This window comes from Pseudomonas citronellolis, assembly GCF_900112375.1.
GTDB classification, from domain to species: domain Bacteria; phylum Pseudomonadota; class Gammaproteobacteria; order Pseudomonadales; family Pseudomonadaceae; genus Pseudomonas; species Pseudomonas citronellolis.
Map to the genome: position 1 here is coordinate 33,306 of NZ_FOLS01000003.1, position 112,404 is coordinate 145,709.

General features: G+C 65.4%; 101 protein-coding genes, 4 tRNA genes and 1 riboswitch. Of the genes, 59 read left to right on the forward strand and 46 right to left on the reverse strand.

Translation table 11 applies throughout. The annotated features are described in order from the left end of the window. Positions 1-147: 147 nt before the first annotated feature. The 5 genes from BM060_RS03645 to BM060_RS03665 form a co-directional block, all read right to left on the reverse strand. Positions 148-591, reverse strand: a complete 444-nt coding sequence (locus BM060_RS03645; RefSeq protein ID WP_009617468.1) for a ketosteroid isomerase-related protein — start codon at positions 589-591, stop codon at positions 148-150. An 86-nt stretch (positions 592-677) separates the two neighbouring features. Then, positions 678-1,259: a TMEM165/GDT1 family protein gene (locus BM060_RS03650; RefSeq protein WP_116422710.1), complete on the reverse strand. Its 582-nt coding sequence runs from the start codon at positions 1,257-1,259 to the stop codon at positions 678-680. Between the two features lie 67 nt (positions 1,260-1,326). Next, a riboswitch (yybP-ykoY riboswitch) is annotated at positions 1,327-1,477 on the reverse strand. A 39-nt stretch (positions 1,478-1,516) separates the two neighbouring features. Further along, positions 1,517-2,983: an amino acid permease gene (locus tag BM060_RS03655; protein WP_074977823.1), complete on the reverse strand. Its 1,467-nt coding sequence runs from the start codon at positions 2,981-2,983 to the stop codon at positions 1,517-1,519. 124 nt (positions 2,984-3,107) lie between these two features. Then, positions 3,108-4,112, reverse strand: coding sequence for a methyltransferase (locus BM060_RS03660; RefSeq protein ID WP_074977390.1), 1,005 nt, complete (start codon positions 4,110-4,112; stop codon positions 3,108-3,110). A 41-nt stretch (positions 4,113-4,153) separates the two neighbouring features. Then, positions 4,154-5,116 carry a 2-hydroxyacid dehydrogenase gene (locus BM060_RS03665; protein WP_074977392.1) on the reverse strand — a complete coding sequence of 321 codons (963 nt, stop codon included), beginning with the start codon at positions 5,114-5,116 and terminating at the stop codon, positions 4,154-4,156. A 225-nt stretch (positions 5,117-5,341) separates the two neighbouring features. Between BM060_RS03665 and BM060_RS03670 the strand changes: the two genes are divergently transcribed. From BM060_RS03670 to BM060_RS03685, 4 genes are all read left to right on the forward strand, one after another. Further along, positions 5,342-5,971 carry a LysE family translocator gene (locus BM060_RS03670; RefSeq protein WP_074977395.1) on the forward strand — a complete coding sequence of 210 codons (630 nt, stop codon included), beginning with the start codon at positions 5,342-5,344 and terminating at the stop codon, positions 5,969-5,971. A gap of 231 nt (positions 5,972-6,202) precedes the next feature. Next, the gene (locus BM060_RS03675; protein ID WP_074977397.1) at positions 6,203-6,919 is read left to right on the forward strand and encodes a gluconate 2-dehydrogenase subunit 3 family protein; all 717 of its coding nucleotides are present in this window, start codon (positions 6,203-6,205) and stop codon (positions 6,917-6,919) included. Beyond that, positions 6,916-8,694, forward strand: a complete 1,779-nt coding sequence (locus BM060_RS03680) for a GMC family oxidoreductase (RefSeq protein ID WP_074977401.1) — start codon at positions 6,916-6,918, stop codon at positions 8,692-8,694. Before BM060_RS03675 ends, BM060_RS03680 begins: the two co-directional genes overlap by 4 nt. A gap of 11 nt (positions 8,695-8,705) precedes the next feature. Next, a complete protein-coding gene (locus BM060_RS03685; protein ID WP_074977403.1) occupies positions 8,706-9,959 on the forward strand; it encodes a cytochrome c in 1,254 nt (417 codons plus the stop codon). Positions 9,960-9,997: 38 nt separating this feature from the next. On the opposite strand, the gene BM060_RS03690 is transcribed toward BM060_RS03685, so the two are convergent. Next, entirely contained in the window at positions 9,998-11,173 is a 1,176-nt protein-coding gene (locus BM060_RS03690) for a thiolase family protein (protein ID WP_074977405.1), read from the reverse strand. A gap of 201 nt (positions 11,174-11,374) precedes the next feature. Between BM060_RS03690 and BM060_RS03695 the strand changes: the two genes are divergently transcribed. The 4 genes from BM060_RS03695 to BM060_RS03710 all read left to right on the forward strand — a co-directional run bounded on the left by BM060_RS03695 (position 11,375) and on the right by BM060_RS03710 (position 17,182). Beyond that, positions 11,375-13,057 carry a fatty acid--CoA ligase gene (locus BM060_RS03695; protein WP_074977406.1) on the forward strand — a complete coding sequence of 561 codons (1,683 nt, stop codon included), beginning with the start codon at positions 11,375-11,377 and terminating at the stop codon, positions 13,055-13,057. Between the two features lie 200 nt (positions 13,058-13,257). Then, a complete protein-coding gene (locus BM060_RS03700; protein ID WP_074977407.1) occupies positions 13,258-15,135 on the forward strand; it encodes a DUF1302 domain-containing protein in 1,878 nt (625 codons plus the stop codon). Between the two features lie 112 nt (positions 15,136-15,247). Continuing rightward, entirely contained in the window at positions 15,248-16,621 is a 1,374-nt protein-coding gene (locus tag BM060_RS03705) for a DUF1329 domain-containing protein (RefSeq protein ID WP_009617481.1), read from the forward strand. A 120-nt stretch (positions 16,622-16,741) separates the two neighbouring features. Beyond that, the gene (locus BM060_RS03710) at positions 16,742-17,182 is read left to right on the forward strand and encodes a response regulator (RefSeq protein ID WP_169720925.1); all 441 of its coding nucleotides are present in this window, start codon (positions 16,742-16,744) and stop codon (positions 17,180-17,182) included. A 478-nt stretch (positions 17,183-17,660) separates the two neighbouring features. Here BM060_RS03710 and ypfJ read toward each other — a convergent pair whose 3' ends face one another. Both ypfJ and BM060_RS03720 read right to left on the reverse strand, forming a co-directional pair. Continuing rightward, positions 17,661-18,542: a KPN_02809 family neutral zinc metallopeptidase gene (gene ypfJ, locus BM060_RS03715; RefSeq protein WP_074977409.1), complete on the reverse strand. Its 882-nt coding sequence runs from the start codon at positions 18,540-18,542 to the stop codon at positions 17,661-17,663. A gap of 67 nt (positions 18,543-18,609) precedes the next feature. Then, positions 18,610-19,470 (reverse strand): PhzF family phenazine biosynthesis protein, encoded by an 861-nt coding sequence (locus BM060_RS03720; protein WP_074977411.1) that lies wholly within the window; start codon positions 19,468-19,470, stop codon positions 18,610-18,612. Positions 19,471-19,611: 141 nt separating this feature from the next. Here BM060_RS03720 and alaC point away from each other — a divergent pair, with 141 nt between their 5' ends. Next, positions 19,612-20,835 (forward strand): alanine transaminase, encoded by a 1,224-nt coding sequence (gene alaC / locus BM060_RS03725; protein WP_043313643.1) that lies wholly within the window; start codon positions 19,612-19,614, stop codon positions 20,833-20,835. Positions 20,836-21,112: 277 nt separating this feature from the next. Here alaC and BM060_RS03730 read toward each other — a convergent pair whose 3' ends face one another. Beyond that, the gene (locus BM060_RS03730; protein WP_074977414.1) at positions 21,113-21,547 is read right to left on the reverse strand and encodes a DUF411 domain-containing protein; all 435 of its coding nucleotides are present in this window, start codon (positions 21,545-21,547) and stop codon (positions 21,113-21,115) included. A 173-nt stretch (positions 21,548-21,720) separates the two neighbouring features. Between BM060_RS03730 and BM060_RS03735 the strand changes: the two genes are divergently transcribed. From BM060_RS03735 to BM060_RS03745, 3 genes are all read left to right on the forward strand, one after another. Continuing rightward, a complete protein-coding gene (locus tag BM060_RS03735) occupies positions 21,721-22,188 on the forward strand; it encodes a DUF4345 family protein (RefSeq protein WP_009617493.1) in 468 nt (155 codons plus the stop codon). Positions 22,189-22,344: 156 nt separating this feature from the next. Further along, a complete protein-coding gene (locus BM060_RS03740; protein ID WP_069862010.1) occupies positions 22,345-22,695 on the forward strand; it encodes a hypothetical protein in 351 nt (116 codons plus the stop codon). An 86-nt stretch (positions 22,696-22,781) separates the two neighbouring features. Continuing rightward, positions 22,782-23,084 carry a DUF1883 domain-containing protein gene (locus BM060_RS03745; protein WP_043273615.1) on the forward strand — a complete coding sequence of 101 codons (303 nt, stop codon included), beginning with the start codon at positions 22,782-22,784 and terminating at the stop codon, positions 23,082-23,084. Between the two features lie 6 nt (positions 23,085-23,090). On the opposite strand, the gene BM060_RS03750 is transcribed toward BM060_RS03745, so the two are convergent. The 3 genes from BM060_RS03750 to BM060_RS03760 form a co-directional block, all read right to left on the reverse strand. Next, positions 23,091-23,585 (reverse strand): DUF4136 domain-containing protein, encoded by a 495-nt coding sequence (locus tag BM060_RS03750; protein WP_069862008.1) that lies wholly within the window; start codon positions 23,583-23,585, stop codon positions 23,091-23,093. 221 nt (positions 23,586-23,806) lie between these two features. Further along, positions 23,807-24,898, reverse strand: a complete 1,092-nt coding sequence (trmA, locus tag BM060_RS03755) for a tRNA (uridine(54)-C5)-methyltransferase TrmA (protein ID WP_074977416.1) — start codon at positions 24,896-24,898, stop codon at positions 23,807-23,809. A gap of 122 nt (positions 24,899-25,020) precedes the next feature. Then, positions 25,021-26,316 (reverse strand): NCS2 family permease, encoded by a 1,296-nt coding sequence (locus tag BM060_RS03760; protein ID WP_074977418.1) that lies wholly within the window; start codon positions 26,314-26,316, stop codon positions 25,021-25,023. 330 nt (positions 26,317-26,646) lie between these two features. Here BM060_RS03760 and BM060_RS03765 point away from each other — a divergent pair, with 330 nt between their 5' ends. Continuing rightward, positions 26,647-27,114, forward strand: a complete 468-nt coding sequence (locus tag BM060_RS03765; protein ID WP_074977420.1) for a SecDF P1 head subdomain-containing protein — start codon at positions 26,647-26,649, stop codon at positions 27,112-27,114. 306 nt (positions 27,115-27,420) lie between these two features. Here the strand turns inward: BM060_RS03765 and glyA are convergent, their stop codons facing one another. Both glyA and BM060_RS03775 read right to left on the reverse strand, forming a co-directional pair. Continuing rightward, entirely contained in the window at positions 27,421-28,674 is a 1,254-nt protein-coding gene (gene glyA, locus BM060_RS03770; RefSeq protein ID WP_074977422.1) for a serine hydroxymethyltransferase, read from the reverse strand. Positions 28,675-28,965: 291 nt separating this feature from the next. Continuing rightward, positions 28,966-33,225, reverse strand: a complete 4,260-nt coding sequence (locus BM060_RS03775) for a sensor domain-containing protein (protein WP_370686608.1) — start codon at positions 33,223-33,225, stop codon at positions 28,966-28,968. 249 nt (positions 33,226-33,474) lie between these two features. On the opposite strand from BM060_RS03775, the gene ettA reads away from it, so the two are divergent. Both ettA and gdhA read left to right on the forward strand, forming a co-directional pair. Next, positions 33,475-35,139 carry an energy-dependent translational throttle protein EttA gene (ettA, locus tag BM060_RS03780; RefSeq protein ID WP_074977426.1) on the forward strand — a complete coding sequence of 555 codons (1,665 nt, stop codon included), beginning with the start codon at positions 33,475-33,477 and terminating at the stop codon, positions 35,137-35,139. A 230-nt stretch (positions 35,140-35,369) separates the two neighbouring features. After that, positions 35,370-36,704, forward strand: coding sequence for an NADP-specific glutamate dehydrogenase (gene gdhA / locus BM060_RS03785; RefSeq protein WP_074977429.1), 1,335 nt, complete (start codon positions 35,370-35,372; stop codon positions 36,702-36,704). Between the two features lie 492 nt (positions 36,705-37,196). On the opposite strand, the gene BM060_RS03790 is transcribed toward gdhA, so the two are convergent. From BM060_RS03790 to BM060_RS03805, 4 genes are all read right to left on the reverse strand, one after another. Next, positions 37,197-38,219 (reverse strand): cytochrome-c peroxidase, encoded by a 1,023-nt coding sequence (locus BM060_RS03790; protein WP_074977430.1) that lies wholly within the window; start codon positions 38,217-38,219, stop codon positions 37,197-37,199. Between the two features lie 128 nt (positions 38,220-38,347). Then, entirely contained in the window at positions 38,348-39,568 is a 1,221-nt protein-coding gene (locus BM060_RS03795; protein WP_074977432.1) for an RtcB family protein, read from the reverse strand. Positions 39,569-39,614: 46 nt separating this feature from the next. Continuing rightward, a complete protein-coding gene (locus BM060_RS03800) occupies positions 39,615-41,480 on the reverse strand; it encodes an Lnb N-terminal periplasmic domain-containing protein (RefSeq protein WP_074977434.1) in 1,866 nt (621 codons plus the stop codon). A 57-nt stretch (positions 41,481-41,537) separates the two neighbouring features. Continuing rightward, positions 41,538-42,026 carry a DUF3015 domain-containing protein gene (locus tag BM060_RS03805; protein ID WP_009617533.1) on the reverse strand — a complete coding sequence of 163 codons (489 nt, stop codon included), beginning with the start codon at positions 42,024-42,026 and terminating at the stop codon, positions 41,538-41,540. Positions 42,027-42,258: 232 nt separating this feature from the next. Here BM060_RS03805 and BM060_RS03810 point away from each other — a divergent pair, with 232 nt between their 5' ends. From BM060_RS03810 to bamJ, 6 genes are all read left to right on the forward strand, one after another. After that, positions 42,259-42,588 carry a TraR/DksA family transcriptional regulator gene (locus tag BM060_RS03810; protein ID WP_009617535.1) on the forward strand — a complete coding sequence of 110 codons (330 nt, stop codon included), beginning with the start codon at positions 42,259-42,261 and terminating at the stop codon, positions 42,586-42,588. Positions 42,589-42,687: 99 nt separating this feature from the next. Next, a complete protein-coding gene (locus BM060_RS03815) occupies positions 42,688-45,171 on the forward strand; it encodes a Lon protease family protein (RefSeq protein ID WP_074977436.1) in 2,484 nt (827 codons plus the stop codon). Between the two features lie 179 nt (positions 45,172-45,350). Beyond that, complete coding sequence (locus tag BM060_RS03820; protein ID WP_009617539.1) at positions 45,351-45,692, forward strand: PA4575 family protein; 342 nt, start codon at positions 45,351-45,353, stop codon at positions 45,690-45,692. A gap of 168 nt (positions 45,693-45,860) precedes the next feature. Next, entirely contained in the window at positions 45,861-46,355 is a 495-nt protein-coding gene (locus BM060_RS03825) for a TIGR00645 family protein (RefSeq protein WP_064581933.1), read from the forward strand. Positions 46,356-46,479: 124 nt separating this feature from the next. Then, positions 46,480-46,779 (forward strand): DUF6482 family protein, encoded by a 300-nt coding sequence (locus BM060_RS03830; protein ID WP_009617543.1) that lies wholly within the window; start codon positions 46,480-46,482, stop codon positions 46,777-46,779. Between the two features lie 69 nt (positions 46,780-46,848). Then, complete coding sequence (gene bamJ / locus BM060_RS03835) at positions 46,849-47,466, forward strand: BamJ family beta-barrel-assembly machinery protein (RefSeq protein WP_009617545.1); 618 nt, start codon at positions 46,849-46,851, stop codon at positions 47,464-47,466. Between the two features lie 464 nt (positions 47,467-47,930). Here bamJ and BM060_RS03840 read toward each other — a convergent pair whose 3' ends face one another. Then, positions 47,931-48,155 (reverse strand): PA4570 family protein, encoded by a 225-nt coding sequence (locus tag BM060_RS03840; protein WP_009617547.1) that lies wholly within the window; start codon positions 48,153-48,155, stop codon positions 47,931-47,933. Between the two features lie 176 nt (positions 48,156-48,331). Beyond that, positions 48,332-49,300 (reverse strand): polyprenyl synthetase family protein, encoded by a 969-nt coding sequence (locus BM060_RS03845; protein ID WP_074977439.1) that lies wholly within the window; start codon positions 49,298-49,300, stop codon positions 48,332-48,334. Positions 49,301-49,540: 240 nt separating this feature from the next. Between BM060_RS03845 and rplU the strand changes: the two genes are divergently transcribed. The 5 genes from rplU to BM060_RS03870 all read left to right on the forward strand — a co-directional run bounded on the left by rplU (position 49,541) and on the right by BM060_RS03870 (position 53,165). Continuing rightward, positions 49,541-49,852: a 50S ribosomal protein L21 gene (rplU, locus tag BM060_RS03850; RefSeq protein WP_009617549.1), complete on the forward strand. Its 312-nt coding sequence runs from the start codon at positions 49,541-49,543 to the stop codon at positions 49,850-49,852. A gap of 24 nt (positions 49,853-49,876) precedes the next feature. After that, the gene (gene rpmA / locus BM060_RS03855; RefSeq protein ID WP_009617551.1) at positions 49,877-50,134 is read left to right on the forward strand and encodes a 50S ribosomal protein L27; all 258 of its coding nucleotides are present in this window, start codon (positions 49,877-49,879) and stop codon (positions 50,132-50,134) included. A gap of 156 nt (positions 50,135-50,290) precedes the next feature. Then, positions 50,291-51,511 carry an Obg family GTPase CgtA gene (cgtA, locus tag BM060_RS03860; RefSeq protein ID WP_074977441.1) on the forward strand — a complete coding sequence of 407 codons (1,221 nt, stop codon included), beginning with the start codon at positions 50,291-50,293 and terminating at the stop codon, positions 51,509-51,511. 62 nt (positions 51,512-51,573) lie between these two features. Then, on the forward strand, positions 51,574-52,692 hold the full coding sequence (gene proB / locus BM060_RS03865) for a glutamate 5-kinase (protein ID WP_009617553.1): 1,119 nt from the start codon (positions 51,574-51,576) through the stop codon (positions 52,690-52,692). A gap of 11 nt (positions 52,693-52,703) precedes the next feature. Further along, positions 52,704-53,165: a CreA family protein gene (locus BM060_RS03870; RefSeq protein ID WP_074977443.1), complete on the forward strand. Its 462-nt coding sequence runs from the start codon at positions 52,704-52,706 to the stop codon at positions 53,163-53,165. A 304-nt stretch (positions 53,166-53,469) separates the two neighbouring features. Here BM060_RS03870 and rpsT read toward each other — a convergent pair whose 3' ends face one another. Next, on the reverse strand, positions 53,470-53,739 hold the full coding sequence (rpsT, locus tag BM060_RS03875; protein ID WP_009617555.1) for a 30S ribosomal protein S20: 270 nt from the start codon (positions 53,737-53,739) through the stop codon (positions 53,470-53,472). Between the two features lie 243 nt (positions 53,740-53,982). Between rpsT and murJ the strand changes: the two genes are divergently transcribed. From murJ to ispH, 6 genes are all read left to right on the forward strand, one after another. Then, positions 53,983-55,521, forward strand: coding sequence for a murein biosynthesis integral membrane protein MurJ (gene murJ, locus BM060_RS03880; protein ID WP_074977445.1), 1,539 nt, complete (start codon positions 53,983-53,985; stop codon positions 55,519-55,521). A gap of 106 nt (positions 55,522-55,627) precedes the next feature. Beyond that, positions 55,628-56,566: a bifunctional riboflavin kinase/FAD synthetase gene (gene ribF / locus BM060_RS03885; protein ID WP_074977447.1), complete on the forward strand. Its 939-nt coding sequence runs from the start codon at positions 55,628-55,630 to the stop codon at positions 56,564-56,566. Positions 56,567-56,589: 23 nt separating this feature from the next. After that, positions 56,590-59,424 carry an isoleucine--tRNA ligase gene (gene ileS / locus BM060_RS03890; protein ID WP_074977449.1) on the forward strand — a complete coding sequence of 945 codons (2,835 nt, stop codon included), beginning with the start codon at positions 56,590-56,592 and terminating at the stop codon, positions 59,422-59,424. Continuing rightward, positions 59,417-59,920: a signal peptidase II gene (gene lspA, locus BM060_RS03895; RefSeq protein ID WP_043318028.1), complete on the forward strand. Its 504-nt coding sequence runs from the start codon at positions 59,417-59,419 to the stop codon at positions 59,918-59,920. The genes ileS and lspA overlap by 8 nt, the downstream gene beginning before the upstream one ends. Beyond that, positions 59,913-60,365 (forward strand): FKBP-type peptidyl-prolyl cis-trans isomerase, encoded by a 453-nt coding sequence (gene fkpB / locus BM060_RS03900; RefSeq protein ID WP_009617560.1) that lies wholly within the window; start codon positions 59,913-59,915, stop codon positions 60,363-60,365. The genes lspA and fkpB overlap by 8 nt, the downstream gene beginning before the upstream one ends. Positions 60,366-60,445: 80 nt before the next feature. Continuing rightward, the gene (gene ispH, locus BM060_RS03905) at positions 60,446-61,390 is read left to right on the forward strand and encodes a 4-hydroxy-3-methylbut-2-enyl diphosphate reductase (RefSeq protein ID WP_074977451.1); all 945 of its coding nucleotides are present in this window, start codon (positions 60,446-60,448) and stop codon (positions 61,388-61,390) included. A gap of 57 nt (positions 61,391-61,447) precedes the next feature. Here the strand turns inward: ispH and BM060_RS03910 are convergent, their stop codons facing one another. From BM060_RS03910 to BM060_RS03940, 8 genes are all read right to left on the reverse strand, one after another. After that, the gene (locus tag BM060_RS03910) at positions 61,448-61,885 is read right to left on the reverse strand and encodes a type IV pilin protein (RefSeq protein ID WP_074977453.1); all 438 of its coding nucleotides are present in this window, start codon (positions 61,883-61,885) and stop codon (positions 61,448-61,450) included. Further along, positions 61,885-66,078: a pilus assembly protein gene (locus BM060_RS03915; protein ID WP_074977455.1), complete on the reverse strand. Its 4,194-nt coding sequence runs from the start codon at positions 66,076-66,078 to the stop codon at positions 61,885-61,887. Before BM060_RS03915 ends, BM060_RS03910 begins: the two co-directional genes overlap by 1 nt. Continuing rightward, entirely contained in the window at positions 66,075-66,425 is a 351-nt protein-coding gene (locus tag BM060_RS32255; RefSeq protein ID WP_135499974.1) for a hypothetical protein, read from the reverse strand. Before BM060_RS32255 ends, BM060_RS03915 begins: the two co-directional genes overlap by 4 nt. Positions 66,426-66,433: 8 nt before the next feature. Beyond that, on the reverse strand, positions 66,434-66,922 hold the full coding sequence (locus BM060_RS03920; RefSeq protein ID WP_074977457.1) for a pilus assembly PilX family protein: 489 nt from the start codon (positions 66,920-66,922) through the stop codon (positions 66,434-66,436). A gap of 7 nt (positions 66,923-66,929) precedes the next feature. Next, positions 66,930-67,724, reverse strand: a complete 795-nt coding sequence (locus BM060_RS03925; RefSeq protein ID WP_074977459.1) for a PilW family protein — start codon at positions 67,722-67,724, stop codon at positions 66,930-66,932. Next, on the reverse strand, positions 67,721-68,266 hold the full coding sequence (pilV, locus tag BM060_RS03930) for a type IV pilus modification protein PilV (protein ID WP_245323018.1): 546 nt from the start codon (positions 68,264-68,266) through the stop codon (positions 67,721-67,723). The genes BM060_RS03925 and pilV overlap by 4 nt, the downstream gene beginning before the upstream one ends. Before the next feature lie 43 nt (positions 68,267-68,309). Then, positions 68,310-68,831, reverse strand: coding sequence for a GspH/FimT family pseudopilin (locus tag BM060_RS03935; protein ID WP_074977463.1), 522 nt, complete (start codon positions 68,829-68,831; stop codon positions 68,310-68,312). A 149-nt stretch (positions 68,832-68,980) separates the two neighbouring features. Next, positions 68,981-69,493, reverse strand: coding sequence for a GspH/FimT family pseudopilin (locus BM060_RS03940; protein ID WP_074977465.1), 513 nt, complete (start codon positions 69,491-69,493; stop codon positions 68,981-68,983). 178 nt (positions 69,494-69,671) lie between these two features. Here BM060_RS03940 and thiO point away from each other — a divergent pair, with 178 nt between their 5' ends. Next, positions 69,672-70,781 (forward strand): glycine oxidase ThiO, encoded by a 1,110-nt coding sequence (gene thiO / locus BM060_RS03945; RefSeq protein WP_074977468.1) that lies wholly within the window; start codon positions 69,672-69,674, stop codon positions 70,779-70,781. Positions 70,782-71,530: 749 nt separating this feature from the next. Here the strand turns inward: thiO and BM060_RS03950 are convergent. The 4 genes from BM060_RS03950 to BM060_RS03965 form a co-directional block, all read right to left on the reverse strand. Then, positions 71,531-72,868: a sigma-54-dependent transcriptional regulator gene (locus tag BM060_RS03950; protein ID WP_074977470.1), complete on the reverse strand. Its 1,338-nt coding sequence runs from the start codon at positions 72,866-72,868 to the stop codon at positions 71,531-71,533. 11 nt (positions 72,869-72,879) lie between these two features. Then, positions 72,880-74,469, reverse strand: a complete 1,590-nt coding sequence (locus BM060_RS03955; RefSeq protein WP_074977471.1) for a sensor histidine kinase — start codon at positions 74,467-74,469, stop codon at positions 72,880-72,882. After that, entirely contained in the window at positions 74,462-74,692 is a 231-nt protein-coding gene (locus tag BM060_RS03960) for a PP0621 family protein (RefSeq protein ID WP_074977473.1), read from the reverse strand. Before BM060_RS03960 ends, BM060_RS03955 begins: the two co-directional genes overlap by 8 nt. 138 nt (positions 74,693-74,830) lie before the next feature. After that, positions 74,831-75,844, reverse strand: a complete 1,014-nt coding sequence (locus BM060_RS03965) for an outer membrane protein assembly factor BamD (protein WP_074977475.1) — start codon at positions 75,842-75,844, stop codon at positions 74,831-74,833. 146 nt (positions 75,845-75,990) lie between these two features. On the opposite strand from BM060_RS03965, the gene rluD reads away from it, so the two are divergent. The 4 genes from rluD (at position 75,991) to clpB (ending at position 80,583) form a co-directional block, all read left to right on the forward strand. Then, a complete protein-coding gene (gene rluD, locus BM060_RS03970) occupies positions 75,991-76,950 on the forward strand; it encodes a 23S rRNA pseudouridine(1911/1915/1917) synthase RluD (RefSeq protein WP_069861972.1) in 960 nt (319 codons plus the stop codon). After that, a complete protein-coding gene (gene pgeF, locus BM060_RS03975; RefSeq protein WP_074977477.1) occupies positions 76,947-77,675 on the forward strand; it encodes a peptidoglycan editing factor PgeF in 729 nt (242 codons plus the stop codon). Before rluD ends, pgeF begins: the two co-directional genes overlap by 4 nt. A gap of 100 nt (positions 77,676-77,775) precedes the next feature. Next, entirely contained in the window at positions 77,776-77,940 is a 165-nt protein-coding gene (locus BM060_RS32875) for a hypothetical protein (RefSeq protein WP_159458809.1), read from the forward strand. A 78-nt stretch (positions 77,941-78,018) separates the two neighbouring features. Continuing rightward, a complete protein-coding gene (gene clpB / locus BM060_RS03980) occupies positions 78,019-80,583 on the forward strand; it encodes an ATP-dependent chaperone ClpB (protein WP_074977479.1) in 2,565 nt (854 codons plus the stop codon). Positions 80,584-81,038: 455 nt separating this feature from the next. Here the strand turns inward: clpB and BM060_RS03985 are convergent, their stop codons facing one another. Beyond that, the gene (locus BM060_RS03985) at positions 81,039-81,371 is read right to left on the reverse strand and encodes a PilZ domain-containing protein (RefSeq protein ID WP_043274046.1); all 333 of its coding nucleotides are present in this window, start codon (positions 81,369-81,371) and stop codon (positions 81,039-81,041) included. Between the two features lie 3 nt (positions 81,372-81,374). Next, positions 81,375-83,720: a DUF1631 domain-containing protein gene (locus BM060_RS03990; protein WP_074977481.1), complete on the reverse strand. Its 2,346-nt coding sequence runs from the start codon at positions 83,718-83,720 to the stop codon at positions 81,375-81,377. A 210-nt stretch (positions 83,721-83,930) separates the two neighbouring features. Between BM060_RS03990 and BM060_RS03995 the strand changes: the two genes are divergently transcribed. The 8 genes from BM060_RS03995 (at position 83,931) to cyoE (ending at position 90,296) form a co-directional block, all read left to right on the forward strand. Further along, positions 83,931-84,006 (forward strand) — tRNA-Asn (locus BM060_RS03995). 9 nt (positions 84,007-84,015) lie between these two features. Then, positions 84,016-84,092 (forward strand) — tRNA-Pro (locus BM060_RS04000). Between the two features lie 6 nt (positions 84,093-84,098). Then, a tRNA-Lys gene (locus BM060_RS04005) sits at positions 84,099-84,174 on the forward strand. 1,335 nt (positions 84,175-85,509) lie between these two features. Continuing rightward, positions 85,510-86,442 carry a ubiquinol oxidase subunit II gene (cyoA, locus tag BM060_RS04010; RefSeq protein WP_074977483.1) on the forward strand — a complete coding sequence of 311 codons (933 nt, stop codon included), beginning with the start codon at positions 85,510-85,512 and terminating at the stop codon, positions 86,440-86,442. 8 nt (positions 86,443-86,450) lie between these two features. Next, positions 86,451-88,427 carry a cytochrome o ubiquinol oxidase subunit I gene (gene cyoB / locus BM060_RS04015; RefSeq protein WP_074977484.1) on the forward strand — a complete coding sequence of 659 codons (1,977 nt, stop codon included), beginning with the start codon at positions 86,451-86,453 and terminating at the stop codon, positions 88,425-88,427. Positions 88,428-88,430: 3 nt separating this feature from the next. Next, positions 88,431-89,060 (forward strand): cytochrome o ubiquinol oxidase subunit III, encoded by a 630-nt coding sequence (cyoC, locus tag BM060_RS04020; RefSeq protein WP_009617605.1) that lies wholly within the window; start codon positions 88,431-88,433, stop codon positions 89,058-89,060. Further along, on the forward strand, positions 89,060-89,398 hold the full coding sequence (gene cyoD, locus BM060_RS04025; protein ID WP_009617607.1) for a cytochrome o ubiquinol oxidase subunit IV: 339 nt from the start codon (positions 89,060-89,062) through the stop codon (positions 89,396-89,398). The genes cyoC and cyoD overlap by 1 nt, the downstream gene beginning before the upstream one ends. A gap of 10 nt (positions 89,399-89,408) precedes the next feature. Next, entirely contained in the window at positions 89,409-90,296 is an 888-nt protein-coding gene (cyoE, locus tag BM060_RS04030; RefSeq protein ID WP_043272262.1) for a heme o synthase, read from the forward strand. Between the two features lie 351 nt (positions 90,297-90,647). On the opposite strand, the gene BM060_RS04035 is transcribed toward cyoE, so the two are convergent. The 3 genes from BM060_RS04035 to BM060_RS04045 form a co-directional block, all read right to left on the reverse strand. After that, complete coding sequence (locus tag BM060_RS04035; protein ID WP_074977486.1) at positions 90,648-91,946, reverse strand: NAD(P)/FAD-dependent oxidoreductase; 1,299 nt, start codon at positions 91,944-91,946, stop codon at positions 90,648-90,650. A gap of 46 nt (positions 91,947-91,992) precedes the next feature. Further along, positions 91,993-92,166, reverse strand: a complete 174-nt coding sequence (locus BM060_RS04040; protein WP_009617611.1) for a DUF3094 family protein — start codon at positions 92,164-92,166, stop codon at positions 91,993-91,995. Positions 92,167-92,235: 69 nt separating this feature from the next. After that, a complete protein-coding gene (locus BM060_RS04045) occupies positions 92,236-92,865 on the reverse strand; it encodes a DUF1780 domain-containing protein (protein ID WP_009617612.1) in 630 nt (209 codons plus the stop codon). 132 nt (positions 92,866-92,997) lie between these two features. On the opposite strand from BM060_RS04045, the gene BM060_RS04050 reads away from it, so the two are divergent. The 4 genes from BM060_RS04050 (at position 92,998) to BM060_RS04065 (ending at position 94,924) form a co-directional block, all read left to right on the forward strand. Then, a complete protein-coding gene (locus BM060_RS04050) occupies positions 92,998-93,414 on the forward strand; it encodes a GNAT family N-acetyltransferase (RefSeq protein WP_074977488.1) in 417 nt (138 codons plus the stop codon). 3 nt (positions 93,415-93,417) lie between these two features. Then, positions 93,418-93,888: an FAD/FMN-containing dehydrogenase gene (locus BM060_RS04055; protein ID WP_074977490.1), complete on the forward strand. Its 471-nt coding sequence runs from the start codon at positions 93,418-93,420 to the stop codon at positions 93,886-93,888. Beyond that, positions 93,885-94,601 (forward strand): energy-coupling factor ABC transporter permease, encoded by a 717-nt coding sequence (locus tag BM060_RS04060; RefSeq protein ID WP_074977492.1) that lies wholly within the window; start codon positions 93,885-93,887, stop codon positions 94,599-94,601. Before BM060_RS04055 ends, BM060_RS04060 begins: the two co-directional genes overlap by 4 nt. Positions 94,602-94,708: 107 nt before the next feature. Continuing rightward, positions 94,709-94,924, forward strand: a complete 216-nt coding sequence (locus BM060_RS04065; protein WP_074977495.1) for a hypothetical protein — start codon at positions 94,709-94,711, stop codon at positions 94,922-94,924. A gap of 6 nt (positions 94,925-94,930) precedes the next feature. Here BM060_RS04065 and BM060_RS04070 read toward each other — a convergent pair whose 3' ends face one another. From BM060_RS04070 to pilB, 7 genes are all read right to left on the reverse strand, one after another. Next, positions 94,931-95,122, reverse strand: coding sequence for a type II toxin-antitoxin system RelE/ParE family toxin (locus BM060_RS04070; RefSeq protein ID WP_074977497.1), 192 nt, complete (start codon positions 95,120-95,122; stop codon positions 94,931-94,933). Positions 95,123-95,181: 59 nt separating this feature from the next. Further along, on the reverse strand, positions 95,182-95,376 hold the full coding sequence (relB, locus tag BM060_RS04075) for a type II toxin-antitoxin system RelB family antitoxin (RefSeq protein WP_074977500.1): 195 nt from the start codon (positions 95,374-95,376) through the stop codon (positions 95,182-95,184). A gap of 275 nt (positions 95,377-95,651) precedes the next feature. Next, complete coding sequence (gene yacG / locus BM060_RS04080) at positions 95,652-95,861, reverse strand: DNA gyrase inhibitor YacG (RefSeq protein ID WP_043272268.1); 210 nt, start codon at positions 95,859-95,861, stop codon at positions 95,652-95,654. Then, a complete protein-coding gene (coaE, locus tag BM060_RS04085; RefSeq protein WP_074977502.1) occupies positions 95,858-96,466 on the reverse strand; it encodes a dephospho-CoA kinase in 609 nt (202 codons plus the stop codon). The genes yacG and coaE overlap by 4 nt, the downstream gene beginning before the upstream one ends. A gap of 73 nt (positions 96,467-96,539) precedes the next feature. Beyond that, positions 96,540-97,412, reverse strand: coding sequence for a prepilin peptidase (locus BM060_RS04090; protein ID WP_074977505.1), 873 nt, complete (start codon positions 97,410-97,412; stop codon positions 96,540-96,542). 2 nt (positions 97,413-97,414) lie between these two features. After that, on the reverse strand, positions 97,415-98,632 hold the full coding sequence (locus BM060_RS04095) for a type II secretion system F family protein (protein WP_074977507.1): 1,218 nt from the start codon (positions 98,630-98,632) through the stop codon (positions 97,415-97,417). Between the two features lie 3 nt (positions 98,633-98,635). Beyond that, a complete protein-coding gene (gene pilB, locus BM060_RS04100) occupies positions 98,636-100,339 on the reverse strand; it encodes a type IV-A pilus assembly ATPase PilB (RefSeq protein ID WP_074977509.1) in 1,704 nt (567 codons plus the stop codon). A 228-nt stretch (positions 100,340-100,567) separates the two neighbouring features. Here pilB and BM060_RS04105 point away from each other — a divergent pair, with 228 nt between their 5' ends. From BM060_RS04105 to BM060_RS04135, 7 genes are all read left to right on the forward strand, one after another. Continuing rightward, positions 100,568-100,969, forward strand: coding sequence for a pilin (locus tag BM060_RS04105; RefSeq protein WP_074977511.1), 402 nt, complete (start codon positions 100,568-100,570; stop codon positions 100,967-100,969). 86 nt (positions 100,970-101,055) lie between these two features. After that, the gene (locus BM060_RS04110) at positions 101,056-102,909 is read left to right on the forward strand and encodes a sulfatase-like hydrolase/transferase (RefSeq protein ID WP_083426721.1); all 1,854 of its coding nucleotides are present in this window, start codon (positions 101,056-101,058) and stop codon (positions 102,907-102,909) included. A gap of 40 nt (positions 102,910-102,949) precedes the next feature. Continuing rightward, positions 102,950-104,476, forward strand: coding sequence for an O-antigen ligase family protein (locus tag BM060_RS32045; protein ID WP_159458808.1), 1,527 nt, complete (start codon positions 102,950-102,952; stop codon positions 104,474-104,476). A gap of 49 nt (positions 104,477-104,525) precedes the next feature. After that, positions 104,526-104,601 (forward strand) — tRNA-Thr (locus tag BM060_RS04120). 150 nt (positions 104,602-104,751) lie between these two features. After that, positions 104,752-105,825 carry a diguanylate cyclase gene (locus BM060_RS04125; protein WP_074977517.1) on the forward strand — a complete coding sequence of 358 codons (1,074 nt, stop codon included), beginning with the start codon at positions 104,752-104,754 and terminating at the stop codon, positions 105,823-105,825. 158 nt (positions 105,826-105,983) lie between these two features. Next, positions 105,984-106,211, forward strand: a complete 228-nt coding sequence (locus BM060_RS04130) for a DUF433 domain-containing protein (RefSeq protein WP_074977519.1) — start codon at positions 105,984-105,986, stop codon at positions 106,209-106,211. Next, entirely contained in the window at positions 106,208-106,540 is a 333-nt protein-coding gene (locus BM060_RS04135; protein ID WP_074977521.1) for a DUF5615 family PIN-like protein, read from the forward strand. The genes BM060_RS04130 and BM060_RS04135 overlap by 4 nt, the downstream gene beginning before the upstream one ends. A 12-nt stretch (positions 106,541-106,552) precedes the next feature. Here BM060_RS04135 and nadC read toward each other — a convergent pair whose 3' ends face one another. Continuing rightward, positions 106,553-107,401 (reverse strand): carboxylating nicotinate-nucleotide diphosphorylase, encoded by an 849-nt coding sequence (gene nadC / locus BM060_RS04140; RefSeq protein ID WP_074977523.1) that lies wholly within the window; start codon positions 107,399-107,401, stop codon positions 106,553-106,555. 270 nt (positions 107,402-107,671) lie between these two features. On the opposite strand from nadC, the gene BM060_RS04145 reads away from it, so the two are divergent. From BM060_RS04145 to ampE, 3 genes are all read left to right on the forward strand, one after another. Then, complete coding sequence (locus BM060_RS04145; RefSeq protein WP_074977525.1) at positions 107,672-109,954, forward strand: DUF1631 domain-containing protein; 2,283 nt, start codon at positions 107,672-107,674, stop codon at positions 109,952-109,954. A gap of 491 nt (positions 109,955-110,445) precedes the next feature. After that, complete coding sequence (ampD, locus tag BM060_RS04150; protein ID WP_074977527.1) at positions 110,446-111,006, forward strand: 1,6-anhydro-N-acetylmuramyl-L-alanine amidase AmpD; 561 nt, start codon at positions 110,446-110,448, stop codon at positions 111,004-111,006. After that, positions 111,003-111,842, forward strand: coding sequence for a regulatory signaling modulator protein AmpE (gene ampE, locus BM060_RS04155; protein ID WP_074977528.1), 840 nt, complete (start codon positions 111,003-111,005; stop codon positions 111,840-111,842). The genes ampD and ampE overlap by 4 nt, the downstream gene beginning before the upstream one ends. The last annotated feature ends 562 nt before the right edge of the window (positions 111,843-112,404 follow it).

A 112,404-nucleotide genomic window follows, 5' to 3' on the forward strand; every position in this document is an offset into this window, starting at 1 on the left:
TATCCGCGAATCGCGCCGATACGTCCGGCTATCGCGGACAAGGTCCGCTCCTACGGGGAAATGCCGTGCCTCACCGACAACTGTAGGAGCGGGCCTTGCCCGCGATTTCGCGCGCAAGGCGCGCTCCTACAAGAGAAGGCTGCCGCCTCAGGGCAACGCCTGCTCCGCCAGCGGGCGGTTCTGCAGGCCCATCTGGCTGCGGAAGCTTTCCATGTCGATCAGCGTGCACAGCTCCTGCAGCTTGCCCTGGCTGTTGAACAGCCACAGGGCCATGCCGGGGATGCTGACCACCTTGTCGCTGGCCGGGTAGCCGAAGGCGGGGCGGCTGATGGTGCCCACCAGGGTGCTCCAGGTGAACACCTTGTGGCCCTCGCTTATGCATTCCTCGACCACCACTTCCAGGTCGTCCATGGACGCGCGGATGCCCTCGATCAGTTGCCGGTAGCCGGCGCTGTCCAGGGGCTGGGCGGAGAAGCTGCTCTTGTAGAGGAAGTCGGGGCTGTGCAGCTGGGTGGCCAGGGCCAGGCGGCCCTTGTTCCAGCTCAGGTCGATGTGCTGGCGGGCGAGGCGTTTCAGGTCCTTGTCGGTCATGGCTGTTTCCTTCAGCGAAGGGACGACAGCCACAACTGTAGGACGAAGGCGTGGCGGCAACATTGGCCGCCACGCCGGAGCGGCTGTCAGAACAGCCCTGACAGCTTGGCCGCGTGCCAGGCCGCGGCCAGGCCCAGGACCGCGAAGGCGCAGGCGGCCAGGCGGCGGATCAGCGCCAGCGGCAGGCGTTCGGCGGCGAAGTTGCCGGCCAGCACCACCGGCACGTTGGCCAGCAGCATGCCGATGGTGGTGCCCAGCACCACCAGCCAGAAGTGCGGGTACTGCGCGGCCAGCATCACGGTGGCGACCTGGGTCTTGTCGCCCATCTCGGCGAGGAAGAAGGCGATCAGCGTGGTTAGGAAGGGACCGAATTTCTTCAGGCCGCCCTCTTCGTCGTCATCCAGCTTGTCCGGCACCAGGGTCCAGGCCGCCACGGCGAGGAAGGATGCGGCCAGCAGCCAGCTCAGGGCGGCTTCGGAGAAGAAGGTGGAGACCCATTTGCCTACGGCGCCGGCGGCGAAGTGGTTGACCAGGGTAGCGGCGATGATGCCGGCGATGATCGGCCAGGGCTTGCGGAAGCGTGCGGCGAGGACAAGGGCGAGCAGTTGCGTCTTGTCGCCGATTTCGGCGAGGGCAACCACCAGGATGGGGACGAACAGGGATTCCATCAGGCTTTCCTAAGGGGGCGGGTCGACTAATCACCAATGACACGTGCCATCCGCCCACCCCGGGTCGGATCGCTCGTGTCATAGGTCTTGTCAAACCCGGGCCCGACTGCTGCGGGCCTTGGGGCCGCACGCGCCATGGTCTGCGGACCAAGTGTGTTGACGCGTGCCGGGCGAGGGCGGGAACCGCTCGCGGGAGACTACTCCCCTAGGACGGGGCGCATTCTGCCCAAGTCGTCCGGCTTGGGCAAGCCCGGCGTTCAGTCGACGTCGCGGCCGGAGGTGACGTCCATCTCCTCGTAGCGGACGAAGCAGCTGCCGTTCTTCAGCCGGTAGCCCCACCAGATGACGAGGAACAGCGGCAGGCTGACGTAGGTGGCGACCAGCCCGGTCCAGTCGATCGTCTCGCCGACGAACGCCTGGTAGTTCTGCCCGAGGGTGATCGCCAGGCACAGGGCGAAGGCGAACAACGGGCCGAAGGGGAACCACTTGGCGCGGTAGGGCAGCTCCTCCAGCTTGCCGCCCTGCAGCAGGTAGCCCTTGCGGAAGCGGTAGTGGGAGATGGCGATGCCCAGCCAGACGATGAAGCCGCACATGCCCGAGGTGTTGAGCAGCCAGGTGTAGACGGTCTTGTCGCCGATGAAGCTGGTGAGGAAGCACAGCCCGCCGACCAGCGTTGTGGCATAGAGCGCGTAGCGTGGCACGCCGCTCTGCGAGATCTGTTGGAACAGGCGCGGCGCCTGGCCATGCAGGGCCATGGTGTAGAGCATGCGGGTGGAGGCGTACATCCCCGAGTTGCCGGCGGAGAGGATCGCCGAGAGGATCACCGCGTTCATCACCCCGGCCGCCGCGGCCAGGCCGGCGCGCTCGAAGAGCAGGGTGAAGGGCGAGGTGCTGATGTCGCTGCTGTCGGTCTTGAGCAGGTTCGGATCGGTATAGGGGATGAGCATGCCGATGACGAAGATCGACAGGATGTAGAACATCAGGATCCGCCAGAACACCTGGCGGATGGCGATGGGGATCGACTTGTGCGGGTGCTCCGACTCGCCGGCGGCGACGCCGATCAGCTCGGTGCCCTGGAACGAGAAGCCGGCGATCATCGCCACCCCGACCATGGCCTGCAGGCCGCCGACGAAGGGCGCGTCTCCAGTGGTGAAGTTGCTGAAGCCGGGGGAGTCGATGCCGTGCATGATGCCGAAGATGCTGGCCAGGCCGATGCCGATGAAGATCACCACGGCCACCACCTTGATCAGCGCGAACCAGAACTCGCTCTCGCCGAAGCCTTTCACCGAGAAGAAGTTGAGGCCGAACATGATGGCGAGGAAGCCGGCGCTCCAGTAGATGCCCGACACCTCGGGGAACCAGAAGTGCATCACCAGCTGCGCGGCCACCAGTTCCGCGGCGATGGTCACCGCCCAGTTGTACCAGTAGTTCCAGCCCATGGCGAAGCCGAAGCCATCGTCGATGAAGCGGCTGCCGTAGGTGGAGAAGGAGCCGGAATCGGGGATGTAGGCGGCCATCTCGCCCAGGCTGGTCATCAGGAAGAACACCATCAGGCCGATCAGCGCGTAGGCCAGCAGCGCGCCGCCGGGGCCGGCGGTGGCGACGGTGCTGCCGGAGGCGACGAACAGCCCGGTGCCGATCGAGCCGCCGATGGCGATCATGTTCAGGTGCCTGGGCTTGAGCGAACGCTTCAGGTGCGCTGGAGTCGTCTCCGGCGACTTCACGAAGGTCAGCTCGGCTTCTTTCACGGTGCTTTTCACGGCGATCCTCGGCTCGTGAGGCGCGCCGGCCCGGCGCGCCCTTTCGGTCTGGGTGGAGTGTAGTGGGGCTGCGGCGAGGCGCCCGGGCTCAGGGGCGGCGGGCGCTGTAGATGCGGAAACCGTCGCCCTCGGCGAGGCTGCGGCAGGGGCCCAGGTGCTGTTCGATCAGCGGCGGGTACTTGAGGAAGCTGTTGGCCACCAGGCGCAGTTCGCCGCCCGGGCGCAGGTGTTGCGCGGCTTCGCGCAGCAGGCGCTCGCTGGCCTGGTAGTCGGTGTGCACGCCCTGGTGGAAGGGCGGGTTGCTGACGATGGCGGCCAGGCCGGCCGGCGCCGCGTCGATGCCGTCGCCGCCGATCACCTCGCCTTCCAGGCCGTTGGCGGCGAGGGTCAGGCGGCTGCTCTCCAGGGCGAAGGCGTCGACGTCGAGCAGGCTCAGGCGGCTGCCCGGGTAGCGGCGCTTGAGCACCGCGCCGAGCACGCCGGCGCCGCAGCCGAAGTCCAGCACGTGGCCTTCGGGCAGGCCGTCCAGGTGTTCCAGCAGCAGGGCGCTGCCGCGGTCCAGGCGACCATGGCTGAACACGCCGGGCAGGGTGACCACCTGCAGTTCGCCGTCGGCCAGGGCCAGCGTGTAGCGCAGGGACTGGGCGTGCAGGTCGGGGCAGGGCAGGGCGCCGTCGATAGCGGCGTGCCACAGCTGGCAGTGCCGCGCGCTGTCGAGCTTGGCGGCCTTGGCCAGGGCGCCGAGCTGCTTGGCGGCGCGCTCGACGCCGGCGCGCTTCTCGCCCACCAGGTACAGCTGGCCGCCGGGCACCCGGCTGGCCAGGGCGGCCAGCAGGTAGTCGGTCAACTCGCGGGACTTGGGCAGGAACAGCACGGCGGCGTCGAACTCGCCCTCCGGCGGCGTCACGCCGAAATGGCAGCGTCCCGGGTAGCGGCCGTCCAGCTGCCGCTGCTCGCCGGCGTGCCAGCTCCAGCCCAGGGCTTGCGGCAGCTCGCCGAGCAGGCCGTCGGCGGGCAGGCCTGCCAGCAGCACGCGGCCGGAGAAACGTTCGATCTGGCGCAGCAGCACCTCGCTGGTGGGGGCGTTGGACATGCGGCCTCCTGAAAAAGGGCGCGAGTTTAGCACTTCGCGCTTCAGTCGACCCGCCGCAGCTTGTCGCCGCGGAAGAAGGCCGCGGCGTTGTCCGTCACCTGGCCGACGATGCGCTGCCGCGCCTCGCGGCTGCCCCAGGCGTTGTGCGGGGTGACGATCAGCCGCGGGATGTCGCCGGCCAGCAACGGGTTGCCGTCCTTCGGCGGCTCGACGCTGAGCACGTCGGTGGCGGCGCCGCCCAGGTGGCCGCGGCGCAGGGTGTCGGCCAGGGCCTGCTCGTCGATCAGGCCGCCGCGGGCGGTGTTGACGATGAAGGCGCCGGGCTTCATCAGGTCCAGTTCGCGCTGGCCGATCATCCCGCGGGTCTGCTCGGTCAGCGGGCAGTGCAGGCTGATGGCGTCGACCTGCGGCAGCAGCTCGTCCAGCGCCAGGCGGTCGGCGCGCGGCGGGCGGCCGGGCAGTTGGCCGAGCAGCACGCGCATGCCGAAGGCCTCGGCCAGGCGGGCCACCGCGCCACCCAGTTCGCCATGGCCGAGCAGGCCGAGGGTCTTGCCTTCCAGCTCGACGATGGGGAAGTCCAGCAGGCAGAACTGGGTGGACTGTTGCCAGCGTCCGGCGCGGACCGCCGCCTGGTAGTCGGGCAGCCGGGTGGCCAGGGCGAGCAGCAGCAGGATGGCGTGCTGGGCTACCGAAGCGGTGCCGTAGCCCTGGCAGTTGGCCACGGCGATGCCACGCTCGCGGGCGGCGGCCAGGTCGATGTTGTTGGTGCCGGTGGCGGTGACCAGGATCAGCCTGAGGTCCGGGCACTGGGCCAGGGTTTCGGCGCTGATGGGCGCCTTGTTGCTGATGGCCACGTTGGCCTCGCGCAGGCGCCCGGCGATTTCGCCGGGGGCGCTGGCGGGGTGCAGGACCAGTTCGCCGAAGGCCTGGCGCAGGGGCTGCAGGTCGAGGTCGCCGAGGTCGAGGGAGGCTGTGTCGAGAAAGACGGCGCGAGTGCTGTTCATCGCTGGCTGTACCTTTTGCGGGAAGCGGGGCTGGCGTGAGAACCTGCTCACGATCTGCTGCGCGTCGGCATAACTGCGTTAAAAACAGGCGAGTAATGCTCATTTAGCGGACTAAACTGCGCTTCCTCGCCTGTTTTCGCCTTGTTCTGCTCTAGCTCGCGAGATCGTGAGCAGGCTCTTAAAGTTGCCAGCCTAACGGTTTTTTCCCACCCCTGCGGAGGTTGCATGTACTGGACGGAATTTCTCACCGTGGCGCTGATCCACCTGCTGGCGGTGGCCAGCCCGGGCCCGGACTTCGCCGTGGTGGTGCGCGAGAGCGTCACCCACGGCCGCCGCGCCGGCACCTGGACGGCGCTGGGCGTGGGCTGCGCCATTTCCATCCACGTGACCTACTCGCTGCTGGGCATCGGCCTGATCGTTTCGCAGTCGATCATGCTGTTCAACACCCTCAAGTGGCTGGCCGCGGCCTACCTGTTCTACATCGGCATCAAGGCCCTGCGCGCCAAGCCCAGCGGTGGCGACGGCAGCGTGGATGCTGCCGCGCCCAGCGAACGCACCCCGCGCGGCGCCTTCGTCGCCGGCTTCGTCACCAACGGCCTGAACCCCAAGGCCACGCTGTTCTTCCTCTCGCTGTTCACCGTGGTCATCAACCCGCACACCCCGGTGCTGGTGCAGGCCGGCTACGGCGTCTACCTGGCCTGCGCCACCGCGGCCTGGTTCAGCTTCGTGGCGCTGCTGTTCAGCCAGCAGCGCGTGCGCGCCGGCTTCGCCCGCATGGGGCACTGGTTCGACCGGATGATGGGGGCGGTGCTGGTGGGGTTGGGGGTCAAGCTGGCTTTCACCGAGTTGCGCTGAGGGTTGGGGACTCGCGCTTTTCGTAGGAGCGAGCTTGCTCGCGAACCGCATGGCACCGCGTTTGTTCGCGAGCAAGCTCGCTCCTACGAAAAGCAAAGCGGGTTTTTGATCTTGGATTGCGCGGGGATTTTTGCGGAATCGACAGAGCGTTATTGCAATAATTAGCCTGCTAACTGTGTGGTCTCTATGGCTAGTATCGAAGCGTTTCCTCTTCGAGAAGGTCAACAAACCATGCCAAGGAATGCCTCTGCTGCAGGCCCATCCCGTCGCCGTTTCCTCAAGGGCTCGCTGAGCCTCATTCCCGCCGTGGCGGTGATGGGGACTGGCGTTGTTCGCGCCGAGAGCGCACCGGAGCCGGGCCAGGCCTATCAGCCACGCTTTTTCAACTCCGAGGAGTGGCTGTTCCTGCTGGCCGCCTGCGACTGCCTGATCCCCGATGACGACAACGGCCCCGGCGCAGTGGCCGAAGGGGTGCCCGAGTTCATCGACCGGCAGATGGAGACCGCCTATGGCCATGGCGGCATCTGGTACCTGCAGGGGCCGTTCTTCGAGGCGCCCGCCGAACTGGGCCACCAGAGCCGCCTGAGCCCCAGGGAAATCTACCGCCTGGGTATCGCCGCGCTGCAGCGCCACTGTCGGCAGCAGTTCGCCGGCAAGCGCTTCCAGGAACTGCCGCGCGGCCGCCAGGAGGAATTGCTGACGCAGATGGAGGGCGGCCGGATAGCCTTCGAGGCCTGCCCGGAGTCGATGTTCTTCGAACAGCTCTGGCAGAACACCCGGGAGGGCTACCTGGCCGATCCCATCCATGGCGGCAACCGCAGCATGGCGTCCTGGCGGATGATCGGCTTCCCCGGTGCGCGCGCCGATTTCACCGACTGGGTGGACCAGCCGAACAAGGCCTACCCGCAAGGGCCGGTCAGCATCTCCGGCCAGCGGGGTGAGCTATGAGCGCCACGCGCAGGGAGGCGGTGGACGTGGTGGTGGTCGGCCTCGGCTGGACCGGCTCGATCATGTCCAAGGAACTGGTCGATGCCGGGCTGCGGGTGGTCGCCCTGGAGCGCGGGGAGCAGCGCGACACCTACCCGGACTTCGCCTACCCGAGGATCGCCGACGAGCTGACCTATGGCATCCGCTACAAGCTGTTCCAGAACCTCGCCCGGGAAACCGTGACCCTGCGCCATGGCCTGGCCGACCGGGCGGTGCCCTACCGGCGCCTGGGCGCCTTCCTGCCCGGCAACGGCGTGGGCGGCGCCGGCGTGCACTGGAATGGCATGCACTGGCGCATGCAGCCTTACGACCTGAAACTGCGCAGCAATACCCTGGAGCGGCATGGCAAGGCGGCCATCCCCGAGGGCATGACCATCCAGGACTGGGGCGTGAGCTATGAGGAACTGGAGCCCTGCTTCGATCGCTTCGAGAAGGTCTGCGGCACCGCCGGCCAGGCCGGCAACCTGCAGGGGCGGATACTGCCGGGCGGCAACCCGTTCGAGGCGCCCCGGCATGCACCCTATCCGACCGCGGCGCTGAAGACCTTCTACTCCGGCGAACTGCTGAAGGCCGGCGCGCTGGAACTGGGGCTGCACCCGTTCGCCTCCCCCGCGGCCAACTGCAGCGAGGCCTACACCAACCCCTATGGCCTGCAGTTGGGGCCATGCAACTACTGCGGCTTCTGTGAGCGCTTCGGCTGCTACCTGTATTCCAAGGCATCGCCGCAGTCGACCATCCTGCCGGCGTTGTACCGGCAGGCGAACTTCGAACTGCGCACCCAGGCCCAGGTCATCCGCATCAACACCGACTCCAGCGGCCGCAAGGCGACCGGGGTCACCTACATCGACAGCCAGGGCCGGGAGGTGGAGCAACCTGCGGAACTGGTGATCCTCAGCGCCTACCAGTTGCACAACGTGCGCCTGCTGCTGCTCTCGAAGATCGGCAAGCCCTACGATCCGCGCACGGGCGAAGGCGTCGTGGGGAAGAACTATGCGTACCAGATGAATGCCGGGGTTTCGCTGTTCTTCGACAAGGACACCCACTTCAATCCCTTCATCGGGGCGGGTGGCGGCACCGTGGCGCTGGACGACTTCAACAGCGAGGCGTTCAAGGCCGGGCAGCGGGACTTCATCGGTGGCGCCTATCTGTCGGTAGGCAGTTCGGGCGGGCGTCCGATCCAGCAGGCGCTCCTGCCGGACGATGCGCCGACCTGGGGCAGCGGCTGGAAACAGGCGCTGCGCGACAGCTACGGGCACAGCATGTCGCTGGGCGCCGAAGGTTCGAACATGGCCTACCGCGACTGCTACCTGGACCTGGACCCGAACTACCGCGACGTGCACGGCCTGCCGCTGCTGCGCATGACCTTCGACTGGAAGGCCAACGACATCCGCCAGGGGCGTTTCATGGCCGAGCGGCTGAGCGAGATCGCCCGGGTGCTCGGCCCGCGGAAGATAGTGGTGCACGCGCCGGCCTTCGGCGAGCACTTCAACGCCATCAGCTACCAGAGCACCCACAACACCGGCGGCGCGATCATGGGCGAGGACCCCAGGCAGAGCGTGCTGAACAAGTACCTGCAGTGCTGGGACGTGCCCAACCTGTTCGTCCTCGGCGCCAGCGCCTTCCCGCAGAACATGGCCTACAACCCCACCGGCATGGTCGGGGTGCTGGCCTACTGGGCCGCCCAGGCGATCCGCGAACGCTACCTGCGCGATCCTGGCCCGCTGGTGGACGCATGAGGAGGCCGGCCATGAACATTTCAGCAAGGCTGCTCGCACCACTGCTCCTGGCGTTGTCGGTGGCAGGTACGGCCCGCGCCGACGAGGCGTCGTCCATCGCCCGCGGCGAATACCTCGCCCGCCTGGGGGACTGCGCCGCCTGCCACACCACCGACCCCGCGCGCCCATTCGCCGGGGGCCTGAAGATGGGGACGCCGATCGGCGCCATCTACTCCACCAACATCACGCCCGATGCGCACACCGGGATCGGTACCTACACCCTGGGGAATTTCTCCCGGGCCGTGCGCGGGGGCGTGGCAGCGGACGGTCACCGCCTGTACCCGGCCATGCCCTATCCCTCCTTCGCCAGGATCAGCGACCAGGACATCGCTGACCTGTACCTGTACTTCCGCCAGGGTGTGCACCCGGTGGAACAGGCCAACCGGGCCGCGGAGATTCCCTGGCCGTTGAACATGCGCTGGCCGTTGCAGGCGTGGGACAGCCTGTTCGCCGACAGCGGGCCCTACCAGGACGACCCGCGGCGTTCGCCCGAGTGGAACCGGGGGGCCTACCTGGTGCAGGGGTTGGGGCACTGCGGCAGTTGCCACAGCCCGCGCGGGCTGGCCTTCCAGGAGCAGGCCGTGGATCAGCGCGACCCCCGCTACCTCAGCGGCGGCACCCTGGAGGGCTGGCATGCGCCGGACCTGACCGGCGCCACGCCGGCCAGCCTGCAGAATTGGAGCGAGTCCGAGCTGATGACCTTTCTCCGGACCGGGCATACGGAGCGTACAGCGGCCTTCGGTGCCATGGCCGCGGCGGTGCAGGACAGTACCCAGTACTTCGACGAGAAAGATCTGCGGGCCGTGGCTGTCTATCTGAAATCGCTGGGCGAAGGCCACTCCGCGGCGATGTTGCTGCACGACGATGGCTCCACCTACCAGGCGCTGGCTTCGGGGCAGCCAGCCAGCGAGGGCGCGGCCCTGTACCTCGACAACTGCGCGGCTTGCCATCGCTCGGATGGTGCCGGGTATCGCAATACCTTCCCGCAATTGAAGGGCAACTCGGCGGTGCTCGGTGACGATCCTTCCTCGCTGATCAGCATCATCCTCGAGGGTTCGCGCATGGCGGTCACCGAGGCGGCGCCGAGCGGGCTGCGCATGCCGGACTTCGGCTGGCGGCTGGACGACCGGCAGGTGGCCGCGCTGGCGACCTTCCTGCGCCAGGCCTGGGGGCACGAGGCGCCGACGGTGAGCGCGCGGCAGGTAGCGGCTCTGCGCCGACGCTGAGGTGGAGCGCGCCGCCCGGCGGGGCGGCGCGAAGGGCATCAGAGCAGTTCGACGGCCACCGCGGTAGCTTCGCCGCCGCCGATGCACAGCGAGGCCACGCCGCGCTTGCCGCCCTTCTTCTGCAGGGCGTTGATCAGGGTGACGATGATCCGCGAGCCGGTGGAGCCCACCGGGTGGCCCTGGGCGCAGGCGCCGCCGTAGACGTTGACCTTGGCGTGGTCCAGGCCGTGCTCGCGCATGGCCAGCATGGTGACCATGGCGAAGGCTTCGTTGATCTCGAACAGGTCGACGTCGTCCTTGTTCCAGCCGGTCTTCCTGAACAGGTTGGTCATCGCGCCGATGGGGGCCAGGGTGAATTCGCTCGGGTCCTGGCTCTGGGTGGCGTGGCCGACGATCTTCGCCAGCGGCTTCAGGCCACGGCGGGCGGCTTCCTCGGCGGTCATCAGGACCAGCGCGCTGGCGCCGTCGGAGATGGAGCTGGCGTTGGCCGCGGTGATGGTGCCGTCCTTCTTGAAGGCGGGTTTCAGGCTGGGGATCTTGTCCAGGTTGGCGGTCAGCGGCTGTTCGTCGTCCTTCACCACGACCTCGCCCTTGCGGGTGGTGACGGTGACCGGGACGATCTCGCTGGCCAGCGAGCCATCCTGGATCGCGGCCTGGGCGCGCTTGAGCGATTCGATGGCGTAGGCGTCCATGTCTTCGCGGGTGATGCCGTTCCTGTCGGCGGTGTCCTGGGCGAAGGAGCCCATCAGGCGGCCAGTGCGGGCGTCTTCCAGGCCGTCGAGGAACATGTGGTCCTTGATCTCGGCGTGGCCCATGCGCAGGCCGGTGCGCGCTTTCTCCAGCACGTAGGGGGCGTTGGACATGCTCTCCATGCCGCCGGCGACCATCACCTGGTTGGTCCCGGCCTTGAGCAGGTCGTGGGCCAGCATCACCGCCTTCATGCCCGAACCGCACAGCTTGTTGATGGTGGTGCAGCCGGTGGCGGCGGGCAGGCCGGCGTTGAGCGCCGCCTGTCGGGCCGGGCCCTGCTTCAGACCGGCGGGCAGCACGCAGCCCATGATCACTTCCTCGACATCGCCGGCCTCGATACCGGCGCGGGCGACTGCTTCGCGGATGGCGACGGCGCCCAGGTCGACGGCGGAAACTCCGGCCAGGCTGCCCTGGAAGCCGCCCATGGGGGTGCGGGCGCCGCTGACGATGACGATTTCGGACATGGAAAACTACCTCTTGGCTTTTGTTCTCGGAGTGTTCTGGGGGCTCGGCCGTGAACGACCGGGTGGCGGCGATTCTAGCGCGTGACCCGATCAGGCCAAAGAGTCACCCGCAAATCACTCTTTGGATGGATGATTGGTCATGGTTGCACCTCTACAGTCACCGGCATCGACTCCCATGAAGGTCCCACAGGTAAGCCGAATATGCTCAAGACCCGTCTCCTCCCCGCTGCGAGCAATGCCTACCAGTACCCGTTGCTGATCAAGAGCCTGCTGCTGTCCGGCGCGCGCTACGAAAAAAGCCGCGAGATCGTCTACCGCGACCTGGTGCGCTACAACTACGCCACTTTCAACGAGCGCGTGGCGCGCCTGGCCAACGTGCTCACCGAGGCCGGCGTGCAGGCCGGCGACACCGTGGCGGTGATGGACTGGGACAGCCATCGCTACCTGGAGGCGATGTTCGCCATCCCGATGATCGGCGCGGTGCTGCACACCATCAACATCCGTCTTTCGCCGGACCAGATCCTCTACACCATGAACCACGCCGAGGACCGCTTCGTGCTGGTCAACGCCGAGTTCGTGCCGCTCTACCAGGGCATCGCCGGGCAACTGACCACGGTGCAGAAGACCCTGCTGCTGAGCGATGGCGCCGACAAGAGCTGCGCCCTGGACGACTGCATCGGCGAGTACGAGACGCTGATGGCCGCGGCCAGCCCGCGCTACGCCTTCCCCGACTTCGACGAGAATTCGGTGGCCACCACCTTCTACACCACCGGCACCACCGGTAACCCCAAGGGGGTGTATTTCACCCACCGCCAGCTGGTGCTGCACACCCTGGCCATGGCCTCGACCATCGCCAGCCTGGACAGCATCCGCCTGATGGGCAACAGCGACGTGTACATGCCGATCACGCCGATGTTCCATGTGCATGCCTGGGGCGTGCCCTACGTGGCGACCATGCTCGGTATCAAGCAGGTGTACCCGGGGCGTTACGACCCGGAACTGCTGGTCGATCTGTGGAAACGCGAGAACGTCACCTTCTCCCACTGCGTGCCGACCATCCTGCAGATGGTGATGAACGCCAAGGCCGCCCAGGGCGTGGACTTCAAGGACTGGAAAATCATCATCGGCGGCAGCGCGCTGAACCGCTCGCTGTATGAGGCGGCCCAGGCCCGCGGCATCCAGCTGACCGCAGCCTACGGCATGTCCGAGACCTGCCCGCTGATCTCCTGCGCCTACCTCAACGACGAACTCCTGGCCGGCAGCGAGGACGAGCGCACCACCTACCGGATCAAGGCCGGCGTGCCGGTGCCGCTGGTGGACGCGGCGATCATGGACGAGCACGGCCAGCTGCTGCCGGCCGACGGCGAGTCCCAGGGCGAGCTGGTGCTGCGTTCGCCCTGGCTGACCCAGGGCTACTTCCGCGAGCCGCAGAAGGGCGAGGAACTCTGGGCCGGCGGCTGGATGCACACCGGCGACGTGGCCACCCTCGACGGCATGGGCTTCATCGACATCCGCGACCGCATCAAGGACGTGATCAAGACCGGCGGCGAATGGCTGTCCTCGCTGGAGCTGGAAGACCTCATCAGCCGTCACCCGGCGGTGCGCGAAGTGGCGGTGGTAGGGGTGCCGGACCCGCAATGGGGCGAGCGCCCGTTCGCCCTGCTGGTGCTCTTCGAGGGCCAGCAGCTGGACGCCAAGGGGCTGAAGGAACACCTCAAGCCTTTCGTCGAGCAGGGCCACATCAACAAGTGGGCGATTCCTTCGCAGATCGCCGTTGTTACTGAAGTTCCCAAGACCAGCGTGGGCAAGCTGGACAAGAAGCGCATCCGTGTGGATATCGCTCGTTGGCAGGAGTCCGGCAGCGAATTCCTCTCCGCCCTGTAAGCCCTTCCCTACAAGCTGCGTCCCCCGAGCAAGCGCTTGGCACGGGGCGCAGCCTCTGCTAATCCTTTCTGCGAGCCGTCTAGCTTGCGGCTCGTTGCCGCAGCGACGCGCTAAATCACACTTTCGAGGGATCAAGCCCGCCGGGGGGCTGGCTATAGTCGCTGCCACTCATAACAAAAAACACACATGGAGTAGCGTCGATGACACAAATGAAGAAGATCTGGCGCCTGGCTCGTTTGCCATTGGCCGTCAGCCTGGCTTCCACGCTTGCCACCCCCGCTTCGGCGGTCACCTTCAACATCGGCGAGATCGAGGGCTCCTTCGACTCCAGCCTGTCGGTCGGCGCCAGCTGGTCGACGCAGAATCCGGACAAGAACCTGATCGGTTCCAACAACGGCGGTCACGGCCTGTCGCAGACCTCCGACGACGGCCACCTGAACTACAAGGCCGGCAAGACCTTCTCCAAGATCTTCAAGGGCATCCACGACCTGGAGCTGAAGTACGGCGACACCGGCGTGTTCCTGCGCGGCAAGTACTGGTACGACTTCGAGCAGAAGGACGAGAGCACCGAGTTCAAGCCGCTCAGCGACAGTGGCCGCAAGACTGCCGCCAAGGCTTCCGGCGCCGAGCTGCTGGACGCCTTCATCTACCACAAGTACAGCATCGCCGACCTGCCGGGCAACGTGCGCCTGGGCAAGCAGGTGGTGAACTGGGGCGAGAGCACCTTCATCCAGGGCGGCATCAACTCGATCAACCCGTTCGACGTCACCGCGCTGCGCCGCCCGGGCTCCGAGATCAAGGAAGCCCTGGTGCCGGTGAACATGTTCTACCTGTCGCAGAACCTCACCGACAACCTCTCCGCCGAAGGCTTCTACCAACTGGAGTGGGACCAGACGGTGGTGGACAACTGCGGCACCTTCTTCTCCCAGCCGGACGTGATCGCCGACGGCTGCACCGACAACCTGCGCGTGCTGACCAATGCCCAGGCGCTGGGGGCGGGGAACGTGGCGCTGGCCAAGCAGTTCGGCGTGGACGTCAACAACGAGGGCGCCCTGGTACGCCGCGGGCCGGACCGCGACGCTCGCGACAGCGGCCAGTACGGCCTGTCACTGAAGTACTACGCCGACACCCTGAACACCGAGTTCGGTGGCTACTACATGAACTACCACAGCCGCCTGCCGATCTTCAGCGGCCGCGGCGCTTCCCAGTCCATCTACAACCTGGCCAACTCCCTCAGCGGCACCCCGCTGCAAGCCTTCGCCCCGCTGCTGGTGGCGGGCAACTCCTCGTACTTCGTCGAGTACCCGGAGGACATCCACCTGTATGGCCTGAGCTTCTCCACCACCCTGCCCACCGGGACGGCCTGGCAGGGCGAGATCAGCTACCGGCCCAACGCCCCGGTGCAGCTGAACACCACCGACATCCTGTTCTCCGGCGTGGTGCCGCTGGGCGGCGTGTACGGCAACGCTTCGGTGCTCCAGGGTGCTCCGGACACCGACCAGCACGGCTATCGCCGCAAGGAAATCACCCAGCTGCAGACCACCTTCACCCACTTCTTCGACCAGGTCATGGGCGCCGAGCGTCTGACCCTGGTGGGCGAGGTGGGCTGGACCCACGTCGGCGGCCTGGAAAGCACCTCCAAGGCGCGCTACGGCCGTGACCCGGTGTTCGGCCCCGGCCCGCTCCCGGCGACCGGCAACCTGAACACCTGCCAGGTGCTGAACAACTCGACCCTGGGCAGCGCGCCGAAGAACAACCTGTCGCGCAACTGCGAGAACGACGGCTTCACCACCGCCGACTCCTGGGGCTACCGCATGCGCGCCATCTGGGACTACAACGACGTGTTCGCCGGGGTGAACCTCAAGCCCAACGTGGCCTGGTCCCACGACGTAGACGGCTATTCGCCCGGCCCGGGCGGCAACTTCGAGGAAGGCCGCAAGGCGATCAGCCTGGGCGTCGACGCCGACTACATGAACACCTACACCGCGAGCCTTTCCTACACCAACTACTTCGACGGCAAGTACTCCACCCTGGTCGACCGCGACTTCGTCGCGCTCAGCTTCGGCGTGAACTTCTAAGCGGCACCCGCGCCCCGCCCGGGCCCGGGCGGGGCGCCAGCAGACAGAGATCGCGAGCGCGGCGGCGCGGCCGCTGCGCGAGCAGTAACGACTCATCGAGGACGACGCGATAATGAGAACAACAAAGAGACTGCTGCAAACCGGCGCACTGGCCCTGGGCCTGAGCCTGCTGGCCACCCAGGTGATGGCTGCGGTGTCCGCCGCCGACGCCGCCAAGCTGGGCACCACCCTGACCCCGGTCGGCGCCGAGAAGGCCGGCAACGCCGACGGCAGCATTCCCGCCTGGACCGGCGGCCTGCCGAAGAACGCCGGCGCCGTGGACAGCAAGGGCTTCCTCGCCGACCCCTTCGCCAGCGAGAAGCCGCTGTTCACCATCACCGCGCAGAACGTCGAGCAGTACAAGGACAAGCTGACCCCCGGCCAGCTGGCCATGTTCAAGCGCTACCCCGACACCTACAAGATGCCGGTGTACCCGTCGCACCGCACCGCCACCCTGCCTGACTCGGTGCTGGAAGCGACCAGGAAGAACGCCACCGCCACCAACCTGGTGCAGGGCGGCAACGGCCTGCAGAACTTCCAGACCGCCAACCCCTTCCCGATCCCGCAGAACGGCCTGGAAGTCATCTGGAACCACATCACCCGCTACCGCGGCGGCCACGTGCGCCGTCTGGTGACCCAGGCCACCCCGCAGGTCAACGGCAGCTACTCGCTGGTGTACTTCCAGGACGAGTTCGTGTTCCGCACCGACCTGAAGGACTACGACCCGAGCAAGCCGAGCAACGTGCTGTTCTACTTCAAGCAGCAGGTCACCGCCCCGGCGCGCCTGGCCGGTAACGTGCTGCTGGTGCACGAGACCCTCGATCAGGTCAAGGAACCGCGTCTGGCATGGCTCTACAACGCCGGCCAGCGCCGTGTGCGCCGCGCCCCGCAGGTGTCCTACGACGGCCCCGGCACCGCCGCCGACGGCCTGCGCACCTCGGACAACCTGGACATGTACAACGGCGCGCCGGACCGCTACGACTGGAAGTTGGTGGGCAAGCAGGAGCTGTACATCCCGTACAACAACTACAAGCTCGACGATCCCAAGCTGAAGTATGCGGACATCATCAAGCCCGGCCACCTCAACCAGGACCTGACCCGCTACGAGCTGCACCGCGTCTGGCATGTGGTCGCCACCCTGAAGGCCGGCGAGCGCCACATCTACGCCAAGCGTGACTTCTACATCGACGAGGACACCTGGCAAGCCGCCGAGATCGACCATTACGACGGCCGCGGCACCCTGTGGCGCGTAGCCGAGGCCTTCTCGCAGTACTACTACAACAACCAGGTACCGTGGTACACCGCGGAAACCCTGTACGACCTGCTCTCCAGCCGCTACCTGGTGCTGGGCCTGAAGAACGAGGAGAAATCCGCCTACGACTTCAACTACAGCGCCTCTGAAAGCGACTTCACCCCCGCAGCGCTGCGTCAGGAAGGCGTGCGCTAAGTCGAGTCGCCTTGCTGAAAGCCGGCCTTCGGGCCGGCTTTTTCATGGGCCCCAGGGTGGCTACGGTGGCGTGGCAGAATGCCGCTATACTCACGGCAAAACGCCGCCATGGGTGAGCCCTTGCCTCACGCGTACCGCAACCTGCTCGACGACGAAGAGATCGAGGCGCTGCTGGAAATCACCGTCCGTCCCGAGCGCCCCCCGACGGTGCTGCTGGTGGACGACGACCCGCAGGTGCTCGCCGAGATGCGCGAGCTGATCGAAAGCGCCGACCTGCAATGCCTGACCGCGAGCAACAGTGCCCAGGCCCTGCGCCGTATCGGCCGCGACGAATCGGCCATCGACCTGCTGGTCACCGACCTGTGCATGGAAGGCGAGGGCGCCGGCCTGGAGCTGATCCGCCAGCTCCACGCCCGGGGCACCTTCCTGCCGATCATCGTGCTCTCCGGCACCACCCGCGCCCGCGACGTGGTCGAGGCGATGCGCCTGAACGTGCTGGACTTCCTGCTCAAGCCGGTGGAGCCGGAGGAGTTTCTGCGGACGCTCAAGCGTTGCCTGTGAGGCCCCTGGTCATCTCCGCTACGGGGGAGGAACACCGCGCTTTCCCGGCTACCTGTAGGAGCGGGCCCTGCCCGCGATTTCGCGCGCAGGGCGCGCTCCTACATGGGAATGGCGCAGGTGGGGCGGCGTAGGAGCGGATCTCATCCGCGAACCGCGCCGATATGTCCGGCCATCGCGGACAAGGTCCGCTCCTACGGGGGGAGGAATACCGCGCTTTCCCGGCTACCTGTAGGAGCGGGCCCTGCCCGCGATTCGCGCGCAGGGCGCGCTCCTACATGGGAATGGCGCGGGTGGGGCAGCGTAGGAGCGGATCTCATCCGCGAATCGCGCCGGGATGGCCGGTTATCGCGGACAAGGTCCGCTCCTACGGGGGGAGGACCGTGCTTCCCGGCTACCCTACATTGCAGGTGAGCACGGCTTTTCGTGGGAGCGAGCTTGCTCGCGAACATGTCCGCGCGGCGGAATCCCTTCGTACTGGTTACAACGCCTGCGCCTTGAAGGTATCGCACTTGCCCGGCGAGCCCGAGTCGAAGCCGAGCTTGAACCAGCGCATGCGCTGCGCCGAGGTGCCGTGGGTGAAGGAGTCCGGCACCACGGTGCCGCGCGACTGCTTCTGCAGGCGGTCGTCGCCGATGGCGTTGGCGGCGTTCAGCGCGCTTTCGATGTCGCCCGGCTCCAGCCATTGCAGGCGCTTCTGGGCGTTGTTGGCCCATACGCCGGCGAAGCAGTCGGCCTGCAGCTCCAGGCGCACCGACAGGCCGCTGGCGCCCTCCATGGGCGCGCCGCGGCGGCGCGCGGCCTCGACCTTGGCCGAGATGCCCAGCAGGTTCTGCACGTGGTGGCCGACCTCGTGGGCGATCACGTAGGCGCGGGCGAAGTCGCCGGCGGCAGAGAAGCGCTGCTCCATCTCGCGGAAGAAGCCCAGGTCCAGGTACACCCGGTGGTCGCCGGGGCAGTAGAACGGGCCCACCGCCGAGGAGGCGAAGCCGCAGGCGGAGTTCACCCCGCCGTTGAACAGGATCAGCTTGGGCTGCTCGTACTGGGCGTTGCTGTGGGCGAAGATCTGCCCCCAGGTGTCCTCGGTGTCGCCGAGCACGGCGCGCACGAAGTCCACCTGCGGGTCGGCGCCGGTCGCCGGGCGGCCCTGCACCTGCGGGCGCGCCGGGGCCTGGCCGGCGTCCATCTGGCCGAGCAGGCTGCCGAGGATCTGCATCGGGTCCTGGCCCATCAACAGGCCGACCACCACCACGATGGCCACCCCGCCCAGGCTCAGGCCGCGGCCGCCGATGCGCATGCCACCGCCGCTGTCGTCGCGGGCATCCACCACGTTGTCGCTGCGTCGTCCTTTGCGCCAGAGCATGGCGTCTTCTCCTGAAAGTTCGTGGATTGAGTGTCGTCGGCGCCCGGCCGACCCGCCAGGCCGGCCGTCAGGCCAGCGCGCAGAGCAACTGGGCGTGGGCCAGCAGTTGCACCTTGCCGCCCACCTGCACCTGGTCGTCGTCGCCGACGCGCACTTCCAGCAGGCTGGGGCGACCGGCGAAGCGGCCCTGGTTCAGCTCGAAGGTCTCGCCGCGACGGGCCTTGCCCAGCTCCACCAGGTAGGCGGCGACCGGGCCGGCGGCGCTGCCGGTGGCGACATCCTCGACCAGCCCGGCGTTGTCCCAGGTGCGGCCCTCGCGGTTATCCACATCCAGCAGGAAGACGAAGGCCGCGCCCAGGGCGGCCAGGCGCTCGCCCAGCTCGGCGCGCTGACGGATGCGCCCGAGAGCCTCGCTGCGCACCGGCAGCAGCACGTAGGGCAGGCCGGTGCTGATCACCTGCGCCGGGTAGTCGGCGAGGTCGCCCGCGTTCAGCGAGAAGGCTTCGGCGAACCAGCGACGTTCCTCCGCGTCGAGCACGGCGCCGAACTGCGCCTGGCCCTGGTTCATCTGCGCGATGAAACCGTTGCCGTGGCGGCGGGTGGTGAGGTTCACGTCCCTGGTCGCCAGCTGCAGCGTCCAGTGCTCCTGTTCGCCACGCTGGTGGATGTGGTGCAGCAGCGCGGCGGCGCCCAGCAGCGGGTGGCCGGCGAAGGGCAGTTCTTCCTCGGGAGTGAAGATGCGCGCGGCGTAGGTGTCCAGCTCGGCGCTGGGGAACAGGAAGATGCTCTCGAACTGGCGCAGCTCCTGGGTCAGCGCCTGCAGCGTGGCGTCGGCCAGGCCGCGCGCGTCGGCGAACACCGCCAGGCCGTTGCCGGCCAGCGGGCGGTCGGCGAACACGTCGAGTTGCCAGTAATGCAGAAAGGACATGGTGCTCCCGTGGAAAGTAGGGCTCGACAGCGAGCCTAGCGGCGGATATGTTCGCCGACAAGAAAAGCCCAGCTTTTCAGGCCACCGCAGTGGCCGGCGTCGCTCGGACGGTTCCGGGCGCTTACGTTCACCGAGGAAATCATGACTGAACCCCGTTCAGCACGCCGTTTCGCGCGTATCGACCGTCTCCCGCCCTACGTCTTCAACATCACCGCCGAACTGAAGATGGCCGCCCGCCGCCGTGGCGAGGACATCATCGATCTGTCCATGGGCAACCCCGACGGCGCCACCCCGCCGCACATCGTCGAGAAGCTGGTGCAGGTCGCCCAGCGCGAAGACACCCACGGCTACTCCACCTCCCGCGGCATTCCGCGCCTGCGCCGGGCGATCTCGCACTGGTACAGGGAGCGCTACGCGGTGGACATCGACCCGGAAACCGAGGCCATCGTCACCATCGGCTCCAAGGAAGGCCTGGCGCACCTGATGTTGGCCACCCTGGACCACGGCGACAACATCCTGGTGCCGAACCCCAGCTACCCGATCCACATCTATGGCGCGGTGATCGCCGGCGCCCAGGTGCGCTCGGTGCCGCTGGTGCCGGGGATCGACTTCTTCAACGAGTTGGAGCGGGCGATCCGCGAGTCGATCCCCAAGCCGAAGATGATGATCCTCGGCTTCCCCTCCAACCCGACCGCGCAGTGCGTGGAGCTGGACTTCTTCGAGCGCGTGGTGGCCCTGGCCAAGCAGTACGACGTGCTGGTGGTGCACGACCTGGCCTACGCCGACATCGTCTTCGACGGCTGGAAGGCGCCGTCGATCATGCAGGTGCCGGGGGCCAAGGACATCGCGGTGGAGTTCTTCACCCTGTCCAAGAGCTACAACATGGCCGGCTGGCGCATCGGCTTCATGGTCGGCAACCCGGAGCTGGTCTCGGCCCTGGCGCGGATCAAGAGCTACCACGACTACGGCACCTTCACCCCGTTGCAGGTGGCCGCCATCGCCGCCCTGGAAGGCGACCAGCAGTGCGTGCGCGACATCGCCAGCCAGTACCAGGCGCGCCGCGACGTGCTGGTCAAGGGCCTGCACGAGGCCGGCTGGATGGTCGAGAACCCCAAGGCGTCGATGTACGTCTGGGCGAAGATCCCCGAGCCCTATGCGCACCTGGGCTCGCTGGAGTTCGCCAAGAAGCTGCTGAAGGACGCCAAGGTGTCGGTGTCGCCGGGTATCGGCTTTGGTGACTATGGCGATGACCATGTGCGCTTTGCGTTGATCGAGAACCGTGATCGCTTGCGCCAGGCGGTGCGGGGGATCAAGGCGATGTTCCGGGCGGATGGGGTGTTGCCGAAGGCCAAGGTGGCTGAATAAGGCGGGAATGAATGAAGAAGGGGCGGCCGGTTGGTCGCCCCTTTTTGTTTGTGGGGGGCTGAAGAGCGCCCTCTCCCTAACCTTCTCCCTGAAGGGAGAGGGGACCGTTCGGAGTGCTTGGATGTTCTGGAGTCAGCCGGCTAGCACAGAGATTGCCGGTTGAAACCAGGCCTCCTCTCGGCACGGACTAGCCCCCTCTCCCTTCAGGGAGAGGGCTGGGGAGAGGGAGCGGAGTTGATCCCAGGCTCCAAAGCAGCAGGGATACTCCGAGCCCCCCTCAACGCCCCGGATAATCCGCCAACACCACCGCCTTCCCATCCTTGCCCAACCCCAGCACCTGGTAGGCATCGTAACGCCCACCCATCTCCATCCCCGGCGACCCCATGGGCATCCCCGGCACCGCCGCGCCCACCAGGTCGGCGCGCTCGTGCAGCTCGAGCACTTCGCTGGCCGGCACGTGGCCTTCGACGAACTTGCCGTCGATCACCCCGGTGTGGCACGAGCCCATGGCGTAGGGCACGCCCAGGCGCGTCTTCACCGCGCTCATGTCCGCCTCGACGTGGTCGTTGACCGTGAAGCCGTTGGCCTGCAGGTGCTTGATCCAGTCCTTGCAGCAGCCGCAGTTGGCGTCGCGGTGCACGTCGATGGTCAGCGGCTGGGCGGCCTGGGCGGTGCCGGCGAGGAGGGCGGCGAGAAGGAGGATGCGGCGCATGGGAAGCTCCTGTCAGAACGAAATCCGTGGAGCATACTCTCAGGGACGGCGGCGCCCGTCCCTGCTCTGTATCAGCTTATGACGCCGCCGGCGAACTCGGCGTGCCGAGCAAGGTCTGTGTCCTTTATCCATCTTCATTTTGCCGAGGGCTGACGGGCCCCAGGAGGAACAGGATGCTCTTCGCCCGCTTCGTCTTGCTGCTACAGGCCCTGGTGTGGGCCGGCCTGGGCCTGCTGTACTGGGTGCGCCCCTACGAGATGGCCAACCTCAGCGGCATGCTGCTGATGGAACCGGAGTCGGTCAGCGACGCCCAGGTGTTCTACGGCGGCCACCAGTTCGCCCTGGCGCTGTTCCTGCTGTTCGCCCTGCGCCGCCGCGAGCTGCTGCGCGCCGGGCTGATCCTGGTGGTGCTGGTGCAGCTCACCCTGACCCTGTCGCGGCTGCTCATCGCCTGGTCCTCGGGCCTGGGCATCGACACCGACGCCACCCTCTACGGCCTGGTCTACCGCGGCAGCGTGTCGCTGCTGGCGATCTTCGCCCTGTACTGGCTGGAGCGCGGCCGGCGCGAGCCGGAGCCGGCCGAACCGCTGCCGGAGGCGCCGGTGGAGAAGGTGCGCGACGCCGACTTCGAAGGGCTCTGAAACAAGGTCCGAATGACTCTGCGGCGAGTCAGGATGACTCCGCCGGATGATGTCATTTAGACTCCTTCATCGCGCCAACCCTTGATCCATGGGCCCTCGGGGGCTGGCACGCTTGCTGTAATGGCTTGGCTACCTTCAAACGCCAATGGAGCGATCATGAAAGTAGCGAGCCTGTGTGCAATGGGTGTGGTGCTGTTGTCCTGCGCGGTGGCGCAGGCGGACCAGGTGGTGGCTGAACGGCCGGACAACACGGTCGGCGGCGGTTTCGGCGCGGGCAGCGGGGTGCTGATCGGCGGCGCCCTGGGCGGGCCCTTCGGCGCGCTGGCGGGGGCCGGCATCGGCTGGTTGGCCGGCAGCAGCGTGCAGCAGGCCAGCGGCGCCAGCCAGAAGGCCTACGTGGTACAGGCGGAGGACGGCGGCCAGCGCACCGTGCGTTCGCCCAACGCCGAGTTCCAGGTGGGCCAGCGCGTGGAGGCCGACGGTATCCGCCTGCGCGCCGCGAACTGACGCGCATCCGCCCGGCGCCGCTGGGGCGGCGCCGGCTTCCGTGCTATCGTTGCGCCCCGTTCGACCGTCACCCGCAGGCCCGCAACATGAAATTCATCCACAAGCGCGAACACCTCAACGAGGGCGACCTCGTGGTCATCGAATGCTCGCGCACCTGCAACATCCGCCTGATGACCGACGCCAACTTCCGCAGCTTCAAGAACGGCGCGCGCCACGCCTACCACGGCGGTGCCTTCGAGCGCTTCCCGGCGCGCATCCGCGTGCCCAGCACCGGGTTCTGGAACGTCACCCTGGACACCGTCACCCGCCGCGCCATCAGCGTCACCCGCAAGCCGGACTTCAGCTACAGCATCAAGTTCGTGCGCAAGACTCCCTCCAGCTACAGCTGAGCCGCCTCAGGGGCGGTGCGCCGGGAAATCCTCCAGCAGCTTCGCCAATGCCTTGTCGAAAGCCTCCTGGCTCAGGTTCGGGTCCTGTAGCTGGCTGCTCAGCTGCGCTTCGTAGAGCACTTCGCGGCTGCGTTCGTCGACGATGCGCATGACCAGCCGCGCCAAGTCGGAATCGGCGAACTGCGTCTGGTTCACCACGCCTTCCTGGGTCGCCACCGGGCGCTGGATCACCCCGGTCTGGCGCTCCAGGCCCAATGCATAGAGCACACGCAATTCGCCATTCTGCGCCTGGAAGCGGTAGCCCTTGGCTTCCAGGGCGCGGCGCAGGGCGGCGTCGAAGCGCTCCTCCAGGTCCAGGCGATGGCCGGGGGCGCGTACCGCCTGGATGGAGAAGCTGCCCTGGTGGCCATCGGCGGCCGGGGAGACCGTGACTTTGGCCGGGTCGCTGCCGGCGCAGGCGGCCAGCAACAGGGCGAGCAGGGGAAGCAGGAAGCGGTGCATGGCGAGGCTCTCTTGTGGTTATCCACAGCAGCCTAGCCGGCGGCGCGGTGCGCGCCGCCCAACCCAGGTTGGGTTAGCCTCAGAGTCTGTTCACGATCTCGCGAGCTAGAGCAGAACAAGGCAAAAACAGGCGAGGGAGCGGAGTTTAGGCCGCTAAATGAGCATCACTCGCCTGTTTTTAACGCAGTTATGCCGACGCGCAGCAGATCGTGGACTGACTCTCAGCGGCGTTCCAGTAGCACGCCCGCTTCCATGTGATGGGTATAGGGGAACTGGTCGAACAGCGCGCAGCGCGTCACCTGGTGGGTGTCGTGCAGTTGGGCGATGTTCTGCGCCAGCGTCTCCGGGTTGCAGGAGATATAGAGGATGCGCTCGAAGCGGCGGGTCAGCTCGCAGGTGTCCGGGTCCATGCCGGCGCGCGGCGGGTCGACGAACACGCTGCCGAAGTCGTAGCCCTTCAGGTCGACGTCGGCCAGGCGGCGGAAGGGGCGCACCTCGTTCAGCGCCTGGGTCAGCTCCTCGGCGGACAGGCGCACCAGGGTGACGTTATCCACAGCGTTGTCGGCCAGGTTGGCCAGGGCGGCGTTCACCGAAGTCTTGCTGATCTCGGTGGCCAGCACCTTGCGCACCCGGGTGGCCAGCGGCAGGGTGAAGTTGCCGTTGCCGCAGTACAGCTCCAGCAGGTCGTCGTCGCGCTGGCCGAGGGACTCGTAGGCCCAGTTCAGCATCTTCTGGCAGACCGCGCCGTTGGGCTGGGTGAAAGCGCCTTCCGGCTGGCGGTAGCGGAAGGTCCGCCCGGCCACCTGCAGTGCTTCCTCGACATAGTCGCGGCCGACCACCAGGCGCTTGCCGCGCGAGCGCCCGACGATGCTCACGCCCAGTTCGGCGGCCAGCTGTTCGGCGGCGGCCTGCCAGGCATCGTCGATAGGGCGGTGGTAGCAGAGGGTGATGAGCGCGTCGCCCGCCAGGGTGGTGAGGAATTCCACCTGGAACAGCTTGTGGCCCAGGGCGCGCTCGGCCCAGGCGGCTTTCAGGCGCGGCATCAGCGCGTTGATGCGCTGGCTGGCGATGGGGAACTGCTCGATGTAGATGGGCGTGTGCTTGTCGCCCTGCTCGAACATCGCGTAGTGCCGGCTTTCGGTCCCGGCATCGCGCCACAGGCGGAACTCGGCGCGCAGGCGGTAGTGCTCGCGGGGCGAGTCGAACATCTGCGGCTCGGGCGCGGCGAAGGGCGCCAGCAGCTCGCGCAGGCGCGCGGCCTTGTCGGCCAGTTGGGTGTCGTAGGTGGCGGGGTCGAAACGGGGACTGCTCATGGGGAACTCTTGCTGCGCGCGGTGGCGGGCGATGGATTTCGTTGCGCCCGACCCATCCTGCAGGTGATTCGCGGGATGGGTGGAGCGAAGCGATACCCATGCTGCACGGGTATCGCTATCGGTCAGGCGTTGTACCAGCCCAGCTTGATGACGAACAGCACCGAGAGGATCACCAGCGCCCAGTTCAGTTCGCGGAAGCGGCCGGACAGCAGCTTGCAGGCGGTCCAGGTGATGAAGCCGAAGGCGATGCCGTTGGCGATGGAGAAGGTCAGCGGCATGGCCAGGGCGGTGACCACCACCGGCGCGGCCACGGTCAGGTCGTCCCAGTCGATCTCGGCCAGGCCCGAGGCCATCAGCACGGCGACGAAGAACAGCGCCGGCGCGGTGGCGAAGGCCGGGACGTTGCCCGCCAGCGGGGCGAAGAACAGCGCCAGCAGGAACAGGACGGCGACCACGATGGCGGTCAGTCCGGTGCGCCCGCCGGCGGAAACGCCCGCGGCCGACTCGATGTAGCTGGTGGTGGTGGAGGTGCCCAGCAGCGAGCCGAACATGGCCGCGGTGCTGTCGGCGATCAGCGCGCGGCCCATCTTCGGCATGTGCCCGTCCTTGCCCATCAGCCCGGCGCGCTTGGCCACGCCGATCAGGGTGCCGGAGTTGTCGAACAGGTCGACGAAGAGGAAGGCGAAGATCACGCTGGTCAGGCCGATGTCCAGGGCGCCTTTGATGTCCAGCTGGAGGAAGGTCGGCGCCAGCGACGGCGGCATCGACACCACGCCGCCGAACTGGGTCACGCCCAGGGCGATGGCGACAAAGGTCACCACCAGGATGCCGATCATCACCGCGCCGGTCACGCGGCGGGCTTCCAGGGCGACGATGAGGATGAAGCCGAGGATGGCCAGCAGCGGCTCGGGCCTGGCCAGGTCGCCCATGCCCACCAGGGTGGCCTGGTTGGCGACGACGATGCCCGACTCCTTGAGCGCGATCAGCGCCAGGAACAGGCCGATGCCGGCGGCGATGGCCGAGCGCAGGGCCAGCGGGATGCTGTTGATGATCCATTCGCGGATGCGGAAGATCGAAATGATGAAGAACATGCACGCCGAGAGGAACACCGCGCCGAGCGCCACCTGCCAGGTGTGGCCCATGTGCAGCACCACGGTGTAGGTGAAGAAGGCGTTCAGGCCCATGCCCGGGGCGAGGGCGATGGGGTAGTTGGCGATCAGGCCCATGATCGACGAGCCGATGGCCGCGGCCAGGCAGGTGGCGACGAACACCGCGCCCTTGTCCATGCCGGTTTCGCCGAGGATGCTCGGGTTGACGAAGAGGATGTAGGCCATGGTCAGGAAGGTGGTGATCCCCGCCAGGATCTCGGTGCGTACGTTGGTATTGTGCGCCTTGAGTTGGAACAGCTTTTCCAGCATGTCGTGCTCCCGTGTTTGGGCGTCTTGTCGGCTCGACCGGTCGGTCAGGATTGGCCGTCTTGCGCGGCCTGGGCAAAAAAGGCGGGCATGATAGCAGCTCGCCGGAAACGCGGGTATCGAGCCCGTCGACCGGCCCCACGACGAGCCTAGTTGGCCGGGGCCGTCACTGCCAGCAAAGGGCCCGCGCCAGCCCCTTCGTTGACTTCGGCCACGCCTGCCGGGAGGCCATTGGCGTTATCATGCGTCGGCCGGTACGCAATGACCGGCGCGCGCCGTTGTCCAACCGGCATTCGGCCCGATTCCATTGTTGCCTGACCCCATCGTCGACCCATGAAACGCCTGATCCCGCTCTGCCTCCTCGCCCTGCTGGGCGCCTGCGCCGGCGCGCCGCCAGTCCTGCCGCAGCACAGCTTCGACATCCACGCCACCGCCGACAAGCCCACCGCCAGCACGCGCACCCTGGCCGACCCGCAGGGCCAGGCGGTGCTGGTCGTGGCCCGCGCCGAACTCACCCAACGCGACGTGCAGCGCGCCGAGGTGGTGCTGGGCAACGGCGGCCGCCCCGGCGTGCTGGTGACCTTCGCCCCCGACGCCAGCAAGCGCCTGGCCCGGCTGACCGAAAAGCAGCAGGGCAAGGCCCTGGCGGTGGTCATCGACGGCCGCCTGCGCATGCTGCCGCAGGTATCCGAGCCGGTGCGCGACGGCCGGGTGATGCTGGAGGGCTTCGACAGCCAGGTGGAAGCGGAGACGCTGGCGCGGCAGCTCAATGCGCTGCGGGATGTGCCGGCGCAGCCCTGATCCGTCGCTTCCAACGACGGATAATCGCGGACGGAGTCCGCTCCTACGGGGGCGCCTGACAATCGTAGGATGGGTTGAGCGAAGCGATACCCATCGCCATGGCCGCATGGGTTTCGCAAGCTCAACCCATCCTACGAAGAGCGCCTTGGTGCGGCCCGCAAGACAGTTGCTCCTACGATCGTGCTTCCCCGGAGGCGTAGGAGCGGACTCCGTCCGCGATTGGGCTCGCAGGCTGCGCGGGGCTATCCGAAGGTGAAACGAAAAAGCCCGGCAAATGCCGGGCTTTTCGTCGTTCTCGGCTAAGGCTTACTTGCCATACACCGGGAACTTGCCGCACAGCGCCTTGACCTGCTCGCGCACGCGGCCTTCCACGGCTTCGTCGCCCAGGTTGGCGAGGATCTCGCAGATCCAGCCGGCCAGTTGGCGGCACTCGCCTTCCTTGAAGCCGCGGGTGGTCACGGCCGGGGTGCCGATGCGCAGGCCCGAGGTGACGAAGGGCGAGCGCGGGTCGTTCGGCACGCTGTTCTTGTTCACGGTGATGAAGGCGCGGCCCAGGGCGGCGTCGGCGTCCTTACCGGTGATGTCCTGCTTGATCAGGCTGAGCAGGAACAGGTGGTTCTGGGTGCCGCCGGAAACCACGTCGTAGCCGTTCTCGATGAACACCTGGGCCATGGTCTGGGCGTTCTTCACCACTTGTTCCTGGTAGGCCTTGAACTCGGGCTGCAGGGCTTCCTTGAAGCACACGGCCTTGGCGGCGATGACGTGCTCCAGCGGGCCGCCCTGGCCGCCCGGGAAGACCGCGGAGTTCAGCTTCTTCTCCAGCTCTTCGTTCTTGCGCGCCAGGATCAGGCCGCCGCGCGGGCCGCGCAGGGTCTTGTGGGTGGTGGTGGTGACGACGTCGGCGAAGGGCACCGGGTTCGGGTAGATGCCGGCGGCGACCAGGCCCGCCACGTGGGCCATGTCGACGAACAGGTAGGCGCCTACCTTGTCGGCGATGGCGCGGAAGCGCGGGAAGTCGAGGATCTGCGAGTAGGCGGAGAAGCCGGCGATGATCATCTTCGGCTTGTGCTCCACGGCCAGGCGCTCGACCTCGTCGTAGTCGATCAGGCCGTTGCCGTCGATGCCGTATTGCACGGCGTTGTAGATCTTGCCGGAGAAGCTGACGCTGGCGCCGTGGGTCAGGTGGCCGCCGTGGGCCAGGCTCATGCCCAGCACGGTGTCGCCGGCATTCAGCAGGGCCATGTAGACCGCGGCGTTGGCCTGGGAGCCGGAGTGCGGCTGGACGTTGGCGTAGTCGGCGCCGAACAGCTGCTTGGCACGGTCGATGGCCAACTGCTCGACCACGTCGACGTACTCGCAACCGCCGTAGTAGCGCTTGCCCGGGTAGCCTTCGGCGTATTTGTTGGTCAGCACGCTACCCTGGGCTTCCATCACCGCCGGGCTGGTGTAGTTCTCGGAGGCGATGAGCTCGATGTGCTCTTCCTGGCGCTGGGCTTCCTGCTCCATCGCGGCGAAGAGTTCGGCATCGTAGCGGGCGAGGGTCAAATCACGGCTGAACATGGCGGTCCTCATAAGGATCGGTGCTGGGAAAGGGGCGCATTCTAACCCAGGGCGCGCGCGCTGGCATATGAAAGGCGGTCATGTGGCGGACAAGCGGGATTCACGCGGGGGGAGCGCTGTAGGAGCGGGCCCTGCCCGCGATTCGCGCGCAGGGCGCGCTCCCACAGGTGGCGCCGGGGGCATGGTGTAGGAGCGAGCTTGCTCGCGAACAGATTCCGCAGCGGGGGCTCATTCGCGAGCAAGCTCGCTCCTACGAGAAGCCGTGCCTGCCCGTACAGGGGAATCCTGGCGCTAGCCGAGCAGGAACAGCGCATTGCTGGAGAACAGCGCGGCGAACTGCTCGGCGGTCATCGGCCGGCCGAACAGGAAGCCCTGCACCTCGTCGCAGCCGTGCTCGCGCAGGAAGTCCAGCTGCGCCTGGCTCTCCACGCCCTCGGCGATCACCATCAGGTTCAGGCTGTGGGCCATGGCGATGATGGCGCGGGCGATCTGCGCGTCCTGCTCGCCGTGGGGCAGGCCGTCGACGAAGCTGCGGTCGATCTTCAGCACGTCGATGGGGAACTGCTTGAGGTAGTTCAGCGACGAGTAGCCGGTGCCGAAGTCGTCCACCGCGATGGCCAGGCCCAGGCGCTTGAGGCCGGAGAGGATGTGCATGGCCTCGGACACGTCGCTCATCAGGATGCTTTCGGTCAGCTCCAGCTCCAGGCAGGCCGGCGGGATGCCGGTCTCCATGAGGATGCCGGCGATGCGCGTGCCCAGTTGGCCATCGGCGAACTGCCGCGCCGAGAGATTCACCGAGACCTTGGGCACCCGCACCTTGTCGCGGTGCCAGATGCGGATCTGCCGGCAGGCCTCGGCCAGCAGCCAGTCGCCGACCTGGGCGATCAGCCCCAGTTCCTCCAGCACCGGGATGAACTCGGCCGGCGCGATCAGCCCGCGCGTGGGGTGCTGCCAGCGCAGCAGGGCCTCGGCGCCGGTGAGGCGGCGGCCGTCGCCGGTGAACTGCGGCTGGTAGTGCAGGATGAATTCGTCCTGCTCGATGGCGCGGCGCAGGTCGCTTTCCAGCTCCAGGCGCTCCAGGGCGCGGGCGTTCATCTCGGCCTGGTAGAACTGGAAGTTGTTCTTGCCCACTTCCTTGGCGTGGTACATGGCGGTGTCGGCGTTCTTCATCAACTGGCTCAGCTCGGCGCCGTCCTGCGGCGACAGGGCCACGCCGATGCTGGCGGTGACGAAGAACTCGCGGCCTTCCAGGGTGAAGGGCCGGGCGAGGCTGGCGAGGATGCGCTCGGCCACCTGGATGGCGCGCTTGAGCGCCTTGTCGCGGTCCTCCAGGCCCGGCAGCAGCAGGGTGAACTCGTCGCCGCCCATGCGCGCCACGGTGTCGTTGTCGCTGACGCACTGGTTCAGGCGCTCGGCCACTTCCTTGAGCATGCGGTCGCCCGCGGCGTGGCCCAGGGAGTCGTTGATCGGCTTGAAGCGGTCGAGGTCGAGGAACATCAGCACCACCCACTGGCGGTGCCGCTCGGCCTGCATCAGCGCGGTGTGCAGGCGGTCCTGGAACAGCGTGCGGTTGGGCAGGTGGGTGAGGGCGTCGTAGTAGGCCAGGCGGTGGATGCGCCGCTCGCTGGCCTTGCGCTCGCTGATGTCGCTGAAGAAGCAGACGAAGCTGACCAGGTCGCCTTCCTCGTCTTGCACCGCGGTGATGCCCACCCAGGACGGGTACAGCTCGCCGCTCTTGCGTTTCTGCAGGATCTCGCCCTCCCAGCTGCCGCTGCGCTGCAGGCTGTCGAGCACGTGCTTGAGCTGGTTGGCTTCCTGCTGGTCGGCGGTGAGCAGGCGGGGCTGCTGGTCGAGCACCTCGGCGGCGCTGTAGCCGGTCAGGCGCGAGAAGGAGTCGTTGACCTGGACGATGTAGCCGGCCGGGTCGGTGACCATGATGGCCGCGGTGGAATGCTCGAACACGGTGGCGGCCATGCGCATCTCGCGCTCGGCGCGGCGCTGCTGGCTGATGTCGCGGGCCACGCCGAGCAGGCCGACGAAGCGCCCGTTGTCGTCCCACATCAGGGCGATGCGCAGCTCCACCGGGACCTTGCGGCCGTCGGCGCGCAGGCAGTCGAAGGTGAACAGGTGCACCGCGCTGGATTCGCGCAGGGCGGCCAGCCGGCGCGGCGCGCCTATGGCGTCGCGCACGCGCTCCAGCAGGTCGTGCAGGCGCCCCAGCTGCGCCGGGTTGGCGGCGATCTGCTGCAGGTCGTTGTGCAGCAGCCAGGCCGGGCTGTAGCCGAAGGTCTGCTCGATCGACGGGCTGATGTAGTCGATGTTCAGCTGGGCATCGGTGGTGAGGATCACGTCGCTGATGCTTTCCGCCAGCATCTGGTAGCGGCGGCTGCTCTCGCGCAGCGAGTTGTTCGCCTCCACCGTGTCGGTGATGTCCTTGGCCACGCCGATCAGGCGCGCCACGCGGCCGTCGGCGTCGCGGCTGAAGGCCTGCTCGCGGATGTCGAACCAGTGCCAGCTGCCGTCGCGGTGGCGCCAGCGCAGCAGGCTGTCGAGCAGCAGGTTGTCGCCGATCACCTGTTGCAGGTTGCGCACGCGCCAGTAGTACTCGACGTCGTCCGGGTGCAGCAGGCATTCCCAGAAGCGCTCGCCCATCTGCTCCAGCTCGTCCTTGCCGTAGCCCAGCTGGCTGCCCAGGTGGTGGTTGCTGAAGATCACCCGGCGCGCGGTGATGTCGTGGATGTAGAGGGTGTCGGGCACCGCGCGCACGGCGTCGGACCAGAACTTCTCGCGCTCGATCAGCGACAGCTCGACCTGCTTGCGGCTGCTGATGTCGGACAGGCTCAGGGTGACCGCGCGGTAGTCCGGCAGGTGCTCGGGGATGCGCAGCTGCAGCCAGAAGTGGCGCAGCTCGCCCTGGCCGGTGCGGATGGCGACTTCCTGCTCGATGGGGCCGGTGCCGCAGAGGATCGCCTCGATGATGTGCGCGCGCGCGCTGCCGGGGCGCCGCGGGCTGTCGCTGATCAGGCGCCGCCAGGCCTGCTCGCCGCTCTCCACGCCGAACAGCCGGCGCGCCACCTCGTTGACCTCGCTGATGCGGATCAGCCGCAGCAGCTGCGGCCAGTGTTCCTCGCGGCGATCCAGCCAGGCCTCCAGGCGGCCCGGCTCGCGCAGGCCGTTGTCGGTGAAGAAGCGCTGCAGGTCCGAGAGGTCGAGCACGCAGAGCGCCACGCCGACGCCGTCGAAGATGTCCTGGTAGCGCCGCCGCGTTTCTTCCAGCACCTGCAGCGAGCGCTGTTCCTCGGTGACGTCGCGCAGCACCCAGACGTGCCCGCCCGGCGCCTGCTGGCCGCGCAGCACCCAGCCGGGCGCCTCGCCCGGCGGGGATTCTTCCAGCGGATGGCGGCTGACGGCATAGCGCCGGCGGCGGCCGTTGCGTTCCAGGGTGACGTGCTGGGTGCCCGATGGCTGGCCTTCGCCGCTCTGCCGTTCCAGTTCCGGCAGCAGGCGGGCGAGATGGTGCTGCGGGGCGTCTTCGGCGCTCACGCCCAGCAGCCGCTCCGCCGGCGGGTTGAGATAGACCAGGCGGCCGTCGGCGCTGGTCACCAGCACCCGCTCGTCCACCGCCGCCAGGGCCTGGGCGGCCTGGCGCAGGCGCGACTGCGAATCGGCGGTCTGCGCGCGCAGGCTCTGTTGTTCGCGTTGCAGGCGCAGCAGGGCGGCGCAGCTGATGCCGGCCAGCAACAGCAGCAGGCCCAGCTCGCCGAGCAGGCGCGGCGGCAGCCTGGGCTGCAGGACGGGCGCATCGACCAGCGGGCGGACCTGCCAGTCGCTGTTGGCGACCTTCAGCGCCGGCGCTTCGACGCTTTCCGGCGCGGCGTCGGTCGGCTCGTCGGGCGCGGCCAGGATCGGGTGGCCGACCTCATCTTCCAGCACCCAGGCGTGGCCGCCGTCCAGGATGCGTCCGGTCCATTGCCGGCGCGCCTCGGCGGCGTCCAGGCGGAGCACGGCGAAGGGGCCGCCGGCGTCCTGGAGGCGCAGCAGCAGGTAGAAGTGACCGCCATCGGCGTCGCTGTAGGCGTAGTGGAAGGGGCTGGCGCCGGCGCGTTGGCGCAGGCCGGCGATGAAGGCGTCGTCGCCGCTGTCCGGCGCGGTGTCCAGTTGCTTGGCGCCGCTGGCCGCGTACCAGGCCAGGCTGCGCAGGGCGGGGTAGACCTGGCGCAGGTCGTCGAGCAGCAGCGCCGGCTCCTCGCCGCGGCCCAGGCGTTGCAGCGCCAGGCTGCGCGCGGCCAGGGCCTTGAGTTCCAGGGCCAGGGACAGCTGGTGCGCCAGTTCCTGGCTCTGGTGCACCACGCGCTCGCGCTCCAGCCGCGCCTGGCCGAAGTATTCCTGGCCCAGCTGCCAGAGCAGCAGGCCGAGCATCAGCGGCACCAGCAGCAGGGCGCTCCTGATGGCCAGCCGTTCAGGCCGGGCCAGGCTGGCCGGAGGGCGGGGAGGTCTGGACAAGGAGCGGCTACCTGGAACGGGGCGACGGGGTTCGGCGCGCAGTAGCATGCCCGGAAGCAGGGCCAAGTGCCAGTATCGCCGACGAGCGTCGTTTGCCCTTCACGGTCCATTCCGGTAGCTTTGCCGCACGCGCGCGTTGAACGCTGCGCCCTGTTTCCGCGAGTCCGGCCCTGCCGTCGCCCGCCTCGCCCGTCGCCCGCGGCCAATGGTCGCGCCCCGAATGCCGGGGCGCACCGGCCCGCCGGCCGCGACAGCCATGACGGCCATTCACTCTTTCATCCCAGAAGCTAGGTATCCATGGCTCAATACGTCTACACCATGCACCGGGTCGGCAAGGTCGTGCCGCCCAAGCGTGAAATCCTCAAGGACATCTCCCTGTCGTTCTTCCCCGGCGCCAAGATCGGCGTGCTGGGCCTGAACGGCGCGGGTAAATCCACCCTGCTGCGCATCATGGCCGGCGTCGACACCGAGATCGAGGGCGAAGCCCGCCCGATGCCGGGCATCAAGGTCGGCTACCTGCCGCAGGAGCCGCAGCTCGACCCGCAGAAGACCGTGCGCGACGTGGTCGAGGAAGCGGTGGACGAGGTCAAGCAGGCCCAGGCCCGCCTGGACGAGGTCTACGCCGCCTACGCCGAGCCGGACGCCGACTTCGACGCCCTGGCCGCCGAGCAGGCCAAGCTGGAAGCCATCATCCATTCCTCCGACGGCCACAACCTGGAGCGCCAGCTGGAAGTCGCCGCCGACGCCCTGCGCCTGCCGCCGTGGGACGCGAAGATCGAACACCTCTCCGGTGGCGAGAAGCGCCGCGTGGCGCTGTGCCGCCTGCTGCTGTCGGCCCCCGACATGCTGCTGCTGGACGAGCCGACCAACCACCTGGACGCCGACTCCGTCGCCTGGCTGGAACACTTCCTCCACGACTTCCCCGGCACCGTGGTGGCGATCACCCACGACCGCTACTTCCTCGACAACGTCGCCGGCTGGATCCTCGAACTGGACCGCGGCCACGGCATCCCCTTCGAAGGCAACTACTCCGGCTGGCTGGAATCCAAGGCCAGCCGCCTGGCCCAGGAAGCCAAGCAGGAGGCCTCCCACGCCAAGGCCATGAAGGCCGAACTGGAGTGGGTGCGCCAGGGCGCCAAGGGCCGCCAGGCCAAGTCCAAGGCCCGTCTGCAGCGCTTCGAGGAAATGCAGTCGCAGGAATTCCAGAAGCGCAGCGAGACCAACGAAATCTACATCCCGGCCGGCCCGCGCCTGGGCGACAAGGTCATCGAGCTGCACAACGTCTGCAAGGGCTACGGCGACCGCGTGCTGATCGACGACCTGTCGCTGAGCATCCCCAAGGGCGCCATCGTCGGCGTGATCGGCGGCAACGGCGCGGGCAAGTCCACCCTGTTCCGCATGCTGACCGGCAAGGAACAACCGGACTCGGGCACCATCGAGATCGGCGATACCGTGCAGATCGCCAGCGTCGACCAGAGCCGCGACAGCCTGGAAGGCACCAAGACCGTTTGGGAGCAGGTTTCCGACGGCTTCGAGCAGATCAGGATCGGCAACTACGAAGTCCCCTCGCGCAGCTATGTCGGCCGCTTCAACTTCAAGGGTGCCGACCAGCAGAAGTTCGTCAAGGACCTCTCCGGTGGTGAGCGTGGCCGCCTGCACCTGGCCCTGACCCTGAAGCAGGGCGGCAACGTGCTGCTGCTCGACGAACCGTCCAACGACCTCGACGTGGAAACCCTGCGCGCCCTTGAAGAGGCGCTGCTGGACTTCCCCGGCGCCGCCATCGTGATTTCCCACGATCGCTGGTTCCTGGACCGTATCGCCACCCACATCCTGTCCTACGAGGACGACGGCAAGGTGACCTTCTTCGAAGGCAACTACACCGAGTTCGAAGCCGACCGCAAGAAGCGACTGGGCGAGGCTGCCGCGCAGCCGCACCGCGTGCGCTACAAGAAGCTGGCGTAAGCCGCTTCTCACGACAGACGGGGCCTTCGGGCCCCGTTTTCGTAGGTGTACGAAGCTGTTTGAAATGTTTTGAAATACTTGCTGCAGCCCAGTAGCTGAAAGGGCTTTCTTACAGATTTGCACCAAAAAGATTCATAAAGGCGTCATGTCGCACTGTCTCGGTGCGATATCGGTTGTTAGAGTCTCGCCGCAAAAGGGCCCCGCCCATAATCAGAAAGACCGGTGTAGACATGACGCAATCCGTTGACTCGTTCCTCGAGCGCCTCAAGCGGCGCGACCCCGATCAGCCCGAATTCCACCAGGCGGTGGAAGAGGTGCTGCGTTCCCTCTGGCCATTCCTCGAAGCCAACCCGCGCTACCAGCAGGCCGGCATCCTCGAGCGCATCGTCGAGCCCGAACGCGCCATCCTGTTCCGCGTGCCCTGGGTCGACGACCAGGGCCGGGTGCGGGTCAACCGCGGCTTCCGCGTACAGATGAGCAGCGCCATCGGCCCGTACAAGGGCGGCCTGCGCTTCCACCCCTCGGTGAACCTGGGCGTGCTCAAGTTCCTGGCCTTCGAGCAGGTGTTCAAGAACTCCCTGACCTCGCTGCCCATGGGCGGTGGCAAGGGCGGCTCGGACTTCGACCCCAAGGGCAAGAGCGACGCCGAGGTGATGCGCTTCTGCCAGTCGTTCATGAGCGAGCTGTACCGCCACGTCGGCGCCGATCTGGACGTGCCGGCCGGTGACATCGGCGTGGGCGCCCGCGAGATCGGCTACCTGTTCGGCCAGTACAAGCGCCTGGCCAACGAGTTCAGCTCGGTGCTCACCGGCAAGGGACTGGCCTATGGCGGCAGCCTGATCCGCCCGGAAGCCACCGGCTACGGCTGCGTGTATTTCGCCCAGGAGATGCTCAAGGCCCGCGAAAGCGGCTTCGACGGCCAGCGCGTGGCCATCTCCGGCTCCGGCAACGTGGCCCAGTACGCGGCGCAGAAGGTGATGGAACTGGGCGGCAAGGTGATCTCGCTGTCCGACTCCGAAGGCACCCTGTTCGCCGAGGGAGGCCTGAGCCTGGAACAGTGGGAAGAGGTGATGGAGCTGAAGAACGTCCGCCGCGGCCGTCTCAGCGAAATGGCCGGCCCCGGCCTGCGCTTCCTCGCCGGCCAGCGCCCCTGGTCGCTGCCCTGCGACATCGCGCTGCCTTGCGCGACGCAGAACGAACTGGACGCCGAGGACGCCCGCACCCTGCTGGCCAACGGCTGCATCTGCGTGGCCGAAGGCGCCAACATGCCGTCGACCCTGGAGGCTGTGGATATCTTCCTCGAAGCCGGCATCCTCTACGCGCCGGGCAAGGCCTCCAACGCCGGCGGCGTCGCCACCAGCGGCCTGGAGATGAGCCAGAACGCCATGCGCCTGCACTGGAGCGCCGGCGAGGTGGACCAGCGCCTGCACGGCATCATGCAGAACATCCACCACGCCTGCGTCGCCCACGGCGAGGAGAACGGCCGGATCAACTACGTGAAGGGCGCCAACATCGCCGGCTTCGTCAAGGTCGCCGACGCCATGCTGGCGCAAGGGGTGGTCTGACCTGCCGAAGGCCGGTGGGGCGTAGGGCGTATAACGCTCCGCGTTATACGCCGCCTGGCCTTGGTCCCAGGCGCGCCCGGATTTGGCTTCGGAGGCGCTTCGATCCCGATCAATAAGCCGGGCATGAGATAGGTGTAGCGGCGTATAACCGCGAACGGTTATACGCCCTACGTACCGGTTGGCGATGGGTATCGCTTCGCTCCACCCATCCTACGCGAGCGCACCGAAGTGCTTTTCGTAGGAGCGAGCTTGCTCGCGAACGAACTCCGCTGCGGGGTATCAGGTTCGCGAGCAAGCTCGCTCCTACAGTTCCCGGGAAGCACGGTATTCCCACCCGTAGGAGCGGACCTTGTCCGCGATAGCCGAAGGTTCCGGCGCGATTCGCGGATGAGATCCGCTCCTACACTGCGCCACCTACGCCTTTCCCCTGTAGGAGCGCGCCCTACGCGCGAATCGCAGGCAGGGCCTGCTCCTACAGGGGGAGGCCCCTGGTCAATCCACCGGGCGCGGCGTGCTGGCGGTGCTCGGCGGCAGCAGCGGGTATTCCACCTGCGGCTGCTTGCCGGTGACGGTCTTGAGGAAGGCGACTATGTCGCTCACCTCGCCGGCATCCAGTTGCTTGCCCAGTTGCGCGGTGCCCATGATCGTCACCGCTTCCTCCAGGTCCCACACCTGCCCGCTGTGGAAGTAGGGCGCGGTGAGGGCCACGTTGCGCAGCGGCGCGGCGCGGAACACGTATTCGTCGTTCTGCGTCTTGGTCACCGCGAAGCGGCCCTTGTCGCCGCTGGGCAGGATGCTGGCGTCGGGTTTCTTCACCAGGCCGAACGGGAAGTAGGCCTGGCCGCCGAGGTTCACGCCGTTGTGGCAGCTGATGCAGCCGGCGCTCATGAAGGCCTGCAGCCCTTTCTTCTCCTTGGCGTCCAGGGCCTTGTCGTCGCCCTTGAGGTACTGGTCGAAGCGCGAGTCGGGGGTGATCAGCGTCGATTCGAAGGCCTGCAGCGCGCGGGCCATGTTGTCGAAGCTCGTTGCCTGCTTGTCGCCGGGGAAGGCCTTTTCGAAGGCCGCCACGTACTCGGGCATGCTCCTGAGGGTGGTCTCGACGTTCTTCGGCGTGTTGTGCATTTCCACCGGGTTCTGCACCGGGCCCTTGGCCTGTTCCTCCAGGTCCTTGGCGCGGCCGTCCCAGAACTGCGCCACGTTGAACACGGCGTTGAACACCGTCGGCGAGTTGCGCGCCCCTTTCTGCCAGGCGTGGCCGCTGGAGGCCGGCACGTTGTCGGCGCCGCCGGTGCCGATGTTGTGGCAGGTGTTGCAACTGATCACGTGGCTGGCCGACAGGCGTGGCTCGAAGAACAACTGGCGACCCAGCTCCACCTGGGCCGCGTCCAGCCCGGTGGTCTGCTCGGGGATGGGCTTGAAGATGGCGTTGGCCTGGTCGCGCAAGGCGTCGGCGTGGGCGGCGGTACTGCTGGCGGCCAACAATAAACCGCCCAGGGCCAGTTTCAGGGGCTGCATGGAGTGTTCTCCTCGTTATCAGGCTATTGGTCTTTTCTGATTCAAGGAGAGGCCAGCCGGCGAAGCGGCGACTTGACCGGGATCAAGCCCGTGGCATGCGGTGGGGTGCGGGGCTTTGCCGCAGGCGTTCAGCCCTTCACGCAGACCACCTGGCGCAGGGTGTGCACCACTTCCACCAGGTCGCGCTGGGCGGCCATCACCGCGTCGATGTCCTTGTAGGCCATGGGGATCTCGTCGATCACGTCCTTGTCCTTGCGGCATTCGACGTGGGCGGTGGCGCGCACCTGGTCCTCGACGCTGAAGCGCTTCTTCGCCTGGGTGCGGCTCATGCTGCGGCCGGCGCCGTGGCTGCAGGAGCAGAACGCCTCCTGGTTGCCCAGGCCGCGGACGATGAAACTCTTCGCCCCCATGGAGCCGGGGATGATGCCCAGCTGGCCCTTCTGCGCCGACACCGCGCCCTTGCGCGTGACCAGCACCTCGCGGCCGAAATGCTGCTCGCGCTGCACGTAGTTGTGGTGGCAGTTCACCGCCTCCAGGCTGGCCTCGAAGGGCTTGCGGATCACCTTGCGCGCCGCGGTGATCACCGCCTGCATCATCAGCTCGCGGTTCTGCCGGGCGAAGTCCTGGGCCCAGCCCACCGCTTCGACGTAGTCGTCGAAGTGCCGGCTGCCTTCCTCGAAGTAGGCCAGGTCCTTGTCCGGCAGGTTGGCCAGGTGCTGGCGCATGTCGGCCTGGGCCAGCTCGATGAACAGGCAGCCGATGGCGTTGCCCACCCCGCGCGAGCCGCTGTGCAGCATGAACCAGACGCGCCCGGCCTCGTCCAGGCAGACCTCGATGAAGTGATTGCCGGTGCCCAGGGTGCCCAGGTGCTGGCGGTTGTTGGTCTTCTCCAGGCGCGGGTACTTGTCGGTGATGGCGCGGAAGCGCCGGGCCAGGCCCTTCCAGGCCTGGTCGGCATGCGCCGGTACGTCGCCCCAGGCGCCCTGGTCGTGGCGGCCGAAGGTCTTGCCGTGGGGCACCGCCTTTTCGATGGCGCTGCGCAGGCCGTGCAGGTTGTCCGGCAGGTCGGCGGCGAGCAGCGAGGTGCGCGCGGCGATCATGCCGCAGCCGATGTCCACGCCGACCGCGGCCGGGATGATGGCGCCGACGGTGGGAATCACGCTGCCGATGGTCGAGCCCTTGCCCAGGTGCACGTCGGGCATCACTGCCAGGTGCCTGAAGATGAACGGCAGGCGCGCGGTGTTCATCAACTGCTGGCGCGCCTCGTCTTCCACGGGCACGCCCTGGGTCCAGAGCTTGATCGGCTTGCCGCCGGCGACTTCGAGCAGGGTGGGGGCTGGGGTTTTCATGGCGCGCTACCCGCCCGCCATCGCGGCGGGCGCTGAATCCGTCGATTCAGTAATGGTACCAGCGCAACTCCAGCATGACCTCGCTGACCGGCCCGGCCTGGTGGCTGAACTGGCGTTCGGCGGACAGCCGCAGGCCCAGGTTGCGGCCCAGTTCCACCTGCTGGCCGAGGCTCAGGCTGCGGCGCACCTCGCCGTTGTGGAAGTAGTCGCCCTTGCCCTCCAGGGCCAGGTTGCCCAGCGGGTTGCGCCAGAGCACGCCGGTGTCGAAGCCCACTGCCGGCGCTATGGTCGCGGCGAAGTCGGGGTTGTTCTCGATGCGCGCGGTGCCCAGGGCGTAGGCCTGCAGGTCGTCGGCGAGCTTCCAGCTGCCGCCGGCGCCGCCGTTGACGTGGCCGGCCAGGGTGTCGTGGTCGTCGTCGCTGTGCTTGCCCGGCACCCGCTCCCAGCCGCCGGTGACCTGCCAGGACAGCGGCTGCAGCAGGGCGTTGCGTGGCGTCATGGAGCGGATGCTGACCAGGTCCAGGCGCTGCAGCTGCCAGCGGTTGCCCTCGTACTGGCGCAGGCGCAGGTCGCCCAGTTCCAGCTGCGCGCCCTGGGGGAAGCCGTAGCTGTTGTCCAGCAGGTCGTGGTAGGCCATGCGCAGGCCGTAGTCGGCGAAGGCCTGGCCGTCGCGGCTGCCGGCGCCGAGCTGCCAGGTCAGCGACTGGTGGCCTTCCTCCGGCTGCCCCGGGCGTTCCACCTGGGCCGGCGGCGGTGGGTTCTGGTTGATCGCCCGCAGCAGCTGGTAGCTGCGCGCGGCGTCGGCCTCGTCGCGCTCCTTGCCGGTGGCGCGGTAGCGCAGCAGGCGGAAGGCGGTGTCCTGCACCAGGGCCTGGCGCGGCGCGGGCAGGGCCTTGAATTCGGGGGAATCGAGCAGGCGGTCGTCGTCGGCCAGGCGCCGGGCCAGCTGCTTCTCGCCGGCGTCCAGCGGCTCGGCGCGGGCCAGCAGTTCCTTCTCCCGCGAGGGGCGGTAGTCGACCTTGTCGATCATCCCGGCCTGCTTCACCGCGCGCACCGTGTCGGTGGGGATGGCGTAGAGCGGGAATTCGTCGGTCAGCTTCACCCCGGGGCGGGCGATCTCCAGCAGTTCGAGCAGGCGGAAGGAGCAGTTCTCGTCGAAGAAGAAGTACTTGAAGCGGACCTGCTTGAGTTCCCACACGTGCTCGACCATGCGCCCGGTCTCCTCGGGCGTGAGGTTCAGGCGGTATTCCCAGAGGTCGCGGTTCTCCAGGCGGCTGTATTCGGAGAGCTTCTCGCGGTAGGGCACCAGGGCGAACAGGCCGGGGTAGCCGCCCATCAGGCCCTTCCAGGCGTAGAGGATGCTGTTGTCCATGCCCTCGATGTAGGCGCCGAAGTTCAGCGCGTAGCTGAGCAGGGCGGTGTTGTTGCTGTCGACGTCGGCCTGGTCGATGCGCAGCAGGGTGTGGCCGAACATCGACGAGGGGCTGTTCAGGTAGGCGGCGGGGAACACCAGCACGGCGCTGTGCGGGTTGATGTCGCCGTACCAGGTGTCGTACTCCTTGCACGCCGGCCGCGGCAGGCCGGTCAACTGCAATTGCTGCTTCAGCCAGCGTGTGCGCGCCGGGTAGACGCACTGGGCATGCTTGTCGCCGAGGCCGGGGGCGGCGTAGAGGGCGTCGACGGTGGCCTTGAGCTCATGCTCCGGCGAGCGGTCGCCGTCCTCGGCGAGGAAGAACCTGTCGTCGTCGACGAAGCTGCGCCAGCCGCCCAGCTTGCTCGGCGTGTAGTGCCCCAGGGCCAGCCAGTAGGGCTGCGCGGCCAGGGCCTGGAGGCGGGATTCGGGAAACTGGGGGCTCGCGTGCAGGGATGCGCAGGCGCACAGCGCCAGCCATGGCAACAGGCGTTTGGGCATGGGGACCTTAGCGGGTCGGGGTAGGGGAGCCCGCCCCGGTGGGGCGGGCCATCAGGCTCAGGCCTGTTCGGCGTACTTGGCCAGGCGGGTGTCCTGTTTCAGCACGGCCTGGGTGTTGGCGTAGACGTCCTCGGCGGTGACGTCGGACTTGTTGAAGATCTGCGCGAAGTGCTCGTGGGTCACTTCGGCGAAGTGCGCGCGGTCTTCAGGTTTCACGCCCAGGACCACGGCGTAGGTGGTCAGCGCTTCGCCGTCACCCTTGGCCATGTCTTCGGACAGCTCGTCCATCATGCTGCTGAGCACGATCATCGGCTTGCCGCCGTAGGTCAGCGCGCCATTGGTGTGGCAACCGTTGGTGCCGGTGGTCATGCCGAAGGTGTTGTTGCCCGAGGAGCCGTTGGTGGTGGCCGCCAGCACGTGGGTGGCGGTGCCGCGCTGGCCCTTGAAGAGCATCTGGCCCCAGCCGCAGCCGTCGCTGCCGGGGGCGTCGGCGAAGGCGCCGATGGAAACGGTGGCGAGGAGGGTACCGAGTAGAATCCTTTTCATCTGCGTATCTCTCTTTGTTCGTATGCATGGCTGTACGTAGCCGCTGACAGCAAACAGCGCCAGGCAGAGCTTTGTAGGAATATCCTGAGGGTGTCAAGGCGCGATGTCCCTCAATCCCACCGCGGGGCGAACTGCGTCATGCTCTGCGCAACAGGCTATTGATCGGTATCAGCGGCGATTCCCTTGGAACCGGCCACACTTGAAACAGTTCCTTGTCCGTCGGAGAGGCGTCATGGCCGTAGATGATTTCGACCCCCGTTCTGCACTGGATGCGCTGGCCAGCGAATATTCCCAGCGTGCCGCCGCGATCCGCAGCGACCTGGCGCGGACCCACTCGCCGGACTTCGCCGAGCAGGCCCAGCAGCGGGAGAACGACGATGTGCTGCGGGCCCTGCTGGCCGAAGCCGAGGCGGGCATGCGCCTGGTGGGCCTGGCGCGCCTGCGTCTGGCGGACGGAACCTACGGACAATGCGTACGCTGTGGCGAAGCCATCGAGCCCCGCCGCCTGCGCGCCCTGCCGGCCACGGAATACTGTCTGCGCTGCGCCGACCTGCAGCACTGATCGACCGGCCCTTGCGCGCGCCTTGCCAGTGGCGCGCGGGCAGCGCGAGAATGCGGACAACTCTCCGCGGCCTCGCGCCGCCCGATGCAAGGATTTCCGATGCCCCAATCCGTTGCCGCCGGCCTGCGCCTGGCGCCCGATGAACTGACCCGTCCCTTCTCGCCCGAGCAGTTTGCCTTCGCCACCACCGACGACCTGGACCCCTTCCTCGGCGTGCTCGGCCAGGAACGCGCGGTGGAGGCCCTGCAGTTCGGCGTGGCCATGCCGCGGCCGGGTTACAACGTGTTCGTCATGGGCGAGCCGGGGACCGGGCGCTTCTCCTTCGTACAGCGCTATCTGAAGGCCGAGGCCAAGCGCCTGCCGACGCCGGCCGACTGGGTCTACGTCAACCATTTCGAGGAGGGCCGCGAGCCGCGCGCCATCGAGCTGCCGCCGGGCAGCGCCGCCGACTTCGGCACGGACATCGACCAACTGATCGACAACCTGCTGTCGACCTTCCCCTCGGTGTTCGAGAACCCGGCCTACCAGCAGAAGAAGAGCGCCATCGACCGCGCCTTCAACCAGCGCTACGACAAGGCCCTGGACACCGTCGAGCGCCTGGCCCTGGACAAGGACGTGGCGCTGTACCGCGACAGCGCGAACATCGCCTTCACCCCGATGAAGGACGGCAAGGCCCTCGACGAGGCCGAGTTCGCCCAACTGCCGGAGGCCGAGCGCGAGCGTTTCCACGCCGATATCGCCGACCTCGAGGAACAGCTCAACGAGGAACTGGCCAGCCTGCCGCAGTGGAAGCGCGAGTCCAGCAACCAGCTGCGTCAGCTCAACGAGGAGACCATCACCCTCGCGCTGCAACCGCTGCTGGCGCCGCTGGTGGAGAAGTACAACAACAACAGCGGCGTGTGCACCTACCTGCAGGCCATGCAGCTGAACCTGCTGAAGACCGTGGTCGACCAGTTGGTGGACACCGAGCGCAGCGATGCCCAGCGCAAGCTGATGCTGCAGGAGCTGTACGCGCCCAACCAGGTGATCGGCCACCACACCACCAGCGGCGCGCCGGTGGTGTTCGAGTCGCACCCGACCTACGACAACCTGTTCGGCCGCATCGAATACGCCTCCGACCAGGGCGCCCTCTACACCAGCTACCGGCAGCTGCGCCCGGGCGCGCTGCACCGCGCCAACGGCGGCTTCCTGGTGCTGGAGGCGGAGAAGCTGCTGGGCGAGCCCTTCGTCTGGGACGCGCTCAAGCGCGCCCTGCAGTCGCGCCAGCTGAAGATGGAGTCGCCGCTGGCCGAACTCGGCCGCCTGGCCGCCATGAGCCTGACGCCGCAGGTGATCCCGCTGCACCTGAAGGTCATCATCATCGGCTCGCGGCAGATCTACTACACCCTGCAGGACCTGGACCCGGACTTCCAGGAGATGTTCCGCGTGCTGGTCGACTTCGACGAGGACATCCCGCTGGCCGAGGACAGCCTCGAACAGTTCGCCCAGTTGCTCAAGACGCGCACCTCGGAAGAGGGCATGGCGCCGCTGAGCGCCACCGCGGTGGCGCGCCTGGCCACCTACAGCGCGCGCCTGGCCGAGCACCAGGGGCGGCTGTCGGCGCGCATCGGCGACCTGTTCCAACTGGTCAGCGAGGCGGACTTCATCCGCCAGCTGGCCAACGAGCCGGTCACCGACCTGGGCCACATCGAACGCGCCCTCAAGGCCAAGGAAACCCGCACCGGCCGCGTCTCGGCGCGGATTCTCGACGACATGCTGGCCGGCATCGTGCTGATCGACACCGAAGGCGCCGCCGTGGGCAAGTGCAACGGCCTCACCGTGCTGGAAGTGGGTGACTCGGTGTTCGGCGTGCCGGCGCGCATCTCCGCCACCGTCTACCCGGGCGGCAGCGGTATCGTCGACATCGAGCGCGAGGTCAGCCTGGGCCAGCCGATCCACTCCAAGGGCGTGATGATCCTCACCGGCTACCTGGGCAGCCGCTATGCCCAGGAGTACCCGCTGGAAATCTCCGCGAGCATCGCGCTCGAGCAGTCCTACGGCTACGTCGACGGCGACAGCGCCTCGCTCGGCGAGGTTTGCACGCTGATCTCGGCGCTGTCGCGCACGCCGCTGCGGCAGTGCTTCGCCATCACCGGCTCGATCAACCAGTTCGGCGAGGTGCAGGCGGTGGGCGGCGTCAACGAGAAGATCGAAGGCTTCTTCCGCCTCTGCGAGGCCCGCGGCCTGACCGGCGAGCAGGGGGTGATCATCCCGCGTTCCAACGTCAGCACCCTGATGCTCGACGAGCGCGTGCTGCAGGCGGTGCGCAACGGCCTGTTCAACGTCTACGCGGTGCGCCACGTCGACGAGGCGCTGGGCCTGCTGGTCGGCGAGCCGGCCGGCGCGCCGGATGCCAAGGGCCAGTTCCCGGCCGGCAGCGTCAATGCACGGGTGGTCGAGCGCCTCAAGGAGATCGACGCCATGGGCATGGACGAGGAGGACAAGGAGAAGCTCGCCAAGGAGGCCGCGCCGGCCGCCGCCAAAGCCGCCAAGGCGCCCCAGGTGGAGAAGGAGCGGGCGCGCAAGAAGAAGGACAGCGACTGAGCCCGCTGCCGCTGGCCAGTCCTTGACCAGCGGCGGGCCCCCCAGCAATGGCGCTCGTCGGGCGCCTTTGCCCCCGTGGTGTCCACAACGATATCCACAACTATCGTGGATAAAACGGGCTTTCCCGAGGTCAACCCCGGGTGTAGGCTCGAAAACAGGACAACCGCGAGGGTGCCGCCATGCCGCGTAACCTCTGCCTTATCCGCCCCTGTCTGGGGCTGACCACGCGCATCGAGTGCGTGATCAGGCCGCTGGCCGGAGAGAATGGACTCTGGACACTGCTCTGCGCTGCGGGCATGGCGGGGGCTCAGCCCACCGCCATCAAGGCCCAGGGCCCGTTCTACGGGCCTTTCGTGGCAGAAGGCGTGCTCGATGCCATCGCCGACTGCCTGGCCCAGCAGGGCTACGTGCCCGCCGACGACCTGCCCATCTGGCAGCTGCACCTGCAGGCCGAACTGCGACGCATCAATGGTGAGCGCGTGCGCAATTTCGGGGACTACCAGTCTCACCCCGAGTCCTGAAGGCGCATTGCGCAGTCTCTGAGCGACCGCCGCGAATCCCCGGCGGGCGGGGGCTTGCGCGTTTCTTCCCACCTTCCTGCACATATTTATCCACAGAATAACTGGATAACTCGCCGCGGGCCTTCAGCTATAATCCTGCGCCATTTCTGAACTCCCCTTGCGAAGGCCATGGAACGTTTCATCGAAAACAGCATGTACGCCGCCCGCTGGCTGCTGGCGCCGGTCTATATCGGCCTGTCGCTGGCGCTGCTGGCATTGACCATCAAGTTCTTCCAGGAAATCTTCCACATCCTGCCGGACATCTTCTCCATCGCCGAGGCCGACCTGATCCTGGTGCTGCTGTCGCTGATCGACATGGCCCTGGTCGGCGGCCTGCTGGTGATGGTGATGTTCTCCGGCTACGAGAACTTCGTCTCGCAGCTGGACATTTCCGAAGGCAAGGAAAAGCTCAGCTGGCTCGGCAAGATGGACGCCAGCTCGCTGAAGAACAAGGTGGCGGCTTCCATCGTGGCGATCTCCTCGATCCACCTGCTGCGCATCTTCATGGACGCCAAGAACGTCGATGACAACAAGCTGATGTGGTACGTGATCATCCACCTTACCTTCGTCCTTTCCGCGTTCGCCATGGGCTACCTGGACAAGGCCACGCGCCACGACCACTGATCGTTTTTGCCGCCTCCAGCGCACCGCCCGTCAGCCGCAACTGACGGGCGGTGTCGTTTGCGCTGGGCGCAGCCGGCGTGCTGTACCAGACTGGCTGCGTTGGACCCTACCCTGGAGGTGCGCAATGAACCTGCAAGAGCTGACCAACCGTTCCCTCGCCGGGGATATCGACGAACTCAACCTGGTATCCCTGGAGGGCGGCATCTACGTGCTGGAGGCGCGCGTGGGCCAGCGTTTCTTCCCGATCCAGGACGCCAAGGGGCACGTGCTCGGGGTGCGTTCGCTGGAGCACGCCCGCCAACTGCTGACGGCGTTGCCACCGATTCCGTTCCAACTGGTGCATGCCGCGGTGCAGGACGAGATGTGCGGCTCGCAGAGCGGCAGCGCGCAGAACGACGAGGGCGTGCCCATGCCGCTGCATTGAGGTCGCGGTGGGGTGGGGCGGCCGACTGTGCTAGGCTGGCCGCCCTTTTTCACCCAGCGGAGCCCCGCCATGAGCGAACTCAACCTTTCCACCGACGAAGCCCGCGTCAGCTACGGCGTCGGCCGCCAGCTGGGCGACCAGTTGCGTGCCAACCCGGTCCCGGGCATGAGCCTGGACGCGGTGCTGGCCGGCCTCTCCGACGCCTTCGCCGGTGCCGATAGCCGGGTGCCCGCCGAGCAGCTGTCCGCCAGCTTCCAGGTGATCCGCCAGCGCATGCAGGCCGAAGCCCAGGCCAAGGCCGATGCGGCCGCCGCCGAAGGCAAGGCCTACCTGGTGGAGAACGCCAAGCGCGAGGGCGTCACCGTGCTGCCGTCCGGCCTGCAATACGAAGTGCTGGTCGCCGGCGAGGGCGCCAAGCCGTCCCGCGACGACACCGTGCGCACCCACTACCATGGCACCCTGATCGACGGCAGCGTGTTCGACAGCTCCTACCAGCGCGGCCAGCCGGCCGAGTTCCCGGTGGGCGGCGTGATCGCCGGCTGGGTCGAGGCCCTGCAACTGATGAACACCGGCAGCAAGTGGCGCCTGCACGTGCCGGCCGAGCTGGCCTACGGCGGCCAGGCGGTGGGCAGCATCCCGCCGCACAGCACCCTGGTGTTCGACGTCGAGCTGCTCGACATCCTCTGATGGATGCAGCCCGCGGCGGCCGTCCCTGGCCGCCGCGGCGTGCAGGGGGCTCCACGTTGCCCCCAGTGTGCAGCCGCCTCCCGGGCGGCGGCCGCACGGATGGCGCGTCCTGCGCCATCGCAAAAAAACCTGTACATCCCGCTCCCGCCCCGGCTCATGCTCTTCGTAGGAGCGAGCTTGCTCGCGAACGGCCCTACGGGTCGTTATGTTTGCCAGATGAGATGCAGGAGTGGATTTATCCGCGATTCCGCCGGCAGTGCCGGCGCTCATCCCGCCATCGCCCGGAACTGTAGGAGCGGGCCCTGCCCGCGATTCGCGCGCAGGGCGCGCTCCTACAGGGGAATGGCGTGGGTGGGGCAGCGTAGGAGCGGATCTCATCCGCGAATCGCGCCGGATCGTCCGGCTATCGCGGACAAGGTCCGCTCCTACGAAAGCCCCGTCGCTCCCGCGAACAGCCGCGGCGTTCAACGCAGCGCGCGGGCGTAGCAGAACAGGAACAGGTTGCGCACCAGCTCCTTGAGCACCTGCGGCTCGCTGGTGCCCAGTTCGTGAAGGTCCAGGCCGCCCTGTTCGCGCAACTCGTCCAGGGCGTCTTCCTGCAGCAGGGCGCAGACTTCCCCGGTATCGCGATTGAGGATGCGCAGATAGGGATGGGGGCGGTCCAGCCAGGCATCGATCATGTAGGTCATCTCTGCATCTCCTTGGTAGCCGAGTTAATGAGAATAATTCTTATTATCTCGATAGCAAGCCCCTATGCAGAATTTTTTTCCACCAACCGACCAATGCCATGGCCTGGATCAACCGCGCATAACGCAGAACGCCCGCGCGGCAGGGCCGGGCGGGCGTTCGTCGGATCGCGTGTGGATCAGTGGGTGCGGGCGACGGCGAACTCGCTCAGCTCGATCAGCGCGTCACGGTACTCGTTGTCCGGCAGCGCCTTGAGGCAGTCGATGGCGCGGGCGGCGTATTCGCGCGCCAGCTTCGCGGTGTAGTCCAGGGCGCCGGCGGCTTCCACGGCGGTGCGGATGCCTTCCAGGTCCTGGCTGCCGCCCTGCTGGATAGCCTTGCGCACCAACTGCGCCTGCTCCGGGGTGCCGTCGCGCATGGTGGCGATCAGCGGCAGGGTGGGCTTGCCCTCGGCGAGGTCGTCGCCGACGTTCTTGCCCAGGGTGCTGGCGTCGCCGCGGTAGTCCAGCAGGTCGTCCACCAGTTGGAAGGCGATGCCCAGGGCGTCGCCGAACTGGCGCAGGGCCTCGGCCTGTTCCGCGGTGGCGCCGGCGATGGCGGCGGCGCTGTGGGTGGAGGCCTCGAAGAGCATCGCGGTCTTGCCGCGGATGACTTCCATGTAGGTTTCTTCGGTAGTGCTGGCGTCGCGCACCTTGGTCAGCTGCAGCACCTCGCCCTCGGCGATCACCCGGGTGGCCTGGGAGATGATGCGCATCACCGGCATGGAGCCGAGTTCGACCATCATTTCGAAGGAGCGGGCATAGAGGAAGTCGCCGACCAGCACGCTGGGCGCGTTGCCCCATTGCGCATTGGCGGTGGCGCGGCCGCGGCGCAGACCGGAGGCGTCGACCACGTCGTCGTGCAGCAGGGTGGAGGTATGCAGGAATTCGATGGTGGCGGCCAGCAGGCGCAGGTCGTCCCCGGAGTAGCCCAGGGCCTTGCCGCTGAGCAGCACCAGCAGCGGGCGAAGACGCTTGCCGCCGGCGGAGATGATATAGTCGCCGATCTTCTCGACCAGGGGAACGCGGGAGCTGAGCTGGCGACGGATGATGCCGTCGACGGCGGTGAAGTCGTCCGCCACCACCCGATAGAAAGCCTGGGGTTGCATATTACGAAGGCGCTCCTCGAAGAATGCGCGGCATGCTAGGTGCCGGGGTGGGGGCTGTCAAGGAAAGCGCCGCAAGGCTTGTGTCCGCGTAGGGCTTTGCGTACAATCGCGGCCCCGAACTTCCCTGGCATACCCTGCCTTACGCAATTGCACGGGCGTCCTTCCGGCCCCATGCAGCCATGCCGACCGATATCTCTTCCTATAAAGCGTCGGGTGAGCAGGTCTAACGGAGACATCCAGATGTACGCAGTTATTGTTACCGGCGGCAAGCAATACAAAGTCGCCGAAGGCGAATTCCTCAAGGTCGAGAAACTCGACGTCGCCACCGGCGAAGCGATCAACCTGGATCGCGTTCTGCTGGTCGCCAATGGCGATGACGTCAAGATCGGCCTGCCGGTGGTAGAAGGCGCGAAAGTGACCGCTGAAGTGGTTTCCCACGGTCGTCACGACAAGGTGCGCATCATCAAGTTCCGCCGCCGCAAGCACCACATGAAGCGTCAGGGCCACCGCCAGTGGTTCACTGAAATCAAGATCACCGGCATCCAGGCCTAATTCCTTTTTTGGAGGATATGACTCATGGCACACAAGAAAGCTGGCGGTAGTACCCGCAACGGCCGCGATTCCGAAAGTAAACGCCTTGGCGTGAAGCTGTTCGGTAGCCAGGCTGTCAAAGCAGGCAACATCATCGTGCGTCAGCGCGGCACCCAGTTCCACGCCGGCTACGGCGTTGGCATGGGCAAGGATCACACCCTGTTCGCGAAAATCGACGGCGTGATCAAGTTCGAAGTGAAAGGCGCCTTCGGCCGTCGCTACGTAAGCGTCGTCGCTGCCTAAGCGAGCCTTCACTGAAAAAGCCCTGTCTCGCGACGGGGCTTTTTTGTTTCTGGCGTTTCCCGGCAACGGATCCCGGGCTCCTGCGTTTGCGCGGGCTTGGCTGTATCCTATGCTCCTTTTCTTATTCAACCCGCCACGCTGGCGGGAGGCGTTCCCATGAAATTCGTCGACGAAGTATCCATCCACGTGAAAGCCGGTGACGGCGGCAATGGCCTCATGAGCTTTCGCCGCGAGAAGTTCATCGAGAAGGGCGGCCCCAACGGCGGTGACGGTGGCGACGGCGGCTCGGTGTTCCTCGAGGCCGACGAGAGCCTGAACACCCTGGTGGATTACCGCTACACCCGCCGTTTCGACGCCCAGCGCGGGCAGAATGGCGGCAGCAAGGACTGCACCGGCGCCAAGGGCGACGACCTGGTTCTGCCGGTGCCGGTGGGCACCACCGTGATCGATGCTAGCACCCATGAAGTCATCGGTGACCTGACCGAGCCCGGCCAGCGCCTGATGGTCGCCCAGGGCGGCTGGCATGGCCTGGGCAACACCCGCTTCAAGTCCAGCACCAACCGCGCGCCGCGGCAGACCACCCCGGGCAAGCCCGGCGAGGCCCGCGACCTCAAGCTGGAACTGAAGGTCCTGGCCGACGTCGGCCTGCTGGGCCTGCCAAACGCCGGCAAGAGCACCTTCATCCGCGCCGTGTCCGCGGCCAAGCCGAAAGTCGCCGACTACCCCTTCACCACCCTGGTGCCGAACCTGGGCGTGGTCAGCGTCGGGCGCTTCAAGAGCTTCGTGGTCGCCGACATCCCCGGCCTGATCGAGGGCGCCGCCGAAGGCGCCGGCCTGGGCATCCGCTTCCTCAAGCACCTGGCGCGTACCCGCCTGCTGCTGCACATCGTCGACATGGCGCCGCTGGACGAGAGCGACCCGGCCGATGCCGCCGAGACCATCGTCAACGAGCTGGCCAAGTTCAGCCCGGCGCTCACCGAGCGTGACCGTTGGCTGGTGCTGAACAAGATGGACCAGATCCTCGAGCCCGAGGAGCAGGAGCGGCGCAAGCAGCAGGTGGTCGAGCGCCTGGGCTGGGAAGGTCCGGTCTACGTGATCTCCGCCCTGGAGCGCGAAGGCACCGAGGCGCTCAGCCAGGACATCATGAAGTACCTCGACGAGCGTAGCCTGCGCATCGAGGAAGACCCGGCCTACGGCGAGGCCCTGGCCGAACTCGACCAGCGCATCGAAGACGAGGCGCGTTCCCGTCTGCAGGCCCTGGATGACGTGCGCGCGCTGCGCCGTGCCGGCCTGAAGAATGCCGACGACCTCGACGACGACGATGATTTCGACGACGAGGACGACGGCGACGGGCCGGAAATCTTCTACGTGCCCTGACCGGCGCCGCGTGCGCCGGTCCCGAAGCAACCTGGTGAAACCTGACTTCGTAAGGTTGATGTATGCGTGAGAAAGTGACCGGCGCGCGGCGCTGGGTGGTGAAGATCGGCAGCGCCCTGCTCACGGCCGATGGCCGCGGGCTGGATCGCGACGCCATGGCGGTGTGGGTCGAGCAGATGGTCGCGCTGCACTGCGCGGGCGTCGAGCTGGTGCTGGTGTCCTCCGGCGCCGTGGCGGCGGGCATGAGCCGCCTGGGCTGGGTCTCCCGCCCGAGCGACATGCACGAGCTGCAGGCCGCGGCGGCCGTCGGCCAGATGGGCCTGGTGCAGGCCTGGGAGTCCAGCTTCGGCCAGCATGGCCTGCAGACCGCCCAGGTGCTGCTGACCCATGACGACCTGTCCGACCGCAAGCGCTACCTGAACGCCCGCAACACCCTGCGCACCCTGGTCGACCTCGGCGTGATCCCGGTGATCAACGAGAACGACACCGTGGTCACCGACGAAATCCGCTTCGGCGACAACGACACCCTGGCGGCCCTGGTGGCCAACCTGGTGGAAGCCGACCTGCTGGTGATCCTCACCGATCGCGACGGCATGTTCGACGCCGACCCGCGCAACAACCCCGAAGCCCAGCTGATCTACGAAGCCCGCGCTGACGACGCCCAGCTCGACCTGGTGGCTGGCGGCAGCGCCGGCGCCCTCGGCCGCGGCGGCATGCAGACCAAGCTGCGCGCGGCGCGCCTGGCGGCGCGTTCCGGCGCGCACACGGTGATCGTCGGCGGGCGCATCGAGCGCGTGCTCGACCGCCTGCGCTCCGGCGAGCGCCTGGGCACCCTGCTGACCCCTGAGCAGAGCCGCAAGGCCGCGCGCAAGCAGTGGCTGGCCGGCCACCTGCAGATGCGCGGCACCCTGGTGCTGGACGCCGGTGCGGTCAAGGCTATCGCCGAGGACCACAAGAGCCTGCTGCCGGTGGGCGTGAAGCAGGTCCAGGGCAGCTTCCGTCGCGGCGAGATGGTGGTCTGCGTGGACCCGCAGGGTCGCGAGATCGCCCGCGGCCTGGCCAACTACAGCGCCCTGGAGGCGCAGAAGATCATCGGCCAGCCGACCGATGCCATCGAAGGTCTGCTGGGCTACGTCGACGGCCCGGAGCTGGTGCACCGCGACAACCTTGTGCTGGTCTGAAGGAGCGAGCCATGAAGCTATGGAAGGGCGTGTGCGCCGGTCTGCTGATGCTGCCGGCGCTGGCCGGCGCGGAGGAGATCGGTGAGGTCTCCACGGTGTTCAAGTGGGTGGGGCCGAACGACAAGATCGTGGTCGAGGCCTTCGACGATCCCAAGGTGGAAGGGGTGACCTGCTACCTGTCGCGGGCCAAGACCGGCGGCGTCAAGGGCGGCCTGGGCCTGGCCGAGGATCGCGCCGAGGCGTCCATCGCCTGCCGCCAGGTCGGGCCGATCCGCTTCGCCGGCGAGCTCAAGGACGGCGAGGAAGTGTTCAAGCAGCGCACCTCGCTGGTGTTCAAGTCCATGCAGGTGGTGCGCTTCTTCGACAAGAAGCGCAACGCGCTGGTCTACCTCGTCTACAGCGACCGCATCATCGAAGGCAGCCCGCAGAACGCGGTGACCGCCATCCCGATCATGCCCTGGCCGACGAAATAAAAGCCTTTTGCTTTTCGTAGGAGCGAGCTTGCTCGCGAATCCGCCCGTCACTGGATTCCCGCGTTCGCGGGAATGACGGGGGATGGTTAGGCGTTTCAGGATGACTCCAAACTCCTCACCCACTCCGAACAGCCCCCTCTCCAGGGAGAGGGTTGGGGAGAGGGCGCTCTTAACTCCAGCACCTACGCCACCGGGAAGCACCGTTCGCGAGCAAGCTCGCTCCTACAGGTCCGGGGCCGGGGTTGGGCTTTTAGCGGGCAATAAAAAACCGGCCACCAGGGCCGGTTTTTCAAGAACGGAACGCTTACGCGGTGGCCAGGGCCTTCACGTGGGCGTTCAGGCGGCTCTTGTGGCGGGCGGCCTTGTTCTTGTGGATGATGCCTTTGTCAGCCATGCGGTCGATGACCGGTACGGCGGCAACCAGAGCGGCCTGGGCCTTGGGCAGGTCCTTGGCATCGACTGCCTTGACTACGTTCTTGATGTAGGTGCGGACCATGGAACGCAGGCTGGCGTTGTGGCTGCGACGCTTCTCAGCCTGTTTGGCGCGTTTTTTGGCGGAAGGTGTGTTGGCCACCGTCGAGCTCCTCGAGAAAAACTTGGGATGTAGCGAATAAATTAAGGCCGCGAATGATGCCGTCGAGTCCGCGCCTTGTCAAGGGTATGAGCGGCCGCCGACGAGCGGCATGGCCGGGGATTCGCGGACTGGGTGGGTGATTTATTCGACCGGCGGCCATACACTCGACGCCCTTTACTGGCCGCCGGGCGATCCGGCCGCCCCGCGGGCAGGGCCACCCTGCGCTGACAAGTCCCGGATGCAATGAATCTACTCAAATCGCTGGCCGCGGTCAGCTCCATGACCATGATCTCGCGGGTGCTCGGCTTCGTCCGGGACACCATAGTAGCGCGCATGTTCGGCGCCGGCATGGCCACCGACGCCTTCTTCGTCGCCTTCAAGCTGCCCAACCTGCTGCGCCGCATCTTCGCCGAGGGCGCCTTCTCCCAGGCCTTCGTGCCGATCCTCGCCGAATACAAGACGCAGCAGGGCGAGGAGGCCACCCGCACTTTCATCGCCTATATCTCCGGCCTGCTGACCCTGGTGCTGGCGCTGGTCACCGTGCTGGGCATCCTCGCCGCGCCCTGGGTGATCTGGATCACCGCGCCGGGCTTCGCCGACACTCCGGAGAAGTTCGACCTGACCACCGCGCTGCTGCGCGTGACCTTCCCCTACATCCTGCTGATTTCCCTGGCCTCGCTGGCCGGGGCCATCCTCAATACCTGGAACCGCTTCTCGGTGCCGGCCTTCGTGCCGACCCTGCTGAACGTCAGCATGATCGTCTTCTCGCTGTTCCTCACGCCGTACTTCGACCCGCCGGTGATGGCCCTGGGCTGGGCGGTGCTGGCCGGCGGCCTGGCGCAGCTGCTCTACCAGCTGCCGCACCTGAAGAAGATCGGCATGCTGGTGCTGCCGCGCCTGAACCTGCGCGACAGAGGCGTGTGGCGCGTGCTCAAGCAGATGGGCCCGGCGATCCTCGGCGTGTCGGTGAGCCAGATCTCGCTGATCATCAACACCATCTTCGCCTCCTTCCTGGCCGCAGGCTCGGTGTCCTGGATGTACTACGCCGACCGCCTGATGGAGCTGCCCTCCGGCGTGCTGGGCGTGGCCCTGGGCACCATCCTGCTGCCGTCCCTGGCCAAGACCTACGCCAGCGACGACCGCCATGAATACTCGCGCCTGATGGACTGGGGCCTGCGCCTGTGCTTCCTGCTGGTGCTGCCCTGCGCCCTGGCCCTGGCGCTGATCGCCGAGCCGCTGACCGTGTCGCTGTTCCAGTACGGCAAGTTCAGCGCCCACGACGCGCTCATGACCCAGCGCGCGCTCATCGCCTACGCCGTGGGCCTGCTCGGCATCATCCTGGTCAAGGTGCTGGCGCCGGGCTTCTATGCCCGGCAGAACATCCGCACGCCGGTGAAGATCGCGCTCTTCACCCTGGTTTCCACCCAGGCGATGAACCTGGTGTTCATCGGTCCGCTCAAGCACGCGGGCCTGGCCCTGGCCATCAGCCTGGCGGCCTGCCTCAACGCCGGCCTGCTGTACTGGCAGTTGCGCAAGCACGACCTGTTCGAGCCGCAGCCGGGCTGGGCGAAGTTCCTCGGCAAGCTGGTGCTGGCGGTGCTGGTGATGTCCGCCGTGCTGCTGGGCCTGATGCATTTCATGCCGGCCTGGGACCTGGGCGGCATGCCGCTGCGCCTGGCGCGCCTGGGCGTGCTGGTGGTGGCCGGCGTAGTGGCCTATTTCGGTATGCTGGCGCTGCTGGGCTTCCGCCTGCGCGACTTCTCGCGGCGGGCGGTGAGCTAGCCCGCCGTCGGCACTTGGGTGCATCCGTGACGCACGGCGGCTTTGTGCCTGTCGCGCGGCGGCGGGTGCAGGTATAATCGACCACTTTCTGAGCAATACGCGCGCTATGCAGCTGCTTCGAGGCCTCCACAACCTGCGGCCCCTGTCCGGGGGCTGCGTTGCCACCATCGGCAATTTCGACGGCGTCCACCTTGGCCACCAGGCGATCCTGGCGCGTCTGCGCGAGCGCTCGCAGGAGCTGGGCGTGCCCAGCTGCGTGGTGATCTTCGAGCCGCAGCCGCGCGAGTACTTCGCCCCGGATGCCGCGCCGGTGCGCCTGACGCGCCTGCGCGAGAAGCTCGAACTGCTGCGCGAGCAGGGTGTCGATTTCGTCCTGTGCCTGACCTTCAACCGCCGCCTGCGCGAACTGTCGGCCGCCGAGTTCGTCCGCCAGGTGCTGGTGGACGGCCTGGCGGTGCGCCACCTGGAAGTGGGCGACGACTTCCGCTTCGGCTGCGACCGCTCCGGCGACTTCGCCTTCCTGGTCAGGGCCAGCGCCGAGCAGGGTTTCACCGTCGAGGCCGCCACCACGGTGGAAGTCGACGGCATGCGGGTGAGTAGCTCGCGCATCCGCAAGGTGCTCGCCGACGGCGACCTGCACCAGGCCGAGCGCCTGCTGGGCCGGCCGTTCCGCCTGAGCGGGCGGGTGCTGCACGGGCAGAAGCTCGGCCGCACCCTGGGTTCGCCCACCGCCAACATCCAGCTCAAGCGCCGCAAGGCGCCGCTGAGCGGCGTCTACCTGGTCAGCACGGAAGTGGCCGGCCAGCGCGTCAACGGGGTGGCCAACATCGGCACGCGGCCGTCGGTCAACGGCGACGGCCGGCCCCACCTGGAAGTGCATCTGCTGGACTTCGCCGGCGACCTCTACGGCCTGCACCTGGATGTGACCTTCCACCAGAAGCTGCGAGATGAGCAGCGCTTCGCCTCCCTCGAGGCACTGAAGGCGGCGATCCTCGCCGACATAGCCGCCGCCCGGGCCTACTGGCTGGGCCAACCGCTTGATTGAAGAGATTCCGAACAGGCCCTGAGATGACCGACTACAAAGCCACGCTGAACCTTCCCGATACCCAGTTCCCGATGAAAGCCGGCCTGCCCCAGCGCGAGCCGGAAACCCTGAAGTTCTGGAACGACATCGGCCTGTACCAGAAGCTGCGGAAGGCCGGCGAAGGTCGCCCGAAATTCATCCTGCACGATGGCCCGCCCTACGCCAACGGCAGCATCCACATCGGTCACGCGGTCAACAAGATCCTCAAGGACCTGATCGTCCGCTCGCGCACCCTGGCCGGCTACGACGCCCCCTACGTGCCGGGCTGGGACTGCCACGGCCTGCCCATCGAGCACAAGGTCGAGACCACCCACGGCAAGAACCTGCCGGCGGACAAGACCCGCGAGTTGTGCCGCGCCTACGCCACCGAGCAGATCGAGGGGCAGAAGGCCGACTTCATCCGCCTGGGCGTGCTCGGCGAGTGGGACAACCCCTACAAGACCATGAACTTCGCCAACGAGGCCGGCGAAATCCGCGCCCTGGCCGAGATGGTCAAGCAGGGCTTCGTGTTCAAGGGCCTGAAACCGGTGAACTGGTGCTTCGACTGCGGTTCGGCCCTGGCCGAGGCGGAAGTCGAGTACGCCGACAAGAAGTCCGACGCCATCGACGTCGCCTTCCCGGTGGAAGACGAAGGCAAGCTGGCCGCCGCCTTCGGCCTGGCGAGCCTGGGCAAGCCCGCCGCCATCGTCATCTGGACCACCACCCCCTGGACCATCCCGGCCAACCAGGCGCTGAACGTCCACCCCGAATTCACCTACGCGCTGGTCGACACCGGCGCGCGCCTGCTGGTGCTGGCCGAGGAACTGGTCGAGTCCTGCCTGCAGCGCTACGGCCTGGAAGGCCAGGTCATCGCCACCGCCAAGGGCGAGGCGCTGGACCTGATCCGCTTCCGCCACCCGTTCTACGAGCGCTTCTCGCCGATCTACCTGGCCGAGTACGTGGCCCTGGACGCCGGTACCGGCATCGTCCACTCCGCGCCGGCCTACGGCGAGGACGACTTCCGTACCTGCAAGCAGTACGGCATGAGCAACGACGACATCCTCAGCCCGGTGCAGAGCAACGGTGTATACGTCCAGGACCTGCCGTTCTTCGGCGGCCAGTTCATCTGGAAGGCCAACCCGAACATCGTCGCCAAGCTCGAGGAAGTGGGCGCGCTGCTCAAGCACGCCAGCATCAACCACAGCTACATGCACTGCTGGCGGCACAAGACGCCGCTGATCTACCGCGCCACCGCGCAGTGGTTCGTCGGCATGGACAAGCAGCCGCAAAGCGGCGCCACCCTGCGCGAGCGCGCACTGGAAGCCATCACCCAGACCGAATTCGTGCCCAGCTGGGGCCAGGCGCGCCTGCACGGCATGATCGCCGGCCGCCCGGACTGGTGCATCTCGCGCCAGCGCAACTGGGGCGTGCCGATCCCGTTTTTCCTGCACAAGGCCACCGGCGAGCTGCACCCGCGCACCGTCGAGCTGATGGAAGCAGTCGCCCAGCGCGTGGAGAAGGAAGGCATCGAGGCCTGGTTCAAGCTCGACGCCGCCGAACTGCTCGGTGACGAAGCCGCGCAGTACGACAAGATCAGCGACACCCTGGACGTCTGGTTCGACTCCGGCACCACCCACTGGCACGTGCTGCGCGGCTCCCACGCCGAGCTGGGCCACGCCAGCGGCCCGGCCGCCGACCTCTACCTGGAAGGCTCCGACCAGCACCGCGGCTGGTTCCACTCCTCGCTGCTGACCGGCTGCGCCATCGATGGCCACGCGCCATACCGCCAGCTGCTGACCCACGGCTTCACCGTGGACGAGTCCGGCCGCAAGATGTCCAAGTCCCTGGGCAACACCGTGGTGCCGCAGACCGTGATCGACACCCTGGGCGCCGACATCCTGCGTCTGTGGGTCGCCTCGACCGACTACTCCGGCGAGATCGCGGTCTCCCAGACCATCCTGCAGCGCAGCGCCGACGCCTACCGGCGCATCCGCAACACCACGCGCTTCCTGCTCTCCAACCTGACCGGCTTCGACCCGGCCAAGGACCTGCTGCCCAACGACCAACTGCTGGCCCTGGACCGCTGGGCCGTGGACCGCGCCCTGTTGCTGCAGCGCGAGTTGGAAGAGGCCTACCGCGAGTACCGCTTCTGGAACGTCTACTCCAAGGTGCACAACTTCTGCGTGCAGGAGCTGGGCGGCTTCTACCTGGACATCATCAAGGACCGCCAGTACACCACCCAGGCCGACAGCGTCGCCCGCCGTTCCTGCCAGACCGCGCTGTTCCACATCGCCGAGGCGCTGGTGCGCTGGGTCGCGCCGATCCTCGCCTTCACCGCCGAGGAAGTGTGGAAGTTCCTGCCCGGCGAGCGCGCCGAGTCGGTCATGCTGACCACCTGGTACGACGGCCTGTCCGAACTGCCGGCCGACGCCGAGCTGGGCCGCGCCTATTGGGAACAGGTCATGGCCGCCAAGGCCGCGGTCAACAAGGAACTGGAGAACCAGCGCACCGCCAAGGCCATCGGCGGCAACCTGCAGGCCGAGGTCACCCTCTACGCCGAGGACGACCTGGCCCGCAGCCTGGGCAAGCTGGGCAACGAGCTGCGCTTCGTGCTGATCACCTCCACCGCCACCCTCGCGCCCCTGGCCGATGCCCCGGCCGATGCCGTGCAGAGCGAACTGCCCGGCCTCAAGCTGAAGGTGGTGAAGTCGGCCCACGCCAAGTGTGCCCGTTGCTGGCACCACCGCGAGGACGTCGGCAGTAACGCCGCACACCCGGAAATCTGCGGCCGTTGCGTGGAGAACATCGAAGGCGCCGGCGAGGTTCGCCACTATGCCTAACCGCTTCGGCCGCCTTGGCTGGTTGTGGATAACCGTGCTGGTCCTGGTCCTCGACCAGGTCAGCAAGGCCTACTTCGAAGGCACGCTGAGCCTGTACCAGCAGATCGTGGTCATCCCCGACCTGTTCAGCTGGACCCTGGCCTACAACACCGGCGCGGCCTTCAGCTTCCTGGCCGACAGCTCCGGCTGGCAGCGCTGGCTGTTCGCCCTGATCGCCATCGTGGTCAGCGCGGTGCTGGTCATCTGGCTCAAGCGCCTGAAGCCCAGCGACACCTGGCTCGCCATCGCCCTGGCCCTGGTGCTGGGCGGCGCGCTGGGCAACCTGTACGACCGCATCGTGCTCGGCCACGTGATCGACTTCATCCTGGTGCACTGGCAGAACCGCTGGTACTTCCCGGCGTTCAACCTGGCCGACAGCGCCATCACCGTTGGCGCCATCATGCTGGCGCTGGACATGTTCAAGACGAAGAAATCCGGAGAGACCGCCCATGGCTGACAGCAGCAGTGATATCCAGCGCATCGGAGCGGATACCGAAGTCACCCTGCACTTCGCCCTCAAGCTGGAAGACGGCAACGTCGTCGACAGCACCTTCGACAAGCAGCCGGCCACCTTCAAGGTCGGCGACGGCAACCTGCTGCCGGGCTTCGAGCAGGCGCTGTTCGGCCTCAAGGCCGGCGACAAGCGCACCCTGAACATCGAGCCGGAGCAGGGCTTCGGCCAGCCGAACCCGGCCAACGTACAGGTGATGCCGCGCGACCAGTTCCAGGACATGGAGCTGGCCGAGGGCCTGCTGGTGATCTTCAACGACGCCGCCAAGACCGAGCTGCCCGGCGTGGTCAAGGCCTTCGACGAACAGCAGGTGACCATCGATTTCAACCACCCGCTGGCCGGCAAGAGCCTGACCTTCGAAGTGGAAATCATCGACGTAAGGGCGCTCTGAGGGCCCTTCGCAGGCGTAGGATGGGTTGAGCGAAGCGATACCCATCACGCCATCCCCTCTGCGCGCCGAGACAACCGACCATGCAAATCAAACTCGCCAATCCCCGCGGCTTCTGCGCCGGCGTCGACCGGGCGATCGAAATCGTCAACCGCGCCCTGGACGTGTTCGGCCCGCCGATCTACGTGCGCCATGAAGTGGTGCACAACAAGTTCGTGGTGGAGAACCTGCGCAACCGCGGCGCGGTGTTCGTCGAGGAACTCGACCAGGTGCCGGACGACACCATCGTCATCTTCAGCGCCCACGGTGTCTCCCAGGCCGTGCGCAAGGAGGCCGAGAACCGCGGCCTGAAGGTCTTCGACGCGACCTGCCCGCTGGTCACCAAGGTGCACATGGAAGTGGTGCGCTACAGCCGCGACGGCCAGGAGTGCATCCTCATCGGCCACGAAGGCCACCCCGAGGTGGAAGGCACCATGGGCCAGTACAACCGCGACAACGGCGGCGACATCTACCTGGTCGAGGACGAGGAAGATGTAGCGGCGCTGGAAGTGCGCAACCCCGAGGCCCTGCACTTCGTCACCCAGACCACCCTGTCGATGGACGACACCTCCAAGGTGATCGACGCCCTGCGCGCGAAATTCCCGCACATCAAGGGCCCGCGCAAGAACGACATCTGCTACGCCACCCAGAACCGCCAGGACGCGGTCAAGGAACTGGCCGACCAGTGCGACCTGGTGCTGGTGGTGGGCAGCCCGAACAGCTCCAACTCCAACCGCCTGCGCGAACTCGCCGAACGCATGGGCACCCCCGGCTACCTGATCGACGGCGCCGAGGACCTCAAGCGCGAATGGTTCGAAGGCAAGCAGCGCATCGGCATCACCGCCGGCGCCTCCGCCCCGGAAGTGCTGGTGCGCGGTGTGATTGAGCAACTGCGCAAATGGGGCGCGGAGCCCGAGGTGGAGCTGGATGGGCGGGAGGAGAACATTACCTTCTCGATGCCCAAGGAGTTGCGGGTGAAGGCGGTTTAACTCCGAACCGATATGTCTCTTCCAACAAAAAGGGCCGACATTGTCGGCCCTTTTTGTTTACCAGCAAGTGGCTACCGTTCCGCTACCGCTTTCCGTCTTGATACCGGTGCTGTCGAGCGTCAAGGTGCCGCATTCGCTATCGTTGGCCTGACCTCCGACCGGCGCGGCGCTTAGTACCACGCAACTGGCGAGGGTCTTGTTCGCACAGGCAGCGGTTGTGATGTTGTATTTCCGACTTTCGCTGCCTACAGCCCCATTGGCATCGGTCGAATATCCCAATCCCTTCTCTCCAGTCCCTAGCGATGCTGCATATTCCTGGTTCTGGGAGAAGTAACGTTCCTGGGCCTGCATGACTTCCATCAGCTTGGCTTTCCCGTCCGCGCGTCCGGAGCGCAACACGTACTGCTGATAGCTGGGATAGGCGATAGCGGCGAGGATGCCGACTATCGCCACTACTACCATCACCTCGATCAGGGTGAAGCCCTTTTGTCGCATCAGTTCTCTCTCCAGTAGGTGCCATTCACCGCATTGTTCGTCTTGCAGAACCCGGAACTGGTGAAGGTGCATTTCAGGTCGCCGCCTGCGCCATCAGCCGATGGCTTCTCCGAGCCCACCAGAACCGTGGTGCCATTGTCGCCGAGAATGATGGCCGGGGTAGGCGGAATACCGCCGCGTACCAGGTCGAAGCTGCGGCTCGGTGTTTCCGCGCCGTTCACCGTTTTGGTAAAGACGGCGGAGGCATCCACCAGGTTCATGGCATACAACCGTCCATGTCCGACGTCCGGGCCACAAGTGGTGACTGTCTGGCCGTTGGGGCTGAAGGTGGTGAATAGCACGGCGCCCTGGAAGCTGATCGAGGCCGACAGGACCTTTTCGCCCTGGGGGAAGCGTACGAACCAGCCGCTGCTGGCGTTCAGCAGGTCGGAGTTCACGGTATAGCTGTCACCCGGGCTCAGCTGCTGGTAGAGCGAGTTGATATCGCTGCGCAGGGTCGGAATCTGGGCCAGTGCATTGCTGCGGGCCTTGTTGCGCAGGTAGTCGTAGGCTTCGAATGTCGTCAGCGGCGGGCTGCTGTCCTGCTGCGTGGCTTCCTGCAGTTGCTCGGAAGTCAGCAGATTGCTCGCGGTATCGTACGCACTGTTGGACAGTGCATTCAGCTCGGCTTGCAGTGAAGACGCCTGCCCGGCCAGGGCGAGACGCTGGGTTTCCAGGGTATTGGCCAGTTGCACGAGGCCATTCTGGCTACTCGCCTGGTCGCTCAGGGTGGCAGCTTTGCCTGCCTCGTCCAGGCCGTTCAACGTGGGTACATCGACGCTGGCTGGAATATCCGTGAGCGCCAACTGCGTAGTGATCTGCTGGATGGCAGTGTTCGCAGCGGTGCTGTCGTTGGCTTGTATCGCCAGGTTCAGGTTGTTGATGGCTGTGCTGAGGTCGAGGCCACCGATGGTCATTCGCTGGGTATATGCCGCTGAAGCCTGGTAGTCGGTGCGGGCCTGGTCCAGATCCGTCTGCAGGGCCGCGACGGTTTCCTCCGATGCGCCGCTCGCTTTCGCATCCAGGAGCGCCTGCTCTTTCGCCGTGACGCCGGTAGCGGCATTTTCCAGTGTCTTCTGCACGATCATTACGCCGGCCATCTGCTGCCCCAGTGTCTGGGCGAGCTCCGGAGAGAAGGTGTAGAGCGGTTTCAAGGCGTTCTGCAGTGTCAGCAACTGGTTCTGCAGGGCGCTTTGCTGGGTGGATTCCGGGGCGTGCTCGTTGAGGTAGGGATTCTCCTTGTAGATGGCGTCTATCTGCGCCTGGCGTTGGTTGGCGTCGCTGTTGGCCTGGGTCATCTGGTTGAACTTCTGCGTGTAACCGATGCTGTTCTTGTACGCCTCGAAGTTGCTGTCAGCGGTACTGGTCGCGGTGTTCAACTGGTCGATCAGCCCCAGTTTGGTGTTGATCTGCTGCTGGATCTGCTGGGCCTGTTCGGTCGTCAGGTTGACGCTGGTGACGTCCACCAGGCTCGATTCGGTCAGGGTGGTATAGCTGCTGGGCTGCGTATAGACATTGCTATCGCGCAGGACGTAGAAGCGATCGATGGTGTCTTCGTTGAGCGGATGCTCCCGATATCCGCTACCCAGGGCGATGGTGAAATAGGTCTTGCCGCCGCGTTCACGGATCAGGGATACGTCCGGAGCATTGTAGAAACGGCGGTTGCTTGCCGCAGTCGTGCCCCCAAGGGAGGCAATGCGCCCGCCCGTGGCAAAGCCTGTGGCGCCGGTGTTGCCCGAGTTGATGTCGATGCGGAAGACCTGGCCACGGGTATCGGCCATGAAAATGGTATCGATCAGGCCGTCGCCGGTGATGTCGACCAGCGTGGGGTCGGCCGGGATGCTATTGGTCAGGGTGGATATCTTCAGGTTCGCGGATTCTTCGCTGGTCACGCCAGCGTGCCAGAGCAGCGCACCGGTGTCGGCGTCGACCATGTACAGGGCGTTGCCGATGGTGTCGTCTGCTGGTGTATTGGGCGACTCGGTATCCTGCCGGGTGTCATAGCCGCCGGTGAAGAAGAGCACTTTCTTCACCGAGCCATTGAACTTCACTTTCGCCAGCTTTGGCGTGGACCAGGTCTGGCCAAGTTTTTCGAAGCCTGTCGAAGTGCCTCCCTTGATGATCCACTTCATCTTCGGCGTGATGGTCACCGAGCCAGAGGTTCCGGAAGGGCTGACATCCAGCGCGTAGTAATTGCGCCCGCCGCGCCGCATACCTGCATACAGGGTTGCCTGGCTAACCGTACGCGTCTGGGAAGTCGCGTTGAGGGCGCCATAAGTGATGCTCATGTCGAACTGGCCATCCATCCCGTAGCGCTTGTTGGCAGTGCCCTTGGGGTCGTTCATGTAGAAGTTGAGGTTGGGCAGCAACTCCCTGGGAATGAACGAGAAAATCTCATTGCCGGTGGCTGGGTCCACGGCGTTGATAAAGCCTTCGTTGGTGCCATAGAAGAGCACCAGTTTTTCCGCCGAGGTCGCGGTGGCTGGAGTGGCCTGGGAGTTGGCGACCCTTTGCAGGTCTTCGTCGGTGACGTAGGCGACCAGTTTGGGTTCGTTATGAAGCACGTCAGCCAGCGCGAGGCGAGCAGTGTTGTCGCTGGGGTTGATTCCCCGTCCCCACTTGAGGGTATCGGTCCTGGACTGATCGGTGGCATTGCTGGGCAGGCCCAGCATGGTCTTGGTAATCGCCGTGTTGTCAGGGGACAGGGCGGTCAGTGCGACCGTGCCGCTCGAGCCAGGTGCGCGTGCGTCTTGGTCCGTGTACGTCAGGACATTGCGGGTGGTGGGGGCGGTCAGGCGTCCGGCGGCACCGCCAAGCATCACGTCCTTGCCGTCGGTCACAGTGCTCCAGTAGCTCACCGAAGTGGCGTTGAAGAAGCCCGTGGTGCTATCCACGGCGTTGCGCCCGGCACTGTCCATGACGATCGAGTTGCCCGAGGAGTCCTTGCCGAGCTTGTACTTCTTGACGTTGCCAAACCAGCGGGCGCCTGCTGCCGGACGGAACAGGGCGTAGTAGAGGTCATTGCGGTAGCCGAGGTTGTTATAGGCGCTTACCGAGACGCTGGGGGTGGCGAATGTGGTGTTCTCGGCCAGGATGTCCACCGCGATCGAGCGTAGGGCATCAGCCAGCTCCGAGGTATTGCTAGTAGTGAAGAAGCGGCCGCCGCCCAAGCTGGCGGTATCCTGCAACAAGGTAGTGTCGCTGATATTGCCGAAGCCAATCGTGTAGGTGTTGACTGTTTGCTTGCCTGTCTGGCTCGAACTCATGTCCTGGTTGGCCATGTATTCGGCAAGGCCTGGCAGCCAGCATCCGGAGTTGGAGTTGGAAGTGCCATCATCCGTCGGATATCTTTTGCAGGACTTGTAAACCTGGTTGGACGATGAGACCAGGTTGCTGATGGCGTTATTGCTCCCGGTGTCACTACTCGGGAGCCCGTCTGTCAGCAAAATGATGTTGCTTTTCTGACATGAGTATTGAATTGGAGATATGTATTTTCCTCCACTGCGTGATGAAGAGTCGCTTGACCAGGGATTTTGGAGATCCGCCGTGAATACTCTGTTGCCACGCCTGTCATAGCCGTTGTCCTCAATATACCCACGCGAAGACAGACCCCAGGCTGGAGTACCGCCTGACATATACAGATAGGTCTCGTATAGAGATTCCGATAGCGGGGTTCCGCCGTTCGCATAATAGCTGTTCAACGAGTTCTTGAAAGTGCTGGCAATATTGCCTGCTCGTTGAATTGGAATGTTGATGAAGCCGCCATTGCTGGAGGAGTCAAAGCGCGCCAAGCCTATGTTCACATCATTGCTAGTGGCAAGCTCGTCAACCAAGGAGTTTACGACCTCTTTCACCACCTGAATGCGGGTTTTCTGAGCGCTATTACTGTTCTTGTTACTATCGCTCGTGCACCAGTTTCGAGGAACCTCCTTGCTACCATCGAAGTCGAGCGATTTACAGTTGGTTCCAGGTACTCCATCGAGCATGGAACCGGAAGTATCAATCAAGAACAGAAGATTGGGGCGGATACGCTGATCGGCAGGCAAATCACGAGTTACATAGATTTCTGTATCGTCGGCCATGGCCGACTGCAGGCCACAGAACAGATAGGCGAAGGCAGAGATTCCAACAGCCAGATTGTATTTGCGTTTCATTTTCTGGACTCCGGCTGGCTCAGGAATACCTCTAGGGCATGATCGGGGTCGCGAGGAGAGAAGTTGATCATTCCGCGCCAGTCTATCTTTTGCCCCACTGTCTTCAGTTCGATGGCGGCTCCGTTCAGGTAGAACCTGGTGTTTCTATCGAAAGAGAATCGCCGGCTCTGGCATTCCGGGCAGGGTAGTGCAAGGATGACGCCTGAGGTTCCGCTTGTGCCGGGCGTTGCGTTGATGATCATCTGCGTGTCTTCGAGATGGGCATTGTTTCCTTCCCCCTCGGCGTAGGCCGCGCCAAGAAAGATGAATGTGCAGAAATGGAAGACCAATATAAGTAAGCGTTTCATGCTCTGGCCTATTTAAGGTTGAGGAAGTAGATGCCCTGGGTCTGGTTGGACGAGGCACCGTTGTCCAATTGTGATTTGCTGTTTATTTCATATGCCGAGCATTCGAACTTGCCGATGCTGGCGCCTTCACAAACCCCTCTGTTCATGAAGCGAATGGTATCGGTAGTGATCTTTGCGTTATCGCCGAGAGCCACTGTCAGCGTCTGGGTCTGGCGTCGGTCCGGGAAACCGCTGATCGCATCGGCAGGTCTGTTCTCGGCATCCTGCAGGGCCTTGCGTCCCACTATGCCGGAGTTATAGAGCGCCATTTGCGCCCGTATCTCGCTGTGGGCGTTTTGGTGGGTGATGCCACGGAACTGGATGTTGCTTGCCATCCGCTCTTCCATGCTGGTTAGGCGGGCAGCGGTAATCCCGGCGATGGTCAGTACCGCGAGGAACACCAGCGCCACGATCAGGCCTGCGCCCTTTTCGGCTTCAAGAGAGATGCGCTTGCGCATACGAACCTCAGTAAGTGTTCTTCAATTGGATGGTCGTGCTGAAGATCTGCCTGGCGAGACTGTCGTTCGGCGATAGCGGCGGCGCATCCAGCAGGTAGTAGTTGCGCTGCGGCGGCTTGGGAGTGACGTTGCTCTGCGAGTTGGCCAGGACGGCGACGCGCACGGCTTTCACATCGCTCCAGCGACTGACGCGGTTGGCGGAAACGTAGCGGGTCACACTGTCCGGATTACCGTCGGTGCTGATGCCGTAGAGGATCTGCATCGAGTCGATGCCCGGTACCAGATCCTGGTCCTGAGTCAGCCAGGCGGTTTCGCCCAGGAAATAGGAACTGCAGCTCAGGTTGCCGTTGTGAATGCGGAAGACGTTCACCAACACCTTGTTGGCGTTGGCAGTGGTAACTTCCGTGCCGGCACAGTCCCTGCGTTTGTTCCCGTCGGAGCTGTCCTGTGGTGCTTGGTAAGCAACGGCCAGGGTATCGGAGGCAGTACCGGTCCCGTTGCTGGTGCAAGGGGTATCGTCCGGTCCCGGACAGTTCGGCCCTTGTACGGGCATGGGCTTGGGTAGGAGCGAGCCTGGTTCCAGGTAGCCTCCCAGGCGCACGCTATTGGAAATGAACGTCAGGGCGAAGCGTCCGCTTTCCTGCATGCGCGATGCCGCGTCATTGGTGCTGTAGGTTTGTCGCGCCGAGAGGAAGACCTGGATGACCCCGAGTATCAGCAGCAGGCTGAGTGTCATGGCGATCATGAGTTCGACCAGCGTCAGACCATCCTGTTTATGCCGCCAGAACCTTGCTCTGCTCATCGACGGATCTCCAAAGCACTGCTGAGGACCGACTCCGTGGATTGCTGCTTGGCATCGTCGCCCCTGCTGCGCCAATGGCTGGTCAGCGTCAGGAGATGGCTGCTGTCGGCCTGGACGCTGAGAGTGCTGCCCTGTGACGGGGGAATGAGGAAGTCAGAGCTTGTATAGCGACCGGCAGCTGCTGTGGCGTTGGCTGCATAAGTCGTGGTGGCTGCATATGAGCATTGTGCTTCCCAGCGATCGAAGGCAGCCATTTCGGCGCTGGTGCAGGTAGCCGCATTCACCTTGGCCCCGGAGATGGGGTTGTAATGGTCGGCACACCAGGGCGAAGGCAGGCTGGTACAAGTGGCTGCAGTGGTGTAGTTGGATTCGTTGGAGCCTATGTTGTTGGCTCTCATTCGTTCGGCCAGCTCCTGTAGTACCCAGGTTGCCTGGGAGCGTTGGGCGCTATCGGCGGTTCCCTTGAGTGCATTCAGTTGCAGGGCGGCGACGCCCAGCAGCCCCACGGTGAAAACCAGGAGCGTCACCAGGACCTCGATCATGGTCATACCGTGCTGACGTGTTGATGCCATGCTCGTTGTCTCCTCAGCACGATGTGTCGCGGGTGATGGAGCGGACCGCGGCGCGGCCGACGGCATTGATATCGATGCAGCGCGCATCTGGCACGCTCGAAGAGGCGGAGGCATTGATCTTGAAGGGGGTGGCGCTCAAGCCACTGAGCAAGCTCCCGTCGCGGCGGAAGGTCAGCTTGTTGGCGCTTAACTGGTAGGCGCTGGTGATCTGGATGCCGCTGGTTGCATCGTAGTGCTGGATGACATTGCCATCCTGGCAATTGGCGATCGACGAAGGGCCGACGCACCACCCGCTGCTCCAGCCGTCAGCGCCGCCCGCGGCGGGCAGAACCACGATATTGGCGTTGCGTTTTGCGGCTTCCGCGCGAGCCATGGCGAGGCTGGCCACGAGATCGGTGGTCTGGCCGGAGATCCGTTGTCGAGTGATGAAATCACCCATGGATGGGGCGGCGATGGAGATCAGGATGGCTAATACGGCAATCGTCACCATCAACTCGATCAACGTGAACCCCGCCATTTCCTTGGGGCGCGACATGGCGCATTCCTCCAGTTTGTCTTGAAGGAAATGCTGCCAATTTGTGTGGGAAATGTCCCTTTTTGTTGGATGGCCGATACAAATCGCGCGATGTCCGGTCATGTCCGCTGGTCTTCTGTGACCTCGGTCGCAGAGCGGTTGTGCGCTGGTCAGCGTGGGCAGAGGCTGGCGCTGGGGGCGCTTTCGTTGCGGATGCGGCCGCTGCGGTTGATCACGATCCGGTGGGCTGTGGCGTGCTGGGTACAGATCCTGAAATGGCCGGCGTGGAAGGCGCCGTTGGGGCGGATGGCCTGGCCCTGGGGGCGGTAGTGGATGTAGCTGCGGGAGGTTTCGTCCGGGTATATCTGCACGCCTTCCAGGGGGGGGTGGAGGCGTAGCCGGGGTTCGCCGGATTGCTGCTGGCCGTCGTTGTTGTCGTCGTGGAACAGCGCCCAGCCTTTGGCCCAATCGCCTTCGTGGGCCACGACGCTGACCGGGCGGCCGGTCAGTACCGCGGTTTGCCGGGCATGGCTCAGGGCGCCATGCAGGCTGTGCAGGGCGACAAGGGCGCGATTTGACTGGAGCAGGTTGTTGAAGGCCGGTACGGCCAGGCTGGCGAGCAGCGAGAGCAGGAGAATCGAGAGCAATGCTTCCAGCAGGCTGAATCCGCGATTCTTGGGCATGAGGAGCCGTCCCTGGCTTTGCCTTGCTGCCGCAGTATCTTTCTTCTGGTCCGTTATCTGGGCCTTGGGTGTTGTGCGTCGATTCTGTCGAGAGTGTAGGACGATTCGCTTCGGTGGGGTTGGTATAGTGGCGCGCCGGATGACCGTCCGGTTTCCTGTCGGTTCGAGGTGCAGCGGTATGTCGGATGTTCTGCTTGTCGGTGGTGGCGTTGTCGGGCTGTTGAGTGCCTGGACCCTGGGGCGAGAGGGGCTGCGGGTGACCCTCCTCGAGCGTGGCGAGACCGGGCGCGAGGCCTCCTGGGCCGGCGGCGGCATCGTTTCCCCGCTCTACCCCTGGCGCTACAGCCGGGCGGTGGCGAACCTGGCGCACTGGTCGCAGGACTTCTATCCGGCGCTGGGCCAGCAACTGCTGGAGGACACCGGCGTCGACCCCGAGGTGCACGTCACCGGCCTCTACTGGCTGGACCTGGACGACCAGGCCGAGGCCCTGGCCTGGGCCTGCGCCAACGGCCGGCCGCTACAGGAAGTAGACATTTCGGCGGTCCATGATGCCGTTCCCGCGCTGGGGGCCGGTTTCCAGAAAGCGGTCCACATGCCGGGCGTAGCCAACGTACGCAACCCGCGCCTGGCGCGCTCGCTGCGCGAAGCGTTGCGGCGCATGCCGAACGTCGAGGTGCTTGAGGGTTGCGAGGTCAGTGGCTTCATTCATGAGCAGGGTGCCATTCGCGGGGTGCGTTGTGCCGCCGGCGAACTGCGGGCCGATGCGACCGTGCTGGCGGCCGGCGCCTGGAGCGGCGAACTGCTGGCCAGCCTGGGCCTGGAACTGCCGGTTGTGCCGGTGAAGGGGCAGATGATCCTCTACAAGTGCGCGGCGGATTTCCTCTCCAGCATGGTGCTGGCCAAGGGGCGCTACGCCATTCCCCGACGCGACGGCCATATCTTGGTGGGCAGCACCCTGGAGCACGCCGGGTTCGATAAGACGCCCACGGACGAGGCCCTGGCCAGCCTGCGCGCCTCCGCCGAGGAACTGCTGCCGGCACTCGCCGGGCAGGCGCCGGTGGGGCATTGGGCAGGGCTGCGGCCGGGTTCGCCCGAGGGTATTCCCTTCATCGGGCAGGTGTTGGGGTACGAAGGGCTTTGGCTGAACACCGGGCACTACCGCAACGGCCTGGTGTTGGCGCCGGCGTCCTGCCGGTTGCTGGCGGACCTGATGTTGAAGCGCGAGCCGATCATCGAGGCGCAACCCTATGCGCCGGAAGGGCGGTTGCTGGCGACGCCGTTGGCGTAGAGCGTGTGGGGCTGGTTGTTTAAGTGAGGTGTGTTGGTTTGGTGGCGGAGTATTGGTGAAGTCCGTTGCCCTCACCCCGGCCCTCTCCCGGAGGGAGAGGGGGCTGTTCGGAGTGGCTGGAGAATCCTGAGTCATCCTGAAACGCCTAACCCCACCTCGTCATTCCCGCGAACGCGGGAATCCAGTGGCTGGTGGGTTCGCGAGCAAGCTCGCTCCTACGAAAAGCAAAAGCAAAAGCAAAAGCGCGTTCGCTCTTGCTCTGGCTTTTGGATTTCCAGAGAAACATCCGCGCGCACCGAAACGCCCCTTCAGAAGGCCGAGCGAAACCCGCGCTCAGGAGGTCATGCGACATGGATGTCGCGAGAGCCCCGTGGGCTACAGGGATGTGCCCTCGGGGCGGGCCTCCGTGGCGGGGGAGTTCGCGAGGGTAGCCCGGCTTCATCGGGCCCGTATGTTGGGGCAAGCCTTCTTGGTTACTTCTTTGGCGTTTGAAAGAAGTGACTCGCCCGAGGGGGCGAAACAAGAGACATCCGAACACTCGGAGCGGCGCGTCACACCAAGCCCCTAAGCCTCTGGGTTCCCGCGTTCGCGGGAATGACGGGGTTAAGGGTGGAGCGGAGGACAGGATTCGCGCGCGAAGCCCTAGCCCCACCCCATATGAAAAATGCCGTTTCTCTCATGGAGAGAAACGGCATTCGCTCTTCATTGAATAGCATTACGACCATGCCACGGGGCTCAAGCCCCCATGATCAATCGATACCCAGCTTCTTCAAGCGATAGCGCATCGAACGGAACGTCAGGCCCAACCGCTGGGCCGCGGCGGTACGATTCCAGCGGGTTTCCTCCAGCGCCTGCATGATCAGCTTGCGCTCGATCTCTTCGAGGTAGTCCTCGAGGTTGTCGATCTGCGCCAGGCTGGCCTCGCCGCTTTCATTGCCGCCCGTGGCCTCGGCGAAACGCAGGTCGTTGGGTTGGATGACGTCGTCTTCACACAGGGTGTAGGCGCGCTCGAGCATGTTCTCCAGCTCGCGCACGTTGCCCGGGAAACGGTAGCTCTTGAGCTTCTCCAGGGCCTCGGGGCTGACCTGGGCCGCAGCCAGGCCACTGTCGCTGGCCAGGCGCTTGAGCACGCGCTCGGTGAGCAACGGGATGTCCTCGCGGCGCTCGCGCAGCGGCGGCACGCGCAGTTCGATGACGTTCAGGCGGTAGTAGAGGTCCTGGCGGAAGCGGCCGGCGGCGACTTCCGCGGCCAGGTCCTTGTGGGTGGCGCAGAGCACGCGCACGTCCACCGCCACTTCCTGCTGGCCGCCCACTGCGCGCACGGCCTTTTCCTGGATGGCGCGCAGCAGTTTCACCTGCATCGGCAAGGGCAGGTCGGCCACTTCGTCGAGGAACAGGGTGCCGCCGTTGGCGGCCTGGAACAGGCCCTGCTTGTCTTCCACGGCGCCGGTGAAGCTGCCTTTCTTGTGCCCGAAGAATTCGCTTTCCATCAGCTCGGACGGAATGGCGCCGCAGTTCACCGGGACGAAGGCCACTTCGCTGCGCGGGCCCTGTTCGTGGATCAGCCGGGCCACCAGCTCCTTGCCGCTGCCGGATTCGCCGCTGATGTAGACCGGCGCCTGGCTGCGCGCCAGCTTGGCGATCTGGTTGCGCATCTGCCGCATGGGCGGCGAGTCGCCCAGCAGGCGGTTGTCCACCGGCGCGTCTTCCGCACCCGGCGAGCGCAGGCGCAGGGCCGTGGCCACCAGTTCGCGCAGGCGGCCGAGGTCCACCGGCTTGGTGAGGAAGTCGAAGGCGCCAGCCTTGAGCGCGTTGACCGCGGTGTCCAGGCTGCCGAAGGCGGTGATCATGGCCACCGGCACCTGCGGGTGGCGCTGCTGGATGTGCTGCACCAGGTCCATGCCGGTGCCGTCGGGCAGGCGCATGTCGGTCAGGCACAGGTCGAAGGGCTCGCGGGCCAGGTATTCCTTGGCCTCCTTGACGTTGCGGGCGCTGCGGGTGTCCAGCTTCATGCGGCCGAGGGTGATCTCCAGCAGCTCGCGGATATCCGGTTCGTCGTCGACGATCAGGGCTTTTTGCCGGCTCATGCTCTTTTCTGTCAGCTCTGCTTGCGCGGGTGGGCGAAGGTGATGCGGAAGCCGCCACCGCCTTCGTCGCGGTTCTTGAAGTCGATGCGGGCCTGGTTGCTTTCGCACAGCTCGCGGGAAATGTACAGGCCCAGCCCGGTGCCCTTGCTCTCGGTGGTGAAGAAGGGCTCGAACAGCTTGCCCAACTGCTCCGGGGCGATGCCGGGGCCGTCGTCGAGCACCTCCAGCACCGGCAGGTCGCTGTCCCGGTCGCGGAACAGGTTCAACCACACCTGGCCGCTGCCGTTCTGCCGGGCACTGTACCGTAACCCATTCTGCACCAGGTTACCCAGCACCTGGGTGAGTTGGCTGGGGTCCATGCGCGTCTGGATCTCGCCACCGCCCATTTGCAGGTGGATCTGCTGGTCACCGCGCAGGCCTTCGCGCTGCTCGTCGGTGAAGCGCTGCAACCACTCCTTGAGGTCCAGCTGCTGCGGCTCGGCCTGGCGTCGCCGCGACAGTTGCAGGACGTTCTCGATCACCAGGTTCATGCGCCGCGACTGGTCCTGGATGATCTGCGTCAGGCGCCGGTCGGGGGCGTCGAGCGCGTCCGATTCCTGCAGCAGTTGCGCGGCGTGGCTGATGGCGCCCAGCGGGTTGCGGATCTCGTGGGCGATGCCGGCGGTGAGCCGGCCCAGGGCCGCCAGCTTGAGCTGCTGGGCCTGCTGGGCGATCTGCGAGATGTCTTCGAGGAATACCAGGGTGTGCTGTTCCTCGCCGCGGCGCAGCGGGATGAAGCTCGGCTGCAGCATGGGGCCGCCTTCGGGCGCCTGCAGGCTCGGCGGGCGTAGCGAGGGGTTCTGTACCCACTGCTGCAGGCTTTCGAGCAGTTCCGGGCAACGTTCGGTGGCGAGCTTGCCCACCAGCTCCGGCTGGGCCAGCAGGCTCAGGGCGCTCTGGTTGGCCAGCAGCACGTAGTGCCGGCTGTCCAGCACCAGGATGCCGGTGCGCATGCGCTGCAGGATGAGGGCGTTGAGCTCTTCGAGGTTGGCCACGGTGGTGGCGCGTTCCTCGGCCAGGTGCTCGGTGAGTTGCTGGCGTCGCGCCAGGCCCTGCAGCAGCAGGGCGGCGGCGAAGCTCAGGGCGCCGAGGCTGCCGGCCTGCACGTAGTGGTTGATCGCCGCGGGCTGGCTGAGGCTGAGGTAGAAGGTCAGGTAGATCATGCCGATCGCGGCGACGGCGGCGATCAGCAGGCCGATGCGCCCGCGCAGCAGGATGTTGGCGATGCCCACCGCCACCACCAGCAGATTGCCGATGCCGCTGGGCACGCCGCCGGCGGCGTAGAACAGGCCGCACAGCGCGAGGATGTCGAACAGCGCCAGGAGGAAGATCGGCAGCAGCTGGCGCGGCGTCGGCATCAGCACGGCGATCAGGATGTTGACGATCAGGTAGCTCCAGCAACTGGCATGGAACAGCGTGGACTGGCTGACGTTGAGCACCCGGTCGTCCAGGTCGCTGGAGATCAGCAGCACCAGCAGCAGGCCGATGCTCAGACGGTACAGGTGGTACAGGCGGAGGATGCGCTGCCCCTGCTGGCCACTGATGGGGATGGCCTTAGCCATGCCGCTGGCTGTCCTGCTGCAGGTGGGCCTGGCTGCAGTACCAGCGCTGCTCGTGCGGCAGCGCGTTGGCGCGCGGCACGTGCACGCCGCACTGGGCGCAGCGGACCATGGGCTCGGCCGGGTCGTCCGGCGGTGCTTGGGGCGGGCGTTGCGGGCGGGTAGCCTTGCGCCACAGCCACCAGATCAGGGCGATGAGGAGGATCCAGAACAGCAGGCGGACCATGGCGTTCCCTTTTTTCTCGAAGAGCCGCAGTTTATCCGAGCCACCACGGCGTACAAGTCGCGCTGTCCGCTACTGTGCGGAAGATTCGCGCGGGCATGAAAAAGGGAGGCCGGAGCCTCCCTCTGCATGGCGGGTCGATCAGTCGACCAGGCCGAAGGTCAGGTAGTGCCACCAGGAGTGGCTCTTCTTGCCGCTGGTGTCGGGCTTCTCGGTTTCCTCGTCCTGGTGCTCCGGCTGCAGCTCGCGCGGGATCTGCTGGCGCGCGTCCTCGTACTGGCGCATCACGTCCTTGCTCGCCTGGGTTTCCATCTGCGGCGGCGCGGTGTTGGAGTCGATCAGGCCGAGGGTGGCCTTGGCCAGCCAGGAGCGGCTGCTGTCGTCGTCCTCGCGGGGTACGAACTGGCCGTCCTTCAGGCTGGGGTTGTCCGGGTAGTTGAGCTTGAGGGTCTGCAGGCTGCTGTCGGCCAGGTCGTTCAGGCCCAGGCGCTGGTAGGCCTCGGTCATGATCGCCAGGCCATCGCCGACGGCCGGGGTCTCCTGGAAGTTCTCCACCACGTAGCGGCCACGGTTGGCGGCGGCCACGTAGGCCTTGCGCTTGAGGTAGTAGTGGCCGACGTGCACTTCGTAGGCCGCCAGCAGGTTGCGCAGGTAGACCATGCGTGCCTTGGCGTCCGGGGCGTAGCGGCTGTTGGGGAAGCGGCTGGTGAGCTGGGCGAACTCGTTGAAGGAGTCGCGCGCCGCGCCCGGGTCGCGCTTGGTCAGGTCCAGCGGCAGGAAGCGCGCCATCAGGCCGCGGTCCTGGTCGAAGGAGGCCAGGCCCTTCATATAGTAGGCGTAGTCGACGTTCGGGTGCTGCGGGTGCAGACGGATGAAGCGCTCTGCCGCCGAACGCGCGGCTTCCGGCTCGGCGTTCTTGTAGTTGGCGTAGATCAGCTCCAGCTGCGCCTGTTCGGCGTAGCGGCCGAACGGGTAGCGTGACTCCAGCGCCTTCAGCTTGTTGATGGCGTTGGTGTAGCTGTTGTTGCCGAGGTCTTCCTGCGCCTGCTGGTACAGCTGGCTCTCGCTCAGGTTCTCGTCGACCTTGTCGCCCTTGGACGAGCAGGCGGAGACCAAGACGAGGGTGGCGATCAGCAGCAGGTGTTTCACTTGCATGGCGGCTTGCGTCCCTGGACGGTCGGCTGTCGCGGCCGCATCCGTCTGTTATGATTGGCGCCCCAGGCGAACCCCTGGGACAAAGGCCCCGTATTTAACCACAGCGTGCCGCCCACCAAAAGGTGGCGCGCCCACTGCGTCCCATCATGTCCGATCTCATCCAACTGGCGGCAGAAGTGCCGTTCGACCTGGGAGGCCAACGCCTCGACCAGGTCGCCGCACAACTCTTCCCCGAACACTCCCGCTCGCGCCTGGCCGGCTGGATCAAGGACGGCCACCTGACCGTCGACGGCGCCGTGCTGCGCCCGAAGGACGTCGTCCACGCCGGCTCGCGCCTGGCGCTGGAGGTGCAACTGGAGGCCCAGGGCGAGTGGAAGGCCCAGGACATCGAGCTGGACATCGTCTACGAGGACGAGCACATCCTGGTGATCGACAAGCCCGCGGGGCTGGTGGTCCACCCGGCCGCCGGGCACCAGGACGGCACCCTGCTCAACGCCCTGCTGCACCACGTGCCGCACCTGGCCAACGTGCCGCGCGCCGGCATCGTGCACCGCCTGGACAAGGACACCACCGGCCTGATGGTGGTGGCCAAGACCCTCGAAGCCCACACCAACCTGGTCGCCCAGTTGCAGGCGCGCTCGGTGAGCCGTATCTACGAGGCCATCGTGGTCGGGGTGATAGTCGCCGGCGGCAAGATCGACGCGCCCATCAGCCGCCACGGCGTGATGCGCCAGAAGATGGCGGTGGTGTCCACCGGCAAGCAGGCGATCAGCCATTACCGGGTGCTGGAGCGCTTCCGCTCGCACACCCACACCCGGGTGAAGCTGGAGACCGGCCGCACCCACCAGATCCGCGTACATATGTCGCACATCGGCTTCCCGCTGGTGGGCGACCCGGTCTACGGCGGGCGCTTCCGCATTCCGCCGGGAGCCAGCCCGACGCTGGTCGAGTCGCTGCGCGACTTCCCGCGCCAGGCGCTGCACGCGCGCTTCCTCGAACTGGACCACCCGGCCACCGGCGTGCGCATGAAGTGGGAGTCGCCGCTGCCTGACGACTTCACCTGGCTGCTCAGCCTGCTGCGCCAGGACAACGAGTCCTTCGTATGACCTCGCCCTGGCTCATCCCCGACTGGCCGGCGCCGGCCAACGTGCGCGCCTGCGTCAGCACCCGCGCCGGCGGGGTGAGCCAGGCGCCGTTCGACAGCTTCAACCTCGGTGACCACGTCGGCGACGAGCCGGCCGCGGTGGCCGAGAACCGCCGCCGCCTGGAACAGGCCCAGGGTTGCCGGCCGGCCTGGTTGAGCCAGGTGCACGGCATCGAGGTGGTGGAAGCCGATCCTTCCCGCGTCGCCACTGCCGACGCCAACTGGAGCGCCACGCCGGGCATCGCCTGCGCGGTGCTCACCGCCGATTGCCTGCCGGCGCTGTTCTGCGACCGCGCCGGCACCCGTGTTGCAGCGGCCCATGCCGGCTGGCGCGGGCTGGCCGGCGGCGTGCTGGAAGCCACGTTGGACAGGCTGGCGGTGCCGGCTGACGAGGTGCTGGTCTGGCTCGGCCCGGCCATCGGCCCGCAGGCCTTCGAGGTCGGCCCGGAAGTCCGTGAAGCCTTCCTCGCCGACCACGCCGAGGCCGAGGCGGCCTTCGTGCCCAGCATGAATGCCGGCCGCTACATGGCCGACATCTACCAGCTCGCACGTATCCGCCTGGCCGCGCGGGGTGTGACCGCCGTCTACGGTGGGGGGCTGTGCACCTTCAGCGACACCGAGCGCTTCTATTCCTACCGCCGCAACCCGCGCACCGGGCGCCAGGCCAGCCTGGTCTGGCTGGCCTGACTCTGTAGCTCCCGATCTTCGTAGGAGCGAGCTTGCTCGCGAACAGGTTCCGCAGCCCCGTAGGATGGGTTGAGCCTGCGAAACCCATGCGGTCGTGGTGATGGGTATCGCTTCGCTCAACCCATCCTACGAAGAGCGCCTCGGCGCAGTCGGCAACACCCTTCCCCTGCATTCGGATGCCTATGCCGTGGTGGCCTTGCGCCGGCACGAACTGACCGGCGTCATGGCGATTTGGCTTGAAGCGGCCAAAATCGTCCTTATCTAACTGGCATCCCGGCGGGTTGTTTCTTCATCAGGGGCAGGTATCGCCCCGACCCGCTATCTAGAAGGAAGGACGAACTCCATGCGAATCGACCGTTTGACCAGCAAGCTGCAACTGGCGCTGTCCGATGCCCAGTCCCTGGCCGTTGGCCACGATCACCCGGCCATCGAGCCAGTGCACTTGCTTTCCGCTCTGCTCGAACAGCAGGGCGGCTCCATCAAGCCCCTGCTGATGCAGGTCGGCTTCGATATCCCGGCCCTGCGCGCAGCCTTGAATAAAGAACTGGACGCGCTGCCGAAAATCCAGAACCCCACCGGCGACGTTAACCTGTCGCAGGACCTGGCGCGCCTGCTCAACCAGGCCGACCGCCTGGCCCAGCAGAAGGGCGACCAGTTCATTTCCAGCGAACTGGTGCTGCTCGCCGCCCTGGACGACAACGCCAAGCTCGGCAAGCTGCTGCTCGGCCAGGGCGTGAGCAAGAAGGCCCTGGAGAACGCGGTGAACAACCTGCGCGGCGGCGAGGCGGTCAACGACCCCAATGCCGAGGAGTCGCGCCAGGCCCTGGACAAGTACACCGTGGACATGACCAAGCGCGCCGAGGACGGCAAGCTCGACCCGGTGATTGGCCGTGACGACGAGATCCGCCGCACCATCCAGGTCCTGCAGCGGCGCACCAAGAACAACCCGGTGCTGATCGGCGAGCCTGGTGTGGGCAAGACTGCCATCGTCGAAGGCCTGGCCCAGCGCATCGTCAACGGCGAAGTACCCGACGGCCTCAAGGACAAGCGCCTGCTGGCCCTGGACATGGGCGCGCTGATCGCCGGCGCCAAGTTCCGCGGCGAGTTCGAGGAGCGCCTGAAGGCGGTGCTCAACGAGCTGTCCAAGCAGGAAGGGCGGATCATCCTGTTCATCGACGAACTGCACACCATGGTCGGCGCCGGCAAGGCCGAGGGCGCGATGGACGCCGGCAACATGCTCAAGCCGGCCCTGGCCCGCGGCGAGCTGCACTGCGTCGGCGCCACCACCCTGGACGAATACCGCCAGTACATCGAGAAGGACGCGGCCCTGGAGCGGCGTTTCCAGAAGGTGCTGGTGGACGAGCCCAGCGAGGAAGACACCATCGCCATCCTGCGTGGCCTCAAGGAGCGCTACGAGGTACACCACGGTGTGACCATCACCGACGGCGCCATCATCGCCGCGGCCAAGCTGTCGCACCGCTACATCACCGACCGCCAGCTGCCGGACAAGGCCATCGACCTGATCGACGAGGCCGCCAGCCGCATCCGTATGGAGATCGACTCCAAGCCGGAGGAGCTGGACCGCCTGGACCGCCGGCTGATCCAGTTGAAGATCGAGCGCGAGGCGCTGAAGAAGGAAGACGACGAGGCCACCAAGAAGCGCCTGGCCAAGCTGGAAGAAGACATCGCCAAGCTCGAACGCGAATACGCCGACCTGGAAGAGATCTGGAAGTCGGAGAAGGCCGAGGTGCAAGGCTCGGCGCAGATCCAGCAGAAGATCGAGCAGGCCAAGACCGAGCTGGAACTGGCCCGCCGCAAGGGCGACCTGAACCGCATGGCCGAGCTGCAGTACGGGGTTATCCCGGACCTTGAGCGCAGCCTGCAGATGGTCGACCAGCACGGCAAGGCGGAGAACCAGCTGCTGCGCAACAAGGTGACCGACGAGGAGATCGCCGAGGTCGTGTCCAAGTGGACCGGCATCCCGGTGTCGAAGATGCTCGAAGGCGAGCGCGAGAAGCTGCTGCGCATGGAAGATGAGCTGCACAAGCGCGTCATCGGCCAGCACGAAGCGGTGGTGGCCGTGGCCAACGCCGTGCGCCGCTCCCGCGCCGGCCTGGCCGACCCGAACCGGCCCAGCGGTTCCTTCCTGTTCCTCGGCCCGACCGGGGTGGGCAAGACCGAGCTGTGCAAGGCCCTGGCCGAATTCCTCTTCGACACCGAAGAGGCGCTGGTGCGCATCGACATGTCGGAGTTCATGGAAAAACACTCGGTGGCCCGCCTGATTGGCGCCCCGCCGGGCTACGTCGGCTATGAGGAAGGCGGCTACCTGACCGAAGCCGTGCGCCGCAAGCCGTACTCGGTGGTGCTGCTGGACGAGGTGGAGAAAGCCCACCCGGACGTCTTCAACATCCTCCTGCAGGTGCTCGAAGACGGCCGCCTGACCGACAGCCATGGCCGCACCGTGGACTTCCGCAACACTGTGGTGGTGATGACCTCCAACCTCGGTTCGGCGCAGATCCAGGAACTGGTCGGCGACCAGGAGGCCCAGCGCGCGGCGGTGATGGACGCGGTGAACGCGCACTTCCGTCCGGAGTTCATCAACCGGATCGACGAGGTGGTGGTGTTCGAACCGCTGGCCCGCGAGCAGATCGCCGGCATCGCCGAGATCCAGATGGGCCGCCTGCGCAAGCGCCTGGCCGAACGCGAGCTGAGCCTGGAGCTGAGCACGGAGGCGATGGACAAGCTGATCTCCGTCGGCTTCGACCCGGTGTACGGCGCGCGGCCGCTGAAGCGGGCGATCCAGCGCTGGATCGAGAACCCGCTGGCGCAGTTGATCCTGGCCGGCAAGTTCCTTCCCGGGGCGAAGATCCATGCCAAGGTGGAGGGCGACGAGATCGTGTTTGCCTGATCTTGGTGCCTCTGGAAAAGCCCCGCGTTGCGGGGCTTTTTCTTTTTTGTAGGCGCGTAGGGCGCATAACCGTTCGCGGTTATCCGCCGCCATCCGTGCCGCCGGGATGTCCGGCGTGGTCGGTGAATCCAATCGCGGACGGAGTCCGCTCCTACGCCCGTGCTTCCCTGTAATCGTAGGAGCAACTGTCTTGCCGACTGCGCCGAGATGCTCTTCGTAGGATGGGTTGAGCTTGCGAAACCCATGCGGCCGCGGTGATGGGTATCGCTTCGCTCAACACCATCCTACGGGGTGGTTTGCCGGTGGGGGGAGGAGGACTCTGTCCGCGATTCGGCGGATAACGCCGTAGGCGTTATGGCCCTACGATGAAACATCCGCGCGCACTGGAGCGCCCCTTCGAAAGACCGGGCGAAACCAGCGCTCAGACGGTCGGAGCACTGCACAAGTGCTGCCCTTCAAAGATGCGCAATCAACTCCTCCAGCGCCTTCGCCTGGTCGTCCGCCAGGTCGATGATGTGGAAGCCCGCCCAGCCCAGCTGACCCTCGCCGCCACTGCGGCTCCACAGGCAGTCGGCGCCCAGGGTGATCTCGCCCACCTCGTGCAGCGGCGGCAGGGGCACCAGGCGGCATTCCAGCACCGAATCCGCTGCCGGCACGTCGACGCCGCAGAGCATGAAGCCTTCGACGGAGAGGTCGGCCAGGCGGCCGAGGCTGCGTCCGGTGTGGCGGTCGAAGACCTCGACCTTCAGGTCCGTGCTGTGCCGGTTGTGCTGGCGGCGTTCGTCCATCGCTTACTCCTCGGATGGGCTGTTGGGGCGCCCGGCAAAGCGCTGCAGCATGCGGTAGATGGCGCCGAGCGCGCGGTCGACCAGGGGCTGGGCCCCGGCTCCGGCCAGGCGCACCTTGCCCTGTTCCATCTCCAGCGCCAACTGGCCGATGGGTTTGACGGCGACGCGCTGCCCCAGGTGATCGACGAACATATAGTTGCGCGTGGTGGGGCTGAACCAGGACAGCTTCAGGCGCCGTGGCGGCGTGCTGTCGGTGAACTCGAACCAGGTGCCGAATTCGATGCGGCGCAGTTCCTCCATGATCGCCCGGGCGCGGATGGACAGGCTTTCCTCGGTCTGCCGCTCGGCCACGCTTTCGCCGTCGAGCATCGCCCCCAGCGGGCTTTCCGGCAGTTCGGGGTGCAGCCTGGCGGCGATTTCCGGCTGCTGCGCCTGGATCGCGTGCTGGCAGGCGACCAGGTCCTGCAGCAGGCGGCGGATGCCTTCCTCGTGGTAGCCGCCGAGCACTTCCAGGCCCTTGCGCAGGTCTTCCAGCAGCGCCGGGCGCATGGCTTGCAGGCGCTCGCGGCCGGCGCTGTCCTGCGGCGTGACGCTCCAGGCCAGTTGCTCGGCGATCTCGCAGGCGCGGCGCCATTCATCGCTGTCCTCGCCGTTGCGCAGGATGATGAAGGTCAGGGCATCGGCCCAGCTGAGGTCGAGAAAATTGCGCACCAGTTGCGGTAGTTCGCGTTCGGCGCAGGCGTTGCGGATGACCTCGATCGCCTGTTCGCGCGCGCCCAGCAGGCGGTCGCGGCCGCGGGCCGCCTCGGTGGCGCGGCGTTCGCGCAGTTCGGCCTTCTGGCGGATGTTGCCGATGTATTCGTTGAAGTCGCTGAGCAGCTCGTCGAACAGGCGCAGGTCGCCGGCGAAGTCCTGGATCACCCGCTCGACCACCCAGTGCATCTTCGCCAGCAGCCCGCGCTCCTCGCCGTCGCCGCCGTACAGCGAGCCGGCCTGGGCCATGGCGTTGAGCAGGCGGCGGGCCGGGTGGTGGTGCTGGGTGAACAGCGCCTTGTCCTGCAGGGCCACCTTGAGGAAGGGCGTGTGCAGGTGGGAGAGGGTGGTCTTGCAGCTGTCCGGCAGGCTTTCGTCGTCGAGGATGAAGTCGAAGACCATGCCGACCAGGTCGATGACGTCGGCTTCCTGGTCGGTCAGCTTGTTCTGCCCGGGGCGGTCGCTGCCGGCTTCCAGTTGCTGGTGCAGGTCCTCTTTGAACTGCTGGACCGCCTGGGGCTGGCGGATGCGCCGGGCGAGGTCCTGGGCGGAGATACGCTGCAGGCGATTGAGCGCGTCGAGCAGTTCCCCGGCGCTGTAGGTGCGGGTCGCCCCGCGTGGCGTCAGGCGGGCGATGCTGTCGCTATGGCCGAAGTTCTCCAGGCCGCGCCGCCGGTGTTCGGCGAGCAGGGCGTTGAGGCCGCCGTAGAGCGCCTGCTGGTCGCTGGGCGGGTAGGGCGGCAGCTCGCTGAAGTCCAGCGGCGGCGCTTCGGTGCTGGCGGATGCGCCCGGGGCGCCGGGAGGTACCGCGGCGTTGCTGCCTCCGCTGCCGGTATCGGCCGACGCCGCTGGCGTGGCTTGCCCGGGGGCCGCTGCGCTCGGGCGTGGTGCCGGGTGCGAGCCCTGCTGGGCGCGGTAGCGCAGGTTGGGCAGGATGCCGGCCTCGGTCAGGCGTCGATTCAGTTGTTCATATAGAGGTGGCAGGTTGCGCATCACCTGCTGGTCGAACAAGACATAGAGCACGGTCTTGATGCGCAGGGCGAAGCGGCTTTCCGCGAGCATCTCGCGGAAGCACTGGGCGATCGCCTGGGGGCCGAAGGGGTTGCTGTCCTCGGCCAGCTTGCTGCCGTTGTTGAGCAGGGCCAGGCGCTGGTCCAGGGCGAACAGGGATTGCGCGCACTGCGCCTTGACCTGGTTCACCATGTTGGTGATGAGCAGGGTTTCCTCGTATTCCTCGTTGCCGACCAGGGACAACTGCTCGACGTCCAGCTCCTCCAGGTGCGCCCGGGAGGGCAGGGTGCCCTGCATGAAGTCGCCAAGGCCCTTGGCGAAGCGCTGGTGATAAAGGCGCTCGAGGGTGGGGCGCTGGCGGCGGATCTCGCGCATGCTGTCGAAGAACAGCGCCTGCACCTGGTTGTTCTCGGCCTTCTCGGCGCATTCGAAGAGGGTGTCGTCGACTTGGGCGAAAACCGCCGCCAGGAGTTCCGCCAGGTGGTTCATCGCCAACTGCCGGCAGCCCTGTACCAGCTCGCCGAAGCGTGGCTGGATGGCCCGGCTGGCGACGTTGGAAGACGGCGGGGTGTCCTTCGAACTCATGGGCGATCCTGTCCGTGATCTCAGTGCCTGCAGGCGAGGGCAACTTTGTTTTATGCAGATATAGCAATCTGCCTGCCGGCCTGCAAAGAAAAAGAAGAAAAACTTTTTGGATCAGAGGGTTGACAGTCCGTTCGAGACCCGTAAAATGGCGCGCCTCTGATACGGGAAACGGCAACGCCGAAACGTAGAAGGGATTGGAAGGCTCGTCGTTCCGCGATAGCTCAGTCGGTAGAGCAAGTGACTGTTAATCACTGGGTCCCTGGTTCGAGTCCAGGTCGCGGAGCCAACTTCCAAGCGGGGTATAGCGCAGTCCGGTAGCGCGCCTGCTTTGGGAGCAGGATGTCGGGAGTTCGAATCTCTCTACCCCGACCATATCGAGGGTCGTTAGCTCAGTCGGTAGAGCAGTTGGCTTTTAACCAATTGGTCGTAGGTTCGAATCCTACACGACCCACCATCTTCCAGCCGGTCGCCCAGGTGAACGGCAATCGAAAAGCCCGCAGTCTCGTTGAGATTGCGGGCTTTTTCGTTTTTCGGCATGGGGTTTGCCGGTGCTGGGATTTGTAGGAGCGAGCTTGCTCGCGAACCGGCCGGTGACTTCTGCGCTCGGGTTCAACTCCGTCCCCTCTCCCTGAAGGGAGAGGGGACTGTTCGGAGTGCGTGGGTATTCCTGAGTTAGCCGGCAGCGCCGAAGGTTTCCAGCTGAAACCATTCCTCCTCTCGACACGGACAAGCCCCCTCTCCCTTCAGGGAGAGGGCTGGGGAGAGGGGCTCTTGAGGATGTACACCAAGTCATCCGGCATCCTCCATTCGCGAGCAAGCTCGCTCCTACGAAGAGCCGAACCATCCCTTTAGCGTCAGCTGGTACGACTGAAACCTCGCTGAAATACAAACCCAATCACGCTGTCATTTCGCCGAGCTAATGTTTTTCACCGTTTGTACCCTTCGCGAAATCAGTCATATCCGGCCGGGTTTTGCCCAGTCAAAAACGGCCAGCCAGTCAGAATCTGAAACGCTTTTCCCACCCGAATCGCTTACTGCGGCGATGTGTCGCACTCTGCGCAGGGCGTTTGCGACGGCGTTTCCAGCTCTCTTGATCGAGATCATTTTCAACCTCGCGGCGCTGTTATAAAGCGCCTCGCCAAGGCGCCTTCCGATGCGGCTGGATGCCGCGCCAGCCGTAGTATCCAGGCCTTTCAGCGATGACTGCAGGAAGGCTCCGAAAGGCACTTTTCCAACCTTGCATTTCCTGTGGGAATTGCTCGTTTTTCGAGCAGTGGCGGCGGTCACTCTTAACCCTGGCGAGATAATGTCTTGTTAAAAATGAGACCATCAGGCCTTGCCAGTGGTTTCTGAAATGTCTTGTAATATCGCCCGCCCATTCCTGACCCCATAGCGCCTCGGTTCCAGCGTCGCAGAACCTTGGCAGGCACCCGCCGCAGGCGGTGCTGGAATAACAACGAGGGGCTGACTGTGGTGGGTTTCTGCTCAACAACGAGTAGGGCAATCCGCTCGTGAACAGGTGTCGGCCAGGCAGGCTTCCGAGGAAGCGGCAGGGCAGGCGCCAACACGCTGAATAACACGGAACGAATCAGCACACGGATCGGTTTCGCTACGCGAAAGCCGGGCTGGGTTCCTTTTGCCTTGTTTTCTTGCAGCGCCGATTCGCTACCCCATGGATCCACTAAGACGTCTCGCCTTGGAAGGCGCGGCGGGCAGTTCGTCGAGCATGAACCCTGCGTGGGTAAATCTCATGGGCGGTGTAGCTATGTTCATCCATTAAGGCCGCAAGATGAAAATAGACCAGTACTCTGGATACCTGAAGAGATTGTCCGTGCTGCTCCCCCTGCTCTCGCTGGGTGGTTGCAACATGGTCCTGTTCGACCCCAAGGGGCAGATCGGCGTCGACGAGAAGTCGCTGATCATCACCTGCACCCTGCTGATGCTGCTCGTGGTGGTGCCGGTCATCGTCATGACCCTGGCATTCGCCTGGAAATACCGCGCTTCCAACACCAAGGCCACCTACATGCCCGACTGGGCGCATTCCACCCGTATCGAGGTGGTTGTGTGGCTGGTGCCTTGCATCATCATCGCCATCCTCGGCTGGCTGACCTGGGAATCCACCCACAAGCTGGACCCCTATCGCCCGCTGGATTCCGACGTCAAGCCGATCACCATCCAGGCCGTCTCGCTGGACTGGAAATGGCTGTTCATCTATCCGGAACAGGGCATCGCGACCGTCAACGAGATCGCTTTCCCGAAAGACACCCCGGTGAACTTCCAGATCACCTCGGACACCGTGATGAACTCCTTCTTCATCCCGCAACTGGGTAGCCAGATCTACTCGATGACCGGGATGCTGACCAAGCTGCACCTGATCGCCAACGAAGAAGGCGTGTTCGACGGCATCTCCGCGAACTACAGCGGCAGCGGCTTCTCCGGCATGAAGTTCAAGGCCATCGCCACTTCCGAGCAGGGCTTCCAGGACTGGGTCGCCAAGGTCAAGTCCGCCCAGGCCGGCCTCACCGAGGAAGGTTTCCCCGAGCTGGCCAAGCCGAGCGAGAACGTTCCGGCTACCTACTTCTCCTCGGTCACCCCGGACCTGTTCCAGCACATCCTGACCAAGCACGAGCGTGCTGGCCTGGCGATGGGCAAGGGCAAGGGCAAGGCTGAACACGCCGAAGGCGAAGCAGAATCGCAATCCAATCCGAGTATCCAGGAGTAACCGCGCAGATGTTCGGGAAACTGACTCTGTCGGCCGTGCCCTACCACGAGCCGATCATCATGATCACGCTGGCGGTCGTTGCCCTGTTGGGCATCGGCGTCTTCGGCGCGGTCACCTACTACCGCAAGTGGACCTACCTGTGGACCGAATGGCTGACCTCCATCGACCACAAGAAGATCGGCGTGATGTACATCATCGTCGCCCTGATCATGCTGCTGCGCGGCTTCGCCGACGCCATCATGATGCGCGGCCAGCTGGCCCTGGCCGAAGGTGCCAACCACGGCTTCCTGCCGCCTGAGCACTACGACCAGATCTTCACCGCGCACGGCATGATCATGATCATCTTCATGGCCATGCCCTTCATGACCGGCCTGATGAACCTGGCTGTTCCGCTGCAGATCGGCGCCCGCGACGTGGCCTTCCCGTTCCTGAACTCCCTCAGCTTCTGGCTGCTGGTGGTCAGTGCGATGCTGGTCAACGTGTCCCTGGGCCTGGGCGAATTCGCCCGTACCGGCTGGGTGGCCTACCCGCCGCTGTCCGAGCTGGCCTACAGCCCGGGCGTGGGTGTGGACTACTACATCTGGGCCTTGCAGATATCCGGCATGGGTACGCTGCTGACCGGTATCAACTTCCTGGTCACCGTGTTCAAGATGCGCACCCCGGGCATGAAGCTGATGCAGATGCCGATCTTCACCTGGACCTGCACCTTCGCCAACATCCTGATCGTCGCGTCCTTCCCGATCCTGACCGCGGCCCTGGGCCTGCTGTCGCTGGACCGCTACCTGGACATGCACTTCTTCACCAACGAGCTCGGCGGCAACGCCATGATGTACATCAACCTCTTCTGGGCCTGGGGCCATCCTGAGGTGTACATCCTGATCCTGCCGGCCTTCGGTATCTTCTCCGAAGTCACCGCCACCTTCGCCGGCAAGCGCATGTTCGGCTACACCTCGATGGTGTGGGCGAGCGCCGCGATCACCTTCCTCGGCTTCACCGTGTGGCTGCACCACTTCTTCACCATGGGTTCGGGCGGCGACGTCAACGGCTTCTTCGGCGTTGCGACCATGCTGATCTCCATCCCGACCGGGGTGAAGCTGTTCAACTGGCTGTTCACCATCTACCGCGGCCGCCTGCGCTTCGACACCCCGATCCTGTGGACCCTGGGCTTCATGATCACCTTCACCATCGGTGGCATGACCGGCGTTCTGCTGGCTATTCCGGGTGCTGACTTCCTGCTGCACAACAGCCTGTTCCTGATCGCCCACTTCCACAACACCATCATCGGTGGCGCGGTGTTCGGCTACCTGGCCGGCTTCGTCTTCTGGTTCCCGAAAGCCTTCGGCTTCAAGCTGGACGAGAAGTGGGGCAAGCGTTCCTTCTGGTGCTGGCTGGTCGGCTTCTACATGGCCTTCATGCCGCTGTACATCCTCGGCTTCATGGGCATGACCCGTCGCCTGAACCACTACGACAACCCGCTGTGGAAGCCGTACCTGGTGGTGGCGTTCTTCGGCGCCGTGCTGATCCTGTTCGGCATCCTCAGCCAGCTGATCCAGCTGTTCGTCTCCATCAAGAACCGCAAGCAACTGGCCGACGTGACCGGCGACCCGTGGGGCGGCCGTACCCTGGAATGGTCCACTTCCTCGCCGCCGCCGTACTACAACTTCGCCGAGCTGCCGGTGGTGCGTGATGTCGACGCCTTCCACGAAATGAAGCAGAACGGTCGCGCCTACCAGGCCCCGGCCTCGTACAAGCCGATCCACATGCCGAAGAACACCGCCGCTGGCTTCTCCATCGCGCTGTTCGCCTTCATCTTCGGCTTCGCTGCGATCTGGCACATCTGGTGGCTCGCGGGCATCGGCTTCGTCGGCATGATCGCCTCCGTCATCGTGCGCAGCTACGTCACCGACCTGGACTACTACGTCCAGCCGGACGAGATCGAGCGCATCGAGAACCGCCACTTCCAGCAACTCGCCAAACAGGTCTGATCCATGTCTACGGCAGTATTGAGCAAACACTCGGTCGCCCACGAAGCGGGGCATGACCACGATCACGAACACCACGACGCGGGTGGCATGACGGTCTTCGGCTTCTGGCTGTACCTGATGACCGACTGCATCCTGTTCGCCAGTGTCTTCGCCACCTACGCTGTGCTCGTCGGCCATACGGCCGGCGGCCCCAGCGGCAAGGACATCTTCGAACTGCCCTACGTGGCCGTCGAAACCGCGATCCTGCTGATCTCCAGTTGCACCTACGGCCTGGCCATGCTGGCCGCGCACAAGGGCGCCAAGGCCAAGGCCATCGCCTGGCTGGGCGTGACCTTCCTCTGCGGCGCCGCGTTCATCGCGATGGAAGTCAACGAGTTCCATCACCTGATCGTCGAAGGCTTCGGCCCGAGCCGCAGCGCGTTCCTGTCGTCCTTCTTCACCCTTGTCGGCATGCACGGCCTGCACGTGACCGCAGGCCTGCTGTGGATGCTGGTGCTGATGGCGCAGATCGGCAGCCGTGGCCTGACCGCGCAGACCAACACCCGCATGATGTGCCTGAGCCTGTTCTGGCACTTCCTGGACATCGTCTGGATCTGCGTATTCACAGTCGTCTACCTGATGGGGGCCGTGTAATGAGCGCCGCTGCACACGACAACCACGGCGCCGGCCACGGCAGCCTGGGTTCCTACGCAATCGGTTTCGTGCTGTCGATCATCCTCACCGCGATTCCGTTCTACATGGTCATGGACGGTGGCTTCACCCGCCACGCGACCATCCTCACCATGGTCATCCTCGGCCTGGTGCAGGTGGTGGTGCACCTGGTGTGCTTCCTGCACATGAACATGTCCTCGGAAGGCCGCTGGAACGTGATGGCGTTCATCTTCACGGTGATCGTCATCCTGCTGGTGGTGGGCCTGTCGCTGTGGATCATCTTCAGCGCCGATGGCCTGATGATGCCGATGGTGAACTGAGGCTGACGACGTGAAGCTGAAGCGTTATCTCCTGGTGACCAAGCCGGGCATCATCTTCGGCAACCTGATCGCCGTGGCGGGGGGCTTCTTCCTCGCCGCGCGCGGCAGTGTCGACCCGATGCTGCTGCTGGCGACGGTGATCGGGCTGTCGCTGGTGGTGGCCAGCGGGTGCGTGCTGAACAACTGCATCGACCGCGACATCGACCGCCACATGGAGCGGACCCGCGGCCGCGTGACCGTGACCGGGCAGATCTCGCTGAAGGCCGCCCTGGCCCACGGTGTGGTGCTCGGCCTGGCCGGCTTCGGCCTGCTGCTGTGGAAGACCAACCTGCAGGCGACCCTGATGGCGGCGTTCGGCTTCGTGGTCTACGTCGGCTTCTACAGCCTGTGGCTCAAGCGCACCTCGATCTACGGCACCCTGGTGGGCAGCCTCTCCGGGGCTATGCCGCCGGTAGTGGGCTACTGCGCCGCGGCCGGTCACTTCGACATGGGCGCCGCGGTGCTGCTGCTGATCTTCTGCCTGTGGCAGATGCCGCACTCCTACGCCATCGCCATCTTCCGCCTGAACGACTACAAGGCGGCGGGTATCCCGGTGTGGCCGGTGGCGCGTGGCATCGAAGCGACCAAGCGGCAGATCCTCTACTACGTGCTGGCCTTCGGCGCCGCCACCCTGCTGCTGACCGTGACCGGCTTCGCCGGCTACGGTTACCTGGTGGTGGCCCTGGCGGTCAGCGCCTGGTGGCTGTTCATCGCCGTGTCGGGCTTCCGCGCCGAAGACGATCGCCTGTGGGCACGCAAGCTGTTCGCGTTCTCCATCATCGCCATCAGCGTGCTGAGCCTGATGATGTCGATCGACTTCCAGGGCCTCCCGGCCCCGGCGCTGGTCGCCGCGCTCTAAGGCAAACCAGTGGTACGAAAAAGCCGCCCCGAGGGGCGGCTTTTTCATGCCTGGAAAAACATCGCGGACGATACGGTGCGGACGGGCACGGCTTTTCGTAGGAGCGAGCTTGCTCGCGAACAGGCTCCGCTGCGGTGCTTATTGTTCGCGAGCAAGCTCGCTCCTACGATGTGCCCACCGTAGGAGCGCGCCCTGCGCGCGAATCGCGGGCAGGGCCCGCTCCTACAGGGCGCACGGCATTTCCCTGTGGGCGTAGGAGCGGACCTTGTCCGCGATAGCCGGACGTATCGGCGCGTTTCGCGGATGAGATCCGCTCCTACGGGTTGCCCCGCACCGCGCCCCTTGTGGCCGTCAATGCAACTTCAACCGCGGCTCGGTGCTACGTCCGATGCGGTCGCCGATCATCATCAGCGCCGTGCGCGTCACGCCGTACAGCGCCATCTGGTGCATGCGGTACAGCGAGATGTAGAACATCCGCGCCAGCCAGCCTTCCAGCTTCACGCTGCCCATCAGGTTGCCCATGAGATTGCCCACGGCGCTGAAGCGCGACAGCGAGATCAGCGAACCATAGTCGGTGTAGCGGTATTCCCCCAGCGGCTTGCCGTCCAGGCGCGCCACCAGCGACTTGGCCAGCAGCGAGGCCTGCTGGTGCGCGGCCTGGGCGCGGGGCGGCACGTTGCGTTCGCTGCCGTCGCCGAGCGGGCAAGCCGCGCAGTCGCCGAAGGCGAAGATGTCGTCGTCGCGGGTGGTCTGCAAGGTCGGGCGCACCACCAACTGGTTGATGCGGTTGCTCTCCAGGCCGTCCAGGTCCTTCAGCAGGCTGGAGGCGCGGATGCCGGCGGCCCAGACCTTGAGGCTGGCGGGGATGAACTCGCCGCTGGCGGTCTTCAGGCCCTCGGCGGTCACCTCGCTGACCGGCGAGCCGACCATCACCCGCACGCCGAGCTTCTCCAGGGTGCGGTGCACCGGCTGGCTGATGCGCTCGGGCAGCGCCGGCAGCACGCGCGGGCCGGCCTCGATCAGGGTGATGCGCATGTTCTCCGGCTGGATGCCGGTCAGCCCGTAGGCCGCCAGTTCCTGCGCGGCATGGTGCAGCTCGGCCGACAGCTCGACGCCGGTGGCGCCGGCGCCGACGATGGCCACGCTGATCTGGTCGTCCTCGCCCTGGCGGGCATGGGCACGCAGGTAGTGGGTGAGCAGTTGCTTGTGGAAGCGCTCGGCCTGCTCGCGGGTGTCCAGGAAGATGCAGTGCTGCGCGGCCCCGGCGGTGCCGAAGTCGTTGGTGGTGCTGCCGATGGCCAGGACCAGGGTGTCGTAGTCCAGGGTGCGCGCCGGCAACAGCTCGCGGCCGTCCTCGTCGAGGGTGGCGGCCAGCTGGATGCGCTTGGTCGCACGGTCCAGCCCGCTCATCCGGCCGAGCTGGAACTGGAAGTGGTTCCATTTCGCCTGGGCGACGTAGTTCAGCTCATCCTCCGAGGAGTTGAGCGAGCCGGCGGCCACTTCGTGCAGCAGGGGTTTCCAGATGTGGGTGAGGTTGGCGTCGACCAGGGTGACCTGGGCGCGGCCCTTCTTACCCAGGGTGCGGCCGAGACGGGTCGCGAGCTCCAGCCCGCCGGCGCCGCCGCCGACGATCACGATACGATGGGACATGGGACGTACTCATAGCTAGGGAATCCTGTGCGGGCCGGCGGCGCTGCTAATGCGCGAGGTAGGCCAGGAGGCGGCTGAGCAGTCCCAGGACGATGACCACGAGGGTGAGCCCGGCCATCATCAGCCAGGGCTTGAAAGGTGCACGCTCGACTTGGTGAACGGGCGAGCTGAGGTACTGCTCGACCTTCTGCTGGTCTTCGGGGCTCAAGCGACTGGGCATGGGCGGCCTCCGTTTCTAATGCCGAGCATTCTAGTCGGCTGTTGGCTCGCGCTCAATCCGACCCGGCGGTCAGAGCCCGACACCGTTGTCCAGCAGCACCACGCGGCCGAGCTGGTCGCGCAGGAAGTCCGGGGCGTCGTCGTGGGCGAAGATCACCCGGGCGAAGTTCGGCCCCACCAGCGACAGCGAACGCCAGCCCTGGCGCAGGAACTCGGTGGGCGGCGGAAAAGGGGTGTTGAAGTCCGGCGTTTCGCGCTTGAGGCTGACGAAGGCGAGCAGGTCCAGCTCGCCTGGGTCGATGCCGCGCTCGCTGTAGTTGTGCGCCTTCTTGCGCAGGGTCGGCGCCAGGCGCCGCTGCAGCTCGGCGCAGTTGATCCGCCTGGGCTTCTGCTCGCGACGGATCAGCTGGCGCAGGCTCTGGGCCAGGCGCCGGCGCTGCAGTTCGTCGCGCCATTCCTCGTTGAGCCGGCGGCCCTCGTCGAGGACGAAGAACACCTCGAAGCAGGCATCGCGAAACAGCACGTCCGGCGGCTGCTGTTCCGGCGCGATGAACTCGTCCTGGCGAAAGGGCACCTTGAGCGTCTGCAGCAGGCGCTCGCAGGCCCAGCACTCCCGATCCCACTTGCGCGCGTTGGAGAGGAACTCATTGGCCAGTTCCGCCTGGCGCCGGAGCAGGTGCAGGTAATCGGCTTCATTCATATCAACAGCTTAGCCGCTGCTGGCGCATAGGTCCCACTGCGACATGGCGCCTCACCCCGCGGCGGGGCAAAAGCGGCGGAATCGGCGGCGCCCTGTGTACACTGTGGCGATCCTTCCCCGGAGCCCTTCAGCATGTTCCTGCGCAGCGCCTCGACCGCCGATCACCCGCGGCTCATCGCCCTCTGGGAACGCACGCCGGGCATCCAACTGCGCAGCGATGACGAATTCGAACCCTTCGCCGCCTACCTCGCCCGCAACCCCGACCTCAGCCTGGTGCTTGAGGCCGAGGGTGCGCTGATCGGCAGCCTGCTGGTCGGCCATGACGGCCGCCGCGGCTACCTGCAGCACCTGGTGGTGGATGCGCCCTACCGCGGCCGCGGGCTGGCCCGGCGGATGCTCGACGAGGCCCTGGCACGCCTGGCGCGGCTGGGCATCGGCAAGTCCCATGTCTTCGTCCTGCGCGACGCCCCCGAAGCGCTGGCCTTCTGGGAGGGCCAGGCCGACTGGGGGCGGCGCGACGACATCCTGATCTATTCCGCCGGAGTCTGAGTAATGAGAAGAGTCTGCGTCGCACTGTTGCTGTCCCTGGTCCCGCTGCTGGCCCTGGCCGCCGGCGAGGCGGGTTCCCCGGCGGGCTGGACGCTGCTCGACCAGTACGACAAGTCCTACACCCAGAACGATGACCTGAAGGTCCTGCTGGTGGCCCGCGGCATGGCCGGCGGCAAGTTGGTCAAGGCCGCGCTGGAAGGGCGCCCGCAAGGTTACCTGGAGCAACGCCACGCGGTCTTCGTCGCCGACATCAGCCGCATGCCCTCGCTGATCTCCAGGATGTTCGCCGTGCCGGCCATGCGCGACTACAACTACCGCGTGCTGCTCGACCGCGAACCGCGGGTGGCCAGCCACTTTCAGGTGCCGGAAGACAGCGTGTTGTGGATAAGCCTGCAGCAGGGCAGGGTGCTCGCCAGCCAGGCCTATACCTCGGCGCCCGCGTTGCGTGAGGCGCTGGAGCAGGTCCGGCCGTGATAGCGGCGCAACTGCTCTCGGAAGAGAGCCTGGCCCTGGGCTGGGCGATCTACCTGCCCGCGCTGGTGCTCGCCGCGTGGCGCGCGCCCTGGGTGGAAATGGTCAGCGACTTCCGCCGCCAGCACCTGGTGTTCGGCACCATGCTGGCGCTGTTCCTGCTGTGGCTGGTGCGCCGGGACTTCGCCTCGGGCCTGTCCTTCCACTTCATCGGCATGACCGCGGTGACCCTGCTGCTGGACTGGCCGCTGGCGCTGCTCGTCGGCCTGGTGGCGCAACTCGGCCTGTGCCTGCTGGGGCGCCAGGACTGGGCGGCGATCGGCGTCAACGGCGTGCTGCTGGTGCTGGTGCCGGTGTTCATTACCGAAATGGCCGCGCTGTTCGTCGAGCGCCGCCAGCCACGCAACCTGTTCGTCTACATCTTCTGCTCGGGCTTCTTCCCCGCGGCGCTGGCGGCCCTGTGCTGCATGCTGCTGGGCCTGGGCCTGCTGTGGGTCGACGGCATCTTCCCGATGCCGCCCTGGCTGGACGACTTCATCGGCTACCTGTGGCTGATCATGTTCCCGGAGGCCTTCATCAACGGCACCGTGGTCACCGGCCTGGTGGTCTTCTACCCGGACTGGCTGGAAACCTTCAACCGCACCCGCTACCTGCAGGCACCCTGGAAAGAAGAGAAGAAGGAAGAGGGCAAGGACGACGAGGATGAGCCGCATTGATGACAGCCAATTCGCCGCTGTCATCCTTTTCCTCGGATTGATCCAGGTCAGTTCGCCACAACCGCTACGCCGGGACACTCTGCTGCCCCACAGCAATGGAGAACGGCATGAGCATTCACAGTTGGGCCGAACAACGCCTTCACGAACTGCTGCTGGAAGCCGAAGCGGCGGGCATGGACACGCAACTGGTGCTGCGCGCCCTGCTCAGCTCGGTGGTGCGGGCCAACGCCCAGGTCCGCACGGAAGAAGACCTGGCGCACGAACTGCACTTCCTCGCCGAGAACCTCGACGAGGATCGGGACTACGCGTTCATGCGGCCGTGAAGACGATCAGGGATATTCCTGGCGCGAATGCAGGACGCTGATGACCTCGATGCATTCAGCGTCGATCCGGTAGACCAGGATGTAGTTGGGATGGACCACGACTTCTCGTGTGCCGGGTACTCGTCCATGACGGTAAAGGTAGGGATGCTGGGCCAACGGCAGCACGGCAGACTCTTGAGGCGCCTTGCCGTTGGCTATCTAGGCGAGAATGGTTGCGAGGTCATCACTGGCGCTCCTGCGCCAAATGATCGATAGCACTAGTCGTTGCCCTGGCTCCGGGCTTCGGCCTGGGCAATGATGGCGTCCATGTCGACCATTACCTCGTCATGGGGACGCCCTGGTTGGTTGTCTGTAAGGGACTTCTGCACCTTTTGGCGGAACCAGCGATCATGGCTGGCTGCCTGCTCCGGGGTTTCGAACTCGGAGACTATGGGGGAAAGTCGGGCGCTCATGATCCGGGCCTCTGCTGCGATTCTTGTCAGTCTACACCCCGGTGTGGACCAGGGCGCAACCGTGAAATCTCTGGTTGGTTCGTAGGAGCAACAGTTTTACCGACTGCGCCGAGATGCTCTTTGTAGGATGGGTTGAGCTTGCGAAACCCATGCGGCCGGGGTGATAGGTGTCGCTTCGCTCAACACCATCCTACGGGGTGTTTTGCCGGAAGGTGTAGGAGCGGATTCATCCGCGATGCCGGCCAACAGGCCGGCCCATCCCACCTCGCGAACCCTCAATGCCCCCGCAGTGGTGGGGCATCCAACTCCCCGGAGAACACATCGTCCTCCAGGTCATTGCCGGGAATCGCATGCTCCTCGGCGGCCCAGGCGCCCAGGTCGATGAGCTTGCAGCGCTCGGAACAGAAGGGGCGGTAGAGGCTCTTGGCACTCCACTCCACCGGGGCGCCGCAGGTCGGGCATTCAACGGTCAGGGGCTGGCTCATGGGCGTCCTCCGCGCAGGCTGAGATAAAAGTCGTGCAGGCGCTCCACTTCGCGCTGCAGGTGGCCGAGATCGCGGTCGTTCAGCAGTATGTCATCGGCATGCTTGAGGCGGTCGTCGCGCTGCGCCTGCGCCTGGAGAATGGCGCGCACCTGTTCCTCGGAAACGTTGTCCCGGCGCACGGTGCGCTCCAGTTGCAGGTGCTCGGGTGTATCCACCACTAGCACCCGCTGGGCCATGCGGTGCTGTCCGGATTCCACCAGCAACGGCGAAACCAGAATGGCATAGGGCGACTCGGCCTGCGCCAGGTTGCTGGCGATCTCCTGGCCGATCAGCGGGTGCAGCAACTGCTCCAGCCAGCGGCGCTCTTCCGCGGACAGGAAGATGCGCTCGCGCAGGGCGGCGCGGTTCAGGGTGCCGTCGGGCTGCAGCATGGCTTCGCCGAAGCGCTCCACGATGCTCGCCAGCGCCGGCCGGCCGGGCTCGACGACCCAGCGCGCGGCATGGTCGGCATCCACCATGTGCACGCCGAGGTTGGCGAAGTGGGCGGCGGCGGCGCTCTTGCCGCTGCCGATGCCGCCGGTGAGGCCAAGGATCCAGGGTTTCATCGTACTCCTCGCGCCAGGCTCCCCGTCGCCCCGCGAACGCAGGGGCCCAGGCGAGCCAGCGTTCGAGCAGGAGCTACCGGAAACCGGCGAACTGCAGATAGGTAGTGGTTATTTGATCACCCCAGAGCAGCGCAATCCAGCCGGCGATGGCCAGATAGGGCCCGAAGGGGATCGGCGTGCTGCTCTCGGCATTGCGCAGACGCAGCAGAATGACGCCCAGCACGGCCCCGACCAGGGACGAGAACAGAATGGTCAGCGGCAACACCTGCCACCCACCCCAGGCGCCGAGCATGGCCAGCAGCTTGAAGTCGCCATAACCCATGCCTTCCTTGCCGGTCAGCAGCTTGAACAGCCAGTACACCGACCACAGGCTCAGGTAACCGAACACCGCGCCCCAGAGCGCATCGCCCAGGCTGGTGAACAACCCGAAGTAATTGACGATCAACCCCAGCCAGAGCAGCGGCAGCACCAAGGCATCCGGCAGCAACTGGTGATCGACATCGATCAGGCTCATGGCCAGCAGCCCCCAGGTCAGCAACAGCATGGCCCCGGCCTGCCAGGTAAAGCCGAAATGCCAGGCAACGAAACCGGAGAGCAGGGCGGTGGCCAGCTCGACCAGCGGATAGCGCGCACTGATCGGCGCCTTGCAGGCCGAGCACTTGCCGCGCAAGGCCAGGTAGCTGACCACGGGGATATTTTCCCAAGCGTGTATCTCATGGCCGCAATGAGGGCACTGGGAGTTGGGCAGGACCAGGTTGTAGGTGGCCTTTTGCTCAGGCTGGGGCAGGGAAAGCGCATCACGCGCCTGCTGTTGCCATTCCAGCTCCATCATCTTCGGGAGGCGGTGGATGACTACGTTGAGGAAGCTGCCGACTAGAAGACCGAGCAGGGCGGCGCATAAAACAAAGGCCAGCGCGTGGCTGGCCAGGAAGTCGAGTACAGGCATGCTTAGACGACGGAGCCCAGTTGGAAGATGGGGAGATACATAGCGATGATCAGGCCGCCAACCAGTACGCCGAGAACTGCCATGATCATGGGTTCCATCAGGGTGGTGAGGTTGTCGACGGCGTTGTCGACTTCTTCTTCATAGTAGGAGGCTACTTTGTCCAGCATGCCGTCGAGCGAACCGGACTCTTCGCCGATAGCTGCCATCTGGATGGCCATGGTCGGGAAGACACCGGTGGTACGCATCGAGAAATTCAATTGGGTACCAGAGGAAACGTCCTGTTTGATTTTGTTCACCGCATTGCGGAACACCACGTTGCCGGTGGCACCAGCTACCGAATCGAGTGCCTCCACCAACGGCACGCCAGCGGCGAATGTAGTGGACAGGGTGCGTGCATAACGGGCAACGGCGGACTTGTAGATGATGCCGCCGACAATGGGGAGTTTCAGGATGCCTCTATCGACCGAGTCGCGGAACTTCTCCGAGCGTTTGTGTGCTTCCTTGAGGCCAAAAGCAATTGCGAATAGGGCGATCAGGACAATGAGCCACCATTGCTGCAGGATTTCCGAGAGGGTAATGACCATCTGGGTGAATGCTGGCAATTCAGCACCAAAACTTGAGAAAACTGTTTGGAATTGTGGCACTACCTTGATCAGCAGAATCGCCGAAACAATGATGGCGACGACGATTACTGCGATGGGGTACGTCATCGCTTTCTTGATCTTGGCTTTCAGCGACTCGGTCTTTTCCTTATAGGTGGCGACCCGGTCGAGTAGGGTTTCCAAGGCACCTGACTGCTCGCCAGCATCAACCAGGTTGCAATAAAGGTCGTCGAAGTATTGGGGTTTCTTACGCAGGGAGTTGGCCAGGCTGTTACCCGCAGCTACTTCCTGCTTGATGTCATCGACCAGCTTGCGCATGTTCGGGTTGTCGAAGCCCTCACCGATGATGTCGAAAGACTGCAGCAAAGGCACCCCCGAGCCCATCATGGTCGCCATCTGTCGGGTGAACAGGGCGATGTCCATGGGCTTGATCTTCTTGCCCTTGCTCAGCAGAGAAATACCTTTCTTGCGCACTTTGATCGGGTTGATGCCCTGCTTACGCAATTGTGCCTTCACCAGCGCGGCATTGGTGCCCGACAGCTCCCCCTTGATCTTGCCGCCCTTGCGGTCCGTACCTTCCCAGCTGAAGAGGCTGACTTTTAACGCTTTTTCCGCCATGGATTAATCCTTGGTCACGCGGTTGACTTCCTCGAGGCTGGTAATGCCTTGCATGGCCTTGAGCAGGCCCGAGGTGCGCAGGTCATTGAAGCCTTCTTTGCGGGCTTGCTCCGCGATCTGAATGGAGTTGCCTTCTTCCATGATAATCCGTTGCAGCGCCGGCGTGATTTTAACCACTTCATAAATACCCACGCGGCCCTTGTAGCCGTTCTTGCAATTTTCACACCCCACCGGGGCGTAGAGTTTGAAGCTGCCGATCCTGTCTTCTGGGAATCCTTCGTGAAGCAAGGTTTCGGCAGGAACATCGTGTTCCTTCTTGCAATGTGGACAGAGCTTGCGTGCCAAGCGCTGGGCGATGATCAGGTTGGTGGAAGTGGCTAGGTTGAAGGAGGCCACACCCATGTTCAGCAGGCGCGTCAGGGTTTCCGCTGCGCTGTTGGTATGCAGGGTGGACATCACCATATGGCCGGTCTGCGCGGCCTTGATGGCGATCTCGGCGGTTTCCAGGTCGCGAATCTCCCCGACCATGATCACATCCGGATCCTGGCGTAGGAACGCGCGCAATGCCTGGGCGAAATCCATTCCCTGGCGGGGATTGACGTTGACTTGGTTGATGCCCTCCAGGTTGATCTCCACCGGATCTTCGGCTGTGGAGATATTGATGTCCGGGGTATTGAGGATATTGAGGCCGGTATAGAGAGACACCGTTTTGCCGGAGCCGGTCGGGCCAGTCACTAGGATCATGCCCTGCGGTTGTTTCAGGGCCTCCAGATAGAGCTGCTTCTGCGCATCTTCATAGCCAAGAGCGTCAATGCCCATCTGCGCGCTGGCCGAATCGAGGATCCGCATTACGATCTTCTCACCCCACAGTGTGGGCAGGGTATTGACGCGGAAATCGATGGACTTGCTCTTGGACACGCGCATCTTGATGCGCCCATCCTGGGGTTTGCGCCGTTCAGAGATATCCAGACCAGCCATTACCTTTAGGCGTGCGGAAATACGGCTGGCTAATTGGATCGGTGGCTTGGCGACTTCGTGCAACATGCCGTCGGTACGGAAGCGCACTCGATAGATCTTCTCGTAGGGCTCGAAGTGCAAGTCTGATGAACCACCCTTGATGGCATCCAGCAGCATCTTGTTGACGAAGCGCACCACTGGCGCATCGTCGGCATCACCGCCAATGGCTTCTTCCTTACGCTCAGCATCGCCGCTTTCTATGTCCAGACCATCCAGGTCTACATCGCCCAGATCGTCCAGCCCGCCAGTAGCGCTCTCGAAGAGTTTTTCGATGGCATCGCCGAGCTTATCGTCCTCGACCAGGATGGCTTCGGTGGTTAGGCCGGTACTGAACTGGACATCGGTAATGGCCTGATGATTGGTTGGGTCGGAAAGGCCGACGAACAATTTGTTGCCGCGGCGCCAGAGGGGAATGACTCGGTGTTGGCGGACCAGTTTCTCGCTGATCAACTCTTTCGGGATGCCTTCTTTGTCTATCGAGCTCAGGTCGCAGAACGCCACGCCGAACTGGTCCGCCGCCAGTTCGGTCAGGGGCCGGCTTTTCACCAGCTTGTTCTGTACCAGGTAGGTCACCAGCGAAAGCTTGTTGCGCTGGGCCTGCTGTTGCGCCTGCTGGGCGCTTTTCTCGTCAAGAAGTTCGGCAATCACTAACTGGCGTGCGAGGCCGGAAAGCACGACTTGATCGTTCATGTAGGTATGGGCCGAAAGAAGGATTCACTAGGCCTTATAACGCACCGCCTTCCTAGTGCCAAATGTGCGTCCCGGGCGTGCCGTTTTTTGTCAGTTGTTGCCTGATTGCGGTTGCCTATTCCTGAATTATGCGTGCGAAATGTCCATTCTTGGCGTAAGAATATTGGCACGACCTGTGCTTGAGGAATTTTAGGTCCTAGGACCGCTACCCTACTCAAGGAGAGTTGCATGAACGCTCAGAAAGGCTTCACCCTCATCGAACTGATGATCGTCGTAGCGATCATCGGTATCCTGGCTGCCATCGCCCTGCCGGCCTATCAGGACTATACCGTCCGCGCTCGCGTTTCCGAAGGTCTGAGCCTGGCAAGTGGTGTCAAGACTACCGTTGCCGAGAACATGGCTAACGATCCGACCACTACCGACCGTTGTGCCGGCGCGAATACCACTGCTGGTGGTCATGTGTCGTCGATCACTTGTACTGCTACTACTGGTCAAATCTCCGTGCTCATGGATGCTACCGCGCAGAACGTTGCTTTTACCTTGACCCCGGCCCAAGTCTCTGGTGGCCCGGTTACCTGGACTTGCGCTACTACTACCGCAGCCAAATACGTGCCCGCTGAGTGCCGCTAATTAGTTAGCAGTTCTCTATAAGCGCCCTGCATTGCAGGGCGTTTTTTTTGGAAATTGCTGGAAGACGCTTTGCTACAGGAGAAGGGGTGAACTACTGGAAGAGAATCCTGCATGGACTTTTTGTAGCTCTTTACTTTATGCCTTTGTTGCTAGAGCCCGGCTCGCTTTCGATAAGTGAGCCACAGATACGCTCGCTGTTAGATCGGGCATTAGTTACACCGGCAATTGTTTGGGGAGCGATTTACTTTGTTTTTGTAAATGTGCTCTTGTGTTTTTTATGGTTGGCTCTCTTGCGTTGGATGGCGAGCGCATTGGGGCGGGCTTTTGAGGCATCGGGTCTTCTGCTGGAGGCTTGTGTCCTGCTGTTTGGTTGGGGGCTACTGGTCGCTGTGAATGCTTGGCTTTTTCCCCTGTCGAGCTATTCTGTCCCGTTTTCCGTATTGAGTTCTCCGCTGCTTGGAAAAATTCTGGCAGTCGTATCTGTAATCGGCTTTTGTATTGTTCTGTTCCGGCGGGCGGGCGCCGCACGCCTAAAGGTATATGGACTGATAGCTTCCCTGCTGATCCTGCTCTTCGGTATAGGCAGCATCGGTTCGTCTGCAACGAAGGCGCCCGAAACAGGGCGGAATATAATAATCTTGGGGGTCGACTCTCTTTCTGCTCGAGTTTTCGAACAGAATCTTTTGCTGTTGCCCAATCTGGCAGAGGCTACCCGGCACGCTCAGTACTATACGAAAGCCTATACGCCCTTGGGGCGGACGTTTCCGGCCTGGGTCACGCTGCTGAGTGGGCGGCTTCCTGCAGAGAATGGCGCCTTTTTCAACCTGCGCAACATGGACCATGTGTCGCGAGCCGGCTTGTTGCCTTCAGTCCTCCGGGGGCTGGGGTACCGGACGGTTTTTGGTATCGATGAGCGACGTTTCTCGAACATTGATGAAAGCTTCGGTTTTGACGAGGTAGTGGGGCCTCGCCCTGGGGTTCTGGACTTTCTGCTCCAGTCGGCCAGTGATACGCCCTTAAGCAATCTGTTGCTGCAGACTCGGCTCGGTGGGTTTCTGCTTCCTTACTCCTATATAAATACCGCCGCTTTTGCCAATTATTCGGCGGATGGTTTCGTGGATGCCGTTGCGGCAGCCGCGGAGCCGGATAAGCCGCTGTTTCTTGCTGTTCATTTCGAGTCTGCACACTTCCCCTTCAAGACCCGGCATGCTCGTATGAAGGTGCAGGGCAGTAATCCCATCCTGGTGAAGCATCTCGAGGCGTTGACTGCGGTGGATGCGCAGGTTGGACGACTCATGGAGCAGTTGCGCCGCAAAGGCGTGTTGGACAATGCGCTCGTGGTCGTTGTTTCCGATCATGGTGAAGGGCTGGGGGAGCTGGAGGCAACGATCGAATTGGATGGACATCCAGTGCCTGTCCAAGGGTATGGGCACGGCGTGAATCTGCTCAGCGAATGGCAGAACCGCATAGTGCTGGCCGCTACGCAGTTCGTTGGCGGTGAGCCGCTCGATGCGGCTGGGAGTCGCAACCAGCAGGTTTCCCTGCTGGACCTCAAGCGGGCGATAGAAGGATATGCTGCTGGTGATGATTTCAATATAGTGGCACGTGATCCTTGCGTGATCGTAGAGACTGGCATCCGCTTGGAGGCAGCCGCCGACTACCGAACCCTGAGCGAGGGGACGGTCGTACAGCAGGCAGCATCTTTCTACGAGATCGACTCTCAAGGGCGTATGCGTCTTCGGGAGGACGCTTTGCCGGCGTTGTTGGTCGCCAAGGATATCGGATTACGTTGTGCGGATCGGCTTACCTGGTACGAGCCGGTGAAGAAGCGTTATCTGTCCTATGGGCTCGATGATCAGGGGAGGCCTTACGAGCAGCGGACGCCTCGGGATGAAGATATTTCGAAAATAGCTACTTACAGACTGAAGTACGTTCATTGATTAGAGGAAGAGTATGGACTTGGCCTTCCAGGGAGCTGGCTTGGCTCGACAACAGGTAAGTCGTGTTTCGGTATTAGTTGTTTTGTTTTACTTGCTTTATCTGGCATCGATCGATCTGATCAACTACTTGCCGTTCACTAGTGTGCAATTGTTGTTGCTGGCGGTTTCGCTTTCTTGGGCCCGTGTCGAATGCTCCAGGCGCTCCCAGATTGCAGCGTTTGGCTTGCCACTCCTGTCCTTTTCGTTTTGCGTGGTGCCGCTACTTGTGGAGGGGCAAACACTATATAGTTGGCGGCTCTTGCATTTTGCGTTGGTGCATGGAAGTTGGGTTGGGGTGTTGGGCTGGCGTGAGGGGCGGTCGCTTTTCCTTTCACCTGTGCAGTTGTTTCGCTTGGCAGTCTGTGTATTTTTACTCTGGCTGATACTGGGCAATTCTGGCTCTTTTGATGAATATCACCACAGTGTATTTTTTCTAGAGATTTCCATCGTATTGCTGGGGTTGATGGTTTTTCGGGGCACAGGCCCCCTGCCCCGCCTGATACTGCCCTGGGTGGTGGTGGTAGCAGTACTGATGGCGCTTTCCGATCACCTGGCCGCTATTGATGGGGCGCCTGCTGTAAATGATCAGCGGCTATTCGAGGTGCTGGGGCATCTCGCCTTTGCTATCTGCCTATGTCGTTGGTTTGGAGAAGACTCATCTGCAGTGGATTGGGTGGTTGCGACCATTGTGTTGATGGTTTTTCTATGTCTGGGGGCGATCGCTTCGCTTTGGTTGCGTCTGGATAACCCGAGCGCATACAACTGGTTTGGCTCGCCACCATTGTTCAATCACATTCGACATGTTGCTTACTTCCTGTGCGTGGCAATCGTCCTCTGCATATGGGCGATGTTGCGCTATAGGGGGCTTGCCCGGGGGCTGGTTTGGCTGACCTATGTCGTGGCCATGGGGCTTCTGCTGTGGTCCGGTGGGCGCGGTGCGTTCATAGCCTGCCTGGTCGGAGGAACTGGCGTCCTCTGGCTGGGGAGGAAGTTCTGCTCGGGACGGGTGATAGCCTGGATGTTGATCGGCTTTTTGCTGGCATTGCTGTTGGCAGCGCTGTTCCCTGTCGACTTCCCGGGCCTTGGCTGGATGGCGGCGTTGGCTCGCTCCGAATCGGCGGAGTCGCTTAACCGCCTCAGCTCCAGTCGCTTGTTGATCTGGTCGGAGTTGTGGACTCATGTCTTGGAGCGTCCCTGGTTTGGCTGGGGAGGGGGGGCGGTCAGGAGGTTGCTCCCGGACTGGCCGATCGTACAGGCGCACAATGGGCCATTGCAGGTTGCGGTGGAATGGGGCGGGCTGGGCGTTCTGGTGATCGGCGGAGGTATGTTGTTCGGCCTGCTGAAACATCTACCCGGTCCTATCGCCGCGGCGCATTCGTGCGATGCAAGGCTGCTGGGCGCGGCCCTGGTGATTTCGCTGTTCGTGCTTTCCCTGGTGGACGGTGTTCTGTTCCACGCTTTCCCCCAAGTAATGCTCGCCATGAGCTATGCGCTGTTGGCCTGTAGGAGGTCGGAGCAATCGAGGTAGGCAGATGATTGCCTGCCAGATGAGCGGATGTTAATTTAGCGCCCCGCCCGCCGGTGTAGCTCAGTCGGTAGAGCAGCTCATTCGTAATGAGAAGGTCGGGGGTTCGATTCCTCTTACCGGCACCATCTCTGGCAAAGGCCCCGCTTCGGCGGGGCTTTTTGCTTTCCGGCTCCGAAACCGCCGTACTTGCCGCTCGGGCGCTATCGAACTGCCATCATTTGCCGGACTATACTCCCGCTGCCCAGGGAAGCTTTCGGTGAGGAAGGGAGCGGTCTGTGAAGCAGTCGAGTGAGTCCGCCAGGTTCAGCCGTTCCTATGCCCAGCGCGTGCTTTTGCCGCGCGCGGTGGGTTTGGCCGTGGGGTTCTTCTGTGTCGCCGGCGTGCTCTGGGGGAAGGGGTATTCGCCTTGGCTGTGGGGGCTGCTGCTGTGGTTCTGCTATCTGTGGCCGCTGATGGCCTACCAGATCACTTCGCGTTCGCCGCGGCCCAAGGAATTGGAGCGGTATTTCGTGCTCTTCGATTCGCTGATGGGCGGATTCTGGATCGCCACCATCCAGTTCAACGTGCTGCCCTCGGTGATGATGCTTTCCATGCTGGCGATGAACAACACCGCGGCGGGCGGGGCGCGGTTCGTGGTCCAAGGGTTCGTGCTGCAGGCGCTCGGCATGTTGCTGTCCGGCTTGGTGCTGGGCTTCGGTTTCTCGCCTGATACGTCCCAGGCCGAGCTGTATGCCTGTATTCCCATGCTGGTCATCCACCCCATGACCATCGGCCTGGTGCTCTATCGCCTGGCCATCCAGCTGTCGCGGCACAAGAAGGCGCTGCGCGACCTGAGCCGTACCGACAGCCTGACCCAGCTGTTCAACCGCGGCTACTGGAAGGAGCGCCTGCAGCAGGCCTTCGAGCACTGCCGGCAGGCGCAGCAGCCCGCTTCGCTGGCGCTGATCGACGTCGACCACTTCAAGACCACCAACGACCGCCACGGGCACGTGATCGGCGACCTGGTGTTGCGTCGGCTCAGCGAGTTCATGCGCAGCCACCTGCGCGCCGAGGACCTGGCCGGGCGCTATGGCGGCGATGAGTTCTGCGTGCTGCTGCCGGGGCTGCAGCCGGAGGCGGCGCGGGAGGTTCTGGCGCGGCTGTCCCGCGAGTTGGCCGGGGAGGCCTGGGAGCGGGTGCCGGAATTGCGCGTCAGCCTCAGCATCGGTGTCGCCGGCTTCGATCCGGCCATGCCCGACGCCACCGAGTGGCTGCGCCGGGCCGACCAGGCGCTGTACGAGGCCAAAGGGCAGGGGCGCGACCGCATCGTCCTGGCTTCCGAGCTGGACGCCGCGGCGCGCCGGGCCTAGCCGAAGGCCCTGGCGCAGGGCGCGGACTGTATTGGCTATTGGTCGCAGGCTGGTATCCCCTGATTGCCGAGCAGCCCCATGCTGGCCCAGGGTAGAAACCGATGGCCATAGCGGATGATATAGTTGGACGTCGTTACCCTTTCAGCTGAGACAGAGCCATGGCGGATGAGTCGAGGATTACCCTGGAGCCCGGCAAGCGTGGCGGGAAGCCCTGTGTGCGTGGGCTGCGGATAACCGTGGAGGATGTCCTGAGCTGGCTGGCCGCCGGAATGAGCCCGGAAGAAATCATCGCTGACTACCCGGAGCTCGAGCGTGAAGACATTCTCGCTTGCCTGGCCTTCGCAGCGGCTCGCATGAAGCATTCGGCCTGGATCAAGGCGGCATGAAGCTGCTGCTGGACGAGAATCTTTCCCGGCGCATGTTGCCCTCCCTGGAAATGGACTTTCCCGGCTCTTCCCAGGTTGCCTTGCTCGGGCTCGAGCAGGTAAGCGACCGGCGGATATGGGAATACGCGAAGCAGCACGACTACGTGATCGTCACCAAGGACGAGGACTTTCATGATTTGCAGGCAGCTTGGGGATATCCACCCAAGGTGATCCTGCTGGCGATGGGCAACAGTTCGAACCAGGCGATCGTCCAGGCTCTTTGCAATTCGGCAGAGCAATTGAAAAGGAGCCTGGAAGACGAGCGTATCGGCCTGGTGGAGCTGATCTGACCCGCCGCGCCGTTACAGGCTCAACCGCATCGACAAGTCCAGCGCCTTGACGTCCTTGGTCAGGGTGCCGATGGAGATGTAGTCCACGCCGGTTTCGGCGATGCCGCGCAGGGTGCTTTCGTTGATCCCGCCGGAGGCTTCCAGCTTGGCGCGGCCGGCGGTCACCCGCACGGCGGTGCGCATGTCTTCCAGGCTCAGTTCGTCGAGCATGATGATGTCGGCGCCGGCGGCCAGGGCCTGGTTCAGTTCGTCCAGGTCTTCCACTTCGATTTCCACCGGCTTGCCCGGGGCGATGCGCCGGGCCTCGGCGATGGCCTGGGCGATGCCGCCGCAGGCGGCGATGTGGTTTTCCTTGATCAGGAAGGCGTCGTACAAGCCGATGCGGTGGTTGTGGCAGCCGCCGCAGGTGATCGCGTACTTCTGCGCCAGGCGCAGGCCGGGCAGGGTCTTGCGGGTGTCCAGCAGCTTGACGCCGGTGCCTTCCACCAGGTCGGCGTAGTGGCGCGCGCGGGTGGCGGTGCCGGAGAGCAGCTGGAAGAAGTTCAGCGCGCTGCGCTCGCCGCTGAGCAGGGCGCGGGCCGGGCCCTGCAGGCTGAACAGCGTCTGGTCGGCGCTGACCCGCTCGCCGTCGCGCACCTGCCATTGCACCTGCACGCGGGGGTCGATCTGCCGGAATACCTCGTCGACCCAGGCGCAGCCGGCGACGGTGGCATCTTCGCGGGTGATGACGCGGGCCTGGGCCTCGCGCTCGGCGGGGATCAGCTGCGCGGTGATGTCGCCGCTGCCGATGTCTTCGGCCAGGGCGGCGCGGACGTTGGCCTGGATTTCCCCGGAAAGGTCGGCAAGGGTGAGGTTCGGCATGGCGGACTCCTGATTCGCGGTGGCGGGATTATACGGGGCGCGGCGGCCGCCGTGTGCATCCGCGGCGGCCGGCGGGAGTCGGACGAACGGTGGCTGTTCTTGTGTGAATTTCATCAAGAATGCCTTCTAAGGACCCTGGTTGTGATTGATGCTTGTCTATAAGATAAGTCTGAATATTTCTATTTTGACGTCAGTCGATTGACGTTACGGACGACGCTCCCCTGATTGGTGCCATCGGGCCTTGGCAGGCCTGGCGGCAGGAGACTAGCAATGCAGAACGACGCGAACGTAGTGCCGCTGAACAAGGCGGCCCAGGGCCAGTCGCCGACTGCTATCCCCGGGCGCCTGCCCGCGGCGCTGGTCAACGTCCGTGACAAGGCTTCGGTGCAGCTGCGCCAGGCCCTGCAGGTGTTGTTCGACAATGCCGACGACACCCTCTTCGAGATGGCCGACCGCGCCACCAGCAACGCCGAGCAGAGCGCCTTCTTCGAGGCCATGCGCGACCTGCGCCTGAAGCGCAAGGGCATCGAGCGCGGCTTCGTGCAGAAATTCTTCGAAGGTTTCGCCAACCTCAACCAGTACCAGATCGGCAAGGCGCCGCAGCTGGACGCCGTCTCATTCGACAACCTGTCGCTGGTGCAGAACGACGAACTGGAAGAGACCGTGGCGATGGATGCCATGGTCGGCAAGGTGCTCAGCCGCGACGGCCTGGCCCTGGGCCACCTGACCACGCGCCTGAACACCCTGGTCAGCAACAAGGTCGAGGACAAGACCAACCCGCTCGGCCCGCGCCCGCTGTGCGAGGCCTTCCTCGAGGCCTGCCAGGGCCTGGGCGTGGAGATCAAGGTCAAGCTGATCGTCCTCAAGCTGTTCGAGAAGTACGTGCTTGCCGAGCTCGAGCAACTGTATGCCGAGGCCAACGAGATTCTCGTCACCCATGGCGTGCTGCCGGAGCTGAAGTCCGCCCCCGTGCGCCGCCCGCCGCGTCCCGCCGCCGAGGCCCCGGCCAGCGCCGGCTACGCCGGTGCCGCCGCCCAGGCCGCCGCTTCCGGCGCCTACCTGGATGCCGAGAGCCAGGAAGCCTTCGGCGCGCTGCAGGAGCTGATGTCCCAGGTTCGCGGCAGCCTGGCCGCGCGCCGCCAGGTGCCCGCCGACGCGGTGCCGATTTCCAGCAACGACCTGATGCGCCTGCTCTCGCACCTGCAGGACCACCTGCCGGCCCAAGGCATGGACGAGGTGGACGTGCGCCACCACCTGGACCACCTGCTCACCCGCGTCAGCCACAAGAGCGGGCGCTCGCGGGTGGTGGGGCAGGTCGACGAGGACGTGATCAACCTGGTGTCCATGCTCTTCGAGTTCATCCTCGACGACCGCAACCTGCCGGATTCGCTCAAGGCCCTGATCGGCCGCATGCAGATCCCCATGCTCAAGGTCGCGGTGCTGGACAAGACCTTCTTCAGCCGCGGCAACCACCCCGCCCGGCGCCTGCTCAACGAGATCGCCTCGGCGGCGCTCGGCTGGGCGGAACAGACCGACCTGCAGCGCGACAGCCTGTACCAGAAGATCGAGCAGGTGGTGATGCGCCTGCTGAACGACTTCGTCGACGACACGGCGATCTTCGGCGTGCTGCTGGAAGATTTCATCGCCTTCACCGGTGATGAACGCCGCCGCAGCGAACTGCTTGAACAACGCACCCGCGACGCCGAGGAAGGCCGAGCCCGCGCCGACGCGGCTCGGCACGAGGTGGCGCAGGTGCTCAACCAGCGGCTGTTCGGCCGCACCCTGCCCGAAGTGGTGGTGCGCCTGCTGCGCGAGGCCTGGAGCAAGGTGCTGCTGCTGACCTGCCTGAAGCACGGCAGCGACTCGCAACCCTGGCGCGACGCCGTGGCGACCATGGATGACCTGATCTGGAGCGTCGAGCCCCACGAGGATCCGGAGTCCCGCACGCGCCTGCTGGAAATGGTGCCGCAACTGCTCAAGTCGCTACGCGAGGGCCTGACCAGCGCGGCCTTCGATCCGTTCTCCACCGGCGAGTTCTTCAGCCGCCTGGAGAGCCTGCACGTGCAGGCCTTCCAGCGCTTCAAGCAGGCGCAGGAAGCGGCGGCCGACGACGACCTGCTCGATGGCATTCCGCTGCTCGACGAGGCTGTCGAGGCGCCTGCGGCCCAGGCTAGCAGCCAGCCGGAAATGGTCGCCGTGGTGGAGGAAATCGTCCTGGCGACGCCCGGCGAGGAGCGTGTGCCGGAGCCGGAAGAACTGCTGGCGGACGACGACGAGTCGCTGCGCAAGGTCGACGAGTTGCGCGTCGGCAGTTGGGTGGAAATCCTCGAGGATTCCGAGCACAAGCTGCGTTGCAAGCTGGCCGCGGTGATCAAGCCGACCGGCCGCTACATCTTCGTCAACCGCACCGGCATGAAGGTGCTGGAAAAGACCCGCATGGGCCTGGCCGTGGAATTCCGCCGCAACGCCGTGCGGCTGCTGGATGACGCGCTGCTGTTCGACCGGGCGTTGGAGTCGGTGATCGGCAACCTGCGGCGGTTGAAGAACGGCTGAGCCAGCCGCCTCCTTGGGACTGTGTAGGAGCGCGCCCTGCGCGCGAATCGCGGGCAGGGCCCGCTCCTACAGGGGATGCCGTATCTCACGTCGAACCCGTAGGACTGCGGCGTATAACCGCGAACGGTTATACGCCCTACGACTTGGAATCGAGCTAGCAGGCCTGCGGCCCCCTAACCCTCTCCCGGAGGGAGAGGGGACTGTTCGGCAGACGCTGGTGTTCCTGAGTCAGCCGGCTGGCACGGTGACTACCGGCTGAGGCCAGACCTTCTCTCGGCACGGACAAGCCCCCTCTCCCCCTGGGAGAGGGCTGGGGTGAGGGAGCGGAGTCAACCCAACGCACCAGCGCCCCCGGGAAACACGGTTCGCGAGCAAGCTCGCTCCTACGAAAAGCGCTTCGGCGCAGTCGGCAAGACTGTCGCTCCCGCACCGCAGCGGCCGTTCTCTTCCGCCGCAAGCTGCTTTAGAGTGGGCCCAATCAAGGAGCCCCTATGCAGTTCGATCCCCGCAGCGGCTGGTGCCAGGGCGTCAGCCACTGTCCTTCGCCCAATTTCAATGCCCGCCCGGAAGGGGAGGTGGTCTCCCTGCTGGTGATCCACAACATCAGCCTGCCGCCGGGGCAGTTCGGTACCGGCAAGGTGCAGTGCTTCTTCCAGAACCGCCTGGATGCCGACGAGCATCCCTATTTCGCCGACATCGCGCAGATGACGGTGTCCGCGCACTTCCTCATCGAGCGCGATGGCGGCGTGTTCCAGTTCGTCTCCTGCAACGACCGCGCCTGGCATGCCGGCGTGTCGCGCTTCGACGGCCGGGAGAACTGCAACGACTTCTCCATCGGCATCGAGCTGGAAGGCACCGACGATGAGCCCTACAGCGATGCGCAATATGCCGCCTTGGCTGAGCTGGGCCGGCAACTGCTGCGGGCCTACCCGGCCATCACCCCTGAGCGCATCCAGGGCCACAGCGACATCGCCCCGGGGCGCAAGACCGATCCCGGCCCGGCTTTCGATTGGCAGCGTTTCCTCGCCGCCCTCTGCAAGGAGTCGACATGAGTTTCCTGGTACTGCTGCTGGCCCTGCTGGTAGAGAAGTTCTCCGGCTGGCGCGCGCGCCTGCAGAGGGATGGTGCCTGGCTCGCCTGGCTGGGCCTGGTGCAGGGGTTGCCGGGCGTGGCGGCGCGACCCTGGCTGGCGCTGCTGGTGGCCCTGCTCGGGCCCTTGCTGGTGCTGGCGCTGATCCTGACCTTGCTGCAGCCGCTGGCCTACGGCCTGCTGGCGCTGCCGGTGCACCTGCTGGTGCTGATCTGGAGCCTGGGCCGCGGCGACGTGCACCAGGCCATGGGGCCGTTCCGCGACGCCTGGCGCCGCGAGGACCTGCAGGGCGCCTACCACGTCGCCGAGCGCGACCTGGGCGTGCAGGCCGATTCCGATGCCGAGCTGTTCGCCCAGGTCCAGGGCATGCTGGTGTGGCAGGCCTTCCAGGGCTTCTTCGCGGTGATCTTCTGGTACGCCCTGCTGGGCCCGGCGGCGGCCCTGGCCTATCGCCTGCTGTCGCTGACCGAGGTGCACCTGGGGCGGGGCACGGGCCTCGGCGAGCGGGCCGCGCTGCTGCGCCATGCCTTCGATTGGTTGCCGGCGCGGGCCCTGGCGCTGAGCTTCGCCTTCGTCGGCAACTTCGTCGCCGTGGCCCGGGTGCTGCTGCACCACCTGCTGGCCTGGGACTTCCCGGCGGCGCGCCTGCTGGCCCTGGCCGCCTGCGTCGGCGAGGACCTGTGCGACGCCACCCCCGGCCCGGCCGGGGTGGCCAGCCTGGATGCGCTCTGGCAGCTGCTGGTGCGCACGGCGGTGTTCTGGTACGCGGCCTTCGCCCTGTGCGCGATTTTCCTCTGAGTACCGCACGTCGCCACTGATGGCGTTTTAACCTTAAGTTACAGAACGTCCCGCCGATATCGGGTACACAGGAGCCTGCGCCAAGCGCGGGCTCATAGCCCGCCTCGGCCATCCCACACAAAAACAACAACGGGAACAGGAGACGTCTTACGTGAAGACCGTGCTCTATCCAGCTATCGCACTGATGAACCGCCTGAGCTTCGGCATGAAGTTCAGCCTCATCAGCGTGCTCTTCTTCCTGCCGATGCTGGTGACCAACTTCTACCTGGTGCGTGATTCCTACCGCCAGTTCGTCAGCACCCGCGCCGAGCTGCAGAGCCTGCAGCTGATCGCCTCGGGCATGCAGATCCGCCGCGACGTCGAGGCCTACAACGATCTCCTGCAGATCAACATCGGCATCGGCCAGACGCGCACCACCGGCGACCTGGACAGCCGCATCGGCCAGCTGCAGCAGCGCCTGCACGCGGCGCTTTCGGCGCTGCAGCCGGTGGCGCGGGACAGCGAGCAGGTGGCCGCCTTCACCGCCAAGCGCGACGAGTTGCTCGCCGCCCTCAAGGCCGTG

What these genes read in the sequence shown, in the direction of transcription:
- BM060_RS03645 (WP_009617468.1), bottom strand. Translation starts at nt 591, where the DNA reads ATGACCGACAAGGACCTGAAACGCCTCGCCCGCCAGCACATCGACCTG.
- BM060_RS03650 (WP_116422710.1), bottom strand. Translation starts at nt 1,259, where the DNA reads ATGGAATCCCTGTTCGTCCCCATCCTGGTGGTTGCCCTCGCCGAAATC.
- BM060_RS03660 (WP_074977390.1), bottom strand. Translation starts at nt 4,112, where the DNA reads ATGTCCAACGCCCCCACCAGCGAGGTGCTGCTGCGCCAGATCGAACGT.
- BM060_RS03665 (WP_074977392.1), bottom strand. Translation starts at nt 5,116, where the DNA reads ATGAACAGCACTCGCGCCGTCTTTCTCGACACAGCCTCCCTCGACCTC.
- BM060_RS03670 (WP_074977395.1), top strand. Translation starts at nt 5,342, where the DNA reads ATGTACTGGACGGAATTTCTCACCGTGGCGCTGATCCACCTGCTGGCG.
- BM060_RS03675 (WP_074977397.1), top strand. Translation starts at nt 6,203, where the DNA reads ATGCCAAGGAATGCCTCTGCTGCAGGCCCATCCCGTCGCCGTTTCCTC.
- BM060_RS03680 (WP_074977401.1), top strand. Translation starts at nt 6,916, where the DNA reads ATGAGCGCCACGCGCAGGGAGGCGGTGGACGTGGTGGTGGTCGGCCTC.
- BM060_RS03685 (WP_074977403.1), top strand. Translation starts at nt 8,706, where the DNA reads ATGAACATTTCAGCAAGGCTGCTCGCACCACTGCTCCTGGCGTTGTCG.
- BM060_RS03690 (WP_074977405.1), bottom strand. Translation starts at nt 11,173, where the DNA reads ATGTCCGAAATCGTCATCGTCAGCGGCGCCCGCACCCCCATGGGCGGC.
- BM060_RS03695 (WP_074977406.1), top strand. Translation starts at nt 11,375, where the DNA reads ATGCTCAAGACCCGTCTCCTCCCCGCTGCGAGCAATGCCTACCAGTAC.
- BM060_RS03700 (WP_074977407.1), top strand. Translation starts at nt 13,258, where the DNA reads ATGACACAAATGAAGAAGATCTGGCGCCTGGCTCGTTTGCCATTGGCC.
- BM060_RS03705 (WP_009617481.1), top strand. Translation starts at nt 15,248, where the DNA reads ATGAGAACAACAAAGAGACTGCTGCAAACCGGCGCACTGGCCCTGGGC.
- ypfJ (WP_074977409.1), bottom strand. Translation starts at nt 18,542, where the DNA reads ATGCTCTGGCGCAAAGGACGACGCAGCGACAACGTGGTGGATGCCCGC.
- BM060_RS03720 (WP_074977411.1), bottom strand. Translation starts at nt 19,470, where the DNA reads ATGTCCTTTCTGCATTACTGGCAACTCGACGTGTTCGCCGACCGCCCG.
- alaC (WP_043313643.1), top strand. Translation starts at nt 19,612, where the DNA reads ATGACTGAACCCCGTTCAGCACGCCGTTTCGCGCGTATCGACCGTCTC.
- BM060_RS03730 (WP_074977414.1), bottom strand. Translation starts at nt 21,547, where the DNA reads ATGCGCCGCATCCTCCTTCTCGCCGCCCTCCTCGCCGGCACCGCCCAG.
- BM060_RS03735 (WP_009617493.1), top strand. Translation starts at nt 21,721, where the DNA reads ATGCTCTTCGCCCGCTTCGTCTTGCTGCTACAGGCCCTGGTGTGGGCC.
- BM060_RS03740 (WP_069862010.1), top strand. Translation starts at nt 22,345, where the DNA reads ATGAAAGTAGCGAGCCTGTGTGCAATGGGTGTGGTGCTGTTGTCCTGC.
- BM060_RS03745 (WP_043273615.1), top strand. Translation starts at nt 22,782, where the DNA reads ATGAAATTCATCCACAAGCGCGAACACCTCAACGAGGGCGACCTCGTG.
- BM060_RS03750 (WP_069862008.1), bottom strand. Translation starts at nt 23,585, where the DNA reads ATGCACCGCTTCCTGCTTCCCCTGCTCGCCCTGTTGCTGGCCGCCTGC.
- trmA (WP_074977416.1), bottom strand. Translation starts at nt 24,898, where the DNA reads ATGAGCAGTCCCCGTTTCGACCCCGCCACCTACGACACCCAACTGGCC.
- BM060_RS03760 (WP_074977418.1), bottom strand. Translation starts at nt 26,316, where the DNA reads ATGCTGGAAAAGCTGTTCCAACTCAAGGCGCACAATACCAACGTACGC.
- BM060_RS03765 (WP_074977420.1), top strand. Translation starts at nt 26,647, where the DNA reads ATGAAACGCCTGATCCCGCTCTGCCTCCTCGCCCTGCTGGGCGCCTGC.
- glyA (WP_074977422.1), bottom strand. Translation starts at nt 28,674, where the DNA reads ATGTTCAGCCGTGATTTGACCCTCGCCCGCTACGATGCCGAACTCTTC.
- BM060_RS03775 (WP_370686608.1), bottom strand. Translation starts at nt 33,225, where the DNA reads ATGCTACTGCGCGCCGAACCCCGTCGCCCCGTTCCAGGTAGCCGCTCC.
- ettA (WP_074977426.1), top strand. Translation starts at nt 33,475, where the DNA reads ATGGCTCAATACGTCTACACCATGCACCGGGTCGGCAAGGTCGTGCCG.
- gdhA (WP_074977429.1), top strand. Translation starts at nt 35,370, where the DNA reads ATGACGCAATCCGTTGACTCGTTCCTCGAGCGCCTCAAGCGGCGCGAC.
- BM060_RS03790 (WP_074977430.1), bottom strand. Translation starts at nt 38,219, where the DNA reads ATGCAGCCCCTGAAACTGGCCCTGGGCGGTTTATTGTTGGCCGCCAGC.
- BM060_RS03795 (WP_074977432.1), bottom strand. Translation starts at nt 39,568, where the DNA reads ATGAAAACCCCAGCCCCCACCCTGCTCGAAGTCGCCGGCGGCAAGCCG.
- BM060_RS03800 (WP_074977434.1), bottom strand. Translation starts at nt 41,480, where the DNA reads ATGCCCAAACGCCTGTTGCCATGGCTGGCGCTGTGCGCCTGCGCATCC.
- BM060_RS03805 (WP_009617533.1), bottom strand. Translation starts at nt 42,026, where the DNA reads ATGAAAAGGATTCTACTCGGTACCCTCCTCGCCACCGTTTCCATCGGC.
- BM060_RS03810 (WP_009617535.1), top strand. Translation starts at nt 42,259, where the DNA reads ATGGCCGTAGATGATTTCGACCCCCGTTCTGCACTGGATGCGCTGGCC.
- BM060_RS03815 (WP_074977436.1), top strand. Translation starts at nt 42,688, where the DNA reads ATGCCCCAATCCGTTGCCGCCGGCCTGCGCCTGGCGCCCGATGAACTG.
- BM060_RS03820 (WP_009617539.1), top strand. Translation starts at nt 45,351, where the DNA reads ATGCCGCGTAACCTCTGCCTTATCCGCCCCTGTCTGGGGCTGACCACG.
- BM060_RS03825 (WP_064581933.1), top strand. Translation starts at nt 45,861, where the DNA reads ATGGAACGTTTCATCGAAAACAGCATGTACGCCGCCCGCTGGCTGCTG.
- BM060_RS03830 (WP_009617543.1), top strand. Translation starts at nt 46,480, where the DNA reads ATGAACCTGCAAGAGCTGACCAACCGTTCCCTCGCCGGGGATATCGAC.
- bamJ (WP_009617545.1), top strand. Translation starts at nt 46,849, where the DNA reads ATGAGCGAACTCAACCTTTCCACCGACGAAGCCCGCGTCAGCTACGGC.
- BM060_RS03840 (WP_009617547.1), bottom strand. Translation starts at nt 48,155, where the DNA reads ATGACCTACATGATCGATGCCTGGCTGGACCGCCCCCATCCCTATCTG.
- BM060_RS03845 (WP_074977439.1), bottom strand. Translation starts at nt 49,300, where the DNA reads ATGCAACCCCAGGCTTTCTATCGGGTGGTGGCGGACGACTTCACCGCC.
- rplU (WP_009617549.1), top strand. Translation starts at nt 49,541, where the DNA reads ATGTACGCAGTTATTGTTACCGGCGGCAAGCAATACAAAGTCGCCGAA.
- rpmA (WP_009617551.1), top strand. Translation starts at nt 49,877, where the DNA reads ATGGCACACAAGAAAGCTGGCGGTAGTACCCGCAACGGCCGCGATTCC.
- cgtA (WP_074977441.1), top strand. Translation starts at nt 50,291, where the DNA reads ATGAAATTCGTCGACGAAGTATCCATCCACGTGAAAGCCGGTGACGGC.
- proB (WP_009617553.1), top strand. Translation starts at nt 51,574, where the DNA reads ATGCGTGAGAAAGTGACCGGCGCGCGGCGCTGGGTGGTGAAGATCGGC.
- BM060_RS03870 (WP_074977443.1), top strand. Translation starts at nt 52,704, where the DNA reads ATGAAGCTATGGAAGGGCGTGTGCGCCGGTCTGCTGATGCTGCCGGCG.
- murJ (WP_074977445.1), top strand. Translation starts at nt 53,983, where the DNA reads ATGAATCTACTCAAATCGCTGGCCGCGGTCAGCTCCATGACCATGATC.
- ribF (WP_074977447.1), top strand. Translation starts at nt 55,628, where the DNA reads ATGCAGCTGCTTCGAGGCCTCCACAACCTGCGGCCCCTGTCCGGGGGC.
- ileS (WP_074977449.1), top strand. Translation starts at nt 56,590, where the DNA reads ATGACCGACTACAAAGCCACGCTGAACCTTCCCGATACCCAGTTCCCG.
- lspA (WP_043318028.1), top strand. Translation starts at nt 59,417, where the DNA reads ATGCCTAACCGCTTCGGCCGCCTTGGCTGGTTGTGGATAACCGTGCTG.
- fkpB (WP_009617560.1), top strand. Translation starts at nt 59,913, where the DNA reads ATGGCTGACAGCAGCAGTGATATCCAGCGCATCGGAGCGGATACCGAA.
- ispH (WP_074977451.1), top strand. Translation starts at nt 60,446, where the DNA reads ATGCAAATCAAACTCGCCAATCCCCGCGGCTTCTGCGCCGGCGTCGAC.
- BM060_RS03910 (WP_074977453.1), bottom strand. Translation starts at nt 61,885, where the DNA reads ATGCGACAAAAGGGCTTCACCCTGATCGAGGTGATGGTAGTAGTGGCG.
- BM060_RS03915 (WP_074977455.1), bottom strand. Translation starts at nt 66,078, where the DNA reads ATGAAACGCAAATACAATCTGGCTGTTGGAATCTCTGCCTTCGCCTAT.
- BM060_RS32255 (WP_135499974.1), bottom strand. Translation starts at nt 66,425, where the DNA reads ATGAAACGCTTACTTATATTGGTCTTCCATTTCTGCACATTCATCTTT.
- BM060_RS03920 (WP_074977457.1), bottom strand. Translation starts at nt 66,922, where the DNA reads ATGCGCAAGCGCATCTCTCTTGAAGCCGAAAAGGGCGCAGGCCTGATC.
- BM060_RS03925 (WP_074977459.1), bottom strand. Translation starts at nt 67,724, where the DNA reads ATGAGCAGAGCAAGGTTCTGGCGGCATAAACAGGATGGTCTGACGCTG.
- pilV (WP_245323018.1), bottom strand. Translation starts at nt 68,266, where the DNA reads ATGATCGAGGTCCTGGTGACGCTCCTGGTTTTCACCGTGGGGCTGCTG.
- BM060_RS03935 (WP_074977463.1), bottom strand. Translation starts at nt 68,831, where the DNA reads ATGTCGCGCCCCAAGGAAATGGCGGGGTTCACGTTGATCGAGTTGATG.
- BM060_RS03940 (WP_074977465.1), bottom strand. Translation starts at nt 69,493, where the DNA reads ATGCCCAAGAATCGCGGATTCAGCCTGCTGGAAGCATTGCTCTCGATT.
- thiO (WP_074977468.1), top strand. Translation starts at nt 69,672, where the DNA reads ATGTCGGATGTTCTGCTTGTCGGTGGTGGCGTTGTCGGGCTGTTGAGT.
- BM060_RS03950 (WP_074977470.1), bottom strand. Translation starts at nt 72,868, where the DNA reads ATGAGCCGGCAAAAAGCCCTGATCGTCGACGACGAACCGGATATCCGC.
- BM060_RS03955 (WP_074977471.1), bottom strand. Translation starts at nt 74,469, where the DNA reads ATGGCTAAGGCCATCCCCATCAGTGGCCAGCAGGGGCAGCGCATCCTC.
- BM060_RS03960 (WP_074977473.1), bottom strand. Translation starts at nt 74,692, where the DNA reads ATGGTCCGCCTGCTGTTCTGGATCCTCCTCATCGCCCTGATCTGGTGG.
- BM060_RS03965 (WP_074977475.1), bottom strand. Translation starts at nt 75,844, where the DNA reads ATGCAAGTGAAACACCTGCTGCTGATCGCCACCCTCGTCTTGGTCTCC.
- rluD (WP_069861972.1), top strand. Translation starts at nt 75,991, where the DNA reads ATGTCCGATCTCATCCAACTGGCGGCAGAAGTGCCGTTCGACCTGGGA.
- pgeF (WP_074977477.1), top strand. Translation starts at nt 76,947, where the DNA reads ATGACCTCGCCCTGGCTCATCCCCGACTGGCCGGCGCCGGCCAACGTG.
- BM060_RS32875 (WP_159458809.1), top strand. Translation starts at nt 77,776, where the DNA reads ATGGGTATCGCTTCGCTCAACCCATCCTACGAAGAGCGCCTCGGCGCA.
- clpB (WP_074977479.1), top strand. Translation starts at nt 78,019, where the DNA reads ATGCGAATCGACCGTTTGACCAGCAAGCTGCAACTGGCGCTGTCCGAT.
- BM060_RS03985 (WP_043274046.1), bottom strand. Translation starts at nt 81,371, where the DNA reads ATGGACGAACGCCGCCAGCACAACCGGCACAGCACGGACCTGAAGGTC.
- BM060_RS03990 (WP_074977481.1), bottom strand. Translation starts at nt 83,720, where the DNA reads ATGAGTTCGAAGGACACCCCGCCGTCTTCCAACGTCGCCAGCCGGGCC.
- cyoA (WP_074977483.1), top strand. Translation starts at nt 85,510, where the DNA reads ATGAAAATAGACCAGTACTCTGGATACCTGAAGAGATTGTCCGTGCTG.
- cyoB (WP_074977484.1), top strand. Translation starts at nt 86,451, where the DNA reads ATGTTCGGGAAACTGACTCTGTCGGCCGTGCCCTACCACGAGCCGATC.
- cyoC (WP_009617605.1), top strand. Translation starts at nt 88,431, where the DNA reads ATGTCTACGGCAGTATTGAGCAAACACTCGGTCGCCCACGAAGCGGGG.
- cyoD (WP_009617607.1), top strand. Translation starts at nt 89,060, where the DNA reads ATGAGCGCCGCTGCACACGACAACCACGGCGCCGGCCACGGCAGCCTG.
- BM060_RS04035 (WP_074977486.1), bottom strand. Translation starts at nt 91,946, where the DNA reads ATGTCCCATCGTATCGTGATCGTCGGCGGCGGCGCCGGCGGGCTGGAG.
- BM060_RS04040 (WP_009617611.1), bottom strand. Translation starts at nt 92,166, where the DNA reads ATGCCCAGTCGCTTGAGCCCCGAAGACCAGCAGAAGGTCGAGCAGTAC.
- BM060_RS04045 (WP_009617612.1), bottom strand. Translation starts at nt 92,865, where the DNA reads ATGAATGAAGCCGATTACCTGCACCTGCTCCGGCGCCAGGCGGAACTG.
- BM060_RS04050 (WP_074977488.1), top strand. Translation starts at nt 92,998, where the DNA reads ATGTTCCTGCGCAGCGCCTCGACCGCCGATCACCCGCGGCTCATCGCC.
- BM060_RS04055 (WP_074977490.1), top strand. Translation starts at nt 93,418, where the DNA reads ATGAGAAGAGTCTGCGTCGCACTGTTGCTGTCCCTGGTCCCGCTGCTG.
- BM060_RS04065 (WP_074977495.1), top strand. Translation starts at nt 94,709, where the DNA reads ATGAGCATTCACAGTTGGGCCGAACAACGCCTTCACGAACTGCTGCTG.
- relB (WP_074977500.1), bottom strand. Translation starts at nt 95,376, where the DNA reads ATGAGCGCCCGACTTTCCCCCATAGTCTCCGAGTTCGAAACCCCGGAG.
- yacG (WP_043272268.1), bottom strand. Translation starts at nt 95,861, where the DNA reads ATGAGCCAGCCCCTGACCGTTGAATGCCCGACCTGCGGCGCCCCGGTG.
- coaE (WP_074977502.1), bottom strand. Translation starts at nt 96,466, where the DNA reads ATGAAACCCTGGATCCTTGGCCTCACCGGCGGCATCGGCAGCGGCAAG.
- BM060_RS04090 (WP_074977505.1), bottom strand. Translation starts at nt 97,412, where the DNA reads ATGCCTGTACTCGACTTCCTGGCCAGCCACGCGCTGGCCTTTGTTTTA.
- BM060_RS04095 (WP_074977507.1), bottom strand. Translation starts at nt 98,632, where the DNA reads ATGGCGGAAAAAGCGTTAAAAGTCAGCCTCTTCAGCTGGGAAGGTACG.
- pilB (WP_074977509.1), bottom strand. Translation starts at nt 100,339, where the DNA reads ATGAACGATCAAGTCGTGCTTTCCGGCCTCGCACGCCAGTTAGTGATT.
- BM060_RS04105 (WP_074977511.1), top strand. Translation starts at nt 100,568, where the DNA reads ATGAACGCTCAGAAAGGCTTCACCCTCATCGAACTGATGATCGTCGTA.
- BM060_RS04130 (WP_074977519.1), top strand. Translation starts at nt 105,984, where the DNA reads ATGGCGGATGAGTCGAGGATTACCCTGGAGCCCGGCAAGCGTGGCGGG.
- BM060_RS04135 (WP_074977521.1), top strand. Translation starts at nt 106,208, where the DNA reads ATGAAGCTGCTGCTGGACGAGAATCTTTCCCGGCGCATGTTGCCCTCC.
- nadC (WP_074977523.1), bottom strand. Translation starts at nt 107,401, where the DNA reads ATGCCGAACCTCACCCTTGCCGACCTTTCCGGGGAAATCCAGGCCAAC.
- BM060_RS04145 (WP_074977525.1), top strand. Translation starts at nt 107,672, where the DNA reads ATGCAGAACGACGCGAACGTAGTGCCGCTGAACAAGGCGGCCCAGGGC.
- ampD (WP_074977527.1), top strand. Translation starts at nt 110,446, where the DNA reads ATGCAGTTCGATCCCCGCAGCGGCTGGTGCCAGGGCGTCAGCCACTGT.
- ampE (WP_074977528.1), top strand. Translation starts at nt 111,003, where the DNA reads ATGAGTTTCCTGGTACTGCTGCTGGCCCTGCTGGTAGAGAAGTTCTCC.